At 63.7% G+C, this 112,326-nt stretch carries 104 protein-coding genes and 1 riboswitch (2 of these 105 only partly in view); of the genes, 48 read left to right on the forward strand and 56 right to left on the reverse strand.

Annotation, left to right across the window (positions count from 1 at the left end; genetic code table 11):
* The 3 genes in view from ACVMIM_RS24830 to ACVMIM_RS24840 are tightly spaced (at most 2 nt apart) and all read left to right on the forward strand, a layout consistent with a single transcriptional unit that may run on beyond the window.
* Positions 1-848: the 3' portion of an ABC transporter permease gene (locus ACVMIM_RS24830; protein WP_476115111.1), read on the forward strand. The gene continues 100 nt to the left of window position 1, outside the view; the window shows 848 of its 948 coding nt (coding positions 101-948); its start codon lies beyond the left edge, outside the window; the stop codon is at positions 846-848.
* A 2-nt stretch (positions 849-850) separates the two neighbouring features.
* Complete coding sequence (locus ACVMIM_RS24835) at positions 851-1,714, forward strand: ABC transporter permease (RefSeq protein ID WP_476117352.1); 864 nt, start codon at positions 851-853, stop codon at positions 1,712-1,714.
* Complete coding sequence (locus ACVMIM_RS24840; RefSeq protein ID WP_476115112.1) at positions 1,711-3,333, forward strand: ABC transporter ATP-binding protein; 1,623 nt, start codon at positions 1,711-1,713, stop codon at positions 3,331-3,333. The genes ACVMIM_RS24835 and ACVMIM_RS24840 overlap by 4 nt, the downstream gene beginning before the upstream one ends.
* Positions 3,334-3,419: 86 nt before the next feature.
* On the opposite strand, the gene ACVMIM_RS24845 is transcribed toward ACVMIM_RS24840, so the two are convergent.
* The gene (locus ACVMIM_RS24845; RefSeq protein WP_476115113.1) at positions 3,420-3,851 is read right to left on the reverse strand and encodes a TerB family tellurite resistance protein; all 432 of its coding nucleotides are present in this window, start codon (positions 3,849-3,851) and stop codon (positions 3,420-3,422) included.
* Between the two features lie 201 nt (positions 3,852-4,052).
* On the opposite strand from ACVMIM_RS24845, the gene ACVMIM_RS24850 reads away from it, so the two are divergent.
* From ACVMIM_RS24850 to ACVMIM_RS24860, 3 genes are all read left to right on the forward strand, one after another.
* A complete protein-coding gene (locus ACVMIM_RS24850) occupies positions 4,053-4,838 on the forward strand; it encodes a TSUP family transporter (protein ID WP_476115115.1) in 786 nt (261 codons plus the stop codon).
* A gap of 305 nt (positions 4,839-5,143) precedes the next feature.
* Positions 5,144-5,974, forward strand: a complete 831-nt coding sequence (locus ACVMIM_RS24855; RefSeq protein WP_476115116.1) for a helix-turn-helix domain-containing protein — start codon at positions 5,144-5,146, stop codon at positions 5,972-5,974.
* 85 nt (positions 5,975-6,059) lie between these two features.
* Positions 6,060-6,479 (forward strand): VOC family protein, encoded by a 420-nt coding sequence (locus ACVMIM_RS24860; protein WP_476115117.1) that lies wholly within the window; start codon positions 6,060-6,062, stop codon positions 6,477-6,479.
* Here the strand turns inward: ACVMIM_RS24860 and ACVMIM_RS24865 are convergent, their stop codons facing one another.
* Both ACVMIM_RS24865 and ACVMIM_RS24870 read right to left on the reverse strand, forming a co-directional pair.
* Positions 6,480-7,952, reverse strand: a complete 1,473-nt coding sequence (locus ACVMIM_RS24865; RefSeq protein ID WP_476115119.1) for a cobyric acid synthase — start codon at positions 7,950-7,952, stop codon at positions 6,480-6,482. It lies immediately after the preceding gene.
* Positions 7,952-8,557, reverse strand: a complete 606-nt coding sequence (locus ACVMIM_RS24870) for a dimethylsulfonioproprionate lyase family protein (protein WP_476115121.1) — start codon at positions 8,555-8,557, stop codon at positions 7,952-7,954. Before ACVMIM_RS24870 ends, ACVMIM_RS24865 begins: the two co-directional genes overlap by 1 nt.
* Positions 8,558-8,696: 139 nt before the next feature.
* On the opposite strand from ACVMIM_RS24870, the gene ACVMIM_RS24875 reads away from it, so the two are divergent.
* On the forward strand, positions 8,697-9,863 hold the full coding sequence (locus ACVMIM_RS24875; protein ID WP_476115122.1) for an isobutyryl-CoA dehydrogenase: 1,167 nt from the start codon (positions 8,697-8,699) through the stop codon (positions 9,861-9,863).
* Between the two features lie 21 nt (positions 9,864-9,884).
* Entirely contained in the window at positions 9,885-10,769 is an 885-nt protein-coding gene (gene mmsB, locus ACVMIM_RS24880; RefSeq protein WP_476115124.1) for a 3-hydroxyisobutyrate dehydrogenase, read from the forward strand.
* 423 nt (positions 10,770-11,192) lie between these two features.
* On the opposite strand, the gene ACVMIM_RS24885 is transcribed toward mmsB, so the two are convergent.
* The 3 genes from ACVMIM_RS24885 to ACVMIM_RS24895 form a co-directional block, all read right to left on the reverse strand.
* Entirely contained in the window at positions 11,193-12,572 is a 1,380-nt protein-coding gene (locus tag ACVMIM_RS24885; RefSeq protein WP_476115125.1) for an aspartate aminotransferase family protein, read from the reverse strand.
* A 219-nt stretch (positions 12,573-12,791) separates the two neighbouring features.
* Positions 12,792-14,861 carry a prolyl oligopeptidase family serine peptidase gene (locus ACVMIM_RS24890; RefSeq protein WP_476115127.1) on the reverse strand — a complete coding sequence of 690 codons (2,070 nt, stop codon included), beginning with the start codon at positions 14,859-14,861 and terminating at the stop codon, positions 12,792-12,794.
* 72 nt (positions 14,862-14,933) lie between these two features.
* Positions 14,934-16,076, reverse strand: a complete 1,143-nt coding sequence (locus ACVMIM_RS24895) for an MFS transporter (RefSeq protein ID WP_476115129.1) — start codon at positions 16,074-16,076, stop codon at positions 14,934-14,936.
* A gap of 256 nt (positions 16,077-16,332) precedes the next feature.
* On the opposite strand from ACVMIM_RS24895, the gene ACVMIM_RS24900 reads away from it, so the two are divergent.
* The 5 genes from ACVMIM_RS24900 to ACVMIM_RS24920 all read left to right on the forward strand — a co-directional run bounded on the left by ACVMIM_RS24900 (position 16,333) and on the right by ACVMIM_RS24920 (position 24,068).
* Complete coding sequence (locus ACVMIM_RS24900; RefSeq protein WP_476115131.1) at positions 16,333-17,910, forward strand: trimethylamine methyltransferase family protein; 1,578 nt, start codon at positions 16,333-16,335, stop codon at positions 17,908-17,910.
* A gap of 138 nt (positions 17,911-18,048) precedes the next feature.
* Positions 18,049-18,513: an endonuclease domain-containing protein gene (locus tag ACVMIM_RS24905; RefSeq protein WP_476115132.1), complete on the forward strand. Its 465-nt coding sequence runs from the start codon at positions 18,049-18,051 to the stop codon at positions 18,511-18,513.
* Positions 18,514-18,545: 32 nt separating this feature from the next.
* A complete protein-coding gene (locus tag ACVMIM_RS24910; RefSeq protein ID WP_476115134.1) occupies positions 18,546-21,116 on the forward strand; it encodes a GcvT family protein in 2,571 nt (856 codons plus the stop codon).
* Between the two features lie 83 nt (positions 21,117-21,199).
* Positions 21,200-22,711, forward strand: a complete 1,512-nt coding sequence (locus ACVMIM_RS24915) for an ArnT family glycosyltransferase (RefSeq protein ID WP_476115136.1) — start codon at positions 21,200-21,202, stop codon at positions 22,709-22,711.
* Positions 22,712-22,727: 16 nt separating this feature from the next.
* Positions 22,728-24,068, forward strand: coding sequence for a M24 family metallopeptidase (locus tag ACVMIM_RS24920; protein ID WP_476115138.1), 1,341 nt, complete (start codon positions 22,728-22,730; stop codon positions 24,066-24,068).
* On the opposite strand, the gene ACVMIM_RS24925 is transcribed toward ACVMIM_RS24920, so the two are convergent.
* A complete protein-coding gene (locus ACVMIM_RS24925; protein WP_476115140.1) occupies positions 24,036-24,872 on the reverse strand; it encodes a phosphate/phosphite/phosphonate ABC transporter substrate-binding protein in 837 nt (278 codons plus the stop codon). The two genes, ACVMIM_RS24920 and ACVMIM_RS24925, sit on opposite strands and share 33 nt — an antisense overlap.
* 76 nt (positions 24,873-24,948) lie before the next feature.
* Entirely contained in the window at positions 24,949-25,950 is a 1,002-nt protein-coding gene (locus ACVMIM_RS24930; protein WP_476115141.1) for a fatty acid desaturase, read from the reverse strand.
* A 251-nt stretch (positions 25,951-26,201) separates the two neighbouring features.
* On the opposite strand from ACVMIM_RS24930, the gene ACVMIM_RS24935 reads away from it, so the two are divergent.
* The 3 genes from ACVMIM_RS24935 to bmt all read left to right on the forward strand — a co-directional run bounded on the left by ACVMIM_RS24935 (position 26,202) and on the right by bmt (position 28,830).
* Positions 26,202-27,059 carry a helix-turn-helix domain-containing protein gene (locus ACVMIM_RS24935; RefSeq protein WP_476115143.1) on the forward strand — a complete coding sequence of 286 codons (858 nt, stop codon included), beginning with the start codon at positions 26,202-26,204 and terminating at the stop codon, positions 27,057-27,059.
* Between the two features lie 68 nt (positions 27,060-27,127).
* A complete protein-coding gene (locus tag ACVMIM_RS24940; RefSeq protein ID WP_476115145.1) occupies positions 27,128-27,730 on the forward strand; it encodes a DUF1989 domain-containing protein in 603 nt (200 codons plus the stop codon).
* Positions 27,731-27,813: 83 nt separating this feature from the next.
* Positions 27,814-28,830 (forward strand): betaine--homocysteine S-methyltransferase, encoded by a 1,017-nt coding sequence (gene bmt, locus ACVMIM_RS24945; protein ID WP_278047982.1) that lies wholly within the window; start codon positions 27,814-27,816, stop codon positions 28,828-28,830.
* 9 nt (positions 28,831-28,839) lie between these two features.
* Here bmt and ACVMIM_RS24950 read toward each other — a convergent pair whose 3' ends face one another.
* From ACVMIM_RS24950 to ACVMIM_RS24975, 6 genes are all read right to left on the reverse strand, one after another.
* Complete coding sequence (locus tag ACVMIM_RS24950; protein WP_041003973.1) at positions 28,840-29,112, reverse strand: hypothetical protein; 273 nt, start codon at positions 29,110-29,112, stop codon at positions 28,840-28,842.
* 140 nt (positions 29,113-29,252) lie between these two features.
* Complete coding sequence (locus tag ACVMIM_RS24955; protein WP_476115147.1) at positions 29,253-31,436, reverse strand: vWA domain-containing protein; 2,184 nt, start codon at positions 31,434-31,436, stop codon at positions 29,253-29,255.
* Positions 31,437-31,438: 2 nt separating this feature from the next.
* Entirely contained in the window at positions 31,439-32,002 is a 564-nt protein-coding gene (locus tag ACVMIM_RS24960; RefSeq protein ID WP_476115149.1) for an RNA polymerase sigma factor, read from the reverse strand.
* Between the two features lie 176 nt (positions 32,003-32,178).
* Positions 32,179-32,910, reverse strand: coding sequence for a dienelactone hydrolase family protein (locus ACVMIM_RS24965; RefSeq protein WP_476115151.1), 732 nt, complete (start codon positions 32,908-32,910; stop codon positions 32,179-32,181).
* A 103-nt stretch (positions 32,911-33,013) separates the two neighbouring features.
* On the reverse strand, positions 33,014-33,703 hold the full coding sequence (locus tag ACVMIM_RS24970) for a hypothetical protein (RefSeq protein WP_476115152.1): 690 nt from the start codon (positions 33,701-33,703) through the stop codon (positions 33,014-33,016).
* A gap of 89 nt (positions 33,704-33,792) precedes the next feature.
* A complete protein-coding gene (locus ACVMIM_RS24975; protein WP_278047987.1) occupies positions 33,793-35,367 on the reverse strand; it encodes a trimethylamine methyltransferase family protein in 1,575 nt (524 codons plus the stop codon).
* Between the two features lie 270 nt (positions 35,368-35,637).
* Here ACVMIM_RS24975 and ACVMIM_RS24980 point away from each other — a divergent pair, with 270 nt between their 5' ends.
* Complete coding sequence (locus ACVMIM_RS24980) at positions 35,638-36,336, forward strand: corrinoid protein (RefSeq protein ID WP_041004332.1); 699 nt, start codon at positions 35,638-35,640, stop codon at positions 36,334-36,336.
* Positions 36,337-36,421: 85 nt separating this feature from the next.
* Here ACVMIM_RS24980 and ACVMIM_RS24985 read toward each other — a convergent pair whose 3' ends face one another.
* Positions 36,422-36,556, reverse strand: coding sequence for an entericidin A/B family lipoprotein (locus ACVMIM_RS24985; protein WP_041003961.1), 135 nt, complete (start codon positions 36,554-36,556; stop codon positions 36,422-36,424).
* Between the two features lie 54 nt (positions 36,557-36,610).
* Here ACVMIM_RS24985 and ACVMIM_RS24990 point away from each other — a divergent pair, with 54 nt between their 5' ends.
* Positions 36,611-37,243: a DUF1638 domain-containing protein gene (locus tag ACVMIM_RS24990; RefSeq protein WP_476115154.1), complete on the forward strand. Its 633-nt coding sequence runs from the start codon at positions 36,611-36,613 to the stop codon at positions 37,241-37,243.
* A 12-nt stretch (positions 37,244-37,255) separates the two neighbouring features.
* Here the strand turns inward: ACVMIM_RS24990 and ACVMIM_RS24995 are convergent, their stop codons facing one another.
* On the reverse strand, positions 37,256-38,170 hold the full coding sequence (locus ACVMIM_RS24995) for an NAD-dependent epimerase/dehydratase family protein (protein ID WP_476115156.1): 915 nt from the start codon (positions 38,168-38,170) through the stop codon (positions 37,256-37,258).
* Between the two features lie 125 nt (positions 38,171-38,295).
* Here ACVMIM_RS24995 and ACVMIM_RS25000 point away from each other — a divergent pair, with 125 nt between their 5' ends.
* The 6 genes from ACVMIM_RS25000 to ACVMIM_RS25025 all read left to right on the forward strand — a co-directional run bounded on the left by ACVMIM_RS25000 (position 38,296) and on the right by ACVMIM_RS25025 (position 42,979).
* Complete coding sequence (locus ACVMIM_RS25000; protein WP_476115158.1) at positions 38,296-38,871, forward strand: DUF4893 domain-containing protein; 576 nt, start codon at positions 38,296-38,298, stop codon at positions 38,869-38,871.
* Between the two features lie 104 nt (positions 38,872-38,975).
* Positions 38,976-39,737: a formyl transferase gene (locus tag ACVMIM_RS25005; protein ID WP_476115160.1), complete on the forward strand. Its 762-nt coding sequence runs from the start codon at positions 38,976-38,978 to the stop codon at positions 39,735-39,737.
* Between the two features lie 135 nt (positions 39,738-39,872).
* Complete coding sequence (locus tag ACVMIM_RS25010) at positions 39,873-40,175, forward strand: virulence factor (protein WP_041003951.1); 303 nt, start codon at positions 39,873-39,875, stop codon at positions 40,173-40,175.
* Positions 40,168-40,767 (forward strand): methylenetetrahydrofolate reductase C-terminal domain-containing protein, encoded by a 600-nt coding sequence (locus tag ACVMIM_RS25015; protein ID WP_041003949.1) that lies wholly within the window; start codon positions 40,168-40,170, stop codon positions 40,765-40,767. Before ACVMIM_RS25010 ends, ACVMIM_RS25015 begins: the two co-directional genes overlap by 8 nt.
* Entirely contained in the window at positions 40,764-41,858 is a 1,095-nt protein-coding gene (locus ACVMIM_RS25020; protein ID WP_041003947.1) for a methylenetetrahydrofolate reductase, read from the forward strand. Before ACVMIM_RS25015 ends, ACVMIM_RS25020 begins: the two co-directional genes overlap by 4 nt.
* 143 nt (positions 41,859-42,001) lie before the next feature.
* Positions 42,002-42,979, forward strand: a complete 978-nt coding sequence (locus ACVMIM_RS25025; protein WP_476115161.1) for a methyltetrahydrofolate cobalamin methyltransferase — start codon at positions 42,002-42,004, stop codon at positions 42,977-42,979.
* Positions 42,980-43,058: 79 nt separating this feature from the next.
* On the opposite strand, the gene ACVMIM_RS25030 is transcribed toward ACVMIM_RS25025, so the two are convergent.
* Complete coding sequence (locus tag ACVMIM_RS25030; protein WP_476115163.1) at positions 43,059-43,301, reverse strand: hypothetical protein; 243 nt, start codon at positions 43,299-43,301, stop codon at positions 43,059-43,061.
* 89 nt (positions 43,302-43,390) lie between these two features.
* Between ACVMIM_RS25030 and ACVMIM_RS25035 the strand changes: the two genes are divergently transcribed.
* Complete coding sequence (locus ACVMIM_RS25035) at positions 43,391-45,460, forward strand: ASKHA domain-containing protein (protein WP_476115164.1); 2,070 nt, start codon at positions 43,391-43,393, stop codon at positions 45,458-45,460.
* A 150-nt stretch (positions 45,461-45,610) separates the two neighbouring features.
* Here the strand turns inward: ACVMIM_RS25035 and ACVMIM_RS25040 are convergent, their stop codons facing one another.
* Positions 45,611-46,633, reverse strand: a complete 1,023-nt coding sequence (locus ACVMIM_RS25040; protein WP_476115165.1) for an acyltransferase family protein — start codon at positions 46,631-46,633, stop codon at positions 45,611-45,613.
* A 293-nt stretch (positions 46,634-46,926) separates the two neighbouring features.
* Here ACVMIM_RS25040 and ACVMIM_RS25045 point away from each other — a divergent pair, with 293 nt between their 5' ends.
* Together ACVMIM_RS25045 and ACVMIM_RS25050 are read left to right on the forward strand one after the other, a co-directional pair.
* Positions 46,927-47,112, forward strand: coding sequence for a hypothetical protein (locus ACVMIM_RS25045; RefSeq protein WP_041004327.1), 186 nt, complete (start codon positions 46,927-46,929; stop codon positions 47,110-47,112).
* 234 nt (positions 47,113-47,346) lie between these two features.
* Complete coding sequence (locus tag ACVMIM_RS25050; RefSeq protein ID WP_476115167.1) at positions 47,347-48,312, forward strand: alpha/beta hydrolase; 966 nt, start codon at positions 47,347-47,349, stop codon at positions 48,310-48,312.
* Between the two features lies 1 nt (position 48,313).
* Here ACVMIM_RS25050 and ACVMIM_RS25055 read toward each other — a convergent pair whose 3' ends face one another.
* Positions 48,314-49,213 carry a LysR substrate-binding domain-containing protein gene (locus tag ACVMIM_RS25055; protein ID WP_040981895.1) on the reverse strand — a complete coding sequence of 300 codons (900 nt, stop codon included), beginning with the start codon at positions 49,211-49,213 and terminating at the stop codon, positions 48,314-48,316.
* Positions 49,214-49,432: 219 nt separating this feature from the next.
* Here ACVMIM_RS25055 and ACVMIM_RS25060 point away from each other — a divergent pair, with 219 nt between their 5' ends.
* The 3 genes from ACVMIM_RS25060 (at position 49,433) to ACVMIM_RS25070 (ending at position 51,347) form a co-directional block, all read left to right on the forward strand.
* Positions 49,433-49,618 carry a hypothetical protein gene (locus ACVMIM_RS25060; RefSeq protein ID WP_476115168.1) on the forward strand — a complete coding sequence of 62 codons (186 nt, stop codon included), beginning with the start codon at positions 49,433-49,435 and terminating at the stop codon, positions 49,616-49,618.
* Between the two features lie 351 nt (positions 49,619-49,969).
* Positions 49,970-50,104 (forward strand): hypothetical protein, encoded by a 135-nt coding sequence (locus ACVMIM_RS25065; RefSeq protein WP_278047999.1) that lies wholly within the window; start codon positions 49,970-49,972, stop codon positions 50,102-50,104.
* A 304-nt stretch (positions 50,105-50,408) separates the two neighbouring features.
* A complete protein-coding gene (locus ACVMIM_RS25070; RefSeq protein WP_442920190.1) occupies positions 50,409-51,347 on the forward strand; it encodes a GlxA family transcriptional regulator in 939 nt (312 codons plus the stop codon).
* A 15-nt stretch (positions 51,348-51,362) separates the two neighbouring features.
* Here the strand turns inward: ACVMIM_RS25070 and ACVMIM_RS25075 are convergent, their stop codons facing one another.
* From ACVMIM_RS25075 to ACVMIM_RS25175, 21 genes are all read right to left on the reverse strand, one after another.
* The gene (locus tag ACVMIM_RS25075; protein WP_476115170.1) at positions 51,363-52,160 is read right to left on the reverse strand and encodes an ABC transporter ATP-binding protein; all 798 of its coding nucleotides are present in this window, start codon (positions 52,158-52,160) and stop codon (positions 51,363-51,365) included.
* Positions 52,157-52,933, reverse strand: a complete 777-nt coding sequence (locus ACVMIM_RS25080) for an ABC transporter permease (RefSeq protein WP_476115171.1) — start codon at positions 52,931-52,933, stop codon at positions 52,157-52,159. Before ACVMIM_RS25080 ends, ACVMIM_RS25075 begins: the two co-directional genes overlap by 4 nt.
* A gap of 161 nt (positions 52,934-53,094) precedes the next feature.
* On the reverse strand, positions 53,095-54,045 hold the full coding sequence (locus ACVMIM_RS25085; protein ID WP_476115172.1) for an ABC transporter substrate-binding protein: 951 nt from the start codon (positions 54,043-54,045) through the stop codon (positions 53,095-53,097).
* A gap of 148 nt (positions 54,046-54,193) precedes the next feature.
* On the reverse strand, positions 54,194-55,039 hold the full coding sequence (locus tag ACVMIM_RS25090; protein WP_476115173.1) for a DUF1194 domain-containing protein: 846 nt from the start codon (positions 55,037-55,039) through the stop codon (positions 54,194-54,196).
* A gap of 79 nt (positions 55,040-55,118) precedes the next feature.
* Entirely contained in the window at positions 55,119-56,060 is a 942-nt protein-coding gene (locus ACVMIM_RS25095) for a phosphoribosylaminoimidazolesuccinocarboxamide synthase (RefSeq protein WP_476115174.1), read from the reverse strand.
* A gap of 129 nt (positions 56,061-56,189) precedes the next feature.
* Positions 56,190-58,751, reverse strand: coding sequence for a GcvT family protein (locus tag ACVMIM_RS25100; protein WP_476115175.1), 2,562 nt, complete (start codon positions 58,749-58,751; stop codon positions 56,190-56,192).
* Positions 58,752-58,891: 140 nt separating this feature from the next.
* Entirely contained in the window at positions 58,892-59,671 is a 780-nt protein-coding gene (locus ACVMIM_RS25105; RefSeq protein ID WP_476115177.1) for a hydroxymethylpyrimidine/phosphomethylpyrimidine kinase, read from the reverse strand.
* The gene (locus tag ACVMIM_RS25110) at positions 59,662-60,267 is read right to left on the reverse strand and encodes a thiamine phosphate synthase (protein ID WP_476115179.1); all 606 of its coding nucleotides are present in this window, start codon (positions 60,265-60,267) and stop codon (positions 59,662-59,664) included. The genes ACVMIM_RS25105 and ACVMIM_RS25110 overlap by 10 nt, the downstream gene beginning before the upstream one ends.
* Positions 60,264-61,037 carry a thiazole synthase gene (locus tag ACVMIM_RS25115; RefSeq protein ID WP_476115180.1) on the reverse strand — a complete coding sequence of 258 codons (774 nt, stop codon included), beginning with the start codon at positions 61,035-61,037 and terminating at the stop codon, positions 60,264-60,266. The genes ACVMIM_RS25110 and ACVMIM_RS25115 overlap by 4 nt, the downstream gene beginning before the upstream one ends.
* A 3-nt stretch (positions 61,038-61,040) precedes the next feature.
* Entirely contained in the window at positions 61,041-61,238 is a 198-nt protein-coding gene (gene thiS / locus ACVMIM_RS25120) for a sulfur carrier protein ThiS (protein ID WP_041003920.1), read from the reverse strand.
* Positions 61,207-62,214 (reverse strand): glycine oxidase ThiO, encoded by a 1,008-nt coding sequence (thiO, locus tag ACVMIM_RS25125; RefSeq protein ID WP_476115182.1) that lies wholly within the window; start codon positions 62,212-62,214, stop codon positions 61,207-61,209. Before thiO ends, thiS begins: the two co-directional genes overlap by 32 nt.
* Before the next feature lie 3 nt (positions 62,215-62,217).
* A complete protein-coding gene (gene thiC, locus ACVMIM_RS25130; RefSeq protein WP_476115183.1) occupies positions 62,218-64,056 on the reverse strand; it encodes a phosphomethylpyrimidine synthase ThiC in 1,839 nt (612 codons plus the stop codon).
* A gap of 103 nt (positions 64,057-64,159) precedes the next feature.
* A riboswitch (TPP riboswitch) is annotated at positions 64,160-64,275 on the reverse strand.
* A 201-nt stretch (positions 64,276-64,476) separates the two neighbouring features.
* A complete protein-coding gene (locus tag ACVMIM_RS25135) occupies positions 64,477-65,235 on the reverse strand; it encodes an FkbM family methyltransferase (RefSeq protein WP_476115184.1) in 759 nt (252 codons plus the stop codon).
* Entirely contained in the window at positions 65,232-66,461 is a 1,230-nt protein-coding gene (locus ACVMIM_RS25140; RefSeq protein WP_476115185.1) for a hypothetical protein, read from the reverse strand. Before ACVMIM_RS25140 ends, ACVMIM_RS25135 begins: the two co-directional genes overlap by 4 nt.
* 12 nt (positions 66,462-66,473) lie before the next feature.
* Positions 66,474-67,949 carry an aspartate aminotransferase family protein gene (locus ACVMIM_RS25145; RefSeq protein WP_476115186.1) on the reverse strand — a complete coding sequence of 492 codons (1,476 nt, stop codon included), beginning with the start codon at positions 67,947-67,949 and terminating at the stop codon, positions 66,474-66,476.
* Between the two features lie 22 nt (positions 67,950-67,971).
* Positions 67,972-68,979: an NAD-dependent epimerase/dehydratase family protein gene (locus tag ACVMIM_RS25150; protein ID WP_476115187.1), complete on the reverse strand. Its 1,008-nt coding sequence runs from the start codon at positions 68,977-68,979 to the stop codon at positions 67,972-67,974.
* Positions 68,976-69,425, reverse strand: coding sequence for an EamA family transporter (locus ACVMIM_RS25155; RefSeq protein WP_476115189.1), 450 nt, complete (start codon positions 69,423-69,425; stop codon positions 68,976-68,978). Before ACVMIM_RS25155 ends, ACVMIM_RS25150 begins: the two co-directional genes overlap by 4 nt.
* 122 nt (positions 69,426-69,547) lie before the next feature.
* On the reverse strand, positions 69,548-70,900 hold the full coding sequence (locus tag ACVMIM_RS25160; protein WP_476115191.1) for an FAD-binding oxidoreductase: 1,353 nt from the start codon (positions 70,898-70,900) through the stop codon (positions 69,548-69,550).
* Positions 70,900-72,333, reverse strand: a complete 1,434-nt coding sequence (locus ACVMIM_RS25165) for a UbiA family prenyltransferase (protein WP_476115192.1) — start codon at positions 72,331-72,333, stop codon at positions 70,900-70,902. Before ACVMIM_RS25165 ends, ACVMIM_RS25160 begins: the two co-directional genes overlap by 1 nt.
* A 260-nt stretch (positions 72,334-72,593) precedes the next feature.
* Positions 72,594-72,857, reverse strand: coding sequence for a hypothetical protein (locus ACVMIM_RS25170; protein WP_041003900.1), 264 nt, complete (start codon positions 72,855-72,857; stop codon positions 72,594-72,596).
* 184 nt (positions 72,858-73,041) lie between these two features.
* Positions 73,042-75,531, reverse strand: coding sequence for a mechanosensitive ion channel family protein (locus ACVMIM_RS25175; protein WP_476115193.1), 2,490 nt, complete (start codon positions 75,529-75,531; stop codon positions 73,042-73,044).
* A gap of 194 nt (positions 75,532-75,725) precedes the next feature.
* Between ACVMIM_RS25175 and ACVMIM_RS25180 the strand changes: the two genes are divergently transcribed.
* The 5 genes from ACVMIM_RS25180 (at position 75,726) to ACVMIM_RS25200 (ending at position 82,520) form a co-directional block, all read left to right on the forward strand.
* Positions 75,726-76,985, forward strand: coding sequence for a sarcosine oxidase subunit beta (locus ACVMIM_RS25180; protein WP_476115194.1), 1,260 nt, complete (start codon positions 75,726-75,728; stop codon positions 76,983-76,985).
* A 68-nt stretch (positions 76,986-77,053) separates the two neighbouring features.
* On the forward strand, positions 77,054-77,332 hold the full coding sequence (locus ACVMIM_RS25185) for a sarcosine oxidase subunit delta (protein ID WP_041003893.1): 279 nt from the start codon (positions 77,054-77,056) through the stop codon (positions 77,330-77,332).
* The gene (locus ACVMIM_RS25190; protein ID WP_476115195.1) at positions 77,329-80,322 is read left to right on the forward strand and encodes a sarcosine oxidase subunit alpha; all 2,994 of its coding nucleotides are present in this window, start codon (positions 77,329-77,331) and stop codon (positions 80,320-80,322) included. The genes ACVMIM_RS25185 and ACVMIM_RS25190 overlap by 4 nt, the downstream gene beginning before the upstream one ends.
* A 7-nt stretch (positions 80,323-80,329) precedes the next feature.
* Positions 80,330-80,917 (forward strand): sarcosine oxidase subunit gamma family protein, encoded by a 588-nt coding sequence (soxG, locus tag ACVMIM_RS25195; RefSeq protein ID WP_476117354.1) that lies wholly within the window; start codon positions 80,330-80,332, stop codon positions 80,915-80,917.
* Positions 80,918-81,137: 220 nt separating this feature from the next.
* Entirely contained in the window at positions 81,138-82,520 is a 1,383-nt protein-coding gene (locus ACVMIM_RS25200; RefSeq protein WP_476115197.1) for an MFS transporter, read from the forward strand.
* 27 nt (positions 82,521-82,547) lie between these two features.
* Here the strand turns inward: ACVMIM_RS25200 and ACVMIM_RS25205 are convergent, their stop codons facing one another.
* Positions 82,548-83,252: a nitroreductase gene (locus tag ACVMIM_RS25205; RefSeq protein WP_476115198.1), complete on the reverse strand. Its 705-nt coding sequence runs from the start codon at positions 83,250-83,252 to the stop codon at positions 82,548-82,550.
* A gap of 296 nt (positions 83,253-83,548) precedes the next feature.
* On the opposite strand from ACVMIM_RS25205, the gene ACVMIM_RS25210 reads away from it, so the two are divergent.
* From ACVMIM_RS25210 to ACVMIM_RS25230, 5 genes are all read left to right on the forward strand, one after another.
* Positions 83,549-84,091: a helix-turn-helix domain-containing protein gene (locus ACVMIM_RS25210; protein WP_476117356.1), complete on the forward strand. Its 543-nt coding sequence runs from the start codon at positions 83,549-83,551 to the stop codon at positions 84,089-84,091.
* A gap of 99 nt (positions 84,092-84,190) precedes the next feature.
* Positions 84,191-86,644 carry a GcvT family protein gene (locus ACVMIM_RS25215; RefSeq protein WP_476115199.1) on the forward strand — a complete coding sequence of 818 codons (2,454 nt, stop codon included), beginning with the start codon at positions 84,191-84,193 and terminating at the stop codon, positions 86,642-86,644.
* Positions 86,641-87,540: a homocysteine S-methyltransferase family protein gene (locus ACVMIM_RS25220; protein ID WP_476115200.1), complete on the forward strand. Its 900-nt coding sequence runs from the start codon at positions 86,641-86,643 to the stop codon at positions 87,538-87,540. Before ACVMIM_RS25215 ends, ACVMIM_RS25220 begins: the two co-directional genes overlap by 4 nt.
* Positions 87,540-88,721, forward strand: coding sequence for a pyridoxal phosphate-dependent aminotransferase (locus tag ACVMIM_RS25225; protein WP_476115202.1), 1,182 nt, complete (start codon positions 87,540-87,542; stop codon positions 88,719-88,721). The genes ACVMIM_RS25220 and ACVMIM_RS25225 overlap by 1 nt, the downstream gene beginning before the upstream one ends.
* On the forward strand, positions 88,718-91,165 hold the full coding sequence (locus ACVMIM_RS25230) for a GcvT family protein (RefSeq protein ID WP_476115203.1): 2,448 nt from the start codon (positions 88,718-88,720) through the stop codon (positions 91,163-91,165). The genes ACVMIM_RS25225 and ACVMIM_RS25230 overlap by 4 nt, the downstream gene beginning before the upstream one ends.
* 145 nt (positions 91,166-91,310) lie before the next feature.
* Here the strand turns inward: ACVMIM_RS25230 and ACVMIM_RS25235 are convergent, their stop codons facing one another.
* Genes ACVMIM_RS25235 through ACVMIM_RS25265 form a run of 7 tightly spaced genes read right to left on the reverse strand, consistent with a single transcriptional unit; the run spans position 91,311 to position 97,944 of the window.
* Positions 91,311-91,898, reverse strand: coding sequence for an NAD(P)H-dependent oxidoreductase (locus ACVMIM_RS25235; protein WP_476115205.1), 588 nt, complete (start codon positions 91,896-91,898; stop codon positions 91,311-91,313).
* A complete protein-coding gene (locus ACVMIM_RS25240) occupies positions 91,898-92,479 on the reverse strand; it encodes an NAD(P)H-dependent oxidoreductase (protein ID WP_278048033.1) in 582 nt (193 codons plus the stop codon). The genes ACVMIM_RS25235 and ACVMIM_RS25240 overlap by 1 nt, the downstream gene beginning before the upstream one ends.
* A gap of 44 nt (positions 92,480-92,523) precedes the next feature.
* Positions 92,524-93,921 carry an FAD-binding oxidoreductase gene (locus ACVMIM_RS25245; protein ID WP_476117358.1) on the reverse strand — a complete coding sequence of 466 codons (1,398 nt, stop codon included), beginning with the start codon at positions 93,919-93,921 and terminating at the stop codon, positions 92,524-92,526.
* Between the two features lie 2 nt (positions 93,922-93,923).
* Entirely contained in the window at positions 93,924-95,222 is a 1,299-nt protein-coding gene (locus ACVMIM_RS25250) for a cytosine deaminase (protein WP_476115206.1), read from the reverse strand.
* Between the two features lie 42 nt (positions 95,223-95,264).
* Positions 95,265-96,116, reverse strand: coding sequence for an ABC transporter permease (locus ACVMIM_RS25255; RefSeq protein ID WP_476115208.1), 852 nt, complete (start codon positions 96,114-96,116; stop codon positions 95,265-95,267).
* Entirely contained in the window at positions 96,103-96,924 is an 822-nt protein-coding gene (locus ACVMIM_RS25260) for an ABC transporter ATP-binding protein (protein ID WP_476115209.1), read from the reverse strand. The genes ACVMIM_RS25255 and ACVMIM_RS25260 overlap by 14 nt, the downstream gene beginning before the upstream one ends.
* Positions 96,925-96,939: 15 nt before the next feature.
* A complete protein-coding gene (locus tag ACVMIM_RS25265) occupies positions 96,940-97,944 on the reverse strand; it encodes an ABC transporter substrate-binding protein (RefSeq protein WP_041004318.1) in 1,005 nt (334 codons plus the stop codon).
* Between the two features lie 253 nt (positions 97,945-98,197).
* On the opposite strand from ACVMIM_RS25265, the gene ACVMIM_RS25270 reads away from it, so the two are divergent.
* On the forward strand, positions 98,198-98,581 hold the full coding sequence (locus ACVMIM_RS25270) for a RidA family protein (RefSeq protein ID WP_040981965.1): 384 nt from the start codon (positions 98,198-98,200) through the stop codon (positions 98,579-98,581).
* 181 nt (positions 98,582-98,762) lie between these two features.
* The gene (locus ACVMIM_RS25275; RefSeq protein ID WP_476115211.1) at positions 98,763-99,560 is read left to right on the forward strand and encodes a creatininase family protein; all 798 of its coding nucleotides are present in this window, start codon (positions 98,763-98,765) and stop codon (positions 99,558-99,560) included.
* 9 nt (positions 99,561-99,569) lie between these two features.
* Here ACVMIM_RS25275 and ACVMIM_RS25280 read toward each other — a convergent pair whose 3' ends face one another.
* Together ACVMIM_RS25280 and cobD are read right to left on the reverse strand one after the other, a co-directional pair.
* Positions 99,570-100,079 (reverse strand): tyrosine phosphatase family protein, encoded by a 510-nt coding sequence (locus ACVMIM_RS25280; RefSeq protein ID WP_476115212.1) that lies wholly within the window; start codon positions 100,077-100,079, stop codon positions 99,570-99,572.
* Positions 100,079-101,131, reverse strand: a complete 1,053-nt coding sequence (gene cobD, locus ACVMIM_RS25285; protein ID WP_476115214.1) for a threonine-phosphate decarboxylase CobD — start codon at positions 101,129-101,131, stop codon at positions 100,079-100,081. Before cobD ends, ACVMIM_RS25280 begins: the two co-directional genes overlap by 1 nt.
* Here cobD and cbiB point away from each other — a divergent pair.
* Positions 101,130-102,137: an adenosylcobinamide-phosphate synthase CbiB gene (gene cbiB / locus ACVMIM_RS25290; protein WP_476115215.1), complete on the forward strand. Its 1,008-nt coding sequence runs from the start codon at positions 101,130-101,132 to the stop codon at positions 102,135-102,137. The two genes, cobD and cbiB, sit on opposite strands and share 2 nt — an antisense overlap.
* Here cbiB and cobO read toward each other — a convergent pair.
* The 3 genes from cobO to ACVMIM_RS25305 form a co-directional block, all read right to left on the reverse strand.
* The gene (gene cobO / locus ACVMIM_RS25295; RefSeq protein ID WP_476115217.1) at positions 102,134-102,748 is read right to left on the reverse strand and encodes a cob(I)yrinic acid a,c-diamide adenosyltransferase; all 615 of its coding nucleotides are present in this window, start codon (positions 102,746-102,748) and stop codon (positions 102,134-102,136) included. The two genes, cbiB and cobO, sit on opposite strands and share 4 nt — an antisense overlap.
* A gap of 1 nt (position 102,749) precedes the next feature.
* Positions 102,750-103,295: a bifunctional adenosylcobinamide kinase/adenosylcobinamide-phosphate guanylyltransferase gene (gene cobU, locus ACVMIM_RS25300; protein WP_476115218.1), complete on the reverse strand. Its 546-nt coding sequence runs from the start codon at positions 103,293-103,295 to the stop codon at positions 102,750-102,752.
* A gap of 120 nt (positions 103,296-103,415) precedes the next feature.
* Positions 103,416-104,111, reverse strand: a complete 696-nt coding sequence (locus tag ACVMIM_RS25305; protein WP_476115220.1) for a gamma-glutamylcyclotransferase — start codon at positions 104,109-104,111, stop codon at positions 103,416-103,418.
* A 104-nt stretch (positions 104,112-104,215) separates the two neighbouring features.
* Between ACVMIM_RS25305 and ACVMIM_RS25310 the strand changes: the two genes are divergently transcribed.
* Positions 104,216-105,406 carry an aromatic ring-hydroxylating oxygenase subunit alpha gene (locus tag ACVMIM_RS25310; protein WP_476115221.1) on the forward strand — a complete coding sequence of 397 codons (1,191 nt, stop codon included), beginning with the start codon at positions 104,216-104,218 and terminating at the stop codon, positions 105,404-105,406.
* Here the strand turns inward: ACVMIM_RS25310 and ACVMIM_RS25315 are convergent.
* On the reverse strand, positions 105,375-106,577 hold the full coding sequence (locus ACVMIM_RS25315) for an MFS transporter (protein ID WP_476115223.1): 1,203 nt from the start codon (positions 106,575-106,577) through the stop codon (positions 105,375-105,377). The genes ACVMIM_RS25310 and ACVMIM_RS25315 overlap by 32 nt on opposite strands.
* Before the next feature lie 230 nt (positions 106,578-106,807).
* On the opposite strand from ACVMIM_RS25315, the gene ACVMIM_RS25320 reads away from it, so the two are divergent.
* A complete protein-coding gene (locus ACVMIM_RS25320; protein ID WP_476115224.1) occupies positions 106,808-107,809 on the forward strand; it encodes a heparan-alpha-glucosaminide N-acetyltransferase in 1,002 nt (333 codons plus the stop codon).
* A complete protein-coding gene (locus tag ACVMIM_RS25325) occupies positions 107,806-108,285 on the forward strand; it encodes a methyltransferase family protein (RefSeq protein WP_476115226.1) in 480 nt (159 codons plus the stop codon). The genes ACVMIM_RS25320 and ACVMIM_RS25325 overlap by 4 nt, the downstream gene beginning before the upstream one ends.
* Before the next feature lie 12 nt (positions 108,286-108,297).
* Here ACVMIM_RS25325 and ACVMIM_RS25330 read toward each other — a convergent pair whose 3' ends face one another.
* On the reverse strand, positions 108,298-108,684 hold the full coding sequence (locus tag ACVMIM_RS25330; protein ID WP_041003844.1) for a MerR family transcriptional regulator: 387 nt from the start codon (positions 108,682-108,684) through the stop codon (positions 108,298-108,300).
* Between the two features lie 141 nt (positions 108,685-108,825).
* Complete coding sequence (gene mgtE / locus ACVMIM_RS25335; RefSeq protein ID WP_278048048.1) at positions 108,826-110,244, reverse strand: magnesium transporter; 1,419 nt, start codon at positions 110,242-110,244, stop codon at positions 108,826-108,828.
* Positions 110,245-110,602: 358 nt separating this feature from the next.
* Here mgtE and ACVMIM_RS25340 point away from each other — a divergent pair, with 358 nt between their 5' ends.
* Both ACVMIM_RS25340 and ACVMIM_RS25345 read left to right on the forward strand, forming a co-directional pair.
* Positions 110,603-111,274 carry a LuxR C-terminal-related transcriptional regulator gene (locus tag ACVMIM_RS25340; RefSeq protein ID WP_476115227.1) on the forward strand — a complete coding sequence of 224 codons (672 nt, stop codon included), beginning with the start codon at positions 110,603-110,605 and terminating at the stop codon, positions 111,272-111,274.
* Between the two features lie 135 nt (positions 111,275-111,409).
* Positions 111,410-112,326 carry the 5' portion of an aminotransferase class V-fold PLP-dependent enzyme gene (locus ACVMIM_RS25345; protein ID WP_476115228.1) on the forward strand. It continues 274 nt past the right edge of the window, so only the first 917 of its 1,191 coding nucleotides appear in the window; it begins with the start codon at positions 111,410-111,412; the stop codon falls past the right edge of the window.

Consider the following 112,326-nt stretch of genomic DNA (forward strand, 5'->3'; position numbering starts at 1 on the left):
CGGCGCGCCTGATGCTGGGCCTCAATGCCAGCGCCGACCAGGTTGAAATGTTGCGCAACCAGATGGGACTGAATGCCCCGCTGGTGCTGCGCTATCTCCACTGGGCGGGCGGCTTGCTCAGCCTCGATTTCGGCCGCTCCTACACCTATTCGGTGCCCGTCATAGAACTCGTGCGCGAACGCATTGCCGTTTCCCTGCCGCTGGCGCTGATCGCGCTGGCGCTCTCGACCATCATCGCCATTCCGGTCGGCGTGTTCTCCGCCAGCCGCCAGGGCCGCGCCGGCGACACGCTTGCCATGGGCGCCGCCCAGCTCGGCGTCGCAGTGCCGAATTTCTGGTTCGCGCTGATGCTGATCTATCTGTTTGCCGTCTGGCTGCACCTCGTTCCCGCCGGCGGCTTTCCGGGCTGGGGCGCCGGTATCTGGACGGCGCTGAAAGCTCTGCTGTTGCCGGCCATCGCTCTCGCGCTGCCGCAAGCGGCGATCCTGGCGCGTGTCGCCCGCTCGGCGCTGATCGAGGTGCTGAACGAAGACTATATCCGCACCGCCCGTGCCAAGGGCCTGCCCTATCGCGCCGTGCTCTGGCGCCATGCGCTGCGCAACGCCATGATCCCCGTGCTCACCATTCTCGGCCTGCAATTCGCCTTCCTGCTCGCCGGCACCATCATTATCGAGAACGTCTTCTACTTGCCTGGCCTCGGCCGGCTGATCTTCCAGGCGATCACCCAGCGCGACCTGATCGTGGTCGAGAGCATCGTCATGCTGCTGGTCACCGCCGTGATCTTTATCAACCTCCTCGTCGATTTCTCCTATGCCATCGTCGACCCGCGCCTCAGAGGCCGGCAATGAGCATGCACATCGACCTGCCCGAGGAAACCCTTACCGGCGTGCTGGCCAAGGCCCTCGGCAATCGCTCCTTCCTGATCGGTCTGGCCATCGCGCTGCTGATCGTGGCCGTGGCGCTCATCTCCTTCGTCTGGACGCCCTACGACGTCACCAGGCTGGTGATCGCCGACAAGACGCAGGCACCCTCTTGGGCGCACTGGTTCGGCACCGACCATTTCGGCCGCGACATCCTGTCTATGATCATGGTCGGCGCTCGCAATTCGATCGCCGTGGCGCTTGTCGCCGTCGGCATCGGCATGGGCATTGGCGTGCCGCTCGGCGCTTTCGCCGCCGCGCGCGGGGGACTGGCCGACGAGGCGCTGATGCGCGTCAACGACCTGGTCTTCGCCTTTCCCGCGCTGCTCTCGGCGATCATGATCACCGCGATCTTCGGTCCGGGCGCCATCAACGCCATCATCGCCATCGGCATCTTCAACATACCTGTCTTTGCGCGCGTCGCCCGCGCCGGCGCGCTCGCCATCTGGCCGCGCGAGTTCATCCTTGCCGCGCGCGCCGCCGGCAAGGGCATGACGCGCATCACCGTCGAGCATATCCTGCCCAACATCGCGACGCTGCTGCTCGTTCAGGGCACCATCCAGTTCGCGCTGGGCATCCTCGCCGAAGCCGCGCTTTCCTATGTCGGCCTCGGCGCCCAGCCGCCGATGCCGAGCTGGGGCCGCATGCTGTTCGACGCGCAGACGCGCATGGTGACCGCACCCTGGATGGCGATTTTTCCGGGCATGGCGATCGTCATCACCGTGCTTGGGCTGAACCTGCTCGGCGACGGCATCGCCGACATCCTTGACCCGAAATCACGGCGGCGCCGATGAGCCTGCTCGAGATCGAAAACCTGTCGCTGGCCATCGGCGCGACATCGATCCTGAAAGGCGTCGAGCTGACAGTCTCGCCCGGCGAGGTTGTCGGCCTTGTCGGCGAATCCGGCTCCGGCAAGTCGATGACGGCGCTGACCATCATGCGACTTTTGCCGCATCTGGCACGCGCCGACGGACGCATCACCTTCGACGGCATCGACATCCTCGGCGCGACCGAGGACCAGATGTGCGCCTTGCGCGGCGATGACATCGGCATGGTCTTCCAGGAGCCGATGATGGCGCTGAACCCGGTCAAGACAATCGGCGAACAGGTCGCCGAAGGCATACGCTGGCACACCCGAGCGGGCCGCGCCGAAGCCGAGGGGCGCGCCCGAAAGATCCTCGACCGCGTCGGGCTGCCGGAGGCCAAATTCCCGCTGTCGCGCTACCCGCACGAACTGTCCGGCGGCCAGCGCCAACGCGTCGTCATCGCCATCGCCTGCGCGCTGAAGCCCAAACTTCTGATCGCCGACGAGCCGACGACGGCGCTCGACGTGGTGCTGCAGGCGCAGATCCTCGATCTCCTGCGTGACTTGGTCAGCGAAAACCGCATGGGCCTTCTGCTCATCTCGCATGATCTTGCCGTGGTCACCGAGATGGCCGACCGCCTGACCATCCTGCGCCGTGGCGAGGTGACGGAAGCCGGCGACACCGCCCGTACGCTGTCGGAGCAACAACACCCCTACACGCGCGAGCTGGCGCTGGCCTCCATGCACGTGCCGGCGCGTCCGAAACCGCACTTTGCCGGCTCGGCAAAGCCTTTGCTCGAAGTCGAGGGCGTCGGCCGGGACTATCCGGGACGGCGCAAAACTCTGTTCCGACCGGCGCAGCCGATCCGCGCCGTCGACGATGTCTCGCTCACCATAGAGCCTGCCCAGTCGGTGGCGCTCGTCGGACGCTCGGGCTGCGGCAAGTCCACCCTCGCCCGCATGATCCTTGCCTTGGACAAGCCGACGGCCGGCACGATCCGCTTTCGCGGCGATACCATCACGGGCAAACCGGAATCGGCGCTGAGGCCGGCCCGGCGCGACATGCAGGTCGTGTTCCAGGATCCTTACGGCTCCTTCGACCCGCGCCAGAAGGTGGAGAAGCTGGTGGCCGAGCCGCTGCATCTTCTGGAAAAGCAGCCGGCACAGGCCGAGCGCCGCGAGATGGTCGCGCACGCGCTGCACGAAGTCGGGCTCGGCCCACGCGACATGGACAAATATCCGCATGAATTCTCGGGCGGCCAGCGCCAGCGCCTGTCGATCGCCCGCGCCATTATCACCCGCCCAAAGCTGGTGGTCGCCGACGAGCCGGTCTCGGCGCTGGATGTCTCGATCCGCGCCCAGATCCTCGACCTGTTCGCCGAGCTCAACCAGAAGCTCGGCATCGCCTACCTCTTCATCACCCATGACCTGACGGTCGCCCGCGCCATGGCGGACGAGGTCCTGGTCATGCATGAAGGCAAGATCGTCGAGCGCGGCCGCGCCGCGGAGGTGCTGGACCATCCGCGCTCGGAAGCGGCGCAGGCGCTGGTCGCCGCGGCGCCCGACCTTCACCGCGCCATCGCACGCAAAATGCAGGAACAGGGGTGAGCCGGCGTGTTTGCTGACGCAATTTCGGACGGAAGGCTACGGCGAAGTCGCCGAGCCTAAACGCACACACTGTCCCTGGAATTGCTTCAGCTCTCCGGCTTCACCAGATCGACGGGGCTGATATCGAGCAGGTCGAGCGTGCGGCGCAACAGCTTCACTTCGCTCTCCGCCAGCCTGGCGTCGGCCTTGGCGATCTCGGCCATGTGGCGCGCAAGCAGTTTCCGGCGCTCGACATCGAGGTCGCGGAACAGCGAGATCGCCTGCGAGCCGTTGGTCTCGTAGCCGTAGTCGTTCAGGTATTCGATGACGCTGTCGATGCTGCTTTCCGGAATGCCGAAGGCTTCCTTGCAGATGCGCCGAAAGACGACCATCTCGCTCTCCGAGACCGAACCGTCGGCCAGGATCATGCGGAACAGCATCAAGAGTTCCGCCGACAGCACCGGATCGTCCGCGACCTTGCGAACGCCCGGGTCACCGTCGAAGATCGAACGTATCTGGTCGAGCAGCACCATCGCCAAAGCTCCCTTTGCGACTCCGTCGAGATTGTTAGAGCAATTCCAGGAAAAGTGTGAAGCGGTTTTCCGTCCGGAATTGCGCCAAAGCAAGGAACAGAGCGGTTCGGTGTGGAACGGCGAACGCTCTGGCGCGGAATTGGCCTTGCGCAAACTGGTGGAGCGTGTTGCAAGCAGCGGCTCTTTTCGCCGTGACTTGCCAGCCTCATGATCGACCTGACCCTGCAGACCGTCCTCATCCTCATCGCCGCTGCCTTTGCCGCCGGCTTCGTTGACTCGATTGCCGGCGGCGGCGGGCTGATCACGATCCCGGCGCTGCTGCTGGCCGGTTTTTCGCCGGTCGCAGCCCTTGGCACCAACAAATTGCAGGGCATGTTCGGTTCCGGGTCGGCCACCATCCATTATGCCGCCAACGGCCAGGTCGATTTGCGCCGGCAGCTGCCGTCGGCGCTGGTGGCGCTTGTCGGCGGCGCGGTCGGGGCGCTTTTGGCGACCGTCGTGCCCGGCGATTTCCTGCGCGCCATCCTGCCGCTGCTCCTGATCGCCATCGCACTCTACTTCGCGCTTAAGCCGAATATGGATGATGTCGACCGCGCCGAACGGCTGTCGCCTTTCCTGTTCGGGCTGATTATCCCGCCGCTTGTCGGCTTCTATGACGGCGTCTTCGGCCCCGGCGCCGGCTCCTTCTACATGCTCGCCTTCGTCACCCTCGCCGGCTACGGCGTGCTCAAGGCCACGGCGCACACCAAGCTGCTCAACTTCGCTTCCAACATCGGCGGCTTCATCGTCTTCGCCGCCGTCGGCGTCATCGACTGGAAGATCGGCCTAATGATGGGCGTGGCGCAGTTCATCGGCGCCCGCGTTGGCGCGAGCCTGGCCATCCGCGTCGGCGCGAGGCTGATCAAGCCGCTGCTGGTGGTGGTCTGCCTGGCGCTGGCGATCAAGCTACTAGCCGACCCCGCCAATCCGCTGCGCCAGCTCATTGGTGCGTGAGGCGGCTGCTGGTACAATTCCAGCGTTGCGAATCATGTTGGAGGGACCAGACATGAATCTCAGTGCACCCACCCAGCTTGTGTTCATTATTTCGTTGGTCATCGCCATCATCGGCCTTCTTGCCGCTCTTGGCCTGCTTGCATCATTCCGTTTGCGTCCGTTTGGATCATGCTCATCGCCTATATCGTGCTCACCGCCGGCTGTTTGATGCGCGGCGCTTAAGATTCGCAGATCTCGGGCAACTCGGAGCGCCCGGCCCTGCCGGGCGCTTTTGATTTGGAGATACGGTCTGCTAGGCTCGCGGGATGTCCGACGAGACAGAGCGCCACCGCCAGGATAATCGCTCTCCCGCCCTCCATTTCGAGATGGTGCGGCGCAAGCCTGCGGCCTCGCTCGCAGGCATCGTCACCGATATCTGCGGCTATCGGGAGATATGGCCCGGCCATTTCCGCATCGTCGAATATGCCTCGCTGACCGTGCCGCTGGTGATCAGTTTCGCCGAAGCCTTCGCCATCGGGCTCGGCCACACGCCTGGCGACAATGACCGCTACGCCAGCTTCGCCGCCGGCCTCTTTGCCGGGCCGGTCATGATCGAATCCTTCGGCGGTGCCCGCTGTGTCCAGGTCAATTTCACGCCGCTTGGCGCCAGGCAATTCTTCGGCCTGCCGATGAGCGAGCTGCGGGATCGCATGGTCGAGCTGGACGATGTGCTGGGTTTTGACGGCATCGCGCTGCGCGAGCGGCTCGGCGAGGCGTCGGATTGGGACAGGCGCTTCGACATCGCCGAGAACTATATTGCCGGCCGCCTGGCGGAGGGGCATGCGCTTTCGCCCGAAATCGCCTGGGCCTACCGGACGGTCATCGCGTCGGGCGGCCGCACCCGCATTTCCGCGCTCGCGGGCGAAATCGGCTGGAGCCGCAAGCATCTGGCGGCCAAATTCGCCGACGCGATCGGCATCGGCCCGAAGACCTTGTCGCGCATCGTGCGCTTCAACCGCGCGCTGTCACTATCGAAGCGGCAGGACGACTGGGCCGACATCGCAGCCGATTGCGGATATGCCGACCAGGCGCATCTAGCGCGTGAATTCCGCCAGCTTGCCGGCGAAACGCCGACGGGGCTCGCGGCGACGATGTAGCCTCAGGCGAGGTAACATTTCTTCAAGACGCGGCAACCGGCCTTCGCACAGACTGACATTCATCAACCGACACAGGGAGATTGTCATGCCGACAGCAAACGAAGCACCCCGTCTCTATCCAGCCCTGCGTTACAGGAACGCGGCCAAGATGATCGACTGGCTCAGCGAGGCCTTCGGCTTTGAACTTCGCGCCCGCTATGGCGAGGGCGATATCGTCCACCACGCCGAGCTCACCTTCGGGTCCTCGATGATCATGCTGGGCACCGCGCGCGACGACGACTACGGCAAGATGGTCGGTGATCCAAGCGGTGGCGGCGGCAAGTCGATCTACGTCGCCGTCGATGACGCCGACGCCGCCTATGAGCGCGCCAAGAAGGCCGGCGCGAAAATCATTCAGGAACTGGTCGACCGCGACTATGGCAGCCGCGAGTTCATCTGCCTCGACCCGGAAGGCAATGTCTGGTCGTTCGGCACCTATTGGCCCAAGGCGGGCGAGAAGGCGTAGTCAGCGCGCCAGCCCAAAAATCGCGTCGCAGTCGAGATGCCGTTCCAGCTCGGCCGCGACCTCGTCCAGCGCCTTCTCGACGTCGGCGCGGTAATCGATGCCGCCTCCTCTCACGCCAAGGCTCTCCAGATAGGCGGCGCGATAGGCGTCGGCTGAAAACAGCCCGTGCAGATAGGTGCCGATCACCTTGCCGTCGGCGGAAACGGCGCCGTCCTCGGCGCCGTTGAGGATCGTCGACGGCCGCGCCGTGTCCGGGCCGGTGGTGCGGCCGAGATGGATTTCGTAGCCTTCAAGCGGCAGCCCGAACTGCACCGAATGCGCGCTTGAATTGCGCACGGTCTTTTCAGGCTCCATCACTGTTTCAATGTCGAGCAGGCCGAGACCCTCCGCCTCGGTCACGCTGCCCTCGATGCCGTCTGGGTCGGTCACCCTTCTGCCGAGCATCTGGTAGCCGCCGCAAATGCCGACGATATGGCCGCCGCGCTTGCGATGGGCGAGAAGATCGCGATCCCAGCCGTTCTCGCGGAATTTGATGAGATCGCCGATCGTCGATTTCGAGCCGGGAATGACCACCAATCCGGCATCTTCCGGCAGCCTCTTGCCTGACGGCACGAACACCACCTCGACCTGCGGTTCGGCCTTCAGCGGATCGAGATCGTCGAAATTGGCGATGCGCGCCAGCATCGGCACCGCCACCTTCAGCGCCCGCTTCTCGCCGGCAGCAAGACGCTCGAGCACGACGGAATCCTCTGAAGGCAGCCGTGCGGCCGCCTTCAGCCACGGCACGACCCCGAAACAACGCCAGCCGGTGAACTTTCCGATCGCCCTTATGCCGTCGTCGAACAGCGAGACATCGCCGCGGAACTTGTTGATGAGATAGCCGGCGATCATGCGCCGGTCTTCCTCCGGCAGGATGAGATGCGTGCCGGCGACGGAGGCAATAACGCCGCCGCGATCGATGTCGCCGACCAGGATCACCGGCACATTGGTGCGCGTGGCAAAGCCCATATTGGCGATGTCGCGGCTCCTGAGATTGATCTCGGCCGGCGAGCCGGCGCCCTCGACGATGACAAGATCTGCGCCCTCGCCGACCTTCGCCCAGGACTCCAGCACCGCGTCCATCAGCCCGGCTTTCATCGCCTGGTAGTCGCGCGCCCGCGCCTCGCCATGGACCTTGCCCTGCACCACCACTTGCGAGCCGATATCGCTCTGCGGCTTGAGCAGCACCGGGTTCATATGGACGGTCGGCCTCACCCCGCAGGCCAGTGCCTGCAGCCATTGCCCGCGACCGATCTCGCCCTCGCCGGCTTTGTCGCCAGGAATGTCGGCGACGGCGGCGTTGTTCGACATGTTCTGCGGCTTGAACGGCCTGACCTTCAATCCGCGATTCTTCGCGGCGCGGCAAAGCCCGGCCACCAGCACGGTCTTGCCGACATCGGAGCCGGTGCCCTGCAGCATGATCGCCTTGGCCATCAGCCCTTGCCTCCCGAGCCGATGATTGATTTCTGCGCCAGCGGCCCGCCGCGCCAGAGATAGAGCGCCATCAGCGGCTCCGTGCCCGTGCGCATGGCATGGCTGACATTGGAGGCGTGGTGAATGACCTCGCCGGCGTCGCGAATATGAAAGTTCCCCTCCTCCATCCGCCACTCGGTGCCGCTGGTCAGCGGAATGTAGATTTCTTCCGCGATGTGGTGATGGTCGGGATAGACGATGTCCGGCCCGAGGATCAGCAGACCGCCAGCGACCGCGTCATTGACGAAATGCCCGCGCGTGCCGAAAACCTCCAGCCAACCGTAATTGTCGATGAAACCCTGCCCGAAATCGGCGGCGGTATAGGTCTGCCCCCAGCGCAGCTCAGCCCGATGATCGGCAACGAACCGCGCCAGCGGCCTGGCGTTTGTCGGCGCCAGCTCGGCGATGCGATCGAGAAGGCCAAGGCAGTCAATCGCGCGCGGTTCGAGAGAACGGAAAGGCATGTCCCAGCCGATGCGCGCGACTTCATCCGCGACGAGATCGCTGTCGACGCCGGCGAGATAGGCTTGAAACCGCTCCAGCAACTCATCGAAAATTGTCGGCACGCAAGAGCTCCGTTGGTCATTCCGTGCACAGCCGGTTCTCAACGGCCCGGGTTGCGCGGCGGCATCATTGGTCTAGATTGAACGGCGCGCAAAGCCAAAAACGACAGGCCACAAGGCCTGAAGCGACAGGGAGCACGCCATGGACGCGGCAGTCGATGCGGGCGCTGGCCAGTTCGAACTCAATGAGGAACAGCGCGCCATCCAAGAGATGGCTCAGGCTTTCGCGGCGGACCGCGTCGCGCCCAATGCGCTCGACTGGGACAAGGCGAAGCACTTCCCCGCCGATGTGATCCGCGAGACCGGGCCGCTCGGCCTGGGCGGCATCTATGTGCGCGACGATGTCGGCGGCTCGGCGCTTGGGCGGCTGGACGCGGTTCTGATCTTCGAGGCGCTTGCCCACGCCGACCCGGCGTTCTCCTCCTTCATTTCCATCCACAACATGGCGGCCTCGATGATCGACCGCTTCGGCTCAGACGAGCAGCGCCAGCGCTTCCTGCCGAAACTGACGTCGATGGAGTGGCTGGCGAGCTATTGCCTGACCGAACCCGGTTCGGGCTCGGATGCCGCCGCGCTGAAGACGCGCGCAGTCAAAAACGGCGGCGAATATGTGCTCAACGGCGCCAAGCAGTTCATTTCCGGCGCCGGCGACAGCGATCTCTATGTCGTGATGGCGCGCACTGGCGGCGATGGCCCGAAAGGCATTTCGACCTTCGTCGTGCCCAAGGATGCGCCGGGGCTCTCCTTCGGCGCCAATGAGCACAAGATGGGCTGGCACATGCAGTCGACCCGCCAAGTCATCTTCGAGGATTGCAAGGTGCCGGCCGAGAACCTGCTGGCCGCGGAAGGCGCCGGCTTCGGCATCGCCATGGCCGGGCTCGATGGCGGACGGCTGAACATCGCCGCCTGTTCGCTCGGTGGCGCGCAATCGGCGCTCGACAAGGCACTCGCCTATACGGCCGAGCGCAAGGCCTTCGGCTCCAAGATCAACCAGTTCCAGGCGCTGCAGTTCAGGCTGGCCGATATGGAGACGGAGCTGCAGGCGGCCCGCATCTTTCTCTACGCCGCCGCTTCCAAGCTCGACCGCAAGGCGCCCGACGCCGGCAAATGGTCGGCCATGGCCAAGCGGTTCGTCACCGATATCGGCTTCGACATCGCCAACCAGGCGCTGCAATTGCATGGCGGCTATGGCTATCTGCACGATTACGGCATCGAGAAGCTGGTGCGGGACCTGCGTGTTCACCAGATCCTCGAAGGCACCAACGAGATCATGCGCGTCATCATTGCGCGGACGCTGATTGGCCGCTGAACAGACTTTTGGAGAGAGACAATGAGCACCATCGCCTTCATCGGCTTGGGCAATATGGGCAATCCGATGGCCGCCAATCTCGTCAAGGCGGGGCATTCGGTGCTGGGCTTCGATCTCGTGCCTGAAAACCTGACGGTTGCGAAAGAGCACGGTGTGACGGTGATGGCGAACGCCGTTGCTGCGGTGAAGGACGCCGATTTCGTCATCACCATGCTGCCGGCCGGCAAGCATGTTCTGTCGGTCTATGAGGACATCGCGCCCAAGGCAAAGAAAGGCGCGCTGTTCATCGATTCCTCCACCATCGATGTTGAATCGGCGCGCAAGGCGCATGCGATTGCCGCCAAGCATGACCTGCAATCGATCGATGCCCCGGTCTCCGGCGGCACGGGCGGTGCCGCGGCCGGCACGCTGACCTTCATGGCCGGCGGATCGAACGAGGCCTTCGCTGCCGCCGAACCGATCCTGAAGCCGATGGCCGGGCGCGTCGTCCATTGCGGCGGCGACGGCGCCGGACAGGCGGCCAAGATCTGCAACAACATGATTCTCGGCATCTCGATGATCGGCGTCGCCGAGGCCTTCGTGCTGGCCGAGAAGCTCGGCCTCTCGCACCAGGCGCTGTATGACGTCGCCTCGACCTCGTCGGGCCAATGCTGGTCGCTCACCACCTACTGCCCGGTGCCCGGCCCCGTTCCGGCGTCGCCGGCCAACCGCGACTACAAGCCCGGCTTTGCCGCCGCGCTGATGCTGAAGGACCTGAAATTGTCGCAGGAAGCCGCGCAGAGCGCCGGCGCCGTGACCCCGCTCGGCGCCGAAGCCACGCAGCTTTATGCCTTATTCAACGCGCAAGGCCACGCCGGCGCGGATTTTTCCGGCATCATAAATTTCTTGCGCGGCGACAAAAGCTAAACAGCTGCTTTCGAACGGTTATTAGCGGATTTTTTCGACACAAAGCCGGCAAATTTAGATTTGCTTAAGGTCTCGCTAACTCACCGGTAACGATGTGTCTTTAAAACGGACTGCGAGGCGGACATCGCAACCGCCCGGCGCTCCGGATCAGGTCTCGCGTACCGGAGCCCGTAAGTTTCGCAAGTATCCTGTAGCGAAACGCCATGCGTATCTGGCAGAGCCGCGTTCCCGCCGGGACGCGGTTTTTGCGTTTTGGAGATACCCTCCGCGAGCCGTACAGGAATGGACCGGGCGCCCAACGAGGAGCGCCCGGAAAATATCCGCTTAGAGCAATTCCGGGAAAGTGTGAGCGGTTTTCCGTTCGGAATTGCGTAAAAACAAGGAGATAGAGCGGTTCGCCGTTTCGTGAAACGGTGAAAGGCTCTAGCGCTTGCGCAAATCCGCATCCGCGAGATCGAGCGCCTTGGCGATACGCTCGCAGGCCATGTCGATCGTGTCGCGCGTCCAGATCAGCGGCGGCGAGAGAATCATCGTGTCGCTGGTAGCCCGCATCATCATGCCGTTCGCGATCGCATGGTCGCGCACGACGACGGCGGCGCTTCCCGACGGCAGATAGCGCTCCTTGGTCGCCTTGTCCTTGACGATCTCGATCGCGCCCATCAGGCCGATCGAACGCACCTCGCCGACCAGCCTGTGGCCGGCGATCCGTTCCTGCAGCGCCTGCGCGAAATAGGGTCCGGTGTCATTCCTGACGCGCTCGACCAGTCCTTCCTTCTCGATGATCTCGAGATTCTTGAGCGCCACCGCGCAGGCCACCGGGTGACCGGAATAGGTATAGCCGTGATAGAACTCGCCGCCCTTCTCGACCAGCGTCTTGGCCACACGGTCGCCGACCAGCAGCGCCGACAGCGGCTGGTAGCCGGAGGTTAGCGCCTTGGCGGTGGTGATGGTGTCGGGCTCGACCCCGAAGGTCTGCGCCGCGAACCATTCGCCGGTGCGGCCATAGCCGGTGATGACCTCGTCCAGCATCAGCAGCACATCGTATTTGCGGCAAATGCGCTCGACTTCCGGCCAGTAGCTCATCGGCGGGATCTTCACCCCGCCCGCGCCCATTACCGGCTCGCCTATGAAGGCGGCAACCTTGTCGGCGCCGGCCTCGAGGATCGCGTCCTCGACCGCCTTCGCGGCGCGGATACCGAAATCATGGTCGCTTTCGCCGGGCAGCGCCAGCTCATAGCCGTAAGGCATCATCACATGGACGATGTTGGGCACCGCGCCGCCGAGTTGCTTGTGCATCGGCTCCATGCCGCCGAGCGACGTGCCGGCGATCGTCGAGCCGTGATAGGCAGACTTGCGCGAGATGATGCGGTTCTTCTCGGGCTTGCCTTCGAGCGCCCAGTAATGGCGGACAAGCCGAAGCGCCGTGTCGTTGGCTTCCGAGCCGGACGAGCCGTAAAAGACCTGGCCGACGTGATTCGGCGCCAGCTCCGCCAGCTTCTTCGACAACAGCACCGGCGTCGGCGTCGAGCATTTGAAGAAGGAGTTGTAGTAAGGCAGTTCCTTCATCTGCGCGTAAGCCGCCTCGGCCAGCTCGTCGCGGCCGTAGCCGACATTGACACACCACAGGCCCGCCATGCCGTCGAGGATTTCGGTGTCGTCGGCATCGTAGATGAACGGGCCCTTGGCATGGGTAATGATGCGCGAGCCCGCCTCACGCAGTTCCTTGTGGTCGGTGAAGGGATGAAGGTGGTGCGCGGCGTCAATCTGCTGAAGCTGCTTCAGCGAATAATTCTGATAAGTCATGGATTTGATCTTTCCTCTTGAATCAATCCGGCAGGAGCCGGGGCGGATTCGTCAGAGGAAGGCAGGCGGCGAATAGCCGATGCGGGCGCACAGCCGCAAAAGCTCGGCGCGAAGGGTCCGCGGTGACGGCGTCACCGCGACCCCGAAGGCGCCTGATGTGCTGAAGCGGATCATGGCGGCAGCTTATGCCGCCTGAGGCCTAAAATTCAAGCCACCCCGTCAGGCAGTCTTACGGAGCGACCGCTGCAGGAAGATGTAGCGCATCGCCGTCTGCGCCGCCTGCGGCCGGCGGTCTCCGCGCCCGCCATGGCCGCCTTCGGTTTCCTCGAAGAACAGCGTCCGGCCATGGCCTGCCTCCTGCAGCCGCGCCGCCATCTTGCGCGCATGTCCGGGATGCACGCGGTCGTCGGCGGTCGACGTCATCAACAGTACCGGCGGATAGGCGACATTGGCCGCGACATGCTGGTAGGGCGAATAGGCGCCGAGCCAGGCCGCCTCCTCCGGGTTCGACGGATCGCCATATTCGGCGATCCACGAGGCGCCGGGCGGCAATTCGGTGTAACGCAGCATGTCGAGCAGCGGCACGTCGATGATGACGGCGCCGAACAGTTCCGGCCGCTGCGTCAGCATTGTTCCGGTGAGCAGGCCGCCATTCGAGCCGCCCTGGATGCCGAGCTGCGCGGCCGTGGTGATGCCACGCCTCACCACATCCTCGGCGACGGCCGCGAAATCGTCGAAGGCGTTCTGGCGCTTGCCCTTGAGCGCCGCCTGGTGCCAAGCCGGACCGAACTCGCCGCCGCCGCGGATATTGGCCTGGACATAGGCGTTGCCCCTGTCCAGCCAGAGCTTGCCGCGGATGCCGGCATAGCCGGGCAGCAGCGGCACTTCGAAGCCGCCATAGCCGTAGAGCAGCGCCGGCACCGGCCCTTTCTGGTCGCGCCTCCGCACCACGAAATAAGGGATCATCGTGCCGTCCTTCGAGCGCGCCTCGAACTGCTCCGAAACATAGGGCGAAGCATCGAAGCGGGCCGGCTGCGCCTTCACGGTTTGGAGTGTCTCGCCATTGTCGTCCGACCAGATGATCGAGCTCGGCGTCAGGAAATCGGTGAAGGAAAAAGACACGCTCGAGCCGAAATGCTCGACATGGCTGATGCCGACATTGCCGTTGTCGGGCAGCGCCACCGGCTTGAGCGACCAGCCGTCGGCGGCGCGATCGCAGGCGATGACCTTGCCGCGCACATTGTCCATCAGGTTGATGAACAGCCGGTCCTGCGTCCTGGCGAGCCCGGCGATCGAGACGCGATGCGCCGGCGCAAGCACGGTTTCGAACGGACCGAATGCGCTGCTCTCGATCCAGCGGTCGAAATCGACGGAATAAAGCCCGTCGGGCAGGCAGCGCGTGCCGTCCGGCGCTGTCCATGGGCTGCGCACGCCGAAGATCAGTTGTCCCTTGAAGACCGCCGTGTCGGTGGCATCGTCGGGCAGCGGGATGCGCCGGTTCTCGCCGGAAGCCAGCCGCAGGAAACTGTGCGAGGTGAAGAAGTCGAGCGTCTTGCCGAGCAGCACATGCCGCTTGTCACCGTCATATTCGACGCCACCGCCGACCGAGAGATGCTGCTTCTCGCCCTCGAAGATCGGCGTCGCGTCCTCGAGCTTCGTGCCGCGTCGCCAGAGTTTGATGACGCGCGGATAGCCTGACTGCGTCTTGTCTTCGTCCTCGAAAGCCGCCGAGACGATCACCGTATCCCGGTCCAGCCAGGAAAAACCCGACTTGGAAGCGCGCGCGGAAAAACCGCCATCGACAAAGGACCTCGTCGCGATGTCGAATTCGCGCATCTCGCTGGCATCGCCGCCGTCAGGCGACATGTAGAGCAGGCAGCGGTCGAAGTCGGGATAGAGCCGGCTCGCCCCGCCGAACACCCATTTGATGCCTTCCTTCGCCGAGAGCTGGTCGAAATCGATGATCGTCTCCCATTCCGGCTTGTCGGTCTTGTAGGAAGCGACGGGCGTGCGCCGCCAGAGACCCAGCGCATTGGTCTTGTCCTGCCAGAAATTATAGACGTAGCCGGCAAGCGCGGTCCCGACCGGCATATTGTCCTCGGCCGTCATCAGGTCGAGCGCGGTTTGGAAGGTCGCCGGATAGGAGGGATCGCCCTGCAATTCGGCGACGGTCAGCGCATTCTGGCGATGAACCCAGTCCAGCGCTTCCTTGCCGTTGCGGTCTTCCAGCCAGAGGAAGCGATCTTCAGCGGTCAATTCGGACCGGGCTTTGGTCATCGTGCTGGTCATGCGGGTCTCCATCTGGGGCTCCGCCTACATCGCGTTCGCTGCGTTGATATTCAAGAGCGGCGGCGAGACTGATTACAAAACCCGCCGGCGTACGACCGTCGCCGCCGCCAGCGCGGCGCAGATGGCGCCCAGCGTGACCGGCAGGCCGGCGGCGCCGATGACATCCATCACGCTGCCGGTGAGCGGCGGCACGACGATGCCGCCAAGGCCCCACATCAGCGAAAAGGCGGCATTGCCGGCAACCAGCGCCGAGCCGGTGAAGCGTTCGCCGAGCTCGATGATCGACATCGTGTAGATGCCGTAGGAAACCGCGCCCCAGACAAAGACGCACACCCAGATCAGCGGCGTCTCGATCAACGCCGGCAAAAGCACGCATCCAAGGATGGTCACCGTCACACACCCGAAGCGTACAAGGCGCGCCGTCAGTCTTTCGGCAAGCAGGCCAAGCGGCACCTGCATGGCGATGTTGCCGGCGATCATTGCCGACAGCAGCGCCGACATGCGCGCTTCGGGAATGCCGTGATGCGTTCCATAGACCGGCAGCAGCGCCAGAATCGCCTGCTCGAAACCGGCGGCGACGACCACAGCCGACATGAGCAGCCAAGCCGTTGGTATGAAGCCCAGCACCGAAACCTTGTTCTCGGGCTCATCGACTTTCGGCAGTTGCTTCACCACCGCGGCCAGGCAGGCGCCGCAGAAGACGAAAGCAAGGATGCCGACCAGGAAAGGCGGCCAGCCTTCGGTGCCGACGGCAAGCAGGCAGAGCGGCCCGGCGGCAAAGCCGGCCGAGATGATGGTGGAATAGATGCCCATGACGCGGCCCCGGCGCGACGGCGGCGCGAGCGCAATCACCCAGATTTCGCTGAGCACATAGAGCGGATTGGTCACCACGCCGATCAGGAAGCGCAGCGGAAACCACAGATAGACATTTTGCGTCCAGCCGACCAGCGCCAGCACCAGCGCGGAGAGCGCTGCGCAAGTGAGCGCGGTGCGCCCCGCCCCGAAGCGGCGCGCCAGCCCCGGAATCAGCGGCGAGGACAGGATGAAGCCGACCGGCGTCATCGCCGCCGACAGACCGATCACGGCCGGCGAAACGCCTTGCCGCTGCAGGATGAAGCTGAGCAGCGGATAGGAAAGCCCTTGCGCGATGGCGAACACCGAAACGGTCGCAATCACGCCGGTGATCGCGGCCCACTGCACCCTCTCGCTGCTCATTGAATCCGCCAGAGCCATCAGTCCTGATCCAATCGGTTGAAGGCTTAGCCGTTGCGGCCGGTCACCGTAAGGGCCAACTGGCGGCGAAAGCGTATGTTCCAGCCACTCCCTGTCAGGAGAGTCGGCGTTGCATGACGCTCGCATCCTCCCCTTCCGTCATGTCGCTTCCCTCGCCCTAGTGGTCGCCGCCTCCTCACCGGCAGCATTGCCGCCGGTCCATTATGCCGGCCAATTTCGCATCCTCACGAGGCTTCTCATGACCGCCGCCCTTCATCCCGCCGAACCGGCACTGGCAACCGATCGCGCCCGCCGTGGCGGCCGCGCGGGCAAGCGCGCCGGCGGCTCGGCCGCGTTCGAGCAGCCCGCCTTCCGGCAATTGAAGAACCCGCTGGCGCCGACCAAGCTCGTATCCGACGACGAATTGGAATCGATCCACCTCGCCTCCCTGCGGGTGCTGAAGGAGATCGGCGTCGACGTGCTGCACGAGGAAGCCCGCCGCATCATGAAGGCGCATGCCGCCGATGTGCGCGAAGGCTCGGAGCGCGTGCGCTTCGACAGCGACATGATCCTCGAGCTTGTCTCGCATTGCCCGTCGGAGTTCACGCTGCATGCCCGCAACCCGGCGCACAATCTGCGCTTCGGCGGCAACAACGTCATCCTGTCGATGATGGCTTCGGCGCCGAATTGCTCCGACCTCGACCGCGGCCGCCGGCCTGGCAACCAGGCGGACTACCGCAATTTTCTGCGCCTGGCGCAGATGCACAACATCCTGCAGTGCACCGGTGGCTATCCGGTCGAGCCGATCGACATCCATCCGTCGGTGCGGCACCTGGAATGCATCCGCGACCTCGCCATGCTCACCGACAAGGTCTTCCACATCTATTCACTCGGCAAGGAGCGCAATGTCGACGGTATCGAGATCACCCGCATCGCCCGCGGCATCAGCCGCGAACAGCTGATGCAGGAACCGTCGGTCTTCACCATTATCAACACCAATTCGCCGCTCAAGCTCGATGTGCCGATGATGGAAGGCATCATCCAGATGGCCAGCATGGGTCAGGCCGTGATCGTCACCCCGTTCACGCTCTCGGGCGCCATGGCGCCCGTCACCGTCGCCGGCGCGCTGGTGCAGCAGAATGCCGAGGCGCTTTCCGGCATAGCCTTCGCGCAGATGGTCAAGAAGGGGGCGCCGGTCGGCTATGGCGGCTTCACCTCCAATGTCGACATGAAGTCCGGCGCGCCGGCTTTCGGCACGCCCGAATATATGAAGGCACAGCTCGTCGGCGGCCAGCTCGCCCGCCGTTACAATATCCCCTACCGCACCTCCAACACCTGCGCCGCCAACACGATCGACGCGCAGGCAGCCTATGAAAGCGTCTTCTCGCTGTGGGGCGCCATCCAGGGCGGCGGCAATCTGATGATGCACGGCGCCGGCTGGCTGGAAGGCGGCCTGCGCTGCTCCTACGAAAAGACCATCCTCGACATCGACCTGTTGCAGATGGTGGCCGAGTTCCTGACCCCGCTCGATCTTTCCGAGGACGCGCTCGGCTTCGACGCCATCCAGGCGGTCGGTCCCGGCGGTCATTTCTTCGGCACCCAGCACACGCAAGAGCGTTACAAGACCGCTTTCTATTCGCCGATCGTCTCCGACTGGCGCAACTTCGAGACCTGGACCGAGGCCGGCTCGCCGACGGCGATGGAGCGGACCAACAAGGTCTGGAAGGAGCGCCTTGCTTCCTACGAGGAGCCCTACATGGATCCGGCCATCCGCGAGGAACTCAACGACTTCGTCGAAAAACGCCGCGCCGAAGGCGGCGCGCCGACGGACTTCTGATCTTCTATGTTGAGGATGAACAGTCGACCCCCACTCCGTCGAGCTTCGCTCGACACCTCTCCCCCGATCGACGGGGGAGAGGAAAGGCGCGAGGCGATTCCAGCCGGCTCCCTTCCTCTCCCTCCGGAGGGGGGAAAGGTGGCGCCGCGAAGCGGCGACGGAGTGGGGGAAGGCGCTGCTCAAACGCGAAGCCGCCGCAAACAAGGCACCACTCGGCGAGCAAGAAACCTGCGTCAAGCAGGCAATCAAGCGGAGGCATTACTGTGGCTTGAGTTAAAAGGGCGCAAGCTCGGCGGTTGTCGCTTTACGCGCCAGTTCTCCATCGGTCCCTTTTTCGCCGACTTCGCTTGCCGCGAGCATTGGCTTGTCGTCGAGATTGATGGGCACCAACATGCCGACAGCTCATATGACCGCCGCCGTGACGACTTCATGCGCGCTCAAGGCTATTCGATCCTGCGTTTCTGGAACCATGACGTCCTGAAACATCGCACTTCCGTCTGTGAAACCATCCTCGCCGCGCTTGATGGTAAATTGGCAGAGAACATTGCGGTGGCCGATCTGCGCTTTGTTTTTACGCCTCGCCCACTCGATTCAATCTCTTAAAACTCAGTCTCTGTAAAAACGGACCTATCTTTATGAAATCTCATGCAAAAGCGGTTGTCATCGGCGGCGGTGTCGTCGGCTGCTCGGTGCTTTATCATCTCGCCAAGGCCGGCTGGACCGACATCATGCTGATCGAGCGTTCGGAGCTGACCTCCGGCTCGTCCTGGCATGCGGCGGGCGGCTTCCACACGCTGAACGGCGACCCCAACGTCGCCAAGCTGCAGGCCTATACGGTCCAGCTCTACAAGGAGATCGAGGAGCTCTCCGGCCAGTCTTGCTCGCTGCATCTGACCGGCGGCGTCATGATGGCCGATACGCCGGAGCGTATGGACTTCCTTCGGCTTGCCCACGCCAAGGGCCGTTATCTCGGCATGGATACCGAGCTGATCACGCCTTCGGAAGCCAAGGCGATGTTCCCGCTGATGGACGAGAAGAATTTCGTTGGCGCCATGTGGGATCCGGTCGAAGGCCATCTCGACCCGTCCGGCACCACCATCGCCTATTCCAAGGCGGCGAAAAAACTCGGCGCCGAGATCGTGCTGCGCAACCGCGTCGTCGACCTGACGCAGCAGCCGGACGGCACCTGGAACGTCGTCACCGAACAGGGCACGGTTCACGCCGAGCATGTCGTCAATTGCGGCGGCCTGTGGGCGCGCGAGATCGGCCGCATGGTCGGCGTCGAGCTGCCGGTTTTGGCCATGGAGCACATGTACCTGCTCACCGAACCGATGCCAGAGGTCGAGGAATTCAACAAATCGACCGGCCGCGAGATGATCGGCGTGCTGGACTTCAAGGGCGAGATCTACACCCGCCAGGAGCGCAACGGCATCCTGCTCGGCACCTATGAGAAGGCCTGCAAGCCGTGGTCGCAGGTCAACACGCCGTGGGATTTCGGCCATGAATTGCTGCAGCCCGACATCGACCGCATCGCGCCGTCGCTGGAGATCGGCTTCAAACATTTCCCCGGCATCGAGAAGGCCGGCATCAAGCAGATCATCAACGGCCCCTTCACCTTCGCCCTCGACGGCAACCCGCTGGTCGGTCCGGTGCAGGGGCTGACCAATTTCTGGTGCGCCTGCGCCGTCATGGCGGGCTTCAGCCAGGGCGGCGGCGTCGGCCTCGCGCTCTCCAACTGGATGGTGCATGGCGATCCGGGCTTCGACGTCTGGGGCATGGACGTCGCCCGCTTCGGCGAATGGGCGACGCTGCGCTACACAAACGCCAAGGTGCGCGAAAACTATTCGCGGCGCTTCTCGATCCGCTTCCCGAACGAAGAACTGCCTGCCGCCCGTCCCGCGCAGACGACACCGCTCTATGACACGATGCTCGCCAACAACGCCGTGATGGGCGATTCGTGGGGGCTGGAGACACCGCTCTGGTTCGCGCCGAAGGGCACCGAGCCGAAGGACATCGTGTCCTTCCATCGCTCCAACGATTTCGGCCCGATCGGCGAGGAAGTGCGCGCCACGCGCGAGAAGGTCGGCGTCACCGAGATCGCCAACTTCGCCAAATACGAGGTGTCCGGTCCGGGTGCGGAGGATTTCCTCAACCGGCTGATGACCAACCGCATGCCGAAGACTGGCCGCATCGTGCTCACCCCGATGGTCAACGAGTTCGGCAAGCTGATCGGCGACTTTACCATCGCCAAATCAGGCGAGGATCGCTTCATGATCTGGGGCTCGTCGGCTGCGCAGAAATATCACATGCGCTGGTTCGAGAAGCATCTGCCGAAGGATGGTTCGGTGCGCATCCACCGCTTCGACCAGACGTTGGTGGGTCTCTCCATAGCCGGGCCGAAATCGCGCGACCTGCTGCAGAAGCTTGTCGATGTCGACGTCTCGACCAAGGCCTTCCGCTTCATGGATTTCCGCGAGATGGCGGTCGGCGGCGCGCCCTGCATGGTCAACCGCATCACCTATACCGGCGACCTCGGCTACGAAATCTGGATGGCGCCCGCCTATCAGCGCCTCGTCTACAAGGCGATCAAGGAAGCCGGCGCGGAATTCGGCATCGTCGATTTCGGCATGCGCGCGCTGCTCTCCATGCGCCTGGAGAAGAACTTCCCGACCTGGTTCCGCGAGTTGCGCCCGATCTACGGCCCCTTCGAAGGCTCCATGGATCGCTTCATCAAGCTGGAAAAGAACGACTTCATCGGCCGCGAGGCCGCCGCCAAGGAACACGCCGAAGGGCCGAAGTTGCGCCGCGTCTCCTTCATCGTCGACGCCATCGATGCCGACGTGATGGGTGACGAGCCGATCTGGGCCAAGGTCGGCAAGGATTACGGCACGGTCGAGAAGCCGCATGGCTACGGCGCGCCGCGCTTCGACGCGGCGGGCAAGGAAGTGCGCGGATCGCAGGCCGCCGAAGGTGCATCCGCCGTGCGCGGCATCGTCGATGGCGAATGGCGCGTCGTCGGCTGGGTGACGTCCGGCGGCTATGCGCATTACGTGCAGAAGTCGATGGCGCAGGGCTATGTGCCGGCCGCCCTTGCCGAGGACGAAAGCGCCGGCCTGTTCGAGATCGAGATTCTTGGCCACCGCCGCCCGGCCCGCATCAATGTCGAGCCGCCCTTCGATCCGAGCGGCGAAAAGATGCGCGCCTGAAGCCGGCAATCGTTGGATTGCGCCGGTTGTTGTGGCATGGTCAAGCCCCGCGACCGGCGCATCAGCACGAGAAGAAAATCCCCTTGCGGCAGCTTGAGAAATGGACCGATTGGCTCTGCGATGAACGGGTCGGTCCTTTCAGCACCGCGGTCGCGCTAGCCCTACTCTACTGCCTGATCCAGATCGTGGTGATGGCGCTTCTGTCCCATTTCGCGGGCACCGGCGTCGGCGTCGACGATTCCGAACAACTGATGGAAATGCGGTTCCTGGCCGCCGGCTACGGCAGTTCGCAGCCGCCTCTATATACCTGGCTGGCGATGCTTGCGGCCTCGCTGGTTGGAACCAGCGTCCTTGCCCTCAAGATCGTCAAATACGGCTTGCTGGCCGCGGGGCTGGCCGCGTATTTCACCGCCATACGCCGACTCGGCTACTCGAACCGCGCCGCCGCCTCGGGCATGTTCGGGCTGCTTCTGTTTCCCCAGATCTTCTGGGAGATGCAGCACGCCCTCACCCACTCGGTTGCCATATTCTGCTTCACCTCGGTGCTGTTTCTGGCGCTGGTCGAGGTGGAGAAGCGGCGGTCGGCCGTTGCGTACGCGTTCTTCGGCCTGGCGACTGCGGCCGCGATGCTGTCGAAATACAACATCGTCATCTTCCTTGCCGCCCTGTTCATGGCAGCTCTCTCGGTTCGGGAAACGCGTGAGGCTATCTTCGACCGCCGCTTCCTGATCAGCGTGGCGGTAGCGGTCCTTGCCTGCCTGCCGACGCTTTATTGGAGCCTGACGCATCTCGAAGATCTGCTCGCGCACCAAGGGGGCCTGGGCGTCGCCGAAGGCGGCGACGTCGCGAAAACGGCACTTCTCGGCATCCGCAGATTGGCCAATGCGATCGTCAATTTCGCTGGCTTGCCGGTCGTGATTTTTGCCGTCGCCTACGTCCTGGCGACGAGAAAGCGGACGGAGCCGCCTCAGCCGGTAAGGTGGCCGGAAAAGCTGTTGTGGCGGGCGATCACGCTTGGTCTTGTGGTCATGGTGACAGTCGTGTTGGCCGCCGGCATCACCCAGTTTCGCGATCGCTGGATGCTGCCCATCTTCATCCTTCTGCCCGCGGCCCTGGCTATGCGTTTCGACGCCATGGGCCAGAGGGGCCGAAAGACGCAAGCCACCATCGTCTTCGTTGGCGCGCTCCTTGCCGTCCTTGTGCTGCCGCTGAGCTGGTACATGCACCTGCACGGCGGCGACGGCCGCGGCAGCATTGTGCGCATGGACTACCGGTCGCTCTACGACCAGATCAACGCCGATGGACCGGTCAAGACCGTGGTCTCGAGCTGGTTCTGGGTCGGCAATCTGCGCCTGGTCGATGCCGATCTCATTGTGCTCGACGACGAGATACCGGACTTCGCCCGGTCGATCCGCGAGCCGGCTGTGCTTGTCCTGACCGACGACAGGGAACCCCCTTCGGATGTTTTCCAAGAGATTGCGAAGGCCGGCTACGCAATGGACACCGTGCATCGCCGCATCGAGGTGCCGCAGGCGCTCGGCTTCCCGCCGCGCCACGCTATCGTTACCAGGCTGCACAAGAAGACCGGACCGTAAGGTTCAGGGGGAACGAATGGACAAGCTGGGCTTCGGCCGCCATCGCAGGATCATGCCCTTCGAACCAGGCTCGGTCGACGCGCTGCGCAAAGCCTCGCGCGACAAAGCGGCCTCGCTCAACCAACATCTGCTGGGCTATGGCGCGACAGCCGAAGCCGAGTGGGCGGCGGCGGGCATCGCCGCGCCCGACCTGCCGGCCATGCGCAGATACCGGCTGGAGCGCATCCGCGCCGAGCTGAAGCGCCGCGACTATGCCGGCGCCCTGCTCTACGACCCTGTCAACATCCGCTACGCGACGGACTCGACCAACATGCAGCTTTGGGTCGCGCACAATCCGACCCGCCACTGCTTCGTCGCCACCGAGGGTCCCGTGGTGCTGTTCGACTATTTCTCCTGCGAGCACCTGTCCGACCATTCGGGTGTCGTCGACGAGGTGCGGCCAGCCGTGTCGTGGATATATCTCTACAGCGGTGAACTCACCGAGCGGAAGGTCCGGCGCTGGGGCGCGGGCATCGCCGAACTCATTGCCGAGCATGGCGGCGGCAATCGCCGCATTGCCGTCGACCGCATCAATCCGGAAGGTGTCGAGGAACTTGCCCGCCGCGGCATTGCGATAGGCAATGGCGAAGCGGTGATGGAGAATGCGCGCCTCATCAAATCGCCGGACGAAATCCTCGCCATGCGCCGCGCCATCGTCGCCTGCGAAGCGGCGATGGGAGAGATGGAAGCAGCGTTGAAGCCCGGCATCTCCGAAAACGAGCTTTGGGCGGAACTGCATCGCGGCAACATCGCGCGTGGCGGCGAATGGATCGAAACGCGGCTTCTGTCGTCCGGCCTCCGCACCAATCCCTGGTTCCAGGAATGCTCCTCGCGCGTCGTTGAGGATGGCGACCTCGTCGCCTTCGACACCGACCTGATCGGCCCCTACGGCTTCTGCGCCGACCTTTCGCGCACCTGGCTTTGCGGCGACAAGCAGCCGTCGAACGAACAGCGCGATCTCTTCCGCATCGCCGCCGATCAGATCGCCCACAACACCGATCTGATGCGGCCGGGCGTCTCCTTCCGCGATCTCGTCGAGCGCTCGGCGGTGCCACCGGGCGATTGTTATCCGACGCGCTACGGCGTGCTTTACCACGGGGTCGGCCTAGCCGACGAATATCCGACGCTGCCACATGCCGGCGATTGGACCGACGATACGCCGGACGGCGTGCTCGAACCAGGCGTGGTGCTCTGCGTCGAAAGCTATATCGGAAGGCTTGGCGGGCGCGAAGGCGTCAAGATCGAGGAGCAGATCCTGATCACCGACACAGGCAACGAGAAGCTTTCAGCCTATCCGCTGGATAAGCGACTGCTCTGACCTGCTTTCGACCGCCGCGACGGCCTCGCGCATCATGGCAATGGTTCTTTCCGGCGTCGTTCTGGCCGTGATATAGGGCAAGCCCTTGCGCAGTGCCGTCCAGCCGACGACCTTCACGCCTTTCGCCGCCGGCTCGAAACGCTGCGCCAGCCTCCAGCTCTTGCAGTCGATGGCCGCGACGTCGGCCCTACCTTTCGCCACCGCCACAATTGACGACCGGTGGCCGCCGCTTTCGCTGCGGGAGGCAAAAATATCGAGGCTCTCCGCCAAAGCCGCGAGATCGCGCGTCAGGCCGATGATGCCGGACATGGAATCGAGGCTGTTGAGGATGAAGCGCTTGCCGCGGAGAAGATCGAGCGGAATGACGGCCTTGCCGTCCTGTGGCGCAGGCACCGACGCTTTGCCGTCAGCCGGCATCACCAGCGCGCTGGAATAGAGCTCGCCTTTGCCTCCTTCGAAAGCGTCATAGCTCGGTTGCGCGATCACCTGCACATGCTGGGCCAAACCGAGCTCCATCGGTCCCCAACAGGTCTGGGCGAAAAGCAGCGCCGGATGCAGCCAAAGCCGATGGAAATCGAGCTCAGCCGACGGCAGCGTCGCCGGATCCGGCGCGATCAGCTTGCCGGCGTCATCAAAGATCCCGCCAGGCACCGGCGACAGGTCGCCATTGCTGCGCACGATCGTTTCCGGCGCATCGATGCCCCGTTGCCGGAAAGCGTCGCGCAACCGTGCCCATTGCGCATCGACCTCGCCGCGCGCTTCGGGCCAGTCATACATCGGCAGGGCCGCAACGAACTTGCTCATGTCGAACAGCTTTCAAAGACAGGCGACCTTCGACGCCTGCGGTCCGCCGCGAAAAAGCGGGCGCGGAAAGTCGAAATTACTCTTTCGGCGGCTCGGCGGGAACTGGCGCCGTGCCAAGCCCGCTGACATTGCGCGCCCTGACGCGCGGCTTGAAGGCGCGGCCCGGCTCCGGCGCGCGACGCAGCACCGGATGGATGACCGGCTCCTTGGCCTTGAAGGCATAGGATTTGATCAGCGCCAGATAGTTCGGATAGACATAGCCGTTGTTCATCCGCAACCATTCTTCGCGCCGGTCGCGAAAGAGCTTGGGCAATCTGTACCAGGCGACCGTCGGGCTCTTGTGATGCACGAAATGCAGGTTGTTGTTGAGGAACAGGAAGGACAGCGGCGAGCGTTCGACGATGATGGTGCGGCCTTCCGGATGCTCGGACCACTGATGCTCGGCATAGGTGCGCACCGAAATCAGCGACTGTCCGAGCCAGACGGGCACCAGCACATAGAGCCAGAGCGGGATGCCAAAGCCGAAGGTGACGATCGGCGTCACGACGACAATGCCGATGGCATGGAGCAGCCAAGCCTTGCGGATCGCCCTGTCGCCGGCGGCGATCTGCTTGGCGTCGTCGATGAAAAAGCCGACCGAGGACAGCCATGGTCCGAGGATGAAGCGGCCGGCCATGGTGTTGTTGATCTTGAGCAGGAACTTCATCGCCGGCGGCAGTTCCTCATGCATCCAGAGCGCCTGGTAATAGCTCTCGGGGTCGTCCAGCGGATCGGTCAGCCGCTCATCGGCATGGTGGCGAAGGTGGATGGCCTTGAAACGCCGGAACGGCCAGACCAGCCCGATCGGCAGGAAGACGAAGGCTTCGTTGATCTTGGCGCTGCGGGTCGGATGACCATGCAGCACCTCATGCATCAGCGAGGATTGGAGTGCCAGGATCAAGCCCAGCGCGATCAACGCGATCAAAGGATGGGATGGCCAGAGCAGGAAGCCGATTGCGAACCATGCGCCGTAGCAGAAGAGTGCGAGGAATACCGTCGGCCATTCGATTGCCGGTGCACTGCTGCGTCTCTTGCTCATGCCGGTATTCATGCTTGCCATGCTATCGACCACTGCCTTCCAGTCGCCGGAACCAATTCGATTCCTGACAGCATTGTGTCAGGAGACTGCCGCTACATCAATGCGACAATGCGCACAAACTGTTGCGATTGCGCACTTTTAGCGGCAGATGTTACGCATTGTAAACAAATATGGGGATTCATTTCCGCCCTGCGCCGCGTTCAGATCGGCTCCGGCGCAAAATTTATCCTCCCGCAAGCAGGAGCGGCCTGATGGACAAGCGCGATCTGTCGACGATCTTCCGGGAGCGGCTGAAATTGCTCTTGACACGGTCCGATCTGAATCAGTCGGCCTTCGCAACAGCCGTGGGCATCGACCGCTCGGCGCTCTCGCAACTGCTGTCCGGCGCCTCGACGCGCCTCCCCCGTGCCGAGACGCTTCTCAACATCGCCGCGGAGTTCAAGGTCTCGCTCGACTGGCTGCTTGGCCTCAGCCATGACGAAGGTGTCACCGGCGAAATCCGCGAAAGCCTGGAGATCGAGGAGGCGCCGGACGGCTTCGACCGAACGCTGCTCGCCAAATGGCACGCCGAAGCCGCCGGCACCAAGATTCGCTATGTGCCGGCCGGCATTCCCGATCTTTTGCGCACCGAGGCGCTGATCGACTACGAGGCCGGCATCGCCAACAAGAACCGCGAGGCGCAGGCCGGCGAGACGCAATACCGTATCGACTACACAAGGCGTCCGGAGACCGACATGGAGGTCTGCATGCCGCGCCACGCGCTGGAGATTTTCGCGCGCGGCCTGGGCGTCTGGGATCGTTTCCCGGAAGCCGAAAGACGCAAGCAATTGCTGCACATGGCAGCCCTGCTCGACGACCTTTACCCGACGTTCCGGCTCTTCCTTTATGACGGCCGCATGCGCTATTCGATCCCCTATACGATCTTCGGCCCCTATCGCGCCGCGATCTATGTCGGCGACATGTATATCGTGCTGAGCGCCACTCAGCCGATCCGCACGCTCACCAGCCACTTCGACAATCTGATCCGCGCCGCCGACATCAACGCGCATGAGGCGGCAAGCTTCACGCAGAAGCTGGCCGCAATGTCTTTCCCATCAGTCTCTGTCTGATTGCCGGCATCGATACCATACTGACGTCGGCCACCATCCGGCTGCCGGTCATCGCTTCAGGTAGATCCATGCAAGAACCGCGTCATGTCATTGTCCCTCCGCAGTCGGGCCGCTCCATGCGCGTCCGGCGCGGCGATCTGATCCGCATCATCGATCCCAAGGGCCAGCAGGTCTCCGACCTCTGGGCCTTCTCGACCAAAGGCAGGCTCGACTGGTTGAGCACGTCACAGACACGCGACATCACCGAGCGGCTGTTTCCGAAACCCGGCGATCATTTCTACAGTGCCGCCGGCAGGATCATGCTGACGCTGATCGAGGACGCCTCGCCCGGACCGCACGACATGCTCTACCCGGCCTGCGACGGCGCGCTCTATGAACGTGCCGGCCTGCCCGGCCACCCGAACTGCCGCGACAATCTGATGACGGCGCTCGCCGCGGAAGGCATCGACCTGCCCTTCGCGCCCGACCCGGTCGACCTCTTCCAGAACTCCTTGCCGCAGCCGGACGGAACGCTCGTCGTCGAAGCCTCGATCAATCCGCCGGGCGGTTACGTCACGTTGCGCGCCGAACAGGACCTCCTGCTTGTCGTCACCGCCTGCTCGGTCGATCACCACCCGACCAATGGCGGCGTCTGCACCGAGATCGAGGTCGAAATCACTCCGGTTTCGTGAAGCCATTCAGGTCGCAAACTCGTTGACTGGATATAAAGACTTCTTTATATCGTTATTCGAATTCGAACACGAAAGCTACCGCCATGACCGCGACCAACCCGATCGACGCACTGCTGGCCGAAAAGGGCGTGCTCCTGGCCGACGGCGCCACCGGCACCAATCTGTTTGCGATGGGCCTGCCGGCCGGCGAGGCGCCCGAGCTGCTCAACGAGACGGCGCCCGAGACCATTGCCAGCCTGCATCAGAATTTCGTCGATGCCGGCGCCGATATCATTCTCACCAACTCCTTCGGCGGCACCCGCCACAGGCTGAAGCTGCATCATGCGCAGGACCGCGTGCACGAGCTGAACAAGCGCGCTGCTGAGATTGCCCGTTCCGTTGCCGACAAGGCCGGCCGCAAGGTCATCGTCGCCGGCTCTGTCGGCCCGACCGGCGAGTTGTTGGTGCCGCTCGGGGCGCTGACCTATGACGACGCCGTCGATGCCTTCGCCGAGCAGATCGAGGGTCTCAAAGCCGGTGGCGCCGAAGTAGCCTGGATCGAGACGATGTCGGCGCCCGACGAAATCCGCGCCGCGGCCGAGGCCGCTATCCGCATCGGCCTGCCCTATACCTATACCGGTTCGTTCGACACAGCCGGCCGCACCATGATGGGCCTGCTGCCGAAGGACATCCACGCCGTCGCCGACGGTCTGTCGCAGGCCCCGCTCGGCGTCGGCGCCAATTGCGGCGTCGGCGCTTCCGATATCCTCGCCTCGCTGCTCGACATGACCGAGGCGAAGCCGGAGGCGACCGTGATCGTCAAGGGCAATTGCGGCATTCCGGAATTCCGCGGCAGCGAGATCCACTATTCCGGCACCCCGGAGCTGATGTCCGATTATGTGCGTCTGGCGGTCGATGCCGGCGCCAAGATCGTCGGCGGCTGCTGCGGTACCTCGTTCGCCCACCTCGCCGCCATGCGCAAGGCGCTCGACGGCCACACCAAGGCTGAGCGCCCGACCATCGAGACGATCGTCGAACGCATCGGCCCGATGCGCAACAAGACGGCAAGCGCCGGCGATGTGGGCGAAGGCCGGCGCGAGCGCAGGCGCAGCCGCGCCTGACAGGCCTGCTTATTTGCTGTTTTCGGCGTAGCGCGACAGCGCCGTATTGAAATCGACGACGTTCTCGGCGCTCATCGTCGCCAGCGCACCCGATGTGCCCGGATCGCTGATCTGCTCCAGCATCGCGCGAAACCGGTCGTTGTTGAGCGCCGAAAGCGCCGTGTTGCGAGCCGCATCGACATCGCTCCTGATGCGCGCGGATTCCACCGAAGCCGCGGACGATCCCCGCACCGGCGCACTGGTTGCCGTTGCGTTCGCATTGCCGATTGTCGTGATATGCACTGCTGATCCCTCAAAATTCTATCAGCGCTGACTAACAGAAGCTCGTTGCGGCGAGGTTCCGGAAAAGCCGCGCAATTTAACGATTGCAAGAGGGCCGGCAGGATTTCTCCCGCCGGCTTATCGCTGGAGGTCACAACGCTCTATTTGTTGCTGTCCAGCGATGAGGCCAGGCGTACCAGCGAAAGGAATTCCGCCCTGTAGCCGAACGGATCGGCGCCGCGCGCGGCATTGGCGATCTCCGCGATCCGGTCGTAGCCGAAATTCGCCGTCTGGTCCTCGTCGCGCAGCTTCTGCCCGAAGGCCGCCACCGCGACCGAGAAACGCTGGTCGGCGCCGGCCGCGTCGAAGGATGACACCTCGTTGGCGGCGGTCACCGGCGTGGTGATCAGCTTCGAGACATTTTCGTTCGGCAGCTTGTAGCGGATCTTGACGAAGGCATATTCGTCGGCATTGGCGACGCCGCCATTGTCGACCTTCGCCTGGCCGTAGCGCAGCGGATCGACCTGCTCCCCGCCGCTCCCCTTCGGCGTGATCTCATAGACCGCCGTCACCGAATGGCCCGAACCGATATCGCCGGCATCGACGCGGTCATTGTTGAAATCCTCACGCTTCAAGGCCCGGGTCTCATAACCGACGAGACGATACTCCGAGACTTTGGCCGGGTTGAACTCGACCTGGATCTTGACGTCCTTGGCAATGGTGAACAGCGTCGAGGAGGCATCCTCGACCAGCACCTTCTCGGCCTCGGCGAGCGTGTCGATATAGGCCGCCGTGCCATTGCCGTTCTGGGCGATGGTCTGCATCATCTGGTCGTTCAGATTGCCGCGGCCGAAGCCGAACACCGACAGGAACACGCCTGTCTTGCGCTCCTTCTCGATCAGCCGCTTGAGGTCGTCGTCATCGGTCTGGCCGACATTGAAGTCGCCGTCGGTGGCAAGCATCACGCGGTTGACGCCGTCTTTGACGAAGGACTGCTGGGCAAGCTTGTAGGCTTCGCGGATGCCTTCCTCGCCGGCCGTCGAGCCGCCAGGTTCGAGATTGTCGATGGCCGCAAGGATTTTCTGCTTTTCCGACGCCTTGGTCGGCATCAGCACCGTGCCGGCATTGCCGGCATAGGTGACGATGGAGACGGTGTCGTCTGCCTTCAGCTTGTTCACCAGGAGCCGGAAGGCGGATTTGAGCAACGGCAGCTTGTCCGGCTCGTCCATTGAACCCGAGACGTCGATCAGGAAGACCAGATTGGCCTTCGGCTGCTCGGCCTGCTTGACGTCGAAACCCTTGATCGCGACATGCATGAGCTTGGTGTGCTCGTTCCACGGCGTCGGCATGACGGTGACGGTCGAGTTGAACGGCGTTGAAGCCGATTCCGGTCCTTTCCAGTCATAGGGGAAGTAGTTGATCATCTCCTCGACGCGGACCGTGTCCGGGTCGGGCAGGCTGCCTTCCTTCAGCGAGCGCCGCACGAAGGAATAGGAAGCCGTGTCGACATCGATCGAGAAGGTCGAGACCGGATCCTGCGCCGTTTCATGCACCGGATTGGTCTTGAACGTCTCGATACGGTCGCGGTTTTCCTCCTGCCCCTGCATCTGGTCGGCCGGCATGGGCGCGGGCCGCACCATGAGCTTGGAATTGGTGATTGCCGGGGGAGACGCCGGAATAGCGGCAGCTACCCCTGCTGGCGGCTGATCGGTCCTCCCGGCTTCATCTTTTGACGACGGCGAAAGCTGCATCATCACCCTGCCCGACGAACCGGCCTTGCCGCCGGCGGCGAGCTGACCGCTTTCCGCAGGCGCGGGCAAAGCCTCCGGCGTCGCCTCCTGCTTGAGCAGGCTGTCGACCTCGGCCGCCGGCTTTGGCGCTGCGGGCGCCGTCTGTGAATTGGCGCGCGTCTCTGTGTCCGCGACGGACTTCTTCTCCTCCGCCGACGTAGCCGCCAGCGGCTCGTTGATCGCCGGTTGCTCCGGCGCCGGCTTCTGCGCCACCGGCTTGTCGGCCAGCGTCTCGGTGACCTTGCCGTTATTGGCGCCAATGACCGGCGGCTGTTCCTTCAGCATCTCGAAAGCGGCATATCCGGCAATAGGCAGCGCGACCAGCGCGGTGATGGCCGGTGTGGCGATGAGTTTCCGTTGCATGATGTCTCTCCAGAGCTTTTGTGCTCGCTCCGTGAGACGAAGACCTGCGGACGTTCCTTTGGAGACTGTCGGAATTTTTTCGTCCATGTCGAAGGCCTGCATCGCGGCATTGAGCGCGCGCGCCTTCGCCTCGCCGCCCGGCGCCGGTACCGCGATGTCGCGCAGCCTTTCGAGTTCGTTGTCGTCGACCATGGTCACACTTCCCCGGCTGAGCGCATCAGCACCTTCAGCCGTTTCTTCGCTTCATGGATGTGCCAGGAAACCGTCGCCTCCGAGATCGCCATCACCTCCGCCGCCGCCGCGTGGTTGAGACCTTCGCCATAGACGAGCAGCACCGCGTCGCGCTGCTTGTCGGGCAGCATTCGCACTGTCTCCCACAGCGCCTCGGTCGGATCGTCGCTCTCCGCCGACGCATTGCCCGCGATCGTCGCATAGGCGCCATAGGCGTCGGTCTTGGCGGTGTCGCGGGCCCGCTTGCGCATCATGTCGCGCGCGGCGTTCAGCGTCATGGCGTAGAGCCATGTCGTGAAGGCGCCGTTCCCCTGATAGTCCCGGATCGCGCGGCCAAGCCGCACGCAGACATCCTGGGCGATGTCCTCCGCGTCGGCCTTGCGGCCGCACCAGCGATAGGCGGCGCGATAGACGAAGCCATAGTGCCTTTCGACCAGTTTGCCGAAAGCCCCCCTGTCTCCGCCCCTCGCCAGCCCGATCAATTCGGCATCGGAGGCTTCGCTGTCGTCCAGCATCATCGCCGTCATTTGCCTGTTGGACGAAGGCTAATGACCGATCCTTGGGGTGATGAAAAGATTTTTGTGGGAGGCACTTTTTCTTTCTCCCCGCTCGCGGGGAGAAGGTGCCCGAAGGGCGGATGAGGGGCGGGCGCGAACATTCGAAGGCTCGCGCTGCCCGCCCCTCCGCGATCTGCGAGAGATGGCTAGCCGAGCGTCTCTTTGAAAAACGTCGTCAGCCGCTTCCAATGCCTCTCCGCGCCCGCCTCGTCATAGACGCTATGGTCCTTGACGCACCAGCCATGGCCGACGCCGACATAGTTCTCGATGACGTGGTCGACCTCTGCCACCCTGAGCGCCTCCGCCAGCCGCGCCGACTGCTCCGGCGGGAAGCTGCTGTCAACGCCGGCAACGCCTATATAGACGCGCGCCTTGATCGAGGCTGCCTTGCGGTGCGGGCTGTCGGCCGCATCGCTGGCGAGATTACCGCCATGAAAGCTCGCCGCGGCAACGATCCGGTCGGGATAGCTCGCTGCCGCGTTCAGCGCCCGCGCGCCGCCCATGCAGTAGCCGACGACGCCAACAGGTCCGGCGATACCCTCGGCGGCCAGCGCATCGAGGAAGGCGCTGCCGTCGCGGACTGTCATGCCCTGCGTCGTGCCGCCGCTCAGCATCAACAGCAGGGCCTTGGTCTTTTCCTCGGCAAAGGCGGTTTTGGGATCGAACGGGCCATAGGGCGCATAGCGGTAGAAGAGATCGGGCACCAGCACGGCATAGCCATGCTCCGCGAGGCGCTCGGCCATCTGGTCGAGCGCCGGACGCGGACCGAAAATATCCATGTAAAGGATGATGCCGGCCTTGGCCGGCGCGGCTGGACGAAACAGCCGTGCCTTCGCCGTGCCGTCCTGGGTCTTGATCTCGATGTCCTGCTTCGTCATTGCGCGCTCCGCCGGTTGCTAGCGATAGATATCCGCACCCCCCGCCAGGGCAAGCCGCAACCTCTCGATCGCAGTCAAGTTTCCGTGTGGCTCGGAAGCCAGCCTACAGTCCGGCGAACGCCGCCATATGAAAAGCCTGCACCTCCGGCGGATAGCGATACTCAGCGCCATAGGGACAGGCGTTGCGGTCGAGGCAGCCGCCGGCGAGGCAAGGCGTACCATCCTTGCCACGTACATGCGCCAGGCACGCCTGGTGCGTGAAGCCATCCACCGAATAGGCGCAGACCGGACAGGAGTTCAGGCAGGGTTTTGAGACACATGTGTCGCAAAGATGAATCGCTGCATGGGGTTCGGGAAGAGAAATCTCGTCCTCGAACAGCAACGCGCCGCGATAGACATGCCAAAGTCCATAGGTCGGATGCATGAGGATGCCGAGCGGCGAAGGCTTCAGCCCTTCCGCCCGCATCGCCCATTGCTGGAACGGAAGATAGGGCCGGTCTGAGGGCGACACGGCGCGCGCGCCGCAACCTTGCGCGATCGTGCCGATCACCTCGCGTGACCAGCTGTCGAGTGGGTTGGCGATGTCCCTCGCCTGCCGCTCCCGCCAGCGCTGGAAATACGGCCAGGACGCTGCACCCGCCTGCCCGACCAGCAGCATCGATTTGGCCGGTGCGCCGGAAAGTCCGGCTGGCGCCATCTCATCGTCGCCGAAGCTGAAACCGCCACGCAGGATCAGGCCACTGGCCGCGAGCGCGGCCGCAATCTCCTCGACCGTGCCGCGGAAAAAAGTCATCCCTTCCGGTCCGGGTCGGAGAACGCGCTCCGCCAGACTTCCTTGTGGATGATGTTGGCGACTTTAGCCCGGCCTGACTCGGGCTCCTTTCACGTGAAGGCGTCGGCCATCGAGCCCTTCTTCTTGGCGATGAAGTCCTTCAGCGCTTCGTCGATGGCCGGATCGAGATGCGGCGCCTCGTAGCTTTCGAGCCAGCGGCGGGCGAGCTCGTTGGCGCGCTGCGGCGCGGTCTTCTCGCCTTCGGCCAGCCACTGCTCGTAAGAATTGTTGTCGGCGATGCTGGAGCGGTAGAAAGCCGTCTGGAAATTCGCCTGGGTGTGGTCGCAGCCGAGATAGTGGCTGCCCGGGCCAACCTGGCGGATGGCATCCATCGCCTGGCCGTTTTCCGACAGGTCGACGCCTTCGCAGAATTTCTGCTGCATGCCGAGCTGATCGATGTCCATCATGAATTTTTCGTAGCAGGAGGCGAGACCGCCCTCGAGCCAGCCGGCCGAATGCAGCACGAAATTGGTGCCGGCAAGGATGGTCGAGTTGAGCGTGTTGGCGCTCTCATATGCCGCCTGCGCATCCGGTATCTTCGAGGCGCAGAGCGAACCGCCGGTGCGGAATGGCAGGCCGAGCCGCCGCGCGAGCTGTGCCGCGCCATAGGAAACCAGCGACGGCTCCGGCGTGCCGAAGGTCGGCGCGCCGGACTGCATCGAGATCGACGAGGCGAAGGTGCCGAACAGCACCGGCGCGCCGGGCCGGATCAGCTGCGTGAACGAGGCGCCGGCCAGCACCTCGGCCAGCACCTGCGTCAGCGTTCCGGCGACCGTCACCGGGCTCATCGCGCCGGCCAGGATGAAGGGCGTGACGATGCAGGCCTGGTTGTTGCGCGAATAGACTTTCAGGGCGCCGAGCATGGTCTCGTCGAACACCATCGGCGAGTTCGCGTTGATCAGGCTGGTGAGCACCGTGTTCTTCTCGACGAAGTCGTCGCCGAACACGAGCTTGGCCATTGCCACCGTGTCCTCGGCCCGCTCCGGCGCCGTCACAGAACCCATGAACGGTTTGTCGGAATAGCGGATATGCGCGTAGATCATGTCGAGGTGGCGCTTGTTGACCGGCACATCGACCGGCTCGCACACCGTGCCGCCCGAATGGTGGATCGACGGCGCCATATAGGCGAGTTTCACGAAATTCTGGAAATCCTCGATCGTCGCGTAGCGGCGGTTGCCATCAAGGTCGCGCACGAAGGGCGGGCCGTAGACCGGCGCGAACACTGTCGCATTGCCGCCGATCTGCACCGAGCGCTCGGGGTTGCGCGCATGCTGGGTGTAGATGGAAGGCGCGGTCTTCAGCAGCGAGCGGCAGAGCCCCTTGGGGAAATGCACGCGCTCGCCCTTGACGTCGGCGCCGGCTTCTTTCCACAGCGCGAGCGCCTCGGCGTCGTCGCGGAAGATGATGCCGGTTTCTTCCAGCACCGTGTCGGTGTTCTTCTCGATCAGCGCCAGGCCTTCCTCATTGAGGACCTCGTAGACGTTGATCTTGCGCTTGATATACGTGAGCTGGGTGCCCGGGCCGCCGCCCGAACGGGCTGCCCGGCGTGCCGCCGCGCCGCCGCTGGCACCGCGTCCGCGCCGTCCGCCCGACGCTTCCTGCTCGACTGCCGCGTTATCGCTCATGATCGTTCTTCCTATAACTTGGCCTGGATTGGCTGGGGCGGCCCATCGTCGCCGCTTCTTGCCGGATCGTAGCCATGCACCCTATTGGAAACGGCCAGCCAGCGCCAACGCCTGTCGCAAAATCGACAAGAAAAGCGCCATTTTTTCAGTCGCTTTCCTTTTGCGGGAAGTCGCAAATCAGCTATGGCTAGCTCGCCCTCGCGGGTTAGGTATTGGCGCATCGATTTTTAAGCTGCAGCAAGCATGGCGAGCAGCAAGGAGCCCGAGAAAATGTCCGACGACGAGATCATCCTTTCCGAGCTTTCCGACGACGAACTCGTGCAGCAAATGCATGACGATCTTTATGACGGTCTGAAGGAAGAGATCGAGGAAGGCACCAACATCCTTCTGGAGCGCGGCTGGCAGCCTTATACAGTGCTGACCGAAGCGCTGGTCGAAGGCATGCGCATCGTCGGCGAGGATTTCCGCGACGGGATCCTGTTCGTGCCGGAAGTGCTGCTCTCGGCCAACGCCATGAAGGCCGGCATGGCCATCCTGCGTCCGCTGCTCGCCGCCACCGGCGCGCCGAAGCAGGGCAAGATGGTGATCGGCACCGTGAAGGGCGACATCCACGACATCGGCAAGAACCTCGTCGGTATGATGATGGAAGGCGCCGGCTTCGATGTCATCGACCTCGGCATCAACAACGCTGTCGAGAAATACCTCGAGGCGATCGAGCAGCACCAGCCCGACATCATCGGCATGTCGGCGCTGCTCACCACCACCATGCCCTATATGAAGGTCGTCATTGACACGATGAAGGAAAAGGGCATCCGCGACGATTATGTCGTCCTGGTCGGCGGCGCGCCGCTCAACGAGGAATTCGGCAAGGCTGTCGGCGCCGACGCCTATTGCCGCGACGCCGCGGTTGCGGTCGAGACGGCCAAGGACTTCATGAAGCGCAAGCACAACGTTCGCGCTTCCGCCTGACCCAGGGCATCAGGATGGATCGACAAGAAAAGCCGCGCCTTGCAGCGCGGCTTTTTTGTTCCCAGATGATAGGCGAGGCTGCCGATCAGTTGACAGTGTCTTTGACCGCTCTTGCCGTCGATTTGACGTCCTTGCCGACACCCCGGATGGTGTTGGCGCAGGCGGTGAGTGCAAGCGCGCAGGCCAGGATGGCGATCGGCGCGATGCGTAGCAGTTTCATGGACGGTGTCTCCCTCGACAGATATTAAGCCCCGCAGCGAAAGCCGGCCCCGACTTGGTCAAGACGCAAAAAACGGAACCGAATCAAACAGACAGGCTGCTCGTCATCGCCTGCGGGATGATTGCGCGCGAAGTTTTGGCCGTCAAGCAACAGCTAAAGCTTGACCACCTCGATCTGACCTGCCTGCCGGCCGAGTTCCATTTCTATCCGGACCGCATCGCGCCGGCGATGGACAAGGCGATCGAAAAGGCCAAGGCGGAAGGCTACCAGCACATCTTCGTCGGCTACGCCGATTGCGGCACAGGCGGCCTGCTCGACCGCGTCATCGAGAAACATGGCGTCGAGCGCATGGCCGGACCGCACTGCTTTGCTTTCTACCAGGGCGCGGAGGCCTATGCGAAGGTGGCCGACGACGACATGATGTCGTTCTACATGACCGACTTCCTCTGCCGCCAGTTCGATGCCTTCTTCATCAAGCCGCTCGGCCTCGACCGCCATCCGGAGCTGATCAAGGATTATTTCGGCAACTATGAGAAGCTGATCTATCTCGCTCAGACCGACGATCCGGAGCTCGACAAGGTCGCCGAGAAAGCCGCCGCCATGCTCGGCCTTATCTATGAACGCCGCTCGACCGGCTATGGCGACCTGACCGCCGAACTGGCGCGGGCGGCACACAGCACCGCCTGAGAAGACTGGCCTTCAGACGTCGGCTTCCAGCGCGGCCAGGACGTCGGCAAAACTAGTCTTGCAGGTAAAACCAAGCTTCTCCCTCGCCCGCGACGGATCGTAGACGCGGTCGATCGACGAAAACATCGTCCAGCCCTTTCTGGCATAAAGGCGCGGGTAGTCCGGGAAATAGCGCGCGACGACAGCCGGAGCGTCGGCGATCAGCTCGGCGCAATCCTGCGGCTGGAACGGCGTCGGCGCCGAGACGATAAAGACGTCGAAGCCAAGGCTCGGCACCCTCTCCAGCGCCGCGACATGGGCCTGCGCGGCATCCTCCACCGTCAGCCGCCGAAACAGCAGTTCGTTGGCCTTGGTGTTGGCGTCCGATTGCTCGATCGCATGCGCCATGTCGTCGGCTTCGGGAAAGAAGCGCGCCGTGCGCAGCACCACCACCGGCAATCCGTGCTGAAGGTTGTAAAGGCGGCATAGATGTTCGGCCGAAAGCTTCGTCACGCCATAGATGTTGCGCGGCTCCGGCGACATGTCCTCCGTCAGCCAGGCTGCCTTGCGCGCGCCGCCTTGGAAACCGGCGCGGATCGCCTGCGAGATCATCAGCGATGTCGTCGAGGTGAAGACGAAGCGCTCGACGCCGCAAGCCACGGCCGCGTCGAGCAAATTGAGCGTGCCTTGCACATTCGTCGCGACGAAATCCGTGTTCTCGAAATGCTCGATGTTCGGCTTGTGCAGCGCGCCGCTGTGAATGATGGCCTGGATTCGATTGTCGCGGACAGTTCCGAAGACCAGCTCGCGGTCTGCGACCGAGCCGGCGACTTGCGTGCGCGCCGAGACAACCGGATCGAGACCGACCACCTCATGGCCGAGCGCTTCGAGCCTTGGCCGAAGCGCGCTGCCCAGCCATCCGGACGATCCCGTAAGCAATATTCGCATCGATCAACCGTCATTTTTCCGAGCTGACGCTGTTAAGCACGGATGACAGGCGAGCGCGAACCGGTAAGTTGTGCGCCAGTGACGAAAAGAACTGTTCCAGCCTTCGAATTTGAGGAAATGATTTGATGACCCCTCGCCTGCTTTTTGCCGCTCTCGGCCTCATCGCCTTCACCTTGCCTGCCCATGCCGATGGCGAGGTGCAAAAGCTGATCACCGCCGCCGACAAGGCGCGGCTGGATAAATATGGCGAAACGCGCAAGGCGGCTCTCGAGGGCGCGAAGGCCGGCAATCCGTCGGAGGTCAGGCAATTGGACGGGCTGCTCGCCAAGCCGATCGTAGCCTTCTCCGACAAGGACCTCACCGGCACCTGGAAATGCCGCACCATCAAGGCAGGCGGCATCAGCCCGCTCGTCATCTATGGCTGGTTCAAATGCAAGGTGACCGACGATGGCTCCGGCTGGCGGCTGACCAAGATCAGCGGCTCGCAACGCACAACCGGCCGCTTCTTCGAGGATGGCGAGAAGCGCGCCATCTATCTCGGCTCGTTCTCGGTCAATGACGACAAGGCCAAGCCCTATGGCAGCGGCCCCGAAAGCGACCAGGTCGGCTACGCCTTCCGCAACAGCGCCACCGAATGGCGGATCGAATTCCCGGCGCCCTATTACGAGTCGAAGCTCGACATCATGGAATTCAAGCGCTGAACCGGCACTGAAACGCCTCCGGCACACCAAGGATTAACCCGCCCCGCGTAGCATGCGCCCGGTCTTCAAAGCGGGTGCTTGCAGTGGCAGCGTCGGAATCGAGTATGCGACCGATCGTGGTCGTCACCGAAGGTGGCCCGCATATCTGGGCCATCGTCAACGCGATCGCCGATCGCGTTGGCCCTGTCAGCGTCATACTCGAATCCCCTGAGTCCAAAAAACGCTTGTTGCTCGGCCGTGCGCGGCGCCAGGGCTGGATCTCGGCCATCGGCCAGCTCGGCACCATGGTGCTGACGAGGCTCGGCAAACGCTTCCTGGCCGGTCATGCCGACCGGTTGATCGCCGAGGAGCAGCTCGCGACCGAGCCGCGGCCAGGGCAGACGATCATCCATGTGCCTTCGGCCGACGGGCCGGAATGCCTGAAGCAAATCAACAGCATCGAACCCGGCATTGTGCTGCTTGCCGGCTGCAGGCTGCTGTCGAAGGATACGCTGGCCAAGATGCCTTGCCCGGTGCTCAACTATCACGCCGGCGTCGCGCCGAAATATCGCGGCATGAATGGCGGCTACTGGGCATTGGCTTCCGGCGATGTACAGAATTTTGGCACCACCGTGCATCTGGTTGATGCCGGCGTCGACACCGGCGGCGTGCTGAAGCAGGCGCGCGGCAGGCCCGGGACCGGCGATACGATCGCCAGCTACGCGCTGCGCCAGGCGGCGTTTTCGCGCGATATCTGCGTCGAGGCGGTGAAGAATGCGCTGGCCGGCAGGCTGGAAACAATCGACCCGGACCTGCCGTCGAAGCAGTGGTATCACCCGACGATCTGGTTCTATCTCTGGACCGGCCTGACCAAGCGCGTCTGGTGATCAGCCGGCAACGGATTCCAGCATTCGCTTTGCGCCATCGCCAGCGTCGCTTTTGAAGGGGCGCGCGTCGTCCCATAACAAGCGGCCCAACAGCGCATGCGGCAATGCTCCGGGATATCGAGGAGTTGAGAATTCATGGCCGATCTGATCGTCGTCTATTGGCGCGACATTCCCGCCCAGGTCATCGTCAAGAAGGGCCGGCAGAACGCCAAGCGCGAACTGCCGCTGCGCTTCACCGAGGCGATCGACATGTGCGCCATGCGCACCGGCGCCGGCGGCACCGACGACTATTTGGCGGAATGGCGCAAGGCCGACCCCGTCCCGGTCGGCGACGACATCGAGGCCGAGGTCGAGAAGGCCTATCAGGAACTCGACGCGAAATATGACCGCGAGCGGTTGGTCGCTCTGGTCAAGGCTGGCGGGAAAGAAAATGTCTGAGAAACAGCCGGCGGTTACCCAGGCCACTTTGGTCAAGAAGGCAGCGCCGAAATCCGACTACAAACCTGCCGACGTGTCGCCGCAACGGCGCGTCCAGCGCACCTTCGCCGTGCGGCTGTGGTCGATTCGCCATTCGCGGCTGCTCGAATGGTTCTACAGCCGGTTCGCCGACGTCTTCCTGCTCCTGCACCCTCTGTGGAAGGGCATCGGCTACGGCCGCGTCGAAGCGCCGGTGAAATTCGTCGAAAAGCGCGTGAAGGGCTTCATGTTCGACTGCCGCATGTGCGGTCAATGCATCCTGTCGTCGACCGGCATGTCGTGCCCGATGAACTGCCCGAAGCAGCTGCGCAACGGCCCCTGCGGCGGCGTGCGCGCCAACGGCAATTGTGAGGTCGAGCCGGACATGCCTTGCGTCTGGGTCAAGGCCTGGGAAGGCTCCCGTAACATGAAGCATGGCGACAAGATCCTGGCCGTGCAGAAGCCGGTCGATCAGTCGCTGCGCGAAACCTCGGCTTGGCTGAGAGTGACCGCGCAGGCCGCCGCCGCGCGCGAGGCCGCCCAGAATCCGCAGAACACCGGAGCTTCCACATGAGCGTCCGCCACCAGCGCGACGAGAACCCGGCCGGCATCCACCTGCCGCTCGATCCCCTGCCCGGCCACACCTCCCGCGGCCGGCTGGAGCGCGTGTTGCGCCGCGGCGAGTTCGCGGTGACGACCGAGCTCAACCCGCCCGACAGCGCCGATCCGGAAGACGTCTACAACCGCGCCAAGATCTTCGACGGCTGGGTCGATGCCATCAACGCGGTCGATGCCTCGGGCGCCAATTGCCACATGTCCTCGGTCGGCATCTGCGCGCTGCTCACTCGCATGGGCTATGCGCCGATCATGCAGATCGCCTGCCGCGACAAGAACCGCATCGCCATCCAGGGCGACGTGCTGGGCGGCGCCGCGATGGGTGTGGCCAATATGCTCTGCCTCACCGGCGACGGCGTACAGGCCGGCGACCAGCCCGGCGCCAAGCCGGTCTTCGACCTCGATTCCATGTCGCTGCTCGAAACCATCCGCATCATGCGCGACAACGGCAAGTTCCTGTCCGGCCGAAAGCTGACGACGCCGCCGCAAGTGTTCCTCGGTTGCGCGGTCAATCCCTTCGCGCCTCCCTACGACTTCCGCCCAATCCATCTCGGCAAGAAGATCGCCGCCGGCGCGCAATTCGCGCAGACGCAGTACTGCTTCGACGTGCCGATGTTCAAAGCCTTCATGCAGAAGGCGCGCGACCTCGGCCACACCGAGAAGATCTTCCTGCTCTGCGGCGTCGGTCCGCTCGCTTCCGCCAAGACGGCGAAGTGGATCCGCTCCAACGTGCCGGGCATCCACATCCCCGATGCGGTGATCAAGCGGCTGGAAGGCGCGCAGGATCAGAAGAAGGAAGGCAAGCAGCTCTGCATCGACATCATCAACGAGGTGAAGGAAATCCCGGGCGTCGCCGGCATCCATGTGATGGCCTACCGCCAGGAAGAATATGTCGCCGAGATCGTCGATGAATCCGGCGTGCTGAAAGGCCGCCAGCCCTGGAAACGGGAGATCCGCCGCGACGACCAGATCGTCGCCCAGCGGCTCGACCACATACTGCATGACGAGATTACCGAAACCCAAGTGGATATGGTGAAGACCGCGCACTGATGTGTGTCGCCCAAACCTGGGAACCGGTTTTGGGGCAACGGCATACATGAACTTAGAGTCTAAGGGCGCGGCCGGCACGCATCCGCTTGAATCAAATCAGATAACGATATAAAGAACTCTTTATATCCCGACGGAGAGATTGCATGACCCGCACCATCGTCGCCTCGGCGACCCGAGAAATCGTCATCGGCTTCGATCAGCCCTTCTGCGTGATCGGCGAACGCATCAACCCGACCGGCCGCAAGAAGCTGGCTGCCGAGATGGTGGCCGGCAACTTCGAGACCGTCATCAAGGACGCGCTGGAGCAGGCCGCCTGCGGCGCCACCATGCTCGACGTCAATGCCGGCGTCACCGCCGTCGACCCCAACGCCACCGAGCCGGCGCTTCTGGTGCAGACGCTAGAGATCGTGCAGGGCCTGGTCGACCTGCCGCTGTCGATCGACTCTTCGGTCACCGCCGCCATCGAGGCGGCGCTGAAAATCGCCAAGGGCCGTCCGCTGGTCAACTCCGTCACCGGCGAGGAAGAAAAGCTCGAGGCCATCCTGCCGCTGGTCAAGAAGTACAACGTTCCGGTCGTCGCCATTTCCAACGACGAGACCGGCATTTCAATGGATCCGGACGTCCGCTTCGCCGTGGCCAAGAAGATCGTCGAGCGTGCCGCCGACCATGGCATTCCTTCGCACGATGTCGTCGTCGACCCGCTGGTGATGCCGATCGGCGCGCTGGGCGATGCCGGACGCCAGGTGTTCGCGCTGCTGCGCCGGCTCCGCGAGGAGCTCAAGGTCAACACCACCTGCGGCCTCTCCAATATTTCCTTCGGCCTGCCGCACCGCCACGGTATCAACGCCGCCTTCATTCCGATGGTGATCGGCGCCGGCATGACGAGCGCGATCATGAACCCGGTCCGGCCGCAGGAGATGGAAGCCGTGCGCGGCGCCAATGTGCTCAACGGCACCGACGAGAACTGCTCGACCTGGATCAGGACCTACAAGGATTACAAGCCGGCCGAGGGCGGCCATGCTGTCGCGGCTCCGGTCGCGGTGACCGCTCCCGGTGATGGTGCCGCCGCAGCCGGCGGCCGTCGCCGCGGCGGCCGTGAAGCCCGCATGGCCAGGGGGTAAGCGCGCAATCGTGAGCCGCACCGCAAACAATGCTGGTCCGATCGCATCGCGGATGCGCTCGGACAGCTCTGCTTTGCGTTCAGGCCATGCCCAATATGGCGTCGAACAACGCCATCCCCGCCCAAGATCCGAAGATGCCCGTCAAGCCGCCGACGATGAAATCATCGTCATAGGCGGGCCAGTACGCGTGCAGCAGCAGCGCGCCGACGATCGCGCCGACAATCCCGGTGGCCAGATATTGCGGATTGCGCAGCCACGAGCCCTTCAGAACGCGCACCATGGTGAACGCGGTGAAGACGGCGGAGAGCAGCAGATCCGACATGGTTGGCCCCTGGACCAACGGACTCTCCGCCCAATAGTGAAACGATCCGTTAAACGGCATCGGCAATTGCCATCGAGACACGTGCCAGCATGAATCCTACCCCCAACATCACCGATCCGCTCGTCCTGTTCATGCCCTCGGGCAAGCGCGGCCGGTTCCCGGTCGGCACGCCGGTCCTCGATGCCGCGCGCCAGCTCGGCGTCTATGTCGAAAGCGTTTGCGGCGGCCGCGCCACCTGCGGGCGCTGCCAGATCGAGGTGCAGGAAGGCAATTTCGCCAAGCACAAGATCGTCTCGTCGAACGACCACATCTCGCCCAAGGGCGCCAAGGAGGAGCGCTATGAGCGTGTGCGCGGCCTGCCCGAGCGGCGCCGCCTCTCCTGCTCTGCGCAGATCCTCGGCGACCTCGTCATCGACGTGCCGCAGGACACGGTCATCAACGCCCAGACCATCCGCAAGGACGCCGACACCAGGGTGATCGCCCGCGATACGGCGATCCGCATGTGCTATGTCGAGATCGAAGAGCCCGACATGCACAAGCCGCTCGGCGACCTCGACCGGCTCAAGATCGCCCTGATGAAGGACTGGGGCCTCAAGAACCTCGAATTCGACTTCTATCTGCTGCCGCAGGTGCAGGGGATCCTGCGCAAGGGCAACTGGACGGCCACCGCAGCCATCCACAAGGATGCCGACAGCGACATCGCGCGCGTCATCGCGCTATGGCCCGGCCTGAAGAACGAAGCCTACGGCCTCGCCTGTGACATCGGCTCGACCACGATCGCGATGCATCTGGTGTCGCTGCTCTCGGGCCGGGTCGCCGCTTCCTCCGGTACCTCCAATCCGCAGATCCGCTTCGGCGAGGATCTGATGAGCCGCGTCTCCTATGTGATGATGAATCCGGACGGCCGCGAGGGTATGACCGTGGCCGTGCGCGAAGCGGTGTCCGGCCTCGTCGACAAGGTCTGCGCGGAAGGGAATGTCCAGCGCGCCGACATCCTGGATTCCGTCTTCGTCGGCAATCCGATCATGCATCATCTGTTCCTCGGCATCGATCCGACCGAGTTGGGCGGCGCCCCCTTCGCGCTCGCCGTCTCGGGCGCGGTGCGCATCAAGGCCTCCGACATCGGCCTGAAGCTCAACCAGGGCGCGCGCCTCTATATGCTGCCCTGCATCGCCGGCCATGTCGGCGCCGACGCCGCCGCCGTGACCCTTTCGGAAGGGCCGCATCGCCAGGACGAGATGATGCTGATCGTCGATGTCGGCACCAATGCCGAGATCGTGCTCGGCAACTCGACCCGCGTGGTGGCGGCCTCCTCTCCCACCGGCCCGGCCTTCGAGGGCGCGGAGATTTCCGGCGGCCAGCGCGCCGCGCCCGGCGCGATCGAGCGCGTGCGCATCGATCCCGACACGCTCGAGCCGCGCTACCGCGTCATCGGCTCGGAACTGTGGTCGGATCAGCCGGGCTTCGCCGAGAGCGTGCAGGCGACCGGCGTCACCGGCATTTGCGGCTCCGGCATCATCGAGGTGATCGCCGAGATGTATCTGTCGGGCATCATTTCCGAGAACGGCGTCGTCGACGGATCGCTCAGCATGCGCTCGCCGCGCATCGTGCCGAACGGCCGCACCTTCTCCTACGTGCTGAAGGAGGGCGAGCCGAAGATCACCATCACCCAGAACGACGTGCGCGCCATCCAGCTCGCCAAGGCAGCACTCTATGCTGGCACCAAGCTGTTGATGGAAAAGCAGCACACCGACCATGTCGACCGCATCCATTTTGCCGGCGCCTTCGGCTCCTTCATCGACCCGAAATACGCCATGGTGCTTGGCCTGATCCCGGACTGCGACCTCGACAAGGTCTCGGCCGTCGGCAACGCCGCCGGCGCCGGCGCGCGCATGGCGCTGCTCAACCGCGGCTACCGCCGCGAGATCGAGGAGACGGTGAGTCGGATCGAGAAGATCGAGACGGCGCTGGAGCCGAAATTCCAGGAGCACTTCGTCTACGCCATGGCGCTGCCGAACAAGGTCGATCCCTTCCCCAAGCTGGCCGCCGCGGTGAAGCTGCCGCCCCGCAAGACGGTGGCCGAGGATGGCGCAGCCGGCGACGCCACCCCGCGCCGGCGTTCACGCGAGGAGCGCGCGGCGCGGCGTGGCCGCGACTAGAGCAACTCCAGGAAAAGCGAGAGCGGTTAGGCTCGGCGCCTTCGCCGTAGTCTTCCGTCCGGAATTGCATAAAAACAAAGGGATAGAACGGTTCGCCGTTTCCATGAAACGTCGAAAACCCTCTAGCGTAAGCTCAAGCTTGTAGCGGCCTCATTCCGCGGCCCCCGCGGCCGCGGCATTGCTTGCCTTCACCGCGCCCTTGGGACGTTGCGGGTGCAGCAGTCCGATCAATGGCTTTTCGACGATCAGATAGAGCATCGCCGAGAACGCAAGCGTGGCGACCAGGATCGTTGCCGGCTGCAACGCCTCCGGCAGGCCGGTCCGCAACACGACGCCCGTCGTCAGGACGCCGACCACGACATGCCATAGATAGATCGAATAGGACGCATCGCCGAGGAAGCTGGGCAAGGAAGCCGGCTTGAACGGCCGCGCCCGCTCGGCAAAGACCGCGCCCGCGACGATCAACGCGGCCGGAAGCCCCCAGCGCAAGGCACGAGGCAAATCGGCATCGAACAGCGGGCCGGCCGCAAGCAGAAGAAATCCCGCGCCGGCCATCGCCAGCGCCAACCCGAGCGGCAGTCTGGCTCCCTGGAACCACAGGTGCCCGACGACGACGCCGGCCGCGAACTCGATCACGACAGGGTCGGTGAAGGCATGCGCATATCCCGCAGGGAGGACGAAATGCAGCGCGACGATGGCGACAAGCGCGCCTGTAAGAACGCCGAACCGCCAGCGTTCGCTCAGGAACAGTACGAGCGTGAAAACGAGATAGAACATCATTTCATAGCAAAGCGTCCAACCTTGTATGACGATGGGATGCAGAGCGCCCTCCTGCAGGACCGGCAGGAAGAACAGTGAGCCCAGGAAATTCGGGACGCTGAAGAAATGGCCGTAGAAGAATTGCGGCTTGAGCAGGATACCCGCCGCGGTCAGCAGCGTGACGATCCAGTAGAGAGGCACGATGCGGGTGATGCGGCGCCCCATGAAACGCCACGGATCGGCCGGCTTGCCGGCTGTCGTCACCCACATGATGAAGCCGCTGATGACGAAGAAGACGTCGACGCCGGCTGCTCCGACATCGAACGGACCGCCGAACTGCTCGCTGACGTGGAAGCAAACGACCGCGCACGCGGCAAGGCCGCGCAAATACTGAATGCTGTGTATGCTCGTCACGATGCCCTGACCCGTTCGCATCATGCTGCGGTGCACATACCCCCCACGCCGCATTGCACAATAACAGTCCAGCCGCTCGCCTCTGTCAACCGCCGATGGCGGCTGTTCGAGCCGGAATCGGCACACCGGCACGCCCGATTCATTTGCATGCAAATGTTTCCGGATCCGCGCGATCCGGAAACCGAAACGCTGTTCTCGCGAAATCGACCCGATACATGCCTGCCGCATTTAGCGCCCATCGCATGGCGGCCAGCAACCATCTTCGGCCCCGTTGCTCTTCAAGGGAGATGAAAATGTCGATGTTTGGAAATCTCAGCCGCTTCGGTGTCACCATCAGGCAGGCTCATGCCAGAAAGAAGGCGATCCGCGCGCTCAACGATCTGCCGGCGCATGTCCAGAAGGACATCGGCTGGCCGGCCTCGCCGCCAAGCGACCCGCAGGCAGTCCTTCACGCGCTGCTTCTGGGCACGCCGCGCTGATGACCTTCGCCGACAAATGCAAGCTGCTCGGCAATCGCCGGGGCCGCAACGCGGTTCCGGCGGCTGGCGACAACAAGATGCGCGCAGCGCTGCTGCCGAAGCGGCGTTGATGCTGGCCCCATCGGATCACGCCGATGTACCAGCGCGATTCCTTGACATTTCAAACTGAGGTACAATTTTCGTAGAGCGGGGGGAATTCTCTTAGTCGGCTGTGCCCGAAGTCCGTGTATCCGCATGCCCAGTTTGAAAAGCCATCTCGTTTCATTCGTTCTCAGGCACAGCCGCAAGAAGGCGTTTTCCAGTCCCGAGAACCTGCACCGTTGGATCGCTTACGCCCGCAAGACCGAAGATCATCATCCGCCGGCCCTGCTCAAAGCGCGGCTGGACATCACCGAGACCGAAATCGACGGCTTTCCCGTCTATGAGATCGCGCCGAAAGCAGGCGAACGCCGGCGCATCCTTTACATGCACGGCGGCGCTTACGTTTTTCAGATCACCTCCTATCATTGGGTGCTGATCGCCGAGATGGCCGAGCGTCTCGGCTTCGGCATCACCGTGCCGATCTACCCCATCGCGCCCGAGCACGATTTCCACGATATGTTCGGTATGGTCGGCGACGTCTACCGGCGCATGCTCGAAGAGACCGACGCCGAGGACATCGTCTTCATGGGCGATTCCGCCGGCGGCAACATGGCGGTCGTGCTGACCATGATGGCGGCCGAGCGGGGCCTTCCTTCGCCGTCGCGTCATGTGCTGATCTCGCCCGGCCTCGACGTTTCGCTTGCAAATCCCGAGGTCTTCGAGGCCGAGCGGCAGGATCCGTGGCTGGGTATTCCGGGTGGGCTGGAAGCGGTGCGGCTCTACAGCGCTGGTTTCGACCGCAAAGACTGGCATATAAGCCCGCTTTACGGCGATCTGTCCGTGTTGCCGAAGACGCTGCTGCTGACCGGTTCACGCGACATGCTGACACCAGATAATCTCATCTTCGCCGAACGCGCGCGCGCCGCCGGCGTCGAGGTCGATGTGGTTTATGAAGAGGGCATGTTCCACGTCTGGCCGCTGATCGAGATGCCTGAGGCGCGCCGCGCGCGCGACAGCATCGTGGCATTCCTCAACAGCGCTCCGGCGGCGCGCCGAGCCCGTACGCGGCGCAGGACGAAAGCCGCATTCGCGGAGCGCCCTGCGCCGGCGGCTCAATAACTCAGAACTTGCCGGTCTCGCGGAACAGCTCGAATGTCGCCCGGATATGGTCGGCCACGGCCTTAACCGGAGCGCTTGCATCGGGCGCCACCACCATGGCGAGATTGTAGGTGCCGATCTCGGGCATGCCGTCCTTGGCGCCCAGCGAGACCATCTCGTCGCCGAGAAAGGATTTTGGCAGCGGCGCCACCGCAAGGTCGGCCATGATCGCGGCGCGCTGGCCGGCCGTGTGGGCGCTCATATAGGCAATGCGGTAGTTGCGGCCCTCGCGACCGAGCGCTTCCAGGGCGCCGGCCCGCCAGGCGCAGCCTTCCTCCCACAGCGACACCGGCAAGGGCTCGCGCAGATGCGCACAGCCGCCCTTGGCGCCGGCCCACACGATCGGCTCGGTCAGAAGCACCTCGGCGCCGATCGCGCTGGTCTTGTAGGAATTGGTGAGCAGCGTGATGTCGAGCGCGCGGTCGTCCATGCGCCGGCGCAGATTGATGCTCTGGTCGATGGTGACGTCGACGGCGATCGAAGGATGCGACTGCGCGAAGCGCTTCAGCACATGCGGCAGCACGCGCTCGCCATAATCGTCCGGAGAGCCGAGCCGCACCACGCCGACGATGTCGGGGATGATGAATTTCGACACCACCTCGCGGTTGATCGACAACAGCCGGCGCGCATAGCCGAGCAGCATCTCGCCATCCGTGGTCAGCGTCACCGAACGCGCGTCGCGCGCGAAGACCGAACGGCCGAGGATGTCCTCTAGCTTCTTGATCTGCATGGAAACGGCTGATGGCGTGCGGAACACCGCATTGGCGGCAGTGGTGAAGCTGCCGGTCTCGGCGATCGCCACGAAGGTTCGCAGCACATCGAGGTCAAGCAGCGGCAGCGGATGATTGAGCGGGGCATTCATGGGAGCCTGCTTTCAATTTTTCTGATGCAATCCATCATTCCATTTCGTTTGATTGAACATCACTCCAGGCGCATAGTCAACTCGATCGATGCAGCATGCTGCCAAAAGCAGCCATGAAACCACCCTGACACAGTCCTGCAATCGACATGAAATGAAGCTGAAACAGACATGACTTAATGCAGTGGCGGGCGCCTCCCTGCCCGCATAGAGGAGAGAGAAATGTCTATCCTGTCATCCATCGGTCGGCTTGCGACCGAATTCAGCGCGGCCCGTGCCCGCTACCAGACCGAACGCGCCCTCCATGCGCTGCCGATCGAATTGCAGAAGGATATCGGCTGGCCTGAAGCCGCCGACGTCAAGACCGGTTTGCGCCTAGGTGTCGGAAGCTGGGCTGGAGCGAAGTAATCAAGTGTGTACGGAGTTCTGAAGGCCTGCCGCGTCAGCTCGGCAGGCCTTTTGTTTGTTCGTTGTTTTTTTGTTTGCGTTCAAATGACTTTTCCAGCCATGCGGCCGCCGCATGACGCATATGAACCACTCGCATAGCGGGTTAACAGGATGGCTAAAGCACTGTAATAAATAGGAAATCATGGGCACATTGCCCAAAAATGTCGCAAACCATGTCGCTTTTCATATCAACCGCTTCGTTTTTGCGATTTAGTTCTTGCTGAAGCGAGCCTATATCAGCCGCAGCAAAAACGAGCTGCCCCACTCCTTAAGCGAAGGCGACCCGTCTGAGCAACCAAATGGAGATGGATGATGAAGCTCTTTGCCCGCCTGTTCACCCGCCGCGAAATGAACCTGACGACCGCTTTGGAGCGTCAGCGCCTCGCCAAGACCATGCCCGGCCAGACCGGCGCGGTGGCCGCTGCCCGTCTCGGCTTTATCGCCTGAGACAGTTCGGCATGCTGAATTCCAACGCCGCCCGGCTTGCCGAGGCGGCGTTTTCGTTGGGCATTGGCACCTGACGTCGGCGAAGAGACGGCTTGCGGTTGCACGAATTGCCCGTTTGCGACCCGTGTCGCAAATTTAATCTTCACTTAGCCGCCTACCCGATTGACAGGAATGGTTTTTCCTGTTGTCGCTATGCTGTTCGCGACATCCTGTTCGCGTCATGGCTGCGTGAGGTTTCACCGTGAATGCCGTAAAGCACCCGATCAAGAGATCGTTTGTATTCTTCCTCGTTCCTGATTTTACGATGATCGCCTTCGCGACGGCGCTCGATCCGCTTCGCTCGGCCAACCGGATGCTTGGCTACGAGGCCTATAGCTGGCGCCTGGCAAGCATCGACGGCAAGCCGGTCCGCGCCTCGAACGGCGTCGAATGTGCCGTCAACACCTCGCTCGAAGAGGAGCGCAGGAAGATGGCCGGGCCGGACCGGCCGAACATGGCGATCGTCTGCAGCGGCATGAATGTCGAGCGCTACCACAACAAGTCGGCCTTTGCCTGGCTGCGCGAGGAGTACAATCGCGGCGTCGCCGTGGGCGGCCTGTGCACCGGCGCCCATATCCTGGCCGCCGCAGGTCTGCTCTCCAACAAGCGCTGCGCGATCCATTGGGAGAACCTGCCGGGTTTCTCGGAGGCTTTCCCGAAGGCCAATGTTTTTGCCGATCTCTTCGAGGTCGACCAGAACATCTATACCTGCGCCGGCGGCACCGCCGCGCTCGACATGATGCTGAAGCTGATCGGCGATGATTTCGACGAGAGCCTGGTCAACCGTGTCTGCGAGCAGGTGCTGACTGACCGCGTGCGCAGCCCGACCGATCGCCAGCGCCTGCCGCTGCGCGCCCGCCTCGGCGTCCAGAACTCGAAGGTGCTCACCATTATTGAGCTGATGGAGGCCAACCTTGCCGAGCCGCTGTCGCTGATCGAGATCGCCGACCATGTCGATCTTTCCCGCCGGCAGATCGAGCGCCTGTTCCGCACCGAGATGGGCCGCTCGCCCGCCCGATACTATCTGGAGATCCGGCTCGACCGCGCCCGGCACCTGCTCATCCAGTCGTCGATGCCGGTGGTCGAAGTGGCGGTCGCCTGCGGCTTCGTTTCCGCCTCGCATTTCTCCAAATGCTACCGCGAGCTCTACGCCCGCTCGCCGCAGCAGGAACGCGTCGACCGCAAGCAACTCTTGGCGGCTTGATCCGGAGATTCCGGATCAAGCTCCGACTGATTGCCCCTGCGCCGTCCGCATCGCCTCGATGCGGATGTCCTCGGTGAGTTGCGCCTTGAGCACGGAGAATTCCGGGGTGGTCTTCAGCGTGTAGTGCCGCGGATGCGGAAGGTCGACCGGCACGTCCGATTTGATGCGGCCGGGCCGGGCGCTCATCACGACCACCCGCGATGCCATGAAGATCGCCTCCTCGATGTCGTGAGTGACGAACAGCACCGTCTTCTTGCGCTGTTCCCAGATGCCGAGCAGCAGTTCCTGCATCAGCCCGCGCGTCTGGTTGTCGAGCGCGCCGAACGGCTCGTCGAGCAGGAGAATTTCGGGATCGTTGGCCAGCGCCCGCGCGATCGCCGTACGCTGCTGCATGCCGCCCGACAGCTGCTTCGGCCAATGGTTCTCGAAACCCCTCAGGCCGACGAGATCGATATAGGAAGCGACGACCTCGTTGCGCTCGCGCTCGGGCCTGCCTTGCTCGCGCAGACCGAACCCGATGTTTTCGGCGACCGTCAGCCAGGGAAACAGCGTGTAGGACTGGAACACCATGCCGCGATCCGGCCCCGGCCTTGTGACTGCCTTGTCGTCGAGCAGCACGCGACCGGTGCTCGGCGCTTCCAGTCCGGCGACGATCCGGAGCAAAGTCGATTTTCCACAGCCGGACGGCCCAAGGATGGTGATGAAGTCATTCGCGGCGACTGCGAGGTCGACCGGCTGCAGCGCCTGCACCGGCTCCCCGCCCCCGACCCCGGCAAAGGTCCGCGAGACGCTCTCGATCTGAAGCTTGCTCATGCCAGGCTCCACGGATAGAGCCAGCGATTGAGCGCCTTGAAGGCGAAATCGGACAGAAGCCCGATCAGCCCGATGACGATGATGCCGAAGATGATCTGCCCCGTTGCCAGCCGCGACTGGCTGTTGATGATCATATAGCCGATGCCGGACGACGAGCCGATCAGCTCGGCGACGATCACATAAGTCCAGGCCCAGCCAAGCACCAGCCGCAGCGTTTCGGCGATTTCCGGCGCGTTGGCCGGCATGATGACGCGCTTGACGATGCCGTTGTCCGTCGCCCCCAGCGTGTAGGCGGCCTCGACCAGGTCGCGGCGCGTAGCGCCGACCTTGACCGCGACGATCAAAATGATCTGGAACACCGAGCCGACGAAGATCACCAGGAGCTTTTCGAGTTCTCCGATGCCGGCCCAGAGGATGAGCAGCGGAATGAAGGCCGACGCCGGCAGGTAGCGTGCGAAGGACACGAACGGTTCGAGGAAAGCTTCGATCGGCTTCCATGCGCCCATGGCGATGCCGATCGGCACCGCGACGATCGAGGCGAGCACGAAGCCGCCGAAGACGCGCCAGATGGTGATCAGGATATCCAGCCAGAACCGGTCTTCGACGAGCAGCCGCCAGCCGTCCTTCAGCATCGACAGCGGATCGGCGAGGAAGATGCGGTTCACATGGCCGCCGAGTGTGATCCACGCCCAGAACGCCACGAACAGCACGAAGAAGGAGATGCCGAGCACGGTTCGCGTGCCCGGCGCAACGGGGTGCAAGGGACGCAGCATCAGGCCCTGTCCTTAAAGCATGTCTCCCGAAAGCGGGAGCCGGTTTCGGGATAAGACATGCGTAATCAAAATCTAAGACGCAGCGAGCGTATCCGAAGAATCGCGACGCGCTTAAGGAGAAAGGATCGGCGGCGCGATGCCGCCGATCGGGTGATGCGCGATCAGTTGGCGACCGCGCTGGTGTCGGCAAGCGTCGTCACGTCCGGCGCTTCCTTGATCAGCCCCATCTGCAGCAAGAGCTCGGCGGCCGTTTTGGAAAAGTCCTGGAAATCCTTGGTGAAGAACTGCTTGTTCTCCGCCTTGTCGGCCCATTTCAGGTACTTGGCCGAGTCCTCGAACTCCTTGGCCGACTGCTTCACGTCGGCGCCCATGATCTCGTAGGATTTCTGCGGTTCCTTCTTGATCATGTCGAGCGCGTCGAAATAGCTGTCGGCAAGCGCCTTGGCGGCATCGGGATTGGCCTTGAGGAAGTCCGGCGTGCAGCCGACCGTATCCATCACCATCGGATAGTCGAGCGTGGTCGCCAGGATGTGGCCCTGGTCGGCCTTGTCGCGCACGGCGGAGATGAAGGGCTCGTAAGTGACGGCGGCATCGTTCTGGCCGGCCAGGAAGGCCTGCGCCGCCGCGTCCGGCTCCAGATTGACGACGGTGACGTCCTTGGTCGACATGCCGTTCTTGTTGAGCACCCAGGCGAGCAGGAAATAGGGCGAGGTGCCGGGCGCGGACGAAGCGACGTTCTTGCCCTTGAGATCGGCGACGCTCTTGATGTCGTTGCGCACGACGATGCCGTCCGCGCCGTAGGATTTGTCGAGTTGGAAGATCTGCTTGGTGGTGACGCCGCTGGCGTTCCACACCATCCAGGTCTCGACGGTGGTCGCCGCGCATTGCAGGTCGCCGCTGGCGATGGCCAGCGGACGGCTGGCCTGCGGCACTTTCTTCAACGTGACATCGAGCCCGTGCTTTTCGAAAAGCCCGGCCTGCTTGGCCAGCGTCAGCGGCGCGAAGCCGGTCCAGCCGCTGATGCCGATGGTGAGCGACGTCGCCGCCATCGCCGGTGCGCTAAGCACGGCGGCGGCCGCCAGCGCCGCCGCGAAAATGGTGGTTCTTTTCATTGTTGTTCCCCTTTTTGTGGTGAGCGCAGATTGTCTCACAGACGCCAAAAGGCTTGTCAATGAAGCAGAAGCCGCACTGGATGATGGTCCAAGCCGGAGCATGATCCTGGAGAGTGGACCCGGCTTTTCGGAGCAGCTCTTAGGTCCGTCACGGGACGCCCCAGCCGCGGTTGCGCCACATCTTCTCGCCCACCAGGCAATCGGCGGCTGGCTTGTCATCGGCGAGCACGACCGGCGGATGCGCGGCCTCTTCGGCCGCCCATTGCGGTGAAGCGGGACCGGCAAGCTCGAGCACCAGCTTGCGGCGGATCGCTTCGGGGAACTGCGTCCAGTCATTGACTGGGATCATGAAGGCGCCCGGTCCGCCGATGACGCAGTCGCTGTAATAGCGATCGAGATTTTCGACGTCGAAGGCACCGCTGAAACCACCGCGCGTCATCAGCGGCAAGCCGTTGATGGTAATGCCTTGCCTGACCACCTCGTCGCGCGTGAGATTGACGGGCGCGCCCTGATTGTTGGGTCCGTCGCCCGAGACGTCGATGACGCGCTTCGTGCCCTGGAAGCCGCTCTCGGCGAAGAGATCGCTGCCGAAGCTCAGCGCGCCGGAGATCGAAGTCCGCCGGGCGCTGTCCGGCGGGCGGGCACTGAGTTGAGCCACCACCTTCTCGGCATCGGCACGATTGGCGATCACCGTCCACGGCACGATGACGCGCTGCCAGGTGGTGCCCGCCCATTCCACATAGGTGACGGCGATCTTGCCATAGGCGCCGTCGGCGATGGCCTTCAGCACATTGTCATGCGTGAGCGCGGCGGCATAACCGTGGCGCTGGATCTCCAGCTCCGCCGGCGACATGGAGAGCGAGACATCGACCGCCAGCACCAGTTCGACATCGACCGGTTCGGCGGGAGACGCTGCCGGCGTCAGCCAAAGCGCCAGAGCCAGGGCGGCACCGGCCGAGACGACGATATGCCTTGCGCGGGCATAAGCGGACATGGACCAAGGTTAGGCGAAAATCGCCGCGCGCAGAAGCCGGGAATTGCCGGGCACCGGATTTCCGCCCGGCGGTGATCTTTCAAAAATATCGCGCGAGATTAGAACGGATGCGCTCCAGCACCGTATCGCCGGAAAGGTCGGGCACGAATTTCGCCCCCGTGATCGCCTCATAAGCCTGGACATAGACCGCCGAAGCCTGGTTGACGATCTCGTCCGGAATTTGCGGGATCGGGTCCTTGTAGGGATCGCACCGCGCCGACACCCATGAGCGGACGAAATCCTTATCGAAACTCTGCGGCCGGCCGCCGCTTTCGAACGCCTCGTCATAGCTTGCCGCGATCCAATAGCGGCTGCTGTCGGGCGTGTGGATTTCGTCCGCCAGCACAATGGTGCCGTCCGGCGCGGTGCCGAATTCATATTTGGTGTCGGCCAGGATCAAGCCGCGTTCGGCGGCGCGCTGCTGGCCGCGGGCAAACAGCTGCAGCGCGTAGCGCGATACCGTGCCCCATTGCGCCTCAGTAAGCAGTCCCTGCTCGATGATCTCGGCTTCCGACAGCGGCTCGTCATGACCGCCGCTGGCTGCCTTGCTGGTCGGTGTGATGATCGCTTGCGGCAGCTTTTCATTGTCGCGCAGCCCCTCAGGAAAGCTGTGACCGTAGAAGCTCCGTTCACCTTTCCGGTACTTGGTCAGGATCGAGGTGCTGGTGGTCCCGGCCAGATAGCCGCGCACCACGATCTCGACCGGCAGCATGTCGAGCCGCTTGCCGACCACGACGTTGGGGTCGGGATATTCCAGCACGTGGTTGGGGCAGATGTCGGCGGTTTCCTCGAACCAGTAGCGCGCCGTCTGGGTGAGGACCTGTCCCTTGAACGGAATCGAAGCCAGGATCGTGTCGAACGCACTCAGGCGATCGGTGGCGATGATGATGCGGCGCCCGTCCGGCAGATCGTAATTTTCGCGCACCTTGCCATTGTAGCGATTGGGCAGTTCGGGAATGAAGGCGTCGGACAGGATGCGCATGGGGCGTGGCTTTCGCAGGCTTCTGATCGAGCCACATAAGCCGCTGGCCCCCCGCACATCAAGCCAAGCATTGCGGCCTTCCAAGGAGGGCCGCGCTTTTCCGATCAGTTGCCGGTAGTGAGCCGGTCGTCAGCTCCTCGGCTTGAGGTTCTCCGGGTCGTAGAGCGGCTTGTAGCCGACGCCCGCCACCTCGACCGGATAGGTCTCGCCGAAATACTCGACCTGCAGCTTGCGGCCTTCCTGGCAGTAGGCCCAGGGCAGATAAGCGAGCGCGATGTTCTTGCCGATGGTCGGACCATAGGCGACCGAGGTGGTGAAGGAGCGGCGGCCAAGCGCGTCGACCAGCGTCTCGCCGGTCGCGGGATCTTGCACCGGCATGGTGCCGACCGGATAACGTGCGACGCCCTTGGAATCGGTGTTCTCGGTCATCACCAGCGTGCACAGCATCGCCGGCTGGTGCTCGCGGGCGCGATATTCCAGGTGCTTGGCCTTGCCGCAGAAGTCGTTCTCCTTGACCTTCGGACGGGCAAGGTCGGCCTCGAGCAGATTGTATTCGGTCAGAAGGTCCGCGTTCTGCAGCCGCAGGCTCTTCTCCATGCGGCGCGTATTGGCATAGGTCTCGACACCGAACGGCATGACGCCGGTCGAGCGCAGCGCGTCCCAAACGGCAAGGCCGTCCTCGTAGCGCATATGCAATTCCCAGCCCTGCTCGCCGACATAGGAGATGCGGAAGGCTGTGACATCCTTGCCGCCGATCCTGATCGGCTTGATCGCCGCGAAGGGGAAATTCTCCGGCGTCAACCCGTTCGGGTCCTCGACCACTTTCTGCAGCGTCGTGCGGGCGTTCGGCCCCCAGATGCCGATGGTGACGTATTTTTCGGTTACGTCTGTGACGGTGACGTCGAAACCCTTGTCCTGCGCGGTGCGCTGCATGTAGCGGAAATCGCGCGGGCCGGCATCGGCGCCGTCGATCACCCGGCAGCGATCGGCCATGCGGATGACGGTGAAGTCGGCGCGCACCATGCCTTCCTCATCGAGGAAGTGGGTGTAGATGCCTTTGCCGATGTTGTTGTCGCCGCCGATCTTGGCCGCGCACAGCCACTCCAGCAGCGCGACATGGTCGGGTCCCTCGACGTCATACATGGAGAAATGCGACAGGTTGACGATGCCGCAATCCTCGCTCATCGCCAGATGCTCGGCATTTGAGACGCGCCAGAAATGGCGGTTGTCCCACTCGTTCTCGCGCACCGGCACGCGGTTGCCGTATTTTTCCAGCAGGTGCTCGTTGGCGGCATAGCCGTGGGCGCGCTCCCAGCCGCCCAGCTCCATGAAATAGCCGCCGAGCTCCTTCTCACGCTCATAGAACGGCGAGCGGCGGACGTTGCGGCCCTTGGAGAAAGGCTCGCGCGGATGCACCGCCGGATTGTAGACCTTCATCGCCGTTTCGGTGCAGCGATCCCAGATGAACTGTTCCTGCATCTGGTGCGGATAGAAGCGCGAATAATCGATGGCATGATGGTCGATCGACGTGCGGCCGTCGGTCATCCAGTCGGCGATGAGTTTGCCCATGCCGGGGCCGTCCTTGACCCAGATGGCGACGGCGTACCACAGGCCCCTCACCTTCTGGCTCTCGCCCATCGACGGGCCGCCATCGGTTGTCACCTGCAGCAACCCGTTGAAGGAATGGCCCTCATTGTAGCCGAGCTCTCCCAAGATCGGCGTCAGCTCCATGGCACGCTCCAGCGGCGCCATGATCTGCTCCATGTCGAGGTCGCGCTGCGACGGCGAAAGTCGCGCCTGGTCCTTTTCGAGCAGATCGCGCGGGTGGCACAGACGCGGATTGGTCTCCTCGTAGTAGCCCCATTCGATCTGCCCGCCCTCGGCGGTCTTGGGATCGCCGGTGTCGCGCATATAGGCGGAGTTGCCCTGGTCGCGCAGCAACGGCCAGCCGATCTCCTTGCCGGTGCCGGCGAACTCGTTGTAGGGGCCGAAGAAGGTGAGCGGATGGTCGATCGGCATGACCGGCAGGTCCTCACCGACCAGTGCGGCGGTGAGCCGGCCCCAGATGCCGGTGCAGACCACCACATAGTCGGCCTCGATCGTGCCGCGCTCGGTCACCACGCCCTTGATGCGGCCGTTCTCGACGATCAACTCCTTGGCGGAAGTGTTCGCGAACGCCTGCAGCTTGCCGGCGGCGACACCCTGATCGACCAGCTTGCCGGCGACCGTCTGGGAGCGCGGGATGACGAGGCCGGCGTCCGGATCCCACAGGCCGCCCTGCACCAGATGCTCCTCGATGAGCGGGAACTTCTTCTTGATCTCGGCCGGCTCGATCAGGCGGGCGCGGGTGCCGAAGGCCTTTGCGGAGGCCACCTTGCGCTTGATCTCATCCATGCGGCCGTCATCGCCGACGCGGGCGACCTCGAGGCCGCCGACGCGCGCGTAGTGGCCCATCTTCTCGTAGAAATCGATGGAGTAGAGCGTCGTCCAGCACGACAGGAAATCATGGCTGGTCGTGTAGCAGAAATCCGAGGCGTGCGCCGTCGAGCCGATATCGGTCGGTATGCCCGACTTGTCGATGCCGACGATATCGTCCCAGCCGCGCTCGATCAGGTGATGCGCGACCGACGCGCCGACGATACCGCCCAGGCCGACGATGACGACCTTCGCCTTTTTCGGAAACTCTGCCATTGCCCGCGACTCCAAAGGGATAAAGCGGGCGGGACTATAGGGCGGAGCGGTGGGGAGATTGAAGCCTGTTTGCGACATTAGGAAAAGACCGAGCGACCCTGACGCCGGCCCAGACTGTCATGGGCGAAGAATTGCTTATCTTATGCCCCGGAGCCGAGTTCGCGCTCGATACACCGCAGGAGCTTTTCGAAGACAAGCCGCTTGCCTTCGCGCACGCTGTCCTCGAGCGGTTTCGCACCGGCCAGATGTGCCGCGATCGCGCTCGCCAGCATGCAGCCGGTCCCACGCATCGAGCCGGCAAGCCTTGGCATGTCGACGTGGATAGGTTCTTGTCCAGGGCTCAACAGGATATCCGTTGATCTGGGTCCCGTCGCATGGCCGCCTTTGATGAGCAGTGCCTGCGGCCCGGCCGCAAGCAATCGCCTCCCCTGCCGCAGCGTATCATCGTCGTCCACGGCCAAATCCGAACCGGTCAGGATCGCCAGCTCGACAAGGTTCGGCGTGACGAGACGGCAAAGCGGCATGAGATCGCGCTTCAAGACTCCGATCGCCCCCGGTTCCAGCAGTTGCCTGCCCGACGAGGAAGCCAACACCGGGTCGAGGACTGCCGGTATCCGCGGATTTTCGCTGAGCACGGCGGCAACCGCCGCGATGACGCGTCCCGTCGAAAGCATGCCGATCTTTATCGCGGAGACCCTGTTGGCCCGCAGCGCCGCGCGCATCTGATCGGCGACCAGACCAGGCTGCATATGGTGGGTTGCCGTGACGGATTGGTGTGTCTGCACCGTTACCGCGGTGACGGCAACGCAAGCGCGCAAGCCGATGCCAGAGATCGTCTCGATGTCGCGCGCAATTCCCGCGCCTCCACTGGAATCCGATCCGCCGACGACGAGCACATATGGGTCCCGGTTCAGCGCCATGGGGCAGTCTTTTCGATCCATTCCCCGGTGCGCGCCTCGGGATCCGGGTTCAGCGTTATATCCGTCACCACCGCAGCGCTGTCGGCACCGGCTCCGAAAACGCCGTCGAGCCGCTCGGGATTGAGACCGCCGATAGCGACCAGCGGAATGGGTGCGACAGCGTCCTTCCAGGCGTGAACTCTTTCGAGCCCCTGCGGCGCCCATTTCATCTTCTTCAGGATGGTCGGATAAACGGGACCAAGCGCGACGTAGTCGGGCGTGGCTGCCATGGCCGTCTCCAGCTCAGCATAGTCGTGGGTGCTCAGTCCGAGCCTGATGCCGGCCGCCCGTATCTCCGGCAGGTTGGCGGCCTGCAGATCCTCCTGGCCGAGATGGACGAAGTCGCAGCGCTCCTCGATCGCCAGGCGCCAATGATCGTTGACGATGAGCTGGCAGTCGTGTCGTGCGCACAAGGCTTTTGCCTTGCGGACCTCCATACGCAGCCTGTCCTCGTCCATGTCCTTGATGCGTAGCTGCACCAGCCTGACGCCGAGCGGCACCAGCCGCTCGATCCAGGCGGCGCTGTCGACGATGAGGTAGAAGGGATCGAGCTTCATGAAAAAACCGCCCTGCCGATCGTAGGCGTCGATGGCACGGCGACGTCGCGCGGCTCGAGCAGGCCCGAACCATACGCTTCGCGGCCGGCATCGACCGCCTTGCTGAAAGCCCGCGCCATGGCCACAGGATCGGCAGCCTTGGCGACCGCCGTGTTGAGGAGCACGGCGTCGAAGCCAAGCTCCATGACGGTTGCCGCGTGCGACGGCCGTCCGAGCCCCGCATCGACGATCAACGGAACGTCGGGGAAATGCCCGCGCATCGAACGGAGCGCCATTATGTTGACCGGCCCGAGCGCCGAACCGATCGGCGCGCACCACGGCATCAGGACCTTGCAGCCTGCCTCCAGCAGCCGCTCGGTGACGACAAGGTCGTCGGTGGTATAGGGGAATACGTCGAAACCGTCCTCGCAAAGGATGCGGGCCGCCTCGACCAAGCCGAACACGTCGGGCTGCAGCGTGTCGTGATTGCCGATCACTTCGAGCTTGATCCAGGACGTGCCGAAGACCTCGCGCGCCATCTTCGCAGTCGTGACGGCTTCCCTCACGGAGTGACAGCCGGCGGTGTTGGGCAGGATTCTCGCACCGAGGGAGTTGACCAGCGACCAGAATTTCTCGCCGCCCCTGCCGCCAGCCATTTCACGGCGCAGCGAGGCCGTCACCACCGAGGTGCCCGAGGCCTTGACCGCTTCGGCGAGCACCGCCGGGGAAGGATATTGCGCGGTGCCCAGCAGCAGACGCGAGGCCAATTTTGTCCCGAAAAGCTCGAACATCGGCTAGCCTCCCTGCATGGGCGACAGGATTTCGATCCGATCGCCCTCGCTCAACTGGAATTCCGGCCGTTTGGCCGCGGGTACGACATCGCCGTTCAGCGCGGTGGCGAGCCAGCCGCCCTCGTAGTCCAGCTCCTTCAAAAGGGCGTCGAGCGTCGCCGCCTTGGCTTCAAGCGCTTCGCCGTTGACGATCAGCTTCATTTTCAGACTCCAGGTCGGCAGATGAATTGAAGAGAAGGTCGGCAGCCTGCTCGGCCATGGCCGGTGAAAGCAGGAAACCGTGCCGGTAAAGGCCGTTGATCGTGATCGCGCCGTCCTTCCGACGCTTTACCCGTGGCAGATTGTCGGGATAGGCAGGGCGAACGCCCACGCCCGTTTCGACGATCTCGGCCTCGCCGAACGCCGGATGAAGTGCGTAGGCCGCATTAAGGAGCTCCATAAGCGAACGGGCGGTAATCGGCCCGTCATGGTCGCTTTCGATCATGGTCGCGCCGACCATGAAGTGATGATCGGCCCGCGGCACCACATAGATCGGATGACGCGGATGGAGCAGACGCACCGGCCGGGCGAGTGAGACCTCACGCGTGTGGAGGATCAGCATTTCGCCGCGCACGCCGCGCAAGTCGTCGTCGGCCCGCGCCATGCCCGTGCAATCGATCACCTGATCGAAGCCGGAAGGAGCGATCTCGCCCGCCTCGAAGAGGAAGATGACGCCCATTGTGCGCAGTTTGCCGGCCAGCGCTTCGAGAACCCGGCGCGGATCGAGATGAGCTTCGCCGGCAAAGAACACCCCCTCGCGGAAGCGATCGGCAAGATCGGGCTCGAGGGCGGCAAGCGCCTCTTCGTCGACGGATTCGCAATTGCCCGTGCGAGCCGCATAACGGGCAAGCTCGGATGCATCGCGCGCATGGGCGACAACGAGAGTACCGGCTTTCGTCACGAGCCCGGGCAGTGTCCTTTCCCACCACTCGGCCGAAGTTTTGCCGAGCGTGACAACCGCCTCTTCGGCGCTTTCGCGCTCGCACCAGGGAGCGAGCATACCGCCGGCAAGCCAGGAGGCCTTGCCGCCTATCCGGCCCCTGATTTCAGCAACCGTAACCGACGCACCCCGCGCAGCCAATTCATGGGCGACGGTGAGGCCTGCCACACCGGCGCCTTTGACAAGCACACGGCGCATGACTCAGCGCGACGCCTGATCATCAAGCGCCGAAGGCTGTTCTTCCGACGTTTTGACCGGCATATAGAGATCGCCGCCTGCGCGGTATTTCTCCGCCATCGCCGCCATCCCCTCCTTTTGCGCTTCCGCGCGAATGTCGTGGGAGATGCGCATGGAGCAGAATTTCGGTCCGCACATCGAGCAGAAGTGCGCGACTTTATGCGCCTCCTTGGGCAACGTCTCGTCGTGGAGCGAACGCGCCGTCTCGGGATCGAGCGACAAGTTGAACTGGTCTTCCCAGCGGAACTCGAACCGCGCCCGCGACAGCGCGTCGTCGCGGATCTTCGCCGCCGGGTGCCCCTTGGCGAGATCGGCTGCATGCGCGGCGATCTTGTATGTGATGACCCCGGTCTTGACGTCGTTGCGGTCGGGCAGTCCGAGATGTTCCTTCGGCGTCACATAGCAGAGCATGGCTGTGCCGAACCAGCCGATCATGGCGGCGCCGATGCCGGAGGTGATGTGGTCGTAGCCGGGCGCGATGTCCGTTGTCAGCGGCCCAAGCGTGTAGAAAGGCGCCTCGCCGCAGAAGGCAAGCTGCTTGTCCATGTTCTGCTTGATCTTGTGCATGGGAACATGGCCCGGGCCTTCGATCATCACCTGGCAGTCCTTTGCCCAGGCGATCTTAGTCAGTTCGCCAAGCGTCTCCAGCTCGGCGAACTGCGCTTTATCATTGGCATCGGCGATCGAGCCGGGGCGAAGGCCGTCGCCGAGCGAGAAGGAGACGTCATAAGCCCGGGCGATATCGCATATCTCCTCGAAATGCTCGTAGAGGAAGCTTTCGCGATGATGGTGCAGACACCATTTCGCCATGATCGAGCCGCCACGGGAGACGATGCCCGTGATCCTGTCGACGGTCAGGGGGATATAATGCAGCCGCACGCCTGCATGGATGGTGAAATAGTCGACGCCTTGCTCGGCCTGCTCGATCAGCGTGTCGCGATAGACCTCCCAGCTCAGATCTTCGGCGACGCCGCCCACCTTCTCCAGCGCCTGGTAGAGCGGCACCGTGCCGATCGGCACCGGCGCGTTGCGCACGATCCATTCGCGGATGTTGTGGATGTTGCGGCCGGTCGACAGGTCCATGACAGTGTCGGCGCCCCAGCGGATCGCCCAGACCATCTTTTCGACCTCTTCGGCCATCGAGGAGGTGACGGCGGAATTGCCGATATTGGCGTTGATCTTCACCAGGAAATTGCGGCCGATGATCATCGGCTCGCTCTCGGGATGATTGATGTTGGCGGGAATGATCGCACGGCCTCGCGCCACCTCGTCGCGTACGAATTCCGGTGTGACGAAATCCGGGATTGATGCGCCAAATGCCTCGCCGTCCTGTTCAAGCCTGCCGCGCAGCATCTCGCGACCGAGATTCTCGCGGATGGCCGCGAATTCCATTTCGGGCGTGATGATGCCAGCGCGCGCATAGGCAAGCTGCGTCACCGCCTTGCCGGCTTTCGCCCGCAGCGGACGGTTGCGGATCGGAAATCCCCGCGTCAGGCGCTCGCCTGTCGCAAATCCGTTGTCCTCCGGCCTGACGTGGCGGCCGTCATAGGGCTCGACATCGCCGCGCGCGACGATCCAGTCTTGCCGAAACCGGGTAAGGCCCTTCTCGATATCGGTTTCGATCGCGGGGTCGGTGTAGGGGCCCGACGGGTCGTAGACCGTCACCGGCGGCTCGCCGGCAGTCGGGTGCACCGCGATCTCGCGCATCGGCACCCTGATTTGCGGATGGAGGATGCCGGATTTGTAGATCTTGCGCGAAGCGGGCAATGGCCCGGTCGATACGGTCGGGGTCAAGGCATTCATTTGAGGCTCCTTTGCTCGTTGCATTGGAGACCCAGTTCTGTGCCGGAAGGATGAAAAGACGCTTCGATCTGCCTGCTTGAACAGGTCTTCGGGCATGAACTCCCGCAAAGCGCTTGCACCGTCCCTACGCCAGTATGAACTGGATCAGGTTCAACGGGTCACTGCGCCGCGAAGCCAGCAGTATCTCAGCCCCTTGCCGGGACTCCCCTGGTGAATGGCCTAGGGTGGACGGGCCGGAGCCATCTTGTCAAGCGCGTTCGGCCCCGGACGGCAAATCGGGTTCGATGGCGCAAGCGAGAGCAATTCCAGGAAAGTGTGAACGGTCGGGCTCGGCGACTTCATCGTAGCCTTCCGTCCGGGAATTGCATCAAAACAAGGAGATCGAGCGGTTCGCCGTTTACCGCGAAACAATGAACCGCTCTAGGCGAAGGCCCAGATGTCCTCGGCCTGGAAGCCGACCTGGTAGCCGGCGGTCTTCAGCTTGACGACGACCTGGCCGATCTCGGCCGCCGGCAGCGCGCCGACCTCGATCTTGATCATGCCGGGGCGGTAGCGCTTAAGGTCGAGCTGCTCGAACACCATCCAGTCGGCGCCTTCGCAGTCGACCAGGAAAGCGTCGATATAGGTAATGCCGTTGCGGTCGAGCAGCGTCTGCAAGGTCTCCGACGGCACTTCGATGTCCTTCAGATGCTGCGCAAACTTGTTGAAGTTGGCGTCGGCCTCGCCCCAGGCGTTCTTGCCTGACATCAGGTTGGTGTCGGTGACCGATGAGCAGCCGATGAACTCGATCGGCAGCGTGCCGGCCTCGAGCGCGGCGGCATCGAAGGTGTGGACCGTGATCGTGCCGTTGGTTCTGGTCACCGCTACCGGTTCGATGATGAAGCGGTCGGCATCCGGGTAATTGGCGCGAAGCCGCTTCTGATTGTAGGGGATCGGCTCGACCAGCATGGCGCGCGCCCCCGGAATGCGGTGCAGCCAGGGTGTCACATCGTCGAACAGCGCGCCGTCGCAGGCGCCGACATTGACCATCTGGAACGGCCGGCCATTGCCCCCGAAACGTGCCTTCAGCGACGCCTTGGCGAGGAATTTCGTGCCGTGCAGCGCCGGGCCGCGATCGAGCAGGCCGGCCGGAAGGCCGAGCGACAGGAGAACGCGCGCGAAGCCCGAAAGCGAGCTCATGACTTATTTCCAGGAACGACCTGCAGCGCCGCGCGGCGCCCGCCCTGGCTCGCTGCCCACAGCGCCATCAGCGGCGCGGCCAGCAGCAGGAAGGGCGGCAGAAGATTGGGGAAATAGATGCGGGTGTCGTGGATCGGGAAGACGGCGAATTTCGCCAGCACGCCGAGCACGAGCGCCGCGAGCAGGATGCCGGCGCGGCGGTCCAGCCGGAAGCCAGCGCGCTCGAGCCCGAACCAGCCGGCCAGCGCCAGGACCGAAACACCGACCCAGCTGTTGATGCTGATCGCGCGCACCACCGACGCGGCAAAGGCCTTCAGATAGGCGGCCACCGAGAACGGCGGTTCGAAGCCGACCATATTGTAATGCTGCTCGATGCTGGAGAACCAAAGATGCGGCCACCAGCCGGGATGCTGCGCCCAGTGCGAGATGGCGAAATAAGCAATAAAGGATGCCGCGAAGCCGGCCAGTGCCCCCCATGCTCGTTCGCGGAAAGCGACCAGCAGCACCGCGAAAATGGCGAGGAAGACGAGGTTGTCGGGCCTGGCCATGAAAGCGAGGAAAAGTAGGATCGCCGTCGCCGCGTCGCGCTTGCGCACGTAGGAAAAAACCCCGCCCAGGAACAGCGCCGAACACAAAAGGTCCGGCGTCGAGGCCCGCGCCGCGTCGCCGAAATCGGCCATGATCAGGATGGCGCCGGCGACCGGCGCCAGCGCCAGCGCGCCTTCTGCGCGCAGCCAGGCGAGCGTGACGGCGCCGAACAGAAGCACCGAGAAGGCCTGCAACAGCCGCATCGCCTCCACCGGCGAGACGACATGGCTGAGGGTGGACAGGATCTCGGCATAGAGGAACTTGATCCGGTACATGCCGAGCAGCGAGTGGAAGTCGGCAGCATTCTGCGCCATATGGCTGCGGAAACCGCCGCCGTCGTCCGTCAGCGTCTTGTAATCGCCGGCCGACACGCCAGCCTTGACCGCGCTGTAGGCATAGTCATGCAGCGCCTTCGGATCGGGATAGGCGCCTTCCTCGGCGATCGCCAGATAGGGCAGCATGTCCCAATTGGTGTCAGGCATGAACCAAGCGGTCGCGGCGGTGAGCAGGATATAGAGCGAGAAGGCGACCGCCCCGATCGACGCGGCCCATTTCGCATAGGCTCTCTCGCCCCACGCCAGCCCGGCGCCGATCAACCGTTCCAGCGGATTGGTCGGAGCGGAAGGCCTGGTCAGCATCCTCAGTGGCCTCTACTTACCGACCTGGCTTTTCACGAAATCCTTCACGATCGCCACGATGCCGCGCGACAGCAGGCTGTCGAAGGCATCGACGAAGCGGTCGACATGCTCGGGCTGGCAGATCAGCGGCGGCTCGAGGCGGATGACGTTGCGGTTGTATTCGGTGAAGGCGACCAGCACATCGTAGTCGCGCAGCAGCAGCGAGCCGACGAAGCCCGACAGCGAGCCCTTCAGCTTGTCGTCGAGCACGCTCACCACCGGCCGCAGCACCATTGGCAGGGTCTGCGAGAAGTCGTGGAACTCGAGCCCGATCATGAAGCCCTTGCCGCGCACATCCTTGATGATCTTCGGATATTTTTCCTTCAGCGCCTGCAGCCGCCGCAGAAGGTACTCGCCGGTCGATGCGGCGTTGTCGATCAGGCCTTCGTCATACAGCACGTTGATGCCCTCGATCGCGGTGACGCAGGCCTCGCCCATGCCGCCGAAGGTCGCCATGGCATGGATCATCGCCGTCTTCGGCGTGCCATAGGCTTTCATATAGACGTCGCGCCTGGCGATCATCGCGCCGACCGCCGCCTTGCCGGCGCCGAGCGATTTCGCCAGCGCCGTCACGTCCGGCACCACGCCGTAGTGCTCGAAGGCGTAGAACCGGCCGGAGCGGCCATAGCCGCACTGCACCTCGTCCGCGACCCACAGCACGCCATATTGATCGCACAGCGCGCGCAGCTTCTGCCAGTACTCGGCTTTTGCCTGGATGATGCCGCCGCCGCCTTGGATGGTTTCCAGCACGATGACACCGATCTCGGGATCGCTCTTGAACAGACGCTCGACGGCGTCGATGTCGGCGAAGGGAACCCGCACGACATTGTCGGCCACCTTGAAGTCCGCGCGGTAGAGCTGGCCGTCGGTGATCGCCAGAACGCCCTTGGTCTTGCCGTGGAAGGAATTCTCGGCATAGACGATTTTCGGCCGCTTCGGGCCCGCGGCGCGCTCGGCTAGCTTGACCGCCGCTTCCATGGCCTCCGAGCCGGACGAGCCCAGGAACACCATGTCGAGATCGCCGGGCGAGCATTTGGCGATGTTGTGCGCAAGTGCTGCCGCATATTGCGACATGAAGGCGATGGCGATCTCCTGGCGCTTTTCCTCCTGGAATTTCCTGCGGGCTTCCAGGATGCGCGGATGGTTGTGGCCGAAGGCGAGCGAGCCGAAGCCGCCGAAGAAGTCGAGGATCTTGCGGCCGTTCTGGTCGATGTAGAACATGCCTTCGGCGCGCTCGATCTTGACCTTGTGGAAGCCGAGCAGCTTCATGAAATGCAGCTGTCCAGGGTTGAGATGCGCCTTGAACAGATCGGTGATGCGGGCGACGTCCATCGCCTTGGCCTGCTCGACACTGATCAGCTCGGGCTTGGCGATGGAAGCGGGCGAAAGCGCCGGCGCATCGACCAGCGTGCGCGTGCCTGTCTGTTCCGGCTTGGCGATGACGGTCATCTCGAAATCTCCCCTTCGCGCCCTATTCGGCCGGCACATGTTTCGTGGCGACGGCGTGGCCGTCCTTCTTGGCGCGGTATTCGCTGTAGGCGGCGATCAGCATGTCCTCGTCACGATATTGTGGCACCCAGCCGAGCTGGCGCTCGGCCTTGGACACGTCGAGCACGCATTCCTCGTCGGCGATCAGATACTGCTCCGGATCCATGATCGGCATGTTGAGCAAATCGAGCAGGTCGAGGGTGCGCTTGACCGCCCAGCCGGGCGTCGGCAGCAGGATCGACTTCGAGCCGGCATGGCGGATGAGATCGCCAAGCAATTTTTTGACCGGCGGCGGATTGAGCGAGCCGAGATTATAGGCCTCGTTCGGCACGCCGGCTTTCCAGGCCGCGCGGGCGGCCTCCGCGCAGTCGAACACCGAGATGAACTGGTAGGGGTTCCTGCCCGAGCCGATCATCGGCACCGGAAGATTCCAGTCGATCAGCTTGAACAGCTTTTCCAGGATGCCGAGCCGTCCGGGCCCGATGATCAAACGCGGTCTGAACAGCGAGATCGACATGCCGCGCTTGCGCCATTCGGCGGCGAGCTCCTCGGTCTTCAGTTTCGACAGCCCGTACTCGCCGAGCGGCGCCACCGGATGATCCTCGGTCATCGGCAGCACCACCGTGTGGCCGTAGATCATGTCGGTCGTGTAGTGGATCAGCTTCGAGGCGCCGGCCTTGTCCATCGCCTGGATGATGTTCTCGGTGCCGTGGAAATTCACCGGGAAGAAGAAATCGTGCCGCTTGGCGCGCACCTGGATCGGCGACAGCATCTTGGCCGAGAGGTTATAGACCATGTCGTCGGCCTTGAGTCCGACCGCTGCGACCGAGGCCGGATCGGTGATATCGCAGGTGATGAAGCGCACCGAGCGGTAATGCGGCAGGTCGCTCTTGACGATATCGGCGACGACGACAGTCTCGCCATCGGCGACGAGCTTGGGGGCAAGGTGACGGCCGACGAAGCCGTCGCCGCCGAAAATCACATGTCTCATCGCACGATCTCGCTTATGCCGATCTTGTCGGGATTGATGGATGCGGTCCGGTCCTCATGTCCGCGTCCACCCATTTCTCTGCCACTCTGCGCGATCAGGATCGTGCCGATGCAGATGCAGGCGATGCCGGCGATGCGCCAGCCGTTGAGGTCCTCGCGGAAGACGAAATAGGCAAAGATCGCCACGGCGACATAGGCGAGGCTGAGGAATGGATAGGCGAAGCTGAGCTCGACCTTGGACAGCACGTAAAGATGCGATGCCATCGATATGACGAAGGTGCAGAGGCCCAGGAACACCCAGGGGCTGAACACGATCTGCAAAAGCTTGACGAGCGGATTGACGCCTTCGAAGGAGATCGGCCCCATCGACATCATGCCCTGCTTCAGCATCAGCTGCGCCGCGGCATTGGTCATGACCGTGAAGAGAATGAAGATTATATATTTCATTGTTGCCACCCGCCCCTTGGGCGGTCCTACTACAAACCTGCAAATATTTCGTGAAGCCGCGATGTTGTTTCGGGTAAACTATGGCATAACGCTTTATTTACCATGATTTGCACGACTTTTATCTATTCAGCGGCTTCGGCTCTCCCTTGTCCGATCTCCAATCTCCTGGCGGTACGCGCCCAGAAGCTCGATATGAAAGCCGGGTCGCGAAGCGCGTCCAGCCGCTGCCATTGCGGGAACGACGCGGCGAATGTCTCAGCTCCCATCCGGGCGTCCTTGTAGGGGTTAACCGCGCCGCCCGCCTCGACCGTGATGCGATCGAGATCGGCGAGCAGCCGCAACGTCCTTTCACCCCGGTTGGGGAAATCGAGCGTCAGCGTATAGCCGGGCCGCGGGAAGGACAGTAGCGCCGGCGAGCGGATATCGCCGAAGCGCTTGAGCACGGTCAGGAACGATCCCTGGCCTGCCCGCCGTGCCGTCTCGAGCAGCGCCGGCACGATGCGGCGCGCGTTGGCCTGCGGCACCACGCTTTGGTGCTGGAAAAGCCCGCGTGGCCCGTAGAGCCGATTCCAATCGCGGACGCCGTCGAGCGGAAAGAAGAAGCCCTGATAACCCGCCTGGCGCTGAACCGGAGACTTGCCCTTTTTCCAGTGATAGGCCGCGTTGAAGACCGTGAGGAAGGGCCGGTTGAGGATATTGAACGGCGGCTGCACCGGCACGGAAAACCGGCTGCCGGCGCGCGCCGCCGCGTGCGAGCCGTGTTCGGCATGATTGCCGGTGAACAAAAGGCCGCGTCCGCGACCGTGGCCGCCGGCAAGCTGATCGATCCAGGCGACGGCATACTCGTTGGCCCGGTCGGCAGCCTCGGCAAGATCGAAGAATTCGCCGAGATCGCGAAACCGCGTCGCACTTTCCGTGATATCGAGCGACGGCACCCGCATCAGCTTGATCGAGGCCGAAAGGATCAAGCCCGTCAGCCCCATGCCGCCGATCGTCGCCCGGAACAGGCGGACATTTTCGGTCGCCGAGCAGCGATAGGTCCGGCCGTCGGACCGAAGCAGCGTCAAGGCCTCGACATGGCAGCCGAAAGTGCCGCGCCGGTGATGGTTCTTGCCGTGGACGTCGTTGGCGATCGCGCCGCCCAGCGTCACGAACTGCGTGCCTGGAACCACGGCCGGAAAGAAGCCGTAGGGCGCGGCGTAAGCGATGATATCGCAAAGCAGCGTGCCGGCATCGGCTTCGAGCACACCGGTCTCAGCATTGAAGGAACGGATACGGTTGAGCGGCCGCATGTCGACTACCATGCCGGCATCGTTCTGGCAGCTGTCGCCATAGGAGCGCCCATTGCCGTAGCCGAGCAGCGATCCGGTCTTCGCCTCGCCGCGCTTCAGCAAGGCGATCGCCTCGTCCGCCGGGATAGCCATGCGCGCCGGCGGGGTCGCCATTCCGAAGCTGCCGAAGCGCTCGCGCCCCATCACCAGCCTCCAACGACGAGGAAGACCGCGCCGATGGCGACGACGATCTGGCTGCGCCAGTCGCGGATGATGAAGACAACCGGATCGTCATGCATCTCGTCGCGCCGGGCGAGGATCCAGACACGCATCGTGAGGTAGAGCACGATCGGCGCCAGCGGCCATATCAGCCAGGGATGCGGGTAAAGCTCGCGCACCGCCGGGCTGTCCATATAGAGCGCCAAGACCAGCGCCGAGGAGAAGGCCGACGCCATGCCGGCCTGGGCGACGATCTCCTGGTCCTCGGTGCGATAGCCGCGGCCGGCGATGCGCTCGCCCGGCGGAATGGCCGTGGTGCGCAGTTCGACGAAGCGCTTCACCAGCGCCAGCGACAGGAAGAAGAAGATCGAGAAAGCAAGCAGCCAGAAGGAGACATCGACGCCGGTGGCAGCCGCGCCGGCCAGCACGCGGATCGTGTAGAGGCCCGCAAGCGTCAGCACGTCGACCAGAAGCATGCGCTTGAACGACAGCGAATAGGCGGTGGTGATAACGATATAGCCGGCAAGCACGCCGAGGAATTCGACGGGAAGGAACAGGCCGGCGGCAATGCCGATCGTAAGCAGCGCGATGATCGCGCCGAGGCCGAACGGAATGGACAACGCGCCGCTGGCGAAAGGCCGGTTGCGCTTTGTCGGATGCTTGCGGTCGAGCGCCAGGTCGAAGAAATCGTTGAGGATATAGATAGCGGATGCCACGGCGCTGAAGGAGACGAACGCCAGCAGGCATTCCCAGATCATGTTCGGATTGAAATATTCGTGCGACAGCACCATCGGCACGGCGATCAGCGCGTTCTTCAGCCACTGATGCATGCGCAGCATCTTGACGTAGGTCCTCAGCGTCGGCTTGGGCGCCGGCATGGCATCGGCCCGATGCGCTGCCTGCCAGCGCCGGGCGCTGCGGTCGGGCGCCACCACGAGCGCGTTGCGCGCGGCGTCGAACACTTTGAGGTCGTGACGGCTGTTGCCGGCATAGTCGAAGCCTGCGTCGCCATAGGCGGCGACAAGGGCTGAGCATTTCTTGGCCGACGTCATGTTGTGCGGACCGTCGGTCGCCAGCACATGATCGAAAATGCCGAGATGCGCCGCGATCGCCTCCGCGAACCTACGCGGCGTTCCCGTCGCCAGCACGATCTTGCGGCCCTCCCGATGCTCGGAGCGCAACCGGTCGAGCAGATCCTGACGATAGGGCAGCGAGGCCGGGTCAATGTCGACGCGGCTGGCGATCTCCCGCTTGAGTCGGGCCGGTCCACTGGTCAGCCAGAACGGCAGGAGAAAGACATAGAGCGGGTTCTTCTTGAGGAGGATGAACAGGCCTTCCCACAGAAGGTCCGTTGCAATCAGCGTGCCGTCGAGATCGACCGCAAGCGGGATTGCGTTCCTGTCCGACCTCGCGTCCATTGTCCTGCCCCGATCGAGCGCAGGATCCCGAGACTGCGATCTCGGAAGGGACCTTGCGCCAATTCAACCCACGCCGTGTGCCGGCGTCCTCGGGTCAGATATAGCCGGGGATGACGCAGCGAACGTTAAAACGCCCGGTTGCAGCGCGTAGCCATACCGGTTTTCGGGCATTGTCGTTAAGTGTCGGCTACCCGAAACGATAAAAGGCCGGACATCGGTCCGGCCTTGCCAATCTTGCGCAGCCAATCTTGCGGCATTGGTTATTTGATACGGGCCGACCCGCCCGAAATTTCCACCGTTTCCGAGCCGGTCAGAGCTTCGAGGTCACCATTGGGCAGGGTGACGAAGCAGCCGTTCGGGCAGAACTCCACCGTCTCGCCGGCAGCAAGCGTCAGCTCGCTCTTGGCGCCGCCTTCGGTCACGACCAGGGTCCGCGTCTGAGCGTCCCTGTTGATCGCGCTGGCGGCGAAAGCCGAACCGCCCAGGGCCAGCAAAGCGATGGCGGTAACGACAGACTTCCACATTGCAATTCCGGTGTTTCACACACCGCCTCTGTTCAAATTTGCAAGGCATTCTCGCCCTTTGCATCGAAGCTTATATGAGATGTTACCTGAACCGCAACTGAATGCCGCATTCATGCCACAATCGGTTTGGGATGGCCTCAGCATGCCCATTTGCAGGCCGGCCTCACCGGAATCTCGATGCACCTCAGCCCGGGTCGGGCTTGCGGCCCCTCCGCTTCATCTTGGCGAGCCGCTCCCGCTCGGCCGCGGCTTCCGCTTCCAGCCTCTGGCGCTCGGCGAATTCGGCTTCGATCTTGTCGTCGTCGATCGGCCAGGGTTCGTGCTTCTTGCTCTCGACCACGGCGCGCGGCGTCGATGGTATCTCGATCTGCTCCTCGTCGAAGATATCGAAAATGGCAAAGCGGATATCGTTCTGCACGACGCTGCCGTTCATGATGTCGGCGACGAACAGGCGGATCTCGAATTCGAGCGCGGCCGACCCGAAATTGGCGAAAAGGACGAACGGCTCGGGGTTCTTCAGCACCATCGGATGGGCGCGCGCAATGTCCGTCAATATGGCATGGACGCGCTTGACGTCGCTGCCATAGGCAACGCCGACCTTGATGTCGATGCGCCCGAGCTTGTTGCGGTGTGTCCAGTTGCCGACCGCATTGTTGATGAGATTCGAGTTGGGCAGGATCACGGCCTGGCGCTGGAAGGTCTCGATCTCGGTCGCGCGCACGCTGATCTTCCGCACCGTACCGCTGACGTCGCCCGCGACGATCCAGTCGCCGACCTTGAACGGCCGCTCGGCAAGCAGGATCAGGCCTGAAACGAAATTCGACACGACGTTCTGCAGACCGAAGCCGATACCCAGCGAAAGCGCACCGGCAACCAGCGCCAGATTGGAAAGATCGATGCCGGCGGCCGAGATACCGACTAACGCGGCGACCGCCACGCCGGCATAGCCGACGCCGAGCCGGATCGAGTTGCGCACACCGGCATCGACCTTGCCGCGCGCCATCACCGAGCCGTCCAACCAGCCCTGGAACCAGCGCGTCAGGAAATAGCCGATGACGAAGACGACGATGCCGCTGAGGATGCCGAGGAACGAAATGGTCACCGAACCGATCGTCACGCCGGTCGCCAGCTTGTAGGCCCAGGCCTCGATATCGCCGGGCTGGAAGCCCCACATCAACAGGATCAGCGGCAGGAATATCAGCACGATCATCAGATTGATGGCGATGCTGACGACGAGGCCGAGCTGGTCGAGGGCGGTATCCTCGTAGCTGGAGTTTTCCGAAAGCCATCGCCCCACCGAAGTGTCGGCGAAGCCTCCCTCTTCCCCGATCGCGCGTGCCGACAGGAAGCCGATATAGGCCGTCACCAGCACGGTGCCGGTCACCACAACCTGGAACGACACGAAAAGCGCCAGGCCGATATAGCCAAGCAGCGCCGCCGCAATGGTGAACAGGCCAAGCGCGATGGCAATGAAGCGAAGCCATGCCGGCCAGGGGCGCCATGAGCCATCAGCCGCCCTGAACGGCCGCAGCAGTCCCATCAGGATCAGGATGACGCCGACGATGATGGTGGCGACAAAACCCCTGCCGATCGTCAGCGAAAGCGGCGAGCCCATCTTCTCGTTGACGACCGACAGGAAGTAATTGAACCCGAGCACCAGCGCCATGGCGGTCGTCAATCCGACCAGCCAGCGCGCCGGGCCGGTCGCGACCGGGATCAGGCGCCAATTGGGCAGGCGCGGCTCGAGCGCAGCGTTGGTCAGCCGGTTGACGCAGAAAACCATGCCGATCACCGTCAGCAAGGCATTGAGGAACGTGCCGATATCGCCACGCAGCACGTTGTAATAATTGAAGAAGAAGACGGCCGAGGCGAAGAAGACGCCAAGCGCCAGGGTCGGCAGCAGCGTCGACCAGAAGGCCACCGACAGGCGGCTGAGATAGGAAGGGTCCTCGACGGTGGGGTCGGCCTCGAATATGCGGCCGAACAAGCGCCTGCCGCCTATCAACAACACCGCCGCCAGCGTCAGCGCCATAAGCGTCGCCGCAAGGATCGCCTGGAACTTGAACCTGATGGCGAAGCTCAGCCACGACGACACCGCCTTGTAGAGGCCCGTGAACTGGTCATGTGCGTCGGAAAAGGCCTGCGGGCTGAGCGCCTCGGTCAGATCATAATGCTTGGTGATGACGCTGCGGAAAAGCTCGCTGCGCATGACCGCGATCTTGTCGACCAGCCCGTTGACGCGGATCGACAGGTTTTGCGCGCTGGCGACGATCGCGTTGATCTGAGCCTTTTCCGCGGCGAGCGCGCCGCGCTCGTTGCTGACGATCACCGGCTCGGCGGGTTGTCCCTGCGCCGGCGGCGGGCCCAGAACCTCGACGCGATTGTTGATCTCGGTGAGGCGTTGCCTGAATACCAGCGCGCTGTTCAGCGCCGCGCGCGAAATGTCCTCCAGCTGCAACCGGATGTCGACCAGCCCTGCATCGTCCTGGTCGGGTTCGCTCAGTTTCTTCTCCAGGCCATCGGTCTTGGCCGTCAGATCCTGGATGACCTTTGTCTGGTCGGCGATGAGCTGCGACGACCCCTGGCCGATCGCCTGCGCCGATGCCTCGAGCGCCGGCTGCCCGAAGACGGCGACGATAACGACCAGGATCAGGCGTAGCAGGCGGAAGAACATCACTTGGCTGGCGACTCGCGGCCGAAAAATCCCCGAAATTTCCGCCTTTGATAAAGACCGGCATATCGGGCGGCAAGCCGTCCCGATCGCATCGATGAGAGTCGGCCTGGCGAAAAGCGATGGCGTAATCTTGGCTTTGCGCCTCCCGCCTGCTCTATAGTCTGCCGCCTCGCATCATAAGGACGACAGGAAGAATGGCGGAATATTCAGCCTTTTCGCTGCTCAAGAACGCGCTGACCGGCAATAAGGATTGGAAGCCCGCCTGGCGCAAGCCGGACCCCAAGGCGTCCTATGACGTGATCGTCATTGGCGGAGGCGGCCATGGTCTTTCAACCGCCTATTACCTTGCCAAGGAGCACGGCATCACCAATGTCGCGGTGCTGGAAAAGGGCTGGCTCGGCTCCGGCAATGTCGGCCGCAACACCACTGCGGTTCGCTCCAACTATCTCTTGCCGCAGAACACCCGCTTCTACGAACATTCGATGAAGCTGTGGGAGAACCTGTCGCACGATCTCAACTACAACGTCATGTTCTCGCAGCGCGGCTGCTTGAACCTTGCCCACACGCCCGCCCAGCTCGACGACTATGCCAGGCGCGGCAATGCCATGCGCCATCTCGGCGTCGATGCGGAACTGTGGGGTGTCGACCGGATCAAGCGGCTTGTGCCGGCGCTGGACGTCTCGGGGTCGGCGCGCTTCCCCGTCCTTGGCGGGCTGATGCAGCCGCGCGCCGGCACGGCCCGGCACGATGCGGTCGCCTGGGGCTATGCGCGCGGCGCCGACCGGCGCGGCGTCGACATCATCGAGAATTGCGAGGTGACCGGCTTCCTGCGCGACGGCGACCGCATCAACGGCGTTACGACGACGCGCGGCGAGATCCGCGCCAGGAAGGTCGCGCTTGCGGTTGCCGGCAGCACCGGCCACGTCATGCAGCTTGCCGGCATTTCGCATATGCCGATCGAGAGCCACGTGCTGCAGGCCTTCGTCTCAGAATCGCTGAAGCCCATCGTCGATACCGTCCTCACCTTCGGCATGGGCCATTTCTACATCTCTCAGTCCGACAAGGGCGGCCTCGTCTATGGCGGCGACCTCGACGGCTACAACAGCTACGCCCAGCGCGGCAGCTTGCCGATCGTCGATGAGGTGATGAGCGAGATGCTGGCGCTGTTCCCCGGCCTGGCCCGGGTGCGCATGCTGCGCTCCTGGGGCGGGCTGTGCGACATGACGATGGACGGCTCGCCGATCATCACCACCGGGCCGCTGCCGGGCATGTATCTCAATTGCGGCTGGTGCTATGGCGGCTTCAAGGCGACGCCCGCCTCCGGTTGGTGCTTTGCCTACACCATCGCCAAGGACGAACCGCACGAGTTCAACGCGCCCTTCACGCTCGACCGCTTCTATCGTGGCTTGATCATCGACGACAAAGGCCAGGGCGCGAACCCGCGGCTGCATTAGACCATGATCCCAAAAAATCGGACGCCGGTTTTGGAAAAGATCGTGGTCAAACAAGAAGATAAATAAGAATGCTTATCACCTGTCCCTATTGCGGCCCGCGCGACGTCATCGAATTCACTTACCAGGGCGACGGCAACCGTGAGCGGCCGCAGCCGGCCTCGCAGAATCTCGACGCCTGGAACGCCTATGTCTACGACCGGCTGAACCCGGCCGGCGACCATAACGAGATCTGGCAGCACTCCGGCGGTTGCCGGTCCCATCTGCGCGTCGTTCGCAACACCGTCACGCATGAAATCCTGAGCACCTCCTTCGCCCGTGGCGGCCACAAGACGGAGAGCCGCTCGTGAGCCCCCGCCGCGCCGAAACCGGCGGCCGGATCGACCGGCTGCGCACCATCCGCTTCACCTTCGACGGCGCGCCTTACACCGGCCATGCCGGCGACACGCTGGCCTCGGCGCTGCTCGCCAACGGCGTGACGCTGTTCGGCCGCTCCTTCAAATATCACCGTCCGCGCGGCCTGCTTGCCGCCGGCGTCGAGGAGCCGAACGCGCTGGTGACGGTGCTGCGCGGCGAGGTGCGCGAGCCCAACATTCCAGCCACCATGGTCGAGATCTATGACGGACTGGTCGCCGTCAGCCAGAACCGCACGCCTTCGCTCGCCTGGGACATCGGCGCGCTCAACCAGCTCGGCGGCAAGCTCCTGTCGGCCGGCTTTTACTACAAGACCTTCATGGGTCCGGTGATCGGCCCGCTGAAGGGCACGCGCTTCTGGATGTTCTGCGAGCATTTCATCCGCCGCGCCGCCGGCCTCGGCAAAGCGGGTGTCGCCCCCGATACCTCGCGCTACGAGCGCATGAACGCTTTTTGCGACGTGCTGGTCGTCGGCTCAGGTCCGGCCGGACTGATGGCGGCGAAAGCCGCCGCCGATCAGGGCGCCCGCGTCATTCTTGCCGACCTCGAAGCCCACTTCGGCGGCTCCGCCAACTGGTCGAGCGAAACCATCGACGGGATGCCTGCGGCCGACTGGGCCCAGCGCATGGTTGCGCAGCTCGGAGGCAACGACAATGTGCGTCTTTTGCCGCGCACGACGGTGTGGGGCTATTACGACGGCAACACGCTTGCCGCGCTGGAACGGGTGACCGACCATAAGGAAGTGGCCGCCAAGGGCGAGCCGCGCCAGCGCTACTGGGCGATCCGCGCAAGCACAGTGGTTCTCGCCACCGGCTCTTTCGAACGGCCGCTGGTGTTCCCGGGCAACGACCGGCCCGGCGTCATGCTGGCGCATGCGGCACAGCGATACGCAGTTGAATATGGCGTGCTGCCTGGGCAGCGCATCGCGCTCTTCACCAACAATGACAGCGCCTACCGCTCCGCTGCCGCCCTGAAGAAGGCCGGCGCCGCGGTCGTGGCCATCATCGATGTCCGCGGCGACATCTCGAACGACATGCGCCGGCTGGCGAGCGATGCGGAGGCCGAGCTGCTTGCCGGCCACGCCGTGATTGCGACCGAAGGCGGCAAGGCTCTCACCGGCCTCAAGGTACAGCGCTTCGACGCCATGAGCGGCGCGCTGAGCGGCGACGAACGCAGCATCCATGCCGACAGCCTTTTGATGTCGGGCGGCTGGTCGCCGACCATCCATCTCGCCAGCCAGGCAGGCGCCAAGGCGGAATGGGACCCGGCCAGGCAAGCCTTCCTGCCGCCGAAGCCGACGCAGCGCTGGATCGGTGCCGGCGCCTTCACCGGCAGTTTTTCGACCGCCGAAGCGATCGCGGAAGGCCGCGCGGCCGGTCTCCAGGCGGCCGGCGGCGCGGCTTCATCCGCTCCCCTGCCCGTCGTCGAGGCGGTGGCCGGCGATCCCGATCCGGCGCCGGTCTTCGAGATCAAGGCCAAGGGCAAGAGCTTCGTCGATTTCCAGCACGACGTGACCGCCGAGGACGTGCGGCTGGCGCACCGCGAAGGCTTCGTCTCGGTCGAGCATCTGAAGCGCTACACCACGCTCGGCATGGCGACGGACCAAGGCAAGAACTCCAATGTGCCGGGCCTTGCCATCATGGCCGAGGCGCTCGGCAAGCCGATCCCCGAAGTCGGCACGACGCGCTTCCGCCCGCCCTACACGGCGGTGTCGATCGGCTCGCTCGCCGCGGAACGCTTTGGCGATTTGAAGCCCGAGCGGCTGACGCCGATGCATGACTGGCACATCGCCAATGGCGCGACCATGTATTCGGCCGGCCTCTGGTTCCGTCCGATGATGTATGGCCTTGCCGGCGAGACGGTCGAGCAGGCCTATGTCCGCGAAGCGAAGGCCACGCGCGAAAGCGCCGGCATTGTCGACGTCTCGACACTTGGCAAGATCGCGGTGCAGGGACCGGACGCGGCCGAGTTCCTCGACCGCGTTTACACCAACATGTTTTCCACTCTTGCCGTCGGCAAGGCCCGCTACGGCCTGATGCTGCGCGAGGATGGGCTCGCCTTCGACGACGGTACCACCTGGCGCCTTGGCGAGCGTGAATTCCTAATGACGACCACCACCGCCAATGCCGGCAAGGTGATGCAGCATCTGGAATATTTCCTCGACGTCATCTGGCCGGAGCTGAAGGTCACCGTCACCTCCGTCACCGACGAATGGGCGGGTGCCGCGATCGGCGGACCGAACGCGCGCGCCATTCTTGCATCTTGCGTCACCGGCACCGCCGTCGACAATGCCGCTCTGCCCTTCATGGGCATCGTCCACGGCCGGATCGCCGGCGTCCCGGTGATGATCTGCCGCCTATCCTTCTCCGGCGAAATGGCGTTCGAGGTCTATTCCGGCGCCGGCTACGGCACTCATGTCTGGGAGGCACTGATCGAGGCCGGCAAGCCTTTCGGCCTTGTCCCTTATGGACTCGAGGCGCTGGGTACGATGCGCATAGAAAAGGGCCATGTCACCGGCGCCGAGATCGACGGTCGCACCACCGCCCGCGATCTCCATCTCGACTGGATGTTGTCGAAGAAGAAGCCTTTCATCGGCTCGGCCATGATGGACCGGGAAGGCCTTATCGCCCCCGACCGGCTCGAGCTGGTCGGGCTGATCGCCCTCGACAACCGGCCGCTCAACGGCGGCGGTCATATCGTCGAGGAACTGGACGAGGCCAATCCGCACGACTCTCTCGGCCACATCACCGCCTGCTGCTATTCACCGGCGCTCGGCAAGTATATTGCCCTGGCCTTGGTCAAGGGCGGGGAGGCGCGTCACGGGACCCGCGCCTTCGTCTCCGACCCGCTGCGCAACCGGTTCGGGCCGGTCGAGATCGTCTCCAACCATTTCTATGATCCGGACGGGAGCCGCATGCATGGCTGAGCAGCATTTGCCCGAACGCCAATCGCCGCTCGAGCCGGAGTATCATCCGGGTTCGCACGGCAATTTCGAACATGGCGTCGACGTCATCCTGTCCGAGACGCGGCCGGGCTCGATCCTGCAGCTCGCCGCCTGGCCGGGTGAAGAGAAGCGGCTGATCGAAATTATCCGCAACGTCACCGGTCTCGCTCTGCCCGATGGCGCCGGTGGCGGCGTGAGCAGCGGCGCCCGCGCCGCCTTCGGTTTCGCGCCGGGAAAATTCACCGTGGTCGACGAAGCGGAAGGGTTTGCTCAAGCCTTCGCCGGCGCCATCATGCCGGCCATCGGCACGCTGACCGATCTCTCGCATGGCCGCACCGCGATCCGTATCGCCGGCCCGAAGGCCGAATGGGTGATGGCGAAGTTCTTTGCCATCGACTTCGCCTTGCCCGCCTTTCCGCTCGGGGCCGGCCGTTCGACCAATCATCACGACATCTTCGCCCAGATCCAGCGCAGCGGCGCCGACCAGTTCGACATCTACGTCTTCCGCTCTTTCGCGCGCTCGTTCTGGAAGGCCTTGTGCCACGCCAGCGAGGAAGTCGGTTACGAGGTGCAATAGCTTGGCGTTGCAGGCAGGAATTGGTCCAGGCGATTGTCTGGTACTATTGACGGCTACAACTGCTGCTTGAGCATTGGGCCAGCAGGCGCGATAGATAAGGAATCACGCGCGTTTGCAGGACAAACGCTCGCTCAGGCAACCAGTTCGACCATACCCTTCCATGACTGTTGAGACTTCGGCGACGGCCACGACCCGCTTTGCTCCGGCGGAGGGTCCGTCGATGCTGTTGCCGGCAACCGTCGCTTGCGGCGTGTTCATGACGAGCCTCGACCAGAACGTCGTGGTCACCGCGCTCCCCGGCATCGGCGAGAGCCTCGACCGCCCGCCAAGCCAGCTTGGCCTTTTGATCACCGTCTATGTCGCGAGCCTCATCGTCACCATGCCGCTCGGCGGGTGGCTGGCCGACCGCTTCGGCCTGCGCAACGTCTACTGCTTCGCCCTGCTCGTCTTCGCCAGCGCCTCGGCCTTGTGCGGCCTTTCGGAAAACATATGGATGCTGGTCGGCTCGCGCGCCTTGCAGGGCTGCGGCGGCGCGCTGATGGGCACGCTTGGCCAAGTCGTGATCCTGTCGAGCTTCCCGCGCGACCGCACGCTGAAGATCAACATGTATATTTCGCTGGCCGGCCAGTCCGGGCCGCTGGTCGGACCGCTCGTCGGCGGCGCGCTGACCACCTACGTCTCCTGGCGCTGGATTTTCTACATCAACATCCCGATCGCGCTGACTGCCGCGCTTCTGGCTGCCTCCCTGTTTCCAACGACCACCAAGCCGGTGCGCACGCCATTCGATTTTCCGGGCTTCCTGCTCGTCGGCAGCGGCATGGGCCTGCTGGTCTTCGGCATGGACGCGCTTGCCGCCAAGGATGCCGCGAGCAGCCTGATCGGCATCGAGCTCGGCCTGGCGATCGTAATTCTGACGGTTGCCGCCTTCTACTGCCTTCGCGCCCGCAACCCGCTGCTCGATTTAAACCTGCTGCGCATCCGAACTTTCCGCATCTCCTTTCTCACCGGCGGCGGCCTCGACACGATCGGCCTGAGCTCGGTGGTGTTCCTGTTGCCGCTGATGTTCCAGCTCGGCTTCGGCATGAGCGCGGTCCAGGCGGGATCGCTGACTTTCGTCGCCGCGATCGGGTCATTGCTGATGCGCTTCTTCATGCCGCGCCTGTTGAACCGCTTCGGCTTCAAGCGCGTGCTGGTCACCAACACGCCGATCGTCGCCTTGCTGGTCGCCGGCTTCGCCCTGATGCAGGAAAGCCTGCCGGCCTGGATCGTTTTGGCCTACATCTTCACCTTCGGCGTCTTCCGCTCGGTGCAATGGGCCTCGACCGGCAATCTCTCCTATTCGGACATCGCGCCGGAGCAGCTCGCCCGCTTCAGCGCGCTCTATTACATCCTGTGGCAGCTTGCGGTGGCGATCAGCGTCGGCCTCGCGTCGGCGCTCCTGTCGCTGCTTGGCGCCGGCGGCAAGGCCAGCGTCGACGACTATCGCATCCTGTTCGTCATCGAAGGCTTGATCACGCTTTGCGCGCTATTGGCCTATCTGAGGCTCACGCCGCAGGACGGCGCGCATGTCAGCGGCCATGGCGCGCATCTGAGCACGGACTGACAGGCCGGACTGCGACCTGCGCCGACGCTATTCCGCGAAGGTCACCCAATCCTCGAGCGGCGCGCGGTCGGTGCGGAACTCGTTTTCGGGCTTCGATGTGTCCTCGTAGCCGAGCGCCATGCCGCAGACGACGATCTCCTCGTCGGGAATGTTGAGCACCGGCCTGATCTGCCGGTGATAGGGCGCGAAGGCCGCCTGAGGGCAGGTATGCAGTCCCCTGCCCCGCGCCGCGACCATGATGTTCTGCAGAAACATGCCGTAGTCGATCCAGGAACCCTGGTTCAGGCGCCGGTCGATCGTAAAGATCATGCCGACCGGCGCGTCGAAGAAGATGAAATTACGATCGTGCTGCGCCCGCATCTTGTCGACCTCGCGCCGGCCGATGCCCAGCGCGCCGTAGAGCCCGAAGCCGTTGGCGCGGCGACGCGTGAGATAAGGTTCGAAGAACTGGTCGGGATAGTAGCGGTACTCGTCCCACTCGGCCTTTTCGGCGCGAATGCCGGAGTTGAGGATGGCGTCGCTGATGCGCTGCTTGACCTCGCCCTTGGTCACATAGACGCGCCAGGGCTGCATGTTGGTGCCGGACGGCGCGCGCGCGGCGACCGCCAGGATCGCGCGGATCGCCTCGTCGTCGACCATGTCGGGCAGGAAAGCGCGCACCGATCGGCGCGAGGTGATCGCCTCGTCGACGATCGCCGCTTCCGATGCGATCCGGACGTTCTTCTCAAGCATGGGCCGTCCCTTTGCGCATGGCCGGAAACCCGCAACCACGGTTTTCCTGACGACCATCCGCAGACTCTAAGCTAAACTGGTCGCCGACCGGGCGCCCCACTCGCCGCTCGTGCGCGAGCCTTTGCATCAACGGCCGAAATCGCGCAAGCAAATCTTGTGGCCTATGAAAATACCGTTGATTTTTTCATGATTTTACCGTCTCATGAAATTTATCAAGGTTTTTTCACGAGCACTCTTTTCACGAGCACTCTTTGACCACGACCGCGACCAAATCGCAGCACGAGAATGGCGACCGGCTGCTGGCCGGCGACATCCGCGCGCTGCGCAAGGCGCGCGGCCTCACGCTCGCTGAAATAGCGCTCAAGTTAGGCCGTTCGGTCGGCTGGGTCAGCCAGGTCGAGCGTGGTCTTTCCATCCCCTCACTCGGCGACCTCAGGGCATTCGCCGACCTCTTCGATGTTCCGATCAGCCTGTTCTTCAGTCATGACGTGCCTGTCGAACAGGAGCGTGGCGTGATCGTGCGCGCCGGAAGCCGCCGTTCGCTTGGCACAAGTGAATCCGGCCTGGTGGAGGAGCTTCTGTCACCCGACCTCGGCGGTAGCTTCGAGATGCTGCGCTCGGTCTTCGCGCCGGGCGCGAAACTGACGACGGAAGCGCGCCGTCCGACGGAAGAAGCGGGCTATGTCGCGTCGGGCACGTTCGAGATCGAGATCGACGGCGTCTGGCATCGTCTCGGTGAAGGCGACTCGTTCCGCTTCGAAGGCAAGCCGTTCCGCTGGCGCAATCCGGGCATCGAGCCGGCGGTCGTCATTTGGGTGGTTTCACCACCCGTCTATTGATCAATGCATGTCGCCCAAAAGTGCGAAGCGGTTTTGGGATAACGACATGCATCAAAAAGAAGAATCGAAGCGCGAGGCGCTTAGGCTTGGAGGAAGAACATGGCGGACTTGCCGACCACGGCACGCGTGGTGATCATTGGAGGCGGTGTCGTCGGCTGCTCATCGCTCTATCATCTCTGCAAGGCTGGCTGGACCGACTGCGTGCTTCTGGAAAAGAACGAGCTGACCTCCGGCTCGACCTGGCATGCCGCCGGCAACGTGCCGACCTTCTCCTCGTCATGGTCGCTGATGAACATGCAGCGCCACTCGACCGAGCTTTACCGGGGGCTCGCCGAAGCGGTCGACTATCCGATGAACTACCATGTCACCGGCTCGCTCCGGCTCGCCCATACGAAGGAGCGCATGCAGGAATTCCAGCGCGCCAAGAGCATGGGCCGCTACCAGGGCATGGATATCGACGTCGTCGGATTGGACGAGATCAAGCGCCGCTATCCGTTCATCGAGACGCATGAGCTGAAGGGCGCGCTCTACGATCCGAGCGACGGCGACATCGACCCGGCGCAGTTGACCCAGGCGCTCGCCAAAGGCGCGCGCGACATGGGCGCCAAGATCATCCGCTTCTGCCCGGTTACCGGCGTTCGCCGCGAGAACGGCGAATGGGTGGTCGCTACCCCGCAGGGCGAAATTCGCTGCGAGATCGTCATCAACGCGGCCGGCTATCGGGCCGCCGAGGTCGGAAAGATGTTCGGCCGCGACGTGCCGATGATGGTGATGAGCCATCAGTACATATTGTTCGAGGAAATCCCGGAGCTCGCCGCCTGGACGAAGGAGCAGGGTCACAAATTGCCCCTGCTGCGCGACGTCGACACGTCCTATTACCTGCGCCAGGAAAAGAGCGGCATGAATCTCGGCCCCTATGAGCGCAATTGCCGCGCGCATTGGGCGACCCACAACGATCCGATGCCGGAGGATTTTTCCTTCCAGCTTTTCCCGGACGACCTCGACCGTCTCGAGCACTACCTCGCCGACGCCGTCGCCCGCGTGCCGATCCTCGGCACCGCCGGCCTCTCCAAGGTGATCAACGGACCGATCCCCTACGCTCCGGACGGCAACCCGCTGATCGGGCCGATGCCCGGCGTGCCGAACGCCTTCGAAGCCTGCGTCTTCACCTTCGGCATCGCGCAAGGAGGCGGCGCCGGCAAGGTGCTGGCCGAATGGGTGACCGAGGGCCAGACCGAATGGGACATGTGGTCCTGCGATCCGCGCCGCTTCACGTCCTTCGCCTCGGCACCCGATTATTGCGTCGCCAAGGGCATGGAGATCTATGGCAACGAATACGCTATCCAGTTCCCGCGCCATGCCTGGCCGGAGGGGCGCAACCGCAAGCTTTCGCCGCTGCATGAGCGCATCAAGGCGCTTGGCGGCCAGTTCGACGCCTATAATGGCTGGGAGCGCGCCACCTGGTATGCGAAACCCGGCGACGACACGTCCGAGGAGTCCACCCTCACCTTCCGCCGCGACGGACCCTGGCAGCAGCGGGTGCGCGAGGAATGCCTCGCGGTGCGCGACGCCGCCGGCATCCTCGACCTGCCCGGCTTCTCGCGCTTCAATCTCGAAGGCCCTGGCGCCGCCGAATGGCTGTCGCTGCAGGTCACCGGCCTCGTGCCGAAGCCCGGCCGCATCGGCCTCGTCTATTTCGCCGACGACAAGGGGCGCATCGTCACCGAAATGTCGGTCGTGCGCCATGGCGAGGACCAGATGACGCTGATCACGGCGGCTGTCGCGCAGTGGCACGACTTCGAATGGCTGAAGTCGCGCATGCCTGCCGAGGCTGCCTTCACGCTGACCGACCGGACGGAGGAGTACTCCACGCAAATCCTCGCCGGACCAAACTCGCGCAAGATCCTGGCCGAAATCTGCCACGCCGATTTGACCCTGCCCTGGCTGACGCATCAGGAAACGACCATTGCCGGGCGCTGGGCGAAACTGGTGCGCGTCTCCTTCGCCGGCGAACTGGGCTGGGAAATCCACACCAAGGTTGCCGATACGCTGGCGGTCTTCGACACCGTCTGGGCCGCCGGCCAGAAGCATGGCCTAAAACCCTTCGGCATGTATGCGCTGGATTCGCTGCGGCTCGAAAAAGGCTACCGCGCCTGGAAGGGCGACCTTTCGACCGATTATTCGATCCTGCAGGGCGGGCTGGAGCGCTTCGTCAAATGGGACAAGCCGGACTTCCGTGGCAAGGCGGCTTTGCTCAATGAGAAGCAGCAGGGCGTGAAGAAGCGCTTCGTCACTTTGGTCGTCGAAAACCCCGGCGAGTGCGATGCACCCTATATGTCGACACTCTGGCATGACGGCAGGATCGTCGGCGAGACGACCTCGGGCGGCTGGGGCCACCGCGTCGGCAAGTCGATCGCGCTCGGCATGCTGCGCGCCGATCTTACGGAGCCGGGCACGGCGGTCGAGGTCGAGATTTTCGGCGATCGCTTCAAAGCTATCGTCCAGAAGGACGAACCGTTGTGGGACCCGAAAAATGAAAGGTTGAGGGCATGAGCTGCGTCATCCTCACCGATGGCGGCATGGGCCAGGAACTGGTCCGGCGCAGCAAGTCCGAGCCGACTCCGCTTTGGTCGGCCAGGGTGCTGATCGACGAGCCGGACCTGGTGCGCGACCTGCATGTCGAATTCATCCAGGCGGGTGCTCGCGTCATCACCATCAACACTTATTCGGCAACGCCGGAGCGCTTGGCGCGCGAGGGCGCCGAAGATCTGTTCAAGCCATTGCAGAAGCGCGGCATCGAGCTGGCGAGGCAGGCCCGCGACGAGGCTGGCCACACCGCCATTGCCGGTTGCCTCTCGCCTCTCTTCGGCAGCTACGCGCCGGCGCTGACCATATCGTTCGAGGACACGCTCGGCATCTATCGTCGAATCGTCGCCGAGCAGGCCGAAGGCGTCGATTTGTTCCTTTGCGAGACCATGGCTTCCGCCGAGGAGGCGCGCGCGGCCGTCACCGCGGCGTCCGAGAGCGGCAAGCCGGTCTGGGTGTCCTGGACTCTCGCCGACCATGGCGCGCCGCGCCTGCGCAGCGGCGAGAGTGTTGCGGCCGCAGCTAGCGCCCTCGGCGATCTGCCGGTGGCGGCACGGCTGCTCAACTGCTGCCGGCCCGAAGCCGTCGCCGCCGCATTGCCGGAACTCATCGCTCTTGGCGGACCGGTCGGCGCCTATGCCAACGGCTTCACCTCCATCGAGGCGCTCAAGCATGGGGGCACGGTCGACGTGCTGCACGCGCGCCATGATCTCGATCCGCAGGCCTATGTCGACCAGGCCATCGGCTGGGTCGAAGCCGGCGCAAAGATCGTCGGCGGCTGCTGCGAGGTCGGCCCCGCCCATATCGCCGCCCTGCGTGACCGGCTCGCGCAGGCCGGCCACCAGATCTCGGGAGTTTCCTGATGCCAAAGCCATCAAAGCGCATTACCGCCATCGTGCCTTCCGGCAAGGATGGCTGGGAAGTTCATTTCGCCGCCTGGACTCGCAAGCAGGCCGGCGAAGACATCATCGTGCTCTCGGTCGGCGACCACGATTTCGACACGCCCTCGGAAACGATCGAGGCCTGCGTGACGGCCGTGCGCGAGAGTAATCATCACTACACGCCACTTCCCGGCCTGCCGCGCCTGCGCAAGGCGATGGCGGCGGCCTCCACCGCCTGCAGCGGCATCCTGACGGAACCCGACGAGGTCATCGCCACGGCCGGTGGCCAGGGCGCGCTCTATGCCGCCGTGCAGGGGGTGCTCGACCCGGGCGAGCACGCCATTGTCGTCGCGCCTTACTATGCCACCTACCCCAACACCTTCAGCGCCGCCGGCGCCAGCTTCACCGTGGTCGAGACGCCGGCCGAGGATGGGTTTCAACCCCGCGCGGACATGATCCGCTCCGCGCTCAAACCCAACACCCGCGCCATCCTGATCAACACGCCGAACAACCCGACAGGCGCCGTCTATTCGCGCGAACGGCTCGAAGAGCTGGCCGAGATCTGCAAGGAGCACGATCTTTGGCTGCTGTCGGACGAGGTCTACTGGACGCTCGGCGGTGGCGAGCATATCTCGCCGCGTTCGCTGCCCGGCATGGCCGAGCGCACGCTGGTCATCAACTCCATGTCGAAAAGCCATGGCATGACCGGCTGGCGCATGGGCTGGCTGACCGGGCCAAAGGCGATGATCGCGCTGATGATCGACCTCAATCTGGTCACGACCTACGGCCTGCCGGCCTTCATCTCGATCGCCTGCGCCGAGGCGCTGGAGAACCACTATGGCGTGAAGGACATCGCCGAGCGCTACGCGGCGCGACGCACGATGTTCCTGGACGCCATACGCGGCGCCAATGAGCTCACCGTGCGCGGCTCCGAAGGCGGCATGTATGTCATGCTCGACATCTCCGCAGTCGAGCCCGACGACGAGAAGTTCGCCTGGGCGCTGCTCGACAAGGAGAAGGTCGGCGTCATGCCGGGATCGAGCTTCGGCGAGGCCGCCGCCGGGCATATCCGCATCAGCCTCTGTCAGCCCGAACCCATCCTCAAGGAAGCAGCACTTCGCGTGCGCCGCTTCGCTTCCAACTATCGCCGCGAGGCCGCATGACCAAGACCATCCCGACCAAGGCTCGCGCTGTCATCATCGGCGGCGGCGTGTCCGGCTGCTCGGTCGCCTACCATCTGGCCAAGCTCGGCTGGACCGATATCGTGCTGATCGAGCGCAAGCAGCTCACCTCAGGCACCACCTGGCACGCGGCCGGCCTGATTGGCCAGCTGCGCGGCTCGCAGAACATGACGCGCCTGGCGAAATACTCGGCCGATCTCTACGTCAAGCTCGAAGCCGAGACCGATGTCGGCACCGGCATGCGCCAGGTCGGCTCGATCACCGTCGCGCTGACCGAGGAGCGCAAGCACGAGATCTACCGGCAGGCTTCGCTCGCGCGCGCCTTCGATGTCGATGTGCGCGAGATTTCGCCGCGCGAGGTCAAGGAGATGTATCCGCATCTCAATGTGTCGGACGTGGTCGGCGCCGTGCATCTGCCGCTCGACGGCCAGTGCGACCCGGCCAACATCGCGATGGCCCTGGCCAAGGGCGCGCGCCAGCGCGGCGCGACAATCATCGAGAACGTCAAGGTCACCAAGGTCCACACGAAGAACGGCCGCGTTTGCGGCGTCTCATGGGCGCAGGGCGAGGAGCAAGGCACGATCGAGACCGACATCGTCGTCAACTGCGCCGGCATGTGGGCGCGCGAGCTTGGGCGGCAGAACGGGGTGACCATCCCGCTGCATGCCTGCGAGCATTTCTATCTCGTCACCGAACCGATCCCCGGCCTCTCCCGCCTGCCGGTGCTGCGCGTGCCGGACGAGTGCGCCTATTACAAGGAAGACGCCGGCAAGATGATGCTCGGCGCCTTCGAGCCGGTGGCGAAGCCCTGGGGCATGGACGGCATCCGCGAGGATTTCTGCTTCGACCAGTTGCCCGAGGACATGGAGCATTTCGAACCGATCCTCGAGATGGGCGTCAACCGCATGCCGATGCTGGGCACCGCCGGCATCCACACCTTCTTCAACGGCCCCGAGAGCTTTACGCCCGACGACCGCTATTATCTCGGCGAAGCGCCGGAGCTTTCCGGCTACTGGATGGCGACCGGCTACAACTCGATCGGCATCGTTTCTTCGGGCGGCGCCGGCATGGCGCTGGCGCAATGGATCAACGACGGCGAGGCGCCCTTCGACCTGTGGGAGGTCGACATCCGCCGCGCCCAGCCCTTCCAGAAGAACCGCCGCTATCTGAAGGAGCGTGTCTCGGAAACGCTCGGCCTGCTCTATGCCGACCATTTCCCCTATCGCCAGATGGCGACCTCGCGCGGCGTGCGCCGCTCGCCCTTGCACGAGCATCTGAAAGCGCGCGGCGCCGTCTTCGGCGAGGTGGCGGGCTGGGAGCGCGCCAACTGGTTCGCGCGCGAAGGCCAGGAGCGCGAATACCGCTATTCGTGGAAGCGGCAGAACTGGTTCGAGAACCAGCACGACGAGCACCTCGCGGTGCGCAACGGCGTCGGTCTGTTCGACATGACATCGTTCGGCAAGATCCGCGTCGAGGGCCGCGACGCCTGCGTGTTTCTGCAAAGGCTCTGCGCCAACGACGTGGATGTCGCTCCGGGCAAGATCGTCTACACGCAGATGCTCAATCAGCGAGGGGGCATCGAGAGCGACCTCACCGTGACGCGGCTGTCGGAAACGGCCTATTTCCTCGTTGTGCCGGGCGCTACGCTGCAGCGCGACCTTGCCTGGCTGCGCAAGCACGTCGCCGACGAGTTCGTCGTCATCACTGATGCGACGGCGGCCGAGGCTGTCATCTGCCTGATGGGACCGGATTCGCGAAAGCTGATCCAGAAGGTCAGCCCGAACGATTTTTCCAACGAGGCCAATCCGTTCGGCACCTTCCAGGAGATCGAGATTGGCATGGGTCTAGCTCGCGCCCATCGCGTCACCTATGTCGGCGAGCTGGGCTGGGAGCTCTATGTCTCGACCGAGCAGGCCGCCCATGTCTTCGAGGCGATCGCTGAAGCCGGCGCCGATGTCGGCCTGAAGCTCTGCGGCCTGCATACGCTCGATTCCTGCCGCATTGAAAAAGCCTTTCGCCATTTCGGCCATGACATCACCGATGAGGACAATGTGCTGGAGGCGGGCTTGGGCTTTGCCGTCAAGACGAGCAAAGCCCGCTTCATCGGCCGCGACGCGGTGCTGAGGAAAAAGGAAGCCGGCCTGTCACGCCGTCTGCTGCAATTCCGCCTGAAGGACCCGCAGCCTCTTCTCTTCCACAATGAGGCGATCCTGCGCGACGGCAAGATCGTCGGGCCAATCACCTCCGGCAATTACGGCCACCATCTCGGCGGCGCGATCGGGCTCGGCTATGTGCCTTGCCAGGGCGAGAGCGAGGCGGATGTGCTTGGCTCGTCCTACGAGGTGGAAATCGCCGGTGAGCGTTTTGCGGCGGAAGCATCGCTGAAGCCGATGTATGACCCGAAGGCGGAACGGGTAAAGATGTAGCGTCGGCGTCCCCTTCTCCCCGTTCAACGGGGAGAAGGTGCCCGAAGGGCGGATGAGGGCAGCGCCAGACTCTTGTAAGTTCGCGCTGCCCCTCCTCTCGCTGCCGCCATCTTCTCCCCGTGGAACGGGGAGAAGAAAGCTAACCTCAAAACCGCTCCAACCGCGCTCTCACCTTCGCTAAAAACGCCGACCGGCTCTTCGGTGTCGACGAATCCATCCGATAATGCGCCAGGAAGAACGTCTTGCAGCGCGTGGCGCACAGCGCCCGCATGCCGCGCAGGATCGTCTTGCGGCCCGGCTGGCCGACGACGGCGCTCCACCAGGTCGGCGCGCCGCAGGTGGTGATGACGCCGACCTTGGTGACATGCCGCATCAGAGAGGTGATCCGCCCTTTGCCGGTCGGTAGCTTGAAGGTGATGTCGGTCGCCCATACCCGGTCGAACCAGCCCTTCAGCATCGCCGGCAGCCCGTACCACCAGGTCGGATAGATGAAGAGGATCGCCTCGGCCCATTGCAGATGCTCGAAATGCGGTTCGAGTGCCGGATCCTCCGGCGCGCGGTCGTTATAGGAGCGCCGCTCCTCGCAGCTCATCACCGGATCGAACCTCTCGGCATAGAGATCGAGCAGCCGCACCTCCCAGCCTCTCCGCGTCAAGACCTCCACCGCAGTGTCGCGGATAGCCGCGCAATAGCTTTCGGGCACCGGATGGCAATAGACCACCAGCACGCGCATCAGAAGGCGTCCATTGTGGCCGCGACCTTCGCCATGAAGGCGTTGCGCGTCTCGTCGGTCGAAAGGTTCATCGAATAATGCGCGAGATAGGAGACGGAAGCGCCCGGCTTGATGGTCGCCCGCAGCATGCGCTTGACGATCTTGCGCGGCGGATCGCCCATCAGCATGGCGCGAAAGCGGCTGCCGCCATAGGTGGTGACGGCCGCGAGCTTGCGGATGTTGTGCAATGTCGGCTGCACCTTGCCGTCGACCAGCTTGAACGACACGCCGGGCAGGAAGACGCGGTCAAAGAAGCCTTTCAGGATCGCCGGATAACCGTAGTTCCAGACCGGAAACGACAGCACCAGCGCCTCGGCATTCTTCAGCCTTTCGACATAACCGGCGACTGCGTCGTTCGGTCCACGCGGATCATGGTAGCCGAGCCGCTCGGCACGCGTCAGTCGCGGATCGAAATCCTCGGCATAGAGGTCGCAGTCGTCGACCGCATGCCCCGCCGCGGCGAGCCGCTCGACGATCGTCTTGTGCAGGCCGGCGTTGAAGCTGGTCTCCACCGGATGAGCGTAAAGCACGAGGATGTTCACGCGAGAATATCTCTGAGGTTTGCGCGAACCACGCTCATCGCAAGTCACCCCGCCTTTTGCAGCCCCTTGAACAGGAAAGACTTGCCGGAGCGGTAGTCGTAGTCCGGATTTTCCCAGGCTATCATCTTGCCGGGATTGAGCAGCCCTTGCGGATCGGTTTCGCGCTTGAAGGCGAGCTGAACCTCGTCCGTTTGCTTCATGCCGCCTTCTTCCAGCGTGTAGCGGTGCGGGTTGAAGATCCAGCAGCCATTGTCCTCATGGATGCGGATGATCTCGTCGAGCCGCTCTTCCGTGGTGTAGCGGACCAGCGGCAGGCCGGCGGCGCCGATCGCGCCGTCGAAGCGGATGAATTCGAGATGCGCCGGCACCTCGTCGCCGAAGCGGTCGACCATCGCCTTGACATGCGCAAGGTGATCCGGCGACGGATAGCGCGCCTGCAGATAGGTGATCGTCGGATCGACCCTGATGGCGCGCAGCGTCGTGTGGTTCCAGGTCAGCTCATAGGCCGGCGGCAATCCCTTCAGGTCGGTCTCAAGGTCGGCCCTAAAGACAATTTCGCCTTTGCTGGCCCGGACAAACGCGAGGAATGCATCCATCGCATGCGGGGCGATCATGCACACCACAATGCTCTGTTCGCGCCGGAAGAACTTTTGGTGCCGTTTGAAATAATCGTAAGGGATGGGCGCCGCGATCGGCGTGATCAGCTTCGCCAGGATGCCGTCCTGCTCGGCGAGGTCGTTGCCGAAGCCGGCCGCGTCCATGAAATCGTCGAAACCGACGATGACGTCGATCCAGTCGTAGGAAGCCGTCAGCGGCATCTCGACCTCGGTTATGATGCCGTTGGTGCCATAGGCGTGCATGACCTTGAGCACGTCCTCGCCGGTGAGTTCCATGACACGGGGCTCGGCCTCCATCGTCACGGTCCTCAGCCGGATCACGTTGCCGAGGTCGCGCAACCCGCCCCAGCGGATCGAGCCGACGCCGCCGGAGCCGCCGGCGACGAAGCCGCCGACCGAGGCAGTGTTGTAGGTCGAGGGCGACATGCGCAGCTCTTGGCTGGAATGCGCCCGCGCCGCTCTGTCGATCTCTGCCAGCACCGCGCCCGGTCCGGTCACCACCCGCCCCGGCGCGATGGTCTTGATCTCGTCCATCTCGGCAAGGTTTAGCACCACGCCGCCCGACAGCGGCATCGCCTGTCCGTAATTGCCGGTGCCGCTGCCGCGCGGCGTCACCGGGACGCCGTGCCTGTGGCACGCGGCAAGTACGCGGATCACCTCGCTCTCGTTCTTCGGCGTGACGATCAGGTCGCCCTTGATATGATCGAGCTGCGCTTTGAGCACCGGGCTGTACCAGTAGAAGTCTCTGCTCTTCTGCTGGACGATGGCCGGATGATCGTCGATCTTGATCCCGTCGAGATCGCGCTTCAGCGCTGCGATATCCATCATCACACCATCAATTCGTCGAGTTCGGCATAATCGGGCAGTCGGCGTTCGATCGCCCTGCCCTCGCGCACCACGATGCGATCCGATTCGGGGCGCGACAGCAATTCAGTCCAGCTCCGTCCTTTGAAGACGATGAAATCGGCGCTGCCGCCGGCGGTCAGCGTGCCGGCGCTTTCGAGCCGCATCACTTCGGCCGGCGTTGCCGCCACCGCCCTGGGCCAGTCGCCGACCGGGTGGTCGAAATGCAGGATGCGCGTCGCCATGCGATAGACTTCCAGCATATCGAGATCGCCATAGGCGTAGAACGGATCGCGCGTGTTGTCTGAGGCGACCGCCACCTTGATGCCGCGCGCCTTCATTTCATGCAGCAGCGTCACGCCGCGCCAGCGCGGGGTGGTGTGGTCGTTACGCCTGTCCTGCAGATAAAGGTTGCACATCGGCAGCGACACCACGGCCAGCCGCGCCTTGGCCACCTTGTCCAGTGTGTCTAGCACCTCGAGGTCCGGCTGGCGCGCCAGCGAGCAGCAATGGCCGACCAGGATGTTGCCTTGGAAACCGTTCCACAGCGACGCCTCGGCGATCTTCTTCAGCGAGACGGCCGCGACATCGTCGGTCTCGTCGGCATGGAAATCGAGATCGAGCCCATGCTCGATCGCCTGGGCGAACACCTGGTCGAGCAATTCCTCGAGATCGGGCACCATATAACTGACGACGCCGAGCACGCCTTTGGCCGCGGCCACGCGCCTCGCCAGCCGCTCGAACCAGGCCTTGTCGCGCACGCCTTCGATGCCGAGCAGACAGGCGGCCTGCAGTTCGATGCGCCCACGCCATTTTTCCCGCATCGCCTCGAACACCGGCCAGGAGATCTCCTCCTGCGGCGGCACGCTGTCGAGATGCGTGCGCACGGCCTTGGTGCCATGTGCGTAGGCTGAGCGCAGCGAGAAATCCATGCGCCGCGCAACGTCCTCGGCGCTCCAGCGCGCGGTGCGGTCGGCGCCGGTGGCATTGAGCGCGCCCATGAAGGTGCCGTCGGGGTTGGGTTTTCGCGGCCAGATGTGGCCCTTGTCGATATGGGTGTGGCAGTCGACGAAGCAGGGCAGCACGATCCGGCCGGCGAGGTCGATCGCATCGGCCGGCGCCCTCGCTCCGCCATGCGCTGCAATGCTTGATATCTTGCCGCCGGCAACGGCCAAATCGGCAAGCGCGAAACCATCAGCATCGAACGATGCGGCAAGCCCGGGCGTCAGCGAACGGTGAATGCGGGCATTGCTAAGCTGGTAGGAACCAGAGGCAGGTATCAAGATCTGGTCCTCCTCGTGATTTCCTCTGCGATTCTAATCACCCTAGCGCTCCTGCTTCAGCGCGCTCTCGTGCCAGCGGCGCAGGATGAGGTGCGACACCAGCGACAGCACCAGGAAGATCAGGATGCCGGTGAGCGAAATCAGGATCAGCGCCGCGAACAGGCGCGGCGCGTTGAGCCGGTAGCCGGCTTCGATGATGCGCGACGCAAGTCCCGACGACTGTCCCTGCGCGCCGGCGACGAATTCCGCCACCACCGCGCCGATCAGCGACAGGCCGCCGGCGATCTTCAGCCCGCCGAGGAAATAGGGCATCGCCGCCGGCAGCCGTAGATAGCGCAATTGCTGCCAGCGCGTCGCGCCGTTGAGCTTGAACAGGTCGCGTAAGTTTCGGTCGACCGAATTCAGCCCCAGCGTGGTGTTGGAGAGGATCGGAAAGAAGGCGACGATCCAGGCGCAGAGCAGCAGTTTGACCGTCTGATTGTTCACATAGATGTTGATCAGCGGGAAGATGGCGACGATCGGCGTCACCTGCAGCACGATGGCGAAGGGGAAGAACGACATCTCCACCCATTTCGATTGAGCGAACAGCACCGCCAGCCCGACACCGCCGATGACGGCGAGCAGCAGGCTGAGGAAGGTGATCCGGAGCGTCACCAACAGCGAGGAAAAGAGCACGCCCGAATCGTTGTGCAGCGTCTGCAGCACCACGCCCGGGCGCGGCAGGATATATTGCGGGATCTCGTTCCAGACGCAGATGCGGTCCCACAGCACGATCGCCAGCACCATTATCGCCAGCGGCAGCACCCATTTGCCGATGCGCTCCAGACGCTCCTGGCGGGCGCGGCGCGCCTCTTCCGGATCGAGCTTCAGCGTGGTGTCGTCAATGGCCGTCATGATGCGATCCGGCGGTTGAGTTGATAGCGTCGACCAGCGCATCCGAGGCCTGCCGGCAAAGCGCGGCATAATCCGACGAGGTGCGGAACGCCTCGTCGCGCGGATAAGGCGCGTTGATGGAGAGTTCGCCATGGACGCGGCCCGGACGCGCGGCCATGACGACGACGCGGCTGGACAGGAACACGCTTTCGAAGACGCTGTGGGTGACGAAGACGACGGTGAAGCGCTCGTCCTGCCACAGCTCCAGAAGATCGTTGTTGAGCTTGAAGCGGGTGATCTCATCGAGCGCGGCGAACGGCTCATCCATCAGCAGGATGCGCGGCTTGGTCACCATGGCGCGCGCGATGGAGACACGCATCTTCATGCCGCCGGAAAGCTCGCGCGGCACGGCATTCTCGAAGCCGGTGAGATGGACGCGCGACAGCATCTCCCTCACGGCTGGTTCCGCCTTGGCGCGCGACACGCCCTTCAGCCTGAGCGGCAGCCAGACATTGTCGAAGACGCTGGCCCAGGGCAGCAGCGTCGGTTCCTGGAAGACGAAGCCGGTATTCGAGCGGTCGATCGAGCCGCGCCAGTCGAGCTGGCCGGAGGTCGGCGTCGACAGGCCGGCGATCAGCCGGAGCGCCGTCGACTTGCCGCAGCCGGAAGGGCCGAGCAGGCTCAGGAAATCGCCTTCGCGTATCGCCAGGTCGACTTTGCTCAGCGCCGTCACGCCGTTGGAAAAGACCTTGCCGACATTGCGCAGCGCAAGCAGCATCGAGGCCTCGCCCGATGCCGCCGGCGTCTCAGCCACTTTCTCCTGGATCATCTCAGGCAGGCCGCCTTACTTCTTCAGCTCCAGCCCGACACCCTTGTTGATGAACGCCAGCGTATAGGCCTTCTTGATGTCGAGCCCCGGCTGCGCGACCTTGGCCTTGACCATCTTGTCGTAGAAACTCTGGATGCGCGCTTCGCTCATCGTGCCGATGCCGAGCTTTTCGGAATCGCCCGAATCGACGATGCCGAACTTCTTCAACTGCTCGATCGAGAAGGCGATCTGCTCATCCGTCATATCGGGATTGTCCTTCTTGATCATGTCGTTGGCGGCCTTGTTGTCGCCGTAGAGGTACTTGTACCAGCCCTTGGCCGAGCCATCGACGAAGCACTGCACCACCTCCGGCCGCTTGTCGATCGTATCCTGCATCACCTCGATGGTCGTCGCATAGGTGTCCCAGCCATTATCGGCAAGCAGGAACTGATTCGGCATGAAGCCTCCCTGCTTCTGCACCGCGAACGGCTCGGACGTCACATAGCCTTGCTGGATCGACTTCTTGTTGGCGATGAACGGCGCCGGATTGAACGTGTAGGGCACGCGCTTGGCGGCATCGAAGCCGAGATCGGTGACCATCCATTGGAAGAAGGTCTGCGCGCCCTCGTCGCCCATGATGTACTGGTCGGCGTTCTTCAGGTCCTCCCATTTGTCCAACCCCTCTCCCGGATGGGACATGATGACCTGCGGATCCTTCTGGAAATCGGCGGCAACGACACGCATCGGAATGCCCTGCTGCACGGCATCGAAGGCCGAAAGCAGATTGCCGCCCATGTAGAAATCGATCTTGCCGGCAAGCAGCATCGGCCGCCCGCTGACCTGCGGGCCGCCCTGCATGATGGTGACGTCGAGGCCGCAGGCGGCATAGGTGCCGTCGGCGATGGCCTGGTAGTAGCCGCCATGTTCCGGCTCGGCCAGCCAGTTGGTGCCGAACGTAACCTTCTCGTTCGCGGCCGCGCTCAGCGTGCCTGCCGCCAGCAGGACGGCGGCGCCCGCCAGCATCTTTCCTTGTCCGATCATAAACATCACCCTCTCTTGGCCCGGGCGCGCGACGCGCTGGGCTCGACACCGTTGTTTCAAGAAGCAAGACACATGCCACCGCCTGGGCCGCCTGCTTGTGCGGCAATCATTGCCGAGACCGGACGGATCATGCCGTACGCGAGGCATCGTGCCTATTTTTTGAACGCCTGTCCATAATCGCCCCAGCGGCATGCACCGCATCTTGAAGGTTTCATGAATCGAGCCTTAGTCTGCAGGCGCACAGGAGAATGCGATGCTGAAATACCTCGCCCCCAAGACCATCAAGCCCCCTTTTGCCCGCTACAGCCACGGCGTTGAAATACCCGCCGGAAAACGGCTGGTGCTGTGCTCGGGGCAGTTGGGCATCGGCCCCGACGACACCGTACCGGAGGATGCCGGGGCACAGACTGAGCTTTGCTTCAAGAACATCGCCGCGATTCTGAGCGAAGCCGGGCTGACCTTGAACGACACCGTGCGCATCAACGCCTTCGTCACCGGCCGCGAGCACCTGCAGGCCTATATGGATGTCCGCAACCGGCTCTTTTCCGATCCCGCGCCGGCATCGACACTGATGATCGTTTCCGGCTTCGCCCGCCCGGAGTTCAAGGTCGAGGTCGAGGTGCTGGCGGCAGGGTGACGGTTGCCCGCGGCGGCCAAGCACACTAGAGCCGGATGATTTCAGGTCGGATCGACCTGAAATCTGAATCCGACTCTAAATCAAAGAGATAGAGCATGATGTCGTCCGAAAACCGCTTCACACTTTTCGGCATCATGCTCTAGACCGCCCTTGCGGCGTAGCAGACCATTGGGAGAATGAAGTGGCGACAAGACGTGTGTGGTGGGGCGACTACCGGACGACCGAATATGCCTCGATCGACGCCGAAGCGACCATCGCCGTGCTGCCGGTGGCGGCGATCGAGCAGCATGGCCCGCATCTGCCGGTCTCGACCGACACCTCGATCATGGTGGGCATGCTGGAGACGGTGATCGCGCGCCTGCCCGACGATCTCGACATCCGCATCCTGCCGGTGCAGGCGGTCGGCAAGTCGAACGAGCACTTGCATGCGCCGGGGACGCTCACTTTGCCCGCCACCACCTTGGTCGACGCCTGGACGGAACTTGGCCTGTCGGTCGCCCGCGCCGGGGTGAGAAAGCTGATCATCGTCAATTCGCATGGCGGCAATGAAGAGATCATGGGCATCGTTTCGCGCGAATTGCGCGTGCGCGCCAAAATGCTGTCGGTGAAGACGAGCTGGCAGCGTTTCGGCCGCCCGGCGGGCATGTACACCGAGCTCGAAGATCGTCACGGCATCCATGGCGGCGATGTCGAGACCTCGCTGATGCTGCATTTCCGGCCCGACCTCGTCGACATGGGCAAGGCCGACAATTTCGTTTCCAATGTCGGCCGCGCCGAAAAGGAATTCGCCCTGCTGCGCCACACCGGCACGCACGCCTTTGCCTGGATCGCCAGCGACCTCAATCCGAACGGCGTGGTCGGCGACGCCTCGATCGCCACGGCCGAGAAGGGCCGCCTGACGGCGGAAATGCAGGCCGACGGTTTTATCAACCTAGTCAGGGACGTTCGCAAAGCGAAGCTCGCGGAGTGGCTGCTTTAGGCCGACGGACTAAGCTTTAATATCGAGTTCGAAGGGTATCCCCTCGAACGCGTCGGCACCGCGTCCGATCGCCTCGATCGCCGCGATCATGCGGCCATCCCGCTGAAGCAGCATATCGGCGACGGCGATCAATCGTGGGTTGGGCGTTGCCGTCGGCGAGAGGAAGCGCAGCGTGTGGGCGAGTTCCATCTCGTCGCGCTTGGGCGAAAGCGCCGCCGCGATGATGTAAGCCGATGCGGTCGAGCGGCTGACACCGGCATAGCAATGCACGACCAGCGGTTTCACGCGATTCCAGCGATAGGCGAAGTCAAGCAAGGCCCGCACATGCTCCTCGCCCGGCATCGTCATGCCTTCCTGCGCCACGGCGATATCGTGCATGACGAGGTGCAGGTGGTTTTCCGCCAGGATCGAAGCCGGTCGGGTCACCTCCGTGCCTGCGGCAAGCAGGGACAGCAAGCGCTCAGCACCGGTCCGTGCGACAGTTTCGTCGACTTTCGACAGCGAACAGACATGGATCATCATCCGGACTCCTGGTGCACATCCTCGCGCCGACCGGCCCACGCGGCAAGGGCGCCCTCAAGCCGCCGCCATTCCGCTTCGCTGCCCGGCAGACCGATGCGCAAGACCTGCGGCCGCCCGGCAAAATGGCGGACCAGCACGCCGCTAGAGCCAAGCGCCGAAAAAAAGCCCGGGGCCTCGGCAAACGACAAATAGCGGAACAGGCGGGTGCCCCCGGCGACCAGAACATCGAACCGGCCAAGCAGCGCGTCGAGCCGCCCGGCATCCTGAGCCAGACGCTGCCGCATGACGGTTTGCCACTCCGTGTCCGACAAGGCGCGGATGCCGTATTCGAGCGCCGGGCCGGCCACCGCCCAGGGTCCCAGTTGCGCATCCAGCCGCTCGGCCGTCAGCGGATCCGCCAATGCGAAGCCGAGTCTCACACCCGCGAGGCCGAAGAACTTGCCGAACGAGCGCAGCACGACAATGCCGCCCTCCCCGACATCTCCCGCCAGGCTGTGCTCGATCGGGCCGACATCCATGAAAGCTTCGTCGACGACAAGCAGCCCGCCTTTGGCGCGAAGCCGCGCCGCGAGTTCCAGCAAGCGCGCCTTTTCGATCACTCGCCCGTCCGGATTGTTGGGGTTGACCAGCACCGCAAGGTCCGCATCGGCCAGCGCGTCGAAATCACTGACTTCGGCAACCGCATGGCCGGCGATAGCCGCCGCGCGCGCGTGTTCGGCATAGGTCGGGCCGAGCACCAGCGCCTTGCCGGGCCGCAGCAGCGAGGCCACACGCGGCAGGAGAATCTGCGTGCCGGGCGCCGCCGCCACATGCGCCGCCGACGGCGCGCCATAGGCCGCAGCCGCAATTTCGGCCAATTCGCGCAGTTGTCCTGCCTCCGGCAATCGGGTCAGGATGGTGGCGGGCAGTTCAAAAAGCGGATAGGAGTGCGGGTTGATACCTGTCGAGAGGTCCACGAAAGGTTGCGGCGCATGAGGAAAAAGCGCGCTTGCCCGGCCAAGGCTGCCGCCATGATCAACCGCTGCGACCACGCCGCTTAGAAGCTTCATGTCTGTCCTGATCGCTTTCCTGTCACTCGCCATCGAACGCGCCCTCGGCTATCCGGACTGGCTGTTCAACGCTATCGGCCATCCGGTAACCTGGATCGGCAGGCTGATATCCTTTCTCGATTGCCGGCTCAACCGCGCCACCGATTCCGACGAATTGCGTCGCCGCCGCGGCGTCCAGGCCCTGCTCGTCATCCTGCTGGTCCCCGGCCTTATCGGTCTGGCGCTGCATGTCATGCTCTGGCTGATCTTTCCGTCGGGTCTGGTCGTCGCTGCCATCCTCGGCTCCACCCTGCTGTCGCAGAAAAGCCTTGCCGAGCATGTCGAAAACGTCGCCGACGCGCTGGAGACTGGCGGCCTGACGCTCGGTCGCATCGCCGTCTCGCGCATCGTCGGCCGTGATCCGGAAAAGCTCGACAAGGCGGGCGTCGCACGCGCTGCGATCGAAAGTCTGGCCGAGAATTTTTCGGACGGCATCGTCGCGCCTGCCTTCTGGACCGGCATCGGCGGCCTTGGCGGAGGTGCAGCCTACAAGGCCGCCAACACCGCCGATTCGATGATCGGCCACCGCACGCCGAAATATGAAGCTTTCGGCCGTGCGGCCGCCCGCTTCGACGATCTGATCAACCTGCCCGCATCTCGGCTCACCGGCCTGCTCATCGTGCTGGCGGCCTTTCTGGTCCCGGGCGCCGATCCGCGCTCCGCCTGGCATGTCATGCGCCGCGACGCCAGGAAGCACCGCTCGCCCAATGCCGGCTGGCCGGAGGCCGCCATGGCCGGCGCGCTGGGGCTTTCGCTCGCCGGACCGCGCAGCTATGGCGGCGAAGTCGTCCAGGATGCCTTCATGGGCGAAGGCGGCCGCCGCGAGGCCGAAAGCACCGACATCCGCCAGGCGCTGAAGCTCTACCGCATGGCGGATTGGCTGCTGATTGGCCTGTTCGCGGTCGTCTCGGCGATCGTGATCTACTTGACCCTTCTGATCGGCGGCCAAGGCGCCAGCGCGCTTTAGAATTCGATCCCTTGCTGTGCCTTCACGCCGGCGGCGAAATGGTGCTTCGTCAGCCCCATTTCGGTGACGAGATCGGCCGCCTCGACGAGCAGCGGCTTGGCGTTGCGGCCGGTGACGATCACGTGCAGATCGTCCCGGCGCGTCTTCAGTGCCGCGACCACTTTTTCGAGGTCCAGATAATCGTAGCGTAGCGCTATGTTGAGCTCGTCGAGGACCACGAGGCTGATCGAGGGATCGGCCATCAACTCGAGCGCCTTGGCCCAGGCGGCCTCCGCGGCTGCGATGTCGCGTTTAAGGTCCTGCGTCTCCCAGGTGAAGCCCTCGCCCATCGCATGCCAGACGACGCGGTCGCCGAAGGCGGCGAAAGCATCCTTCTCGCCGGTATGCCATTTGCCCTTGATGAACTGGACGACGCCGACACGCTTGCCATAGCCCAGCATCCTCAGCGCCAGGCCGAACGCTGCCGTGGTCTTGCCCTTGCCCGGTCCGGTGTTGACGATCAGCAGCCCCTTCTCGATCGTTTTGCCGGCCACCTCGGCATCCTGCACTGCCTTGCGCTTCGCCATCTTGGCGCGGTGGCGCTCGGCGTCCTTTTCCTCGATGTCAGCCATGTCATTTCACCTTGAGCGGCAACCCCGCCACCATCATCAGAACGCTGTCGGCTGTCGCCGCGACCTGCTGGTTGAGCCGGCCGCCGGCGTCGCGGAACCGGCGCGCCAGCGCGTTGTCGGGCACGATGCCCAGTCCGACCTCGTTGGAGACCACGAACCACGGCCCGCGCGGCCGCGACAGCGCATCCTTGAGCCGCTGGCATTCGGCCTCGACATCATGTTCGGCCAGCATGTGATTGGTGAGCCACAAAGTCAGGCAGTCGATCAGCGCGGGTTCGTGATTCGGCAAGGCCTCGATTGCGCCGACCAAATCGAGCGGCGCATCGATGGTGACCCAGCCTTCGCCGCGCCGCGACCGGTGCAGCGCGATGCGCTCGCGCATCTCGTCGTCATAAGCCTGTGCCGTGGCGATGTAGGTCCAGGGCGACGGGTTCGCAGTCGTCAGCTTCTCGGCATAAGAGCTTTTGCCCGAGCGGGCACCGCCCAGGATGAAGGTCAGTTTCCGATCGGAAGCTCTATTGCCGCTCGCGGCTGTCGCGCCGGTCATTCCCGCCTTCACCTTGGATGAACAATGTCGTCGCCATCAGGCCGACGGCTGGACTTTAGGCAGAAGCCCTCCTGCCGGCAAACCAAATTCCGCCACAGCGCGGCGCGATTGCGGCACGGCTCACGGCTGCTGCGAGCCGGCGATCCGGGCGGCGACCAGCTGCTGCAATCGCCACAGATGCGCGTCATGGATGCCGCGCTGCTCGAGATTCTTCACCGTGTTGTAGAGATAGTCGGCGCCCGAGCCCCAATGGCCGCAGGAGGTCGCGAGCCTTTCGACAACCTCCTCCTCGCTGAGCGGGCCGGCATAGGTGGTCCCGTTGCGATTGATGACGAAGGCCAGCGCCCGCAGCGGTCCCTTGTCGGTTGAGAGCTGCAACAGACGCGGCCTGTAGCTCGTCGGCTTCAATGTCACCTCGCGCCGGAAAAGCTTGTCCAGCGCCTGCCTGCGGTTCTTTTCGACCAGCCGGAAAGCGACCCCTTTGCACTGACCGCCGCGATCGAGCGCCATCATGAGGCCGGGTCGCTCCTTGGTGCCGCGCCAGCGCGTCATCTTCATGCAGAACGAGCGGTGCCAGCCGCGCGCAAGCGCTACGCGTTCCTCGGTGTGCTCGATCTCAGGCTTCCAGATGAGCGACCCATAGCCGAACAGCCAAAGCGGTTCCGTCGCCGGAAGCTCGGCCTCGAACGCATCGAGCATCGCCGCATAGTCGCTATCATCCAGATGCGCCGCATCGGGATCGGGCCCGCTATCCTCGACGACGCGAAAGCAGCGGGCGACCAGTTCCTCGGTGAGCGACATGGTTCTTGGCGGCATGCGTTTGACCTTAAGGTCCCCGCGCGGCCGCCACAATGCGCGGAGCCGGCAATTGACAACGCCTTGGCCCGGGTGTCGGCTGGTCGTCAGCCAAGGAGAAGCCGATGCAGCCCAATACGAGCGAACGCGATCCTTACAACGGCCTAACCAGCCTTCAGCCGACCTTGCCGTCGGCCGCCTATTGGGATGCCGATGCATACCGGCGCGATCTGGACGCCATCTGGTGCCGAAGCTGGCTGATGGTCTGCCGCGAGGCCGATATCGCCGAGCCCCTCGGCTTCCAAACGGTGCGCGTCGGCAGCCAGGAGATCGTCGTGCTGCGCGACGAGACCGGCGCCTTGCGCGCCTTCCACAACACCTGCCGGCATCGCGGTTCGCAGCTTTGCCAGGAAGGCGCCGGGCGGCTGAAGGCTAGGCTCCTGACCTGCCCCTATCATGCATGGTCCTATTCGCTGCGCGGCGATCTCGTGCGCGTGCCGTCGAAATCGCTGCCCGAGGGCTTCGACAAGGCCGATTATCTGCTCTACCGCGTGGCGCTCTCGCTCTGGCGCGGCTTCGTCTTCATCAACCTCGCCGAGGACCCAGACGGCTCGGCGGAAAGCTCGTTCGATCGCGCCTCCGGCGATCTTTCCAACTGGCCGTTGGAGAGCCTCGTCACCGGCCACCGGCTCACCAAAGTGATGAACTGCAACTGGAAGATTTTTTGGGAGAATTTCAATGAGTGCCTGCACTGCCCGGGCGTGCATAAGGATCTGTCGCGGCTGGTGCCGATCTATGGCCGCGGCCTGATGGCAAGGCATGACGATCCCGAATGGGCGCGCCACGCCGACAATGACGATCCGCAGTTCTCCGGCGGCCTGCGCGCCGGCGCCGAAACCTGGTCCAAGGACGGCCATGTCCACGGCCCGGCCTTCTCCGGTCTCACGGCTGCTGAACCCGCCGCCGGCCAGACCTATGCGACCTCGCTGCCCTCGATGTTCATCGTCGGTCATGTCGACTACATGCGAACCGTGCGGCTTGCCCCGCTCGGCCCCGAGCAGACCGAGCTCACCGCCGAATGGCTGTTCGCGCCGGACGCGTTGGGAAAGACCGACATCGACAACATCGTCGCCTTCGGCACGCAGGTGCTCGAGGAAGATGCCGCGATCTGCGAGGTCAACCAGAAGGGACTCCGTTCGATGCGCCATCAAGCCGGCGTGCTGATGCCGGAGGAATACGATTTGCACCGCTTCCACGATTGGGTGCGCGGCCGTCACGCAGCGTTCAAAACGCCTTCGGCAGATAGAGCCAGGTGACGAAGCCGCAAAAGGCAGCCAGGATGCCGAGCGTGACGAACACCGAGCCAAGGCCGAAGAAGGTGAGCACCACCGAATAGACGAGCGGCGGCGTCAGTTCGGAGAAATCGAGATAGGTGCGGTAGACCGCCGCCATTTGCGCCTTTTCATAAGCGCGCACCGAGCGCATGAAGGCGGTCGAGCCGAGCGCATCGAGGGCGATGGTGAAAAGCGCGCCGCAGAGCAGCAGCGCGCCGGTGAGCAGTGGCGCGGCCTCGCCGATGCCGCCTGCTGCAAACAGCATGGCCGACATGGCGAAATAAGCGAAAGTCATGACGCGCCTTCCACCGAAGCGCTTGCCGGCCCTGCCCCAGAAGATAGCCACGAACAGAAGCGCGTTGCCGGCCGAAACCAGCAGGCCGCCGGCGAGTTCGCCCTGGCCGGTGATCACCATGAACAGCGGGCCATAGACGAAGAACGTCGTCCAGAAGCAGGAGCGGCCGAAGGCGATCAGCCAGGCGAGCCTGAGCCTTGGCTGCTTCACGAAGCGGCCGATATTGGCGAGCGGATTGGCCGGGCGCGTCTTGCCGCCAGGCCGGATCAACTGGTTGTCGCTCAGCCGATAGAACCAGAACAGGCAAAGCAGCGCGAACGCAAAAACCACCACCGCGCCATGCGCGGCATAGATGCCGAAATGCGTGTAGAGGAAGATGCCGAGCGTCGGCCCGCCCGTCCAGGCAAACATCGACCACGCCATGCGCAGCGATTCCGCCTGCATGAAGTCGGTCTTGCGGATGTGATCCATGATGTAGAGGTTGAGCGTGATCGACAGCGCGCTCGCCCCCATGACGCGGCAGAGCATGCCGGCAATCTGGCCGGGCAGCGAGTGGGTGACGAAGAAGGCGGAGCCGATCGCCAGCAGCACGCAGCCGGCCGTGTAGACCCAGCGCCGCGCGAAACGGCGGATCAGCATCGGCATGAACAGCGTGACCGAAAGGCCCATCAGCGACACGATCGTGTAGAGGATCGAGACGATCCGCTCATTGTGCAGGATCTCGTAGGCCTGGATCGGGATCACGCTGGAGATCGTGGCTCGGGCAAAGGATTCCACCGCATAGAGCGAGGCGAAGGTACGCGCATCCGCCGGCCGCAGGGCCGGAAGCCAGATCGGATGGCGCACATGGGTGGACATCGGCCCTCCGAGACGTGAATCACGCGCCCGAATCTGGCCGGACCAGCCGCCGGCCGGTAGCAGGAAACCGACCCTGAGAGGCCGAAAAGCGAAGCCTGTCAAAGGCTTTCCGCGTCTGGCCTAAAGCGAAATTTCATGGCTGCCATGAAACGCATTGATGGCCGCCTGCTTCTGTCGTCGGCTTGAACCGTGATAGTCGTTCGGCAGGACTGAATCGGATTGCGAGATCAATGAGCTTTCAGACGACCGGCGAAACCGTTCAGGACACGCAAAAGCACGGCCGCATCCAAGCCATCGACATCCTGCGCGGCATCGCGCTGATTGCGATGGCGAGCTACCACTTCACCTGGGATCTCGAAAACTTCGGCTATACCGCGCCCGGCCTCACCGCTTTCGGTTGGTGGAAGTTTTACGCGCGCTGCATCGCCTCGACGTTCCTGTTCCTGGTCGGCGTCAGCCTCTTCCTCGCCCATGGCCGCCAGATCCGCTGGCCCGGCTTCTGGAAGCGCTTTGCCATGGTGGCCGTGGCGGCGGCGGCCATTTCGGCCGTCACTTATTTCGTCACGCCGGACGGTTTCATCTTTTTCGGCATCCTGCACGAGATCGCGCTGGCGAGCCTTCTCGGCCTCGCCTTTCTAAGGCTGCCCTGGCTGATGACGGCAATCGTTGCCGCGGCCGTCATTGCGGCCCCCTACTATCTTCGGTCGGAATTCTTCGATCATCCGGCGCTTTGGTGGGTCGGCCTTTCCGCCACCAACCCGCGTTCCAACGATTATGTGCCGCTCTTTCCCTGGTTCGGCGCCGTGCTTGCGGGCATGGCTGCGGTGAAGTTCGCTTCTGCCACAGGCCTTCTTGCCCGGCTGGGGCGATGGCTGCCCGGCCGCTGGTCGAAACCCCTGACTTTCATCGGCCGCCACAGCCTCGCCTTCTATCTCATCCACCAGCCGCTTCTGTTCGGTTCGGTGTGGCTTTTGTCGCAAGTCATGCCCGCCGCCCCGCAGGACAGGGAAGCCGGCTTCCTGCCGGCTTGCCAGGCACAGTGCGAACAGCAGCGGGACAGCAAGTTCTGTACGAGCTATTGTGGCTGCATGCTGGACACGCTGAAAGGCGAAGGATCTCTCGACAAGCTCTACGCCAACGACCAGTCCAGCGTCTGGAAATCGCATCTGGCCGACCTGGCGGAAACCTGCACCGCCGCGACGGAGGACCAGATGGAGGGAGGACAGCAATGACGGGCATCGCAAAGCGCAGACACGGGATCATTCCCTGGCCGCCGGTGATCTATGTCGTGGCGATAGCGGCGAGCGTCGTCCTCGGCATGCTCTACCCGCTGCCCTGGATCGGCGACATCTTCGGCGACCTCATGGTCGGCGTCGGCTGGGTGGCGCTGTTCGGCGTCGCCATGCTCTGGATCACGGCCATCCGCGTCATGATGCGGGCGAAAACGACATTCGATCCGAATGCCGAGCCCGATCATCTGGTGACATCGGGCCCCTTCGGCATCACCCGCAACCCTATGTATCTCGCCAATACGCTGCTATTGATCGGCGTCGCCTTCATCACCGGCATCGCCTGGTTCCTGCTCTTTGCCTTCCTCGCCGCCTTCGCCACGCAGAAGCTGGCGATCGAGAAGGAAGAAAAGATCCTGGCAGCGAAATTCGGCAAGAAATACCGCGACTATGCAAAAAGGGTCCGGCGCTGGATTTGAGGCCAGCGCGGCCTAGGTGTTGACGCCCAACTCAGCCAGCCGCTCCACGCAGGACTCCTCGGCCTGGTCGAGCTCGGCCAGCGTCTCCTCCAGGTCGCGCCGCTTCTGGCGCAGGTCCTCGCGCTTTTCCTCAATGCGCTTGATCATCAGCTTGAGCTGGCCGACCTCGCCGGGCGGTTCCTTGTACATCTGGATGATCTCGCGGATCTCGGCGATCGAGAAGCCGAGCCTTTTTCCCCGCATGATCTGGCGGATGAGATGCCGGTCGGATGGCCGAAACAGCCGCGTGCGGCCGCGCCTCACCGGCTGCACCAGCCCCTCATCCTCGTAAAAACGCAATGTCCGTGTCGACACGTCGAATTCACGCGTCAGCTCGGTGATCGTGTAATATTCCCGCATTCCTGCTCCCAAGCCCGGGCATCGCCGCTTGAGCGCCGCCCTTCCTCCAGATCAGACCCTTCACGCGCAGGAATCGGCGCGTGACCCCGCGGCAACCTGGCACGGCATTTACGTAAAAGTCAATTAGCGCCAGCGTGTTGATTAGGGCACTCTAAACCACCAGGTCGCCAGCCCGAGAAAGGCAAAGAAGCCGACGACATCGGTAACGGTGGTGACGAAGACCGCCGAAGCCACCGCCGGATCGATCTTTAAGCGGTCGAGCACCAGCGGGATGAGTATCCCGGCAAGCGCAGCCGCAAACATGTTGATGATCATCGCCGCGGCGATGATGCCGCCCAGATTGGGATCGCGGAACCAGAAACCGGCGACCGTCCCGATCAGCACCGCAAAGACAATGCCGTTGACGAAACCGACACCCAGCTCACGGCGGATGATGCGGGCAGCATTATAGATATCGAGGTCCCTGGTCGCCAGCGCGCGCACGGTGACGGTCATGGTCTGCGAGCCGGCATTGCCGCCCATGCCGGCGACGATCGGCATCAGCACCGCAAGTGCCACGATATGCTCGATCGTGCGGTCGAACAGGCCGATGACGGAAGCCGCAAGGAAAGCGGTCAACAGATTGACCAGCAGCCAAGGCACGCGCGAGCGCGAGGTGGCGAGCACCGTGTCGGACAGTTCTTCGTCGCCGACGCCGCCCATGCGCAGAAGATCCTCTTCCGCCTCTTCCTGGATGACGTCGACCACGTCGTCGATGGTGAGCACGCCGACCAGCCGCCCGTTCTCGTCGACCACGGCGGCGGAGAGCAGGTTGTACTGCTCGAACTCTCGGGCCGCTTCTTCCTGGTCCATCGTGGCCGGGATCGCATGCAGCGTCTCATGCATGACCTCCTCGACCTTGACCGCGCGCTTGGTGCGCAGGATCTGGTCGAGGTCGATGGCACCGACCAGCTTGAAGCTCGGGTCGATGACGAAGATCTGGCTGAAGCGCTCGGGCAGGTTCTTGTCCTCGCGCATGTAGTCGATCGTCTGGCCGATCGTCCAGAAGGGCGGCACGGCGACGAACTCGGTCTGCATGCGCCGGCCGGCCGTCTCTTCCGGATAGTCGAGGGCGCGCCTGAGCCTGATGCGCTCGGTGAAAGGCAGCTGCGACAGGATCTCGTCCTGGTCTTCCTTCTCGAGGTCCTCGAGGATGTAGACCGCGTCGTCCGAATCGAGCTCCTGCACCGCCTGCGCGATCTGCGCGTTGGGCAGGTTGTCGACGATGTCGAGGCGGATCGCCTCGTCGACCTCCGTCAGCGCGGAGAAGTCGAAATCGGAACCGAGCAATTCCACCAGCGCGCGGCGCTGTTCAGGGTGAAGCGCCTCCAGCACGTCGCCGAGTTCCGACTGGTGCAGGTCGTCGACTTCGCGCTTGAGGGTGATCGTATCGCGATCGGCGATCGCCGCGCCGATCTGGGCAAGGAAGGAGGCGCGCACCGCGCCGTCCTCGCCATAGATGTCGGCGTGGTGCTCCTCGGCGGGCGCGACGCCGGTCGTCTGTCTGTCCTGGCCTTCCACCAGCGCCTCCGCGACAAGGAATCCCGAAATGAGGTCTAGTGCATGATCCCGAAAAGGGGAAACCGCTTTTCGGGAAATCCAAACCCTGTGCGGGAGATAGCGCGGTAATTGGATCCGTCCTGCAAAGATGTCGCTTTGGCGTGCGGAATAGCCAGGGAAATGCGGCGGTTGTCGGCACCTCCCAACCGCCCGAGAGCGCGTGGGCTACCGCGCCGCAGATGCGACAATCGCTTCAGCCGGCGCGACAGCGCATGTCGCTGGGGAAAGAGCACCCCTTCCCTATTGAGGCAGAATTGTCATGATGCATGATCCAGCAAGATCAGCGCATCGCCAAACGCTCCGAGGACAAACGCTGCCCTTGAACATTAGGTCTGGAAAGACGAGCGAAGGAACTGCCGAGCGGCGCGTTCGCGTGGTCGTCGCCGAACGCAATCCCTTCGTCGTGTCGGCGTTGCGCGAGATGCTGGAATGCGACGGCCGCTTCGATTTGCTCGGGGTCGTGCACAGCGGCGCGCAATTCCTGGAACTGGCCGCCGCCACACAGTTCGATGTCGCCGTCGTCGGCTGGAAGCTCGCCGACATGGATGGCGCCGATGTTCTGACGGAAGTTCAGAGCCGCGAGCTTGGCGTGCGCATCACGATCTTTTCCAACGACCATGACATCGGCATCCTGAAGCAATGCGTGCGCCTGGGCGCTCAAGGGTACTGCTTCCAGTTCGACGATCCGCCGGTTATCTTCGAGACGATCCTGGCGGTGGCGCATGGGCGCATCTGCATTCCCTATATCGACATCAACAAGGTCAACGACACGCCTTTGTCCCGGCTCACCGTGCGCGAGCGCGAGTTGCTGGCGGTGCTTTCCGACGGCTGGACCAATTTGCAGATCGCAACGCGAACCGGGATTTCCGAAAACACGGTGAAGTATCACCTGAAGAATCTCTACGACAAGCTGGACGTACGCAACCGAGCCATGGCCGTCGCGCTCTATTCGAGCGAGAAACGCCGCACCGCCAAATCGCCTGTCGGGTAGGCTCCCCGGGTAGGCCGATCGGGTAGGACCATCCCACCCGCAAGGGCCAACAACTTACCCGGCAAGGTGTTGTTGCCGAGCCTCGCCGAGACGAAACTTCCTCCACAATCCCAATCGATCGGAGGAGTTTCGCGCATGGCTGGGTTCACGCATCTTTTCATCCCGGGGCCCACCAACATTCCCGAGCAGGTCCGGCAAGCCATGAACCTGCCGATGGAGGATATGCGCGCCGCCTCCTTCCCCGACCTGACCTTGCCACTGTTCGAAGACATCAAGCGGGTCTTCAAGAACGAGACCGGCCGCGTCTTCATCTATCCCTCCTCCGGCACCGGCGCCTGGGAAGCGGCGATGACCAATGTGCTCAGCCCCGGCGACAAGGTGCTGATGTCGCGCTTCGGCCAGTTCTCGCATCTGTGGGTCGACATGGCCGAGCGCCTCGGCTTCGAGGTCGACGTCATTGACTGCGAATGGGGCAGCGGCGTCCCGCTCGAAATCTATGCGGAGCGCCTGAAGGCCGACAAGGCGCACCTCATCAAGGCGGTGTTCTGTACCCAGAATGAAACCGCGACGGGCGTCACCAGCGACGTCGCCGGCTGCCGCGCCGCGCTCGATGCAGCGAACCACCCGGCGCTCCTCTTCGTCGACGGCGTGTCTTCGATCGGCTCGATCGACTTCCGCCAGGAGGAATGGGGCGTCGACTGCGCCGTCAGCGGCTCGCAGAAAGGCTTCATGCTGCCGGCCGGCCTCGGTTTCCTGTCGGTCAGCAAGAAGGCCCTGGCCGCCTCGCGGGTTTCGACACACCGGCGCTGCTTCTTCTCCTTCGAGGACATGATCCGCGCCAATGATGCCGGCTATTTCCCCTACACACCGGCGACGCAACTGCTGCGCGGGTTGCGCGCCTCGCTCGACCTGATCGAGGAGGAAGGGCTGGACAACATCTTCGCCCGCCACCATCGCCTTGCCGAAGGCGTGCGCAAGGCCGTCGACGCCTGGGGTCTGAAGCTCTGCGCCAAGGCGCCGAAATGGCATTCCGATACGGTCAGCGCCATCCT

Source organism: Mesorhizobium sp. USDA 4413 (genome assembly GCF_056280365.1).

What these genes read in the sequence shown, in the direction of transcription:
- ACVMIM_RS24975 (WP_278047987.1), bottom strand. Translation starts at nt 35,367, where the DNA reads ATGAGCGATAACGCGGCAGTCGAGCAGGAAGCGTCGGGCGGACGGCGC.
- ACVMIM_RS24925 (WP_476115140.1), bottom strand. Translation starts at nt 24,872, where the DNA reads ATGAGCAAGTTCGTTGCGGCCCTGCCGATGTATGACTGGCCCGAAGCG.
- ACVMIM_RS25045 (WP_041004327.1), top strand. Translation starts at nt 46,927, where the DNA reads ATGTCGATGTTTGGAAATCTCAGCCGCTTCGGTGTCACCATCAGGCAG.
- ACVMIM_RS25185 (WP_041003893.1), top strand. Translation starts at nt 77,054, where the DNA reads ATGCTTATCACCTGTCCCTATTGCGGCCCGCGCGACGTCATCGAATTC.
- ACVMIM_RS25005 (WP_476115160.1), top strand. Translation starts at nt 38,976, where the DNA reads ATGCGACCGATCGTGGTCGTCACCGAAGGTGGCCCGCATATCTGGGCC.
- ACVMIM_RS25015 (WP_041003949.1), top strand. Translation starts at nt 40,168, where the DNA reads ATGTCTGAGAAACAGCCGGCGGTTACCCAGGCCACTTTGGTCAAGAAG.
- ACVMIM_RS25230 (WP_476115203.1), top strand. Translation starts at nt 88,718, where the DNA reads ATGACCAAGACCATCCCGACCAAGGCTCGCGCTGTCATCATCGGCGGC.
- ACVMIM_RS25180 (WP_476115194.1), top strand. Translation starts at nt 75,726, where the DNA reads ATGGCGGAATATTCAGCCTTTTCGCTGCTCAAGAACGCGCTGACCGGC.
- cobU (WP_476115218.1), bottom strand. Translation starts at nt 103,295, where the DNA reads ATGACCGGCGCGACAGCCGCGAGCGGCAATAGAGCTTCCGATCGGAAA.
- ACVMIM_RS24960 (WP_476115149.1), bottom strand. Translation starts at nt 32,002, where the DNA reads ATGACGGCGATGATGCTGGACGACAGCGAAGCCTCCGATGCCGAATTG.
- ACVMIM_RS24965 (WP_476115151.1), bottom strand. Translation starts at nt 32,910, where the DNA reads ATGACGAAGCAGGACATCGAGATCAAGACCCAGGACGGCACGGCGAAG.
- ACVMIM_RS24920 (WP_476115138.1), top strand. Translation starts at nt 22,728, where the DNA reads ATGGACAAGCTGGGCTTCGGCCGCCATCGCAGGATCATGCCCTTCGAA.
- ACVMIM_RS25175 (WP_476115193.1), bottom strand. Translation starts at nt 75,531, where the DNA reads ATGTTCTTCCGCCTGCTACGCCTGATCCTGGTCGTTATCGTCGCCGTC.
- ACVMIM_RS25065 (WP_278047999.1), top strand. Translation starts at nt 49,970, where the DNA reads ATGAAGCTCTTTGCCCGCCTGTTCACCCGCCGCGAAATGAACCTGACG.
- ACVMIM_RS24930 (WP_476115141.1), bottom strand. Translation starts at nt 25,950, where the DNA reads ATGAGCAAGAGACGCAGCAGTGCACCGGCAATCGAATGGCCGACGGTA.
- ACVMIM_RS25100 (WP_476115175.1), bottom strand. Translation starts at nt 58,751, where the DNA reads ATGGCAGAGTTTCCGAAAAAGGCGAAGGTCGTCATCGTCGGCCTGGGC.
- cobO (WP_476115217.1), bottom strand. Translation starts at nt 102,748, where the DNA reads ATGGCTGACATCGAGGAAAAGGACGCCGAGCGCCACCGCGCCAAGATG.
- ACVMIM_RS25095 (WP_476115174.1), bottom strand. Translation starts at nt 56,060, where the DNA reads ATGCGCATCCTGTCCGACGCCTTCATTCCCGAACTGCCCAATCGCTAC.
- ACVMIM_RS25060 (WP_476115168.1), top strand. Translation starts at nt 49,433, where the DNA reads ATGTCTATCCTGTCATCCATCGGTCGGCTTGCGACCGAATTCAGCGCG.
- ACVMIM_RS24940 (WP_476115145.1), top strand. Translation starts at nt 27,128, where the DNA reads ATGCAAGAACCGCGTCATGTCATTGTCCCTCCGCAGTCGGGCCGCTCC.
- ACVMIM_RS25080 (WP_476115171.1), bottom strand. Translation starts at nt 52,933, where the DNA reads ATGCTGCGTCCCTTGCACCCCGTTGCGCCGGGCACGCGAACCGTGCTC.
- ACVMIM_RS25000 (WP_476115158.1), top strand. Translation starts at nt 38,296, where the DNA reads ATGACCCCTCGCCTGCTTTTTGCCGCTCTCGGCCTCATCGCCTTCACC.
- ACVMIM_RS25145 (WP_476115186.1), bottom strand. Translation starts at nt 67,949, where the DNA reads ATGACCGTCATCGCCAAGCCGGAACAGACAGGCACGCGCACGCTGGTC.
- ACVMIM_RS25115 (WP_476115180.1), bottom strand. Translation starts at nt 61,037, where the DNA reads ATGTTCGAGCTTTTCGGGACAAAATTGGCCTCGCGTCTGCTGCTGGGC.
- ACVMIM_RS24895 (WP_476115129.1), bottom strand. Translation starts at nt 16,076, where the DNA reads ATGAGCAGCGAGAGGGTGCAGTGGGCCGCGATCACCGGCGTGATTGCG.
- ACVMIM_RS24900 (WP_476115131.1), top strand. Translation starts at nt 16,333, where the DNA reads ATGACCGCCGCCCTTCATCCCGCCGAACCGGCACTGGCAACCGATCGC.
- ACVMIM_RS25225 (WP_476115202.1), top strand. Translation starts at nt 87,540, where the DNA reads ATGCCAAAGCCATCAAAGCGCATTACCGCCATCGTGCCTTCCGGCAAG.
- ACVMIM_RS25205 (WP_476115198.1), bottom strand. Translation starts at nt 83,252, where the DNA reads ATGCTTGAGAAGAACGTCCGGATCGCATCGGAAGCGGCGATCGTCGAC.
- ACVMIM_RS24855 (WP_476115116.1), top strand. Translation starts at nt 5,144, where the DNA reads ATGTCCGACGAGACAGAGCGCCACCGCCAGGATAATCGCTCTCCCGCC.
- ACVMIM_RS25085 (WP_476115172.1), bottom strand. Translation starts at nt 54,045, where the DNA reads ATGAAAAGAACCACCATTTTCGCGGCGGCGCTGGCGGCCGCCGCCGTG.
- ACVMIM_RS25010 (WP_041003951.1), top strand. Translation starts at nt 39,873, where the DNA reads ATGGCCGATCTGATCGTCGTCTATTGGCGCGACATTCCCGCCCAGGTC.
- ACVMIM_RS25165 (WP_476115192.1), bottom strand. Translation starts at nt 72,333, where the DNA reads ATGGACGCGAGGTCGGACAGGAACGCAATCCCGCTTGCGGTCGATCTC.
- ACVMIM_RS25150 (WP_476115187.1), bottom strand. Translation starts at nt 68,979, where the DNA reads ATGAGACATGTGATTTTCGGCGGCGACGGCTTCGTCGGCCGTCACCTT.
- ACVMIM_RS25075 (WP_476115170.1), bottom strand. Translation starts at nt 52,160, where the DNA reads ATGAGCAAGCTTCAGATCGAGAGCGTCTCGCGGACCTTTGCCGGGGTC.
- thiC (WP_476115183.1), bottom strand. Translation starts at nt 64,056, where the DNA reads ATGAATGCCTTGACCCCGACCGTATCGACCGGGCCATTGCCCGCTTCG.
- ACVMIM_RS24850 (WP_476115115.1), top strand. Translation starts at nt 4,053, where the DNA reads ATGATCGACCTGACCCTGCAGACCGTCCTCATCCTCATCGCCGCTGCC.
- ACVMIM_RS25200 (WP_476115197.1), top strand. Translation starts at nt 81,138, where the DNA reads ATGCTGTTGCCGGCAACCGTCGCTTGCGGCGTGTTCATGACGAGCCTC.
- bmt (WP_278047982.1), top strand. Translation starts at nt 27,814, where the DNA reads ATGACCGCGACCAACCCGATCGACGCACTGCTGGCCGAAAAGGGCGTG.
- ACVMIM_RS25105 (WP_476115177.1), bottom strand. Translation starts at nt 59,671, where the DNA reads ATGGCGCTGAACCGGGACCCATATGTGCTCGTCGTCGGCGGATCGGAT.
- ACVMIM_RS25155 (WP_476115189.1), bottom strand. Translation starts at nt 69,425, where the DNA reads ATGAAATATATAATCTTCATTCTCTTCACGGTCATGACCAATGCCGCG.
- ACVMIM_RS25255 (WP_476115208.1), bottom strand. Translation starts at nt 96,116, where the DNA reads ATGACGGCCATTGACGACACCACGCTGAAGCTCGATCCGGAAGAGGCG.
- ACVMIM_RS25070 (WP_442920190.1), top strand. Translation starts at nt 50,409, where the DNA reads ATGATCGCCTTCGCGACGGCGCTCGATCCGCTTCGCTCGGCCAACCGG.
- ACVMIM_RS25310 (WP_476115221.1), top strand. Translation starts at nt 104,216, where the DNA reads ATGCAGCCCAATACGAGCGAACGCGATCCTTACAACGGCCTAACCAGC.
- ACVMIM_RS24910 (WP_476115134.1), top strand. Translation starts at nt 18,546, where the DNA reads ATGAAATCTCATGCAAAAGCGGTTGTCATCGGCGGCGGTGTCGTCGGC.
- ACVMIM_RS25090 (WP_476115173.1), bottom strand. Translation starts at nt 55,039, where the DNA reads ATGTCCGCTTATGCCCGCGCAAGGCATATCGTCGTCTCGGCCGGTGCC.
- ACVMIM_RS24995 (WP_476115156.1), bottom strand. Translation starts at nt 38,170, where the DNA reads ATGCGAATATTGCTTACGGGATCGTCCGGATGGCTGGGCAGCGCGCTT.
- ACVMIM_RS25260 (WP_476115209.1), bottom strand. Translation starts at nt 96,924, where the DNA reads ATGATCCAGGAGAAAGTGGCTGAGACGCCGGCGGCATCGGGCGAGGCC.
- ACVMIM_RS25050 (WP_476115167.1), top strand. Translation starts at nt 47,347, where the DNA reads ATGCCCAGTTTGAAAAGCCATCTCGTTTCATTCGTTCTCAGGCACAGC.
- ACVMIM_RS25315 (WP_476115223.1), bottom strand. Translation starts at nt 106,577, where the DNA reads ATGTCCACCCATGTGCGCCATCCGATCTGGCTTCCGGCCCTGCGGCCG.
- ACVMIM_RS25270 (WP_040981965.1), top strand. Translation starts at nt 98,198, where the DNA reads ATGCTGAAATACCTCGCCCCCAAGACCATCAAGCCCCCTTTTGCCCGC.
- ACVMIM_RS25215 (WP_476115199.1), top strand. Translation starts at nt 84,191, where the DNA reads ATGGCGGACTTGCCGACCACGGCACGCGTGGTGATCATTGGAGGCGGT.
- ACVMIM_RS24875 (WP_476115122.1), top strand. Translation starts at nt 8,697, where the DNA reads ATGGACGCGGCAGTCGATGCGGGCGCTGGCCAGTTCGAACTCAATGAG.
- ACVMIM_RS25305 (WP_476115220.1), bottom strand. Translation starts at nt 104,111, where the DNA reads ATGCCGCCAAGAACCATGTCGCTCACCGAGGAACTGGTCGCCCGCTGC.
- mmsB (WP_476115124.1), top strand. Translation starts at nt 9,885, where the DNA reads ATGAGCACCATCGCCTTCATCGGCTTGGGCAATATGGGCAATCCGATG.
- ACVMIM_RS25235 (WP_476115205.1), bottom strand. Translation starts at nt 91,898, where the DNA reads ATGCGCGTGCTGGTGGTCTATTGCCATCCGGTGCCCGAAAGCTATTGC.
- ACVMIM_RS24980 (WP_041004332.1), top strand. Translation starts at nt 35,638, where the DNA reads ATGTCCGACGACGAGATCATCCTTTCCGAGCTTTCCGACGACGAACTC.
- ACVMIM_RS24840 (WP_476115112.1), top strand. Translation starts at nt 1,711, where the DNA reads ATGAGCCTGCTCGAGATCGAAAACCTGTCGCTGGCCATCGGCGCGACA.
- ACVMIM_RS25055 (WP_040981895.1), bottom strand. Translation starts at nt 49,213, where the DNA reads ATGAATGCCCCGCTCAATCATCCGCTGCCGCTGCTTGACCTCGATGTG.
- ACVMIM_RS24835 (WP_476117352.1), top strand. Translation starts at nt 851, where the DNA reads ATGCACATCGACCTGCCCGAGGAAACCCTTACCGGCGTGCTGGCCAAG.
- ACVMIM_RS24885 (WP_476115125.1), bottom strand. Translation starts at nt 12,572, where the DNA reads ATGACTTATCAGAATTATTCGCTGAAGCAGCTTCAGCAGATTGACGCC.
- ACVMIM_RS25140 (WP_476115185.1), bottom strand. Translation starts at nt 66,461, where the DNA reads ATGCTGACCAGGCCTTCCGCTCCGACCAATCCGCTGGAACGGTTGATC.
- ACVMIM_RS25035 (WP_476115164.1), top strand. Translation starts at nt 43,391, where the DNA reads ATGAATCCTACCCCCAACATCACCGATCCGCTCGTCCTGTTCATGCCC.
- ACVMIM_RS25330 (WP_041003844.1), bottom strand. Translation starts at nt 108,684, where the DNA reads ATGCGGGAATATTACACGATCACCGAGCTGACGCGTGAATTCGACGTG.
- ACVMIM_RS25220 (WP_476115200.1), top strand. Translation starts at nt 86,641, where the DNA reads ATGAGCTGCGTCATCCTCACCGATGGCGGCATGGGCCAGGAACTGGTC.
- ACVMIM_RS25325 (WP_476115226.1), top strand. Translation starts at nt 107,806, where the DNA reads ATGACGGGCATCGCAAAGCGCAGACACGGGATCATTCCCTGGCCGCCG.
- cbiB (WP_476115215.1), top strand. Translation starts at nt 101,130, where the DNA reads ATGTCTGTCCTGATCGCTTTCCTGTCACTCGCCATCGAACGCGCCCTC.
- ACVMIM_RS25025 (WP_476115161.1), top strand. Translation starts at nt 42,002, where the DNA reads ATGACCCGCACCATCGTCGCCTCGGCGACCCGAGAAATCGTCATCGGC.
- ACVMIM_RS24955 (WP_476115147.1), bottom strand. Translation starts at nt 31,436, where the DNA reads ATGGTCGACGACAACGAACTCGAAAGGCTGCGCGACATCGCGGTACCG.
- ACVMIM_RS25265 (WP_041004318.1), bottom strand. Translation starts at nt 97,944, where the DNA reads ATGATCGGACAAGGAAAGATGCTGGCGGGCGCCGCCGTCCTGCTGGCG.
- ACVMIM_RS25020 (WP_041003947.1), top strand. Translation starts at nt 40,764, where the DNA reads ATGAGCGTCCGCCACCAGCGCGACGAGAACCCGGCCGGCATCCACCTG.
- ACVMIM_RS24970 (WP_476115152.1), bottom strand. Translation starts at nt 33,703, where the DNA reads ATGACTTTTTTCCGCGGCACGGTCGAGGAGATTGCGGCCGCGCTCGCG.
- ACVMIM_RS25030 (WP_476115163.1), bottom strand. Translation starts at nt 43,301, where the DNA reads ATGTCGGATCTGCTGCTCTCCGCCGTCTTCACCGCGTTCACCATGGTG.
- ACVMIM_RS24890 (WP_476115127.1), bottom strand. Translation starts at nt 14,861, where the DNA reads ATGACCAGCACGATGACCAAAGCCCGGTCCGAATTGACCGCTGAAGAT.
- ACVMIM_RS25170 (WP_041003900.1), bottom strand. Translation starts at nt 72,857, where the DNA reads ATGTGGAAGTCTGTCGTTACCGCCATCGCTTTGCTGGCCCTGGGCGGT.
- ACVMIM_RS25320 (WP_476115224.1), top strand. Translation starts at nt 106,808, where the DNA reads ATGAGCTTTCAGACGACCGGCGAAACCGTTCAGGACACGCAAAAGCAC.
- ACVMIM_RS25160 (WP_476115191.1), bottom strand. Translation starts at nt 70,900, where the DNA reads ATGGGGCGCGAGCGCTTCGGCAGCTTCGGAATGGCGACCCCGCCGGCG.
- ACVMIM_RS25110 (WP_476115179.1), bottom strand. Translation starts at nt 60,267, where the DNA reads ATGAAGCTCGATCCCTTCTACCTCATCGTCGACAGCGCCGCCTGGATC.
- ACVMIM_RS25245 (WP_476117358.1), bottom strand. Translation starts at nt 93,921, where the DNA reads ATGGATATCGCAGCGCTGAAGCGCGATCTCGACGGGATCAAGATCGAC.
- cobD (WP_476115214.1), bottom strand. Translation starts at nt 101,131, where the DNA reads ATGAAGCTTCTAAGCGGCGTGGTCGCAGCGGTTGATCATGGCGGCAGC.
- ACVMIM_RS24860 (WP_476115117.1), top strand. Translation starts at nt 6,060, where the DNA reads ATGCCGACAGCAAACGAAGCACCCCGTCTCTATCCAGCCCTGCGTTAC.
- ACVMIM_RS25135 (WP_476115184.1), bottom strand. Translation starts at nt 65,235, where the DNA reads ATGAGCTCGCTTTCGGGCTTCGCGCGCGTTCTCCTGTCGCTCGGCCTT.
- ACVMIM_RS24935 (WP_476115143.1), top strand. Translation starts at nt 26,202, where the DNA reads ATGGACAAGCGCGATCTGTCGACGATCTTCCGGGAGCGGCTGAAATTG.
- ACVMIM_RS25280 (WP_476115212.1), bottom strand. Translation starts at nt 100,079, where the DNA reads ATGATCCATGTCTGTTCGCTGTCGAAAGTCGACGAAACTGTCGCACGG.
- thiS (WP_041003920.1), bottom strand. Translation starts at nt 61,238, where the DNA reads ATGAAGCTGATCGTCAACGGCGAAGCGCTTGAAGCCAAGGCGGCGACG.
- ACVMIM_RS24865 (WP_476115119.1), bottom strand. Translation starts at nt 7,952, where the DNA reads ATGGCCAAGGCGATCATGCTGCAGGGCACCGGCTCCGATGTCGGCAAG.
- thiO (WP_476115182.1), bottom strand. Translation starts at nt 62,214, where the DNA reads ATGCGCCGTGTGCTTGTCAAAGGCGCCGGTGTGGCAGGCCTCACCGTC.
- ACVMIM_RS24985 (WP_041003961.1), bottom strand. Translation starts at nt 36,556, where the DNA reads ATGAAACTGCTACGCATCGCGCCGATCGCCATCCTGGCCTGCGCGCTT.